At 61.0% G+C, this 115,343-nt stretch carries 96 protein-coding genes, 1 tRNA gene, 1 pseudogene and 1 riboswitch (1 of these 99 running past the window's edge); of the genes and pseudogenes, 37 read left to right on the top strand and 61 right to left on the bottom strand.

Going from position 1 to position 115,343, the window contains the following annotated elements; translation table 11 throughout:
- The 10 genes from ABH944_RS35205 to ABH944_RS35160 all read right to left on the bottom strand — a co-directional run.
- A protein-coding gene (locus tag ABH944_RS35205; RefSeq protein ID WP_404612483.1) for an MBL fold metallo-hydrolase crosses the window boundary here: on the bottom strand, positions 1-275 show its 5' portion. Its footprint begins 499 nt before the window's first position; only the first 275 of its 774 coding nucleotides appear in the window; it begins with the start codon at positions 273-275; its stop codon lies off the left edge, out of view.
- 10 nt (positions 276-285) lie between these two features.
- Positions 286-1,428 (bottom strand): outer membrane protein assembly factor BamC, encoded by a 1,143-nt coding sequence (gene bamC, locus ABH944_RS35200; RefSeq protein WP_062091108.1) that lies wholly within the window; start codon positions 1,426-1,428, stop codon positions 286-288.
- A 165-nt stretch (positions 1,429-1,593) separates the two neighbouring features.
- A complete protein-coding gene (gene dapA / locus ABH944_RS35195) occupies positions 1,594-2,499 on the bottom strand; it encodes a 4-hydroxy-tetrahydrodipicolinate synthase (RefSeq protein ID WP_062091107.1) in 906 nt (301 codons plus the stop codon).
- A 42-nt stretch (positions 2,500-2,541) separates the two neighbouring features.
- A complete protein-coding gene (locus tag ABH944_RS35190; RefSeq protein WP_404612481.1) occupies positions 2,542-3,153 on the bottom strand; it encodes a class I SAM-dependent methyltransferase in 612 nt (203 codons plus the stop codon).
- An 8-nt stretch (positions 3,154-3,161) separates the two neighbouring features.
- Positions 3,162-4,364, bottom strand: a complete 1,203-nt coding sequence (locus tag ABH944_RS35185; protein WP_062091106.1) for a tryptophan--tRNA ligase — start codon at positions 4,362-4,364, stop codon at positions 3,162-3,164.
- Between the two features lie 4 nt (positions 4,365-4,368).
- Positions 4,369-5,034: a site-2 protease family protein gene (locus tag ABH944_RS35180; RefSeq protein ID WP_062091105.1), complete on the bottom strand. Its 666-nt coding sequence runs from the start codon at positions 5,032-5,034 to the stop codon at positions 4,369-4,371.
- Positions 5,035-5,207: 173 nt separating this feature from the next.
- Positions 5,208-5,846, bottom strand: coding sequence for an L-threonylcarbamoyladenylate synthase (locus ABH944_RS35175; RefSeq protein WP_404612478.1), 639 nt, complete (start codon positions 5,844-5,846; stop codon positions 5,208-5,210).
- Between the two features lie 299 nt (positions 5,847-6,145).
- On the bottom strand, positions 6,146-6,976 hold the full coding sequence (locus ABH944_RS35170) for a 3',5'-nucleoside bisphosphate phosphatase (RefSeq protein ID WP_404612496.1): 831 nt from the start codon (positions 6,974-6,976) through the stop codon (positions 6,146-6,148).
- Between the two features lie 99 nt (positions 6,977-7,075).
- Positions 7,076-7,981, bottom strand: coding sequence for an alpha/beta fold hydrolase (locus tag ABH944_RS35165; RefSeq protein WP_404612476.1), 906 nt, complete (start codon positions 7,979-7,981; stop codon positions 7,076-7,078).
- Positions 7,978-8,841, bottom strand: a complete 864-nt coding sequence (locus ABH944_RS35160) for a ferritin-like domain-containing protein (RefSeq protein WP_404612474.1) — start codon at positions 8,839-8,841, stop codon at positions 7,978-7,980. The genes ABH944_RS35165 and ABH944_RS35160 overlap by 4 nt, the downstream gene beginning before the upstream one ends.
- Before the next feature lie 385 nt (positions 8,842-9,226).
- On the opposite strand from ABH944_RS35160, the gene ABH944_RS35155 reads away from it, so the two are divergent.
- The 3 genes from ABH944_RS35155 (at position 9,227) to ABH944_RS35145 (ending at position 11,232) form a co-directional block, all read left to right on the top strand.
- On the top strand, positions 9,227-9,751 hold the full coding sequence (locus tag ABH944_RS35155) for a gamma carbonic anhydrase family protein (RefSeq protein ID WP_062091101.1): 525 nt from the start codon (positions 9,227-9,229) through the stop codon (positions 9,749-9,751).
- Positions 9,752-9,795: 44 nt separating this feature from the next.
- Complete coding sequence (gene hslO / locus ABH944_RS35150; protein ID WP_404612471.1) at positions 9,796-10,767, top strand: Hsp33 family molecular chaperone HslO; 972 nt, start codon at positions 9,796-9,798, stop codon at positions 10,765-10,767.
- A 105-nt stretch (positions 10,768-10,872) separates the two neighbouring features.
- A complete protein-coding gene (locus ABH944_RS35145) occupies positions 10,873-11,232 on the top strand; it encodes a hypothetical protein (protein ID WP_404612470.1) in 360 nt (119 codons plus the stop codon).
- Between the two features lie 128 nt (positions 11,233-11,360).
- On the opposite strand, the gene ftsB is transcribed toward ABH944_RS35145, so the two are convergent.
- From ftsB to ABH944_RS35090, 11 genes are all read right to left on the bottom strand, one after another.
- Positions 11,361-11,816 carry a cell division protein FtsB gene (gene ftsB, locus ABH944_RS35140; protein ID WP_089165639.1) on the bottom strand — a complete coding sequence of 152 codons (456 nt, stop codon included), beginning with the start codon at positions 11,814-11,816 and terminating at the stop codon, positions 11,361-11,363.
- Between the two features lie 126 nt (positions 11,817-11,942).
- The gene (gene eno, locus ABH944_RS35135) at positions 11,943-13,226 is read right to left on the bottom strand and encodes a phosphopyruvate hydratase (RefSeq protein ID WP_097262069.1); all 1,284 of its coding nucleotides are present in this window, start codon (positions 13,224-13,226) and stop codon (positions 11,943-11,945) included.
- 79 nt (positions 13,227-13,305) lie between these two features.
- Positions 13,306-13,422 carry a DUF1330 domain-containing protein gene (locus tag ABH944_RS35130; RefSeq protein ID WP_404612494.1) on the bottom strand — a complete coding sequence of 39 codons (117 nt, stop codon included), beginning with the start codon at positions 13,420-13,422 and terminating at the stop codon, positions 13,306-13,308.
- A 55-nt stretch (positions 13,423-13,477) separates the two neighbouring features.
- Entirely contained in the window at positions 13,478-13,624 is a 147-nt protein-coding gene (locus tag ABH944_RS35125; protein ID WP_404612467.1) for a DUF1330 domain-containing protein, read from the bottom strand.
- A gap of 82 nt (positions 13,625-13,706) precedes the next feature.
- Positions 13,707-14,561 (bottom strand): 3-deoxy-8-phosphooctulonate synthase, encoded by an 855-nt coding sequence (gene kdsA / locus ABH944_RS35120; protein ID WP_031363912.1) that lies wholly within the window; start codon positions 14,559-14,561, stop codon positions 13,707-13,709.
- Positions 14,558-16,282 carry a CTP synthase gene (locus ABH944_RS35115; protein WP_404612464.1) on the bottom strand — a complete coding sequence of 575 codons (1,725 nt, stop codon included), beginning with the start codon at positions 16,280-16,282 and terminating at the stop codon, positions 14,558-14,560. The genes kdsA and ABH944_RS35115 overlap by 4 nt, the downstream gene beginning before the upstream one ends.
- A gap of 150 nt (positions 16,283-16,432) precedes the next feature.
- Complete coding sequence (locus ABH944_RS35110; protein ID WP_404612462.1) at positions 16,433-17,281, bottom strand: alpha/beta fold hydrolase; 849 nt, start codon at positions 17,279-17,281, stop codon at positions 16,433-16,435.
- A gap of 59 nt (positions 17,282-17,340) precedes the next feature.
- Entirely contained in the window at positions 17,341-19,851 is a 2,511-nt protein-coding gene (locus tag ABH944_RS35105) for a DNA internalization-related competence protein ComEC/Rec2 (RefSeq protein ID WP_404612460.1), read from the bottom strand.
- A gap of 130 nt (positions 19,852-19,981) precedes the next feature.
- Entirely contained in the window at positions 19,982-20,770 is a 789-nt protein-coding gene (locus tag ABH944_RS35100) for a TatD family hydrolase (protein ID WP_404612458.1), read from the bottom strand.
- Between the two features lie 16 nt (positions 20,771-20,786).
- Positions 20,787-21,494 (bottom strand): lipoprotein-releasing ABC transporter ATP-binding protein LolD, encoded by a 708-nt coding sequence (gene lolD / locus ABH944_RS35095; RefSeq protein ID WP_404612456.1) that lies wholly within the window; start codon positions 21,492-21,494, stop codon positions 20,787-20,789.
- Positions 21,487-22,740 carry a lipoprotein-releasing ABC transporter permease subunit gene (locus ABH944_RS35090; RefSeq protein ID WP_404612454.1) on the bottom strand — a complete coding sequence of 418 codons (1,254 nt, stop codon included), beginning with the start codon at positions 22,738-22,740 and terminating at the stop codon, positions 21,487-21,489. Before ABH944_RS35090 ends, lolD begins: the two co-directional genes overlap by 8 nt.
- Before the next feature lie 449 nt (positions 22,741-23,189).
- Here ABH944_RS35090 and ABH944_RS35085 point away from each other — a divergent pair, with 449 nt between their 5' ends.
- The 7 genes from ABH944_RS35085 (at position 23,190) to ABH944_RS35055 (ending at position 30,847) form a co-directional block, all read left to right on the top strand.
- On the top strand, positions 23,190-23,477 hold the full coding sequence (locus tag ABH944_RS35085) for a type II toxin-antitoxin system RelE/ParE family toxin (protein ID WP_404612452.1): 288 nt from the start codon (positions 23,190-23,192) through the stop codon (positions 23,475-23,477).
- Positions 23,478-23,489: 12 nt separating this feature from the next.
- The gene (locus ABH944_RS35080; RefSeq protein WP_062091511.1) at positions 23,490-23,792 is read left to right on the top strand and encodes a HigA family addiction module antitoxin; all 303 of its coding nucleotides are present in this window, start codon (positions 23,490-23,492) and stop codon (positions 23,790-23,792) included.
- A 124-nt stretch (positions 23,793-23,916) separates the two neighbouring features.
- The gene (locus ABH944_RS35075; RefSeq protein WP_404612450.1) at positions 23,917-25,026 is read left to right on the top strand and encodes a regulator; all 1,110 of its coding nucleotides are present in this window, start codon (positions 23,917-23,919) and stop codon (positions 25,024-25,026) included.
- A gap of 53 nt (positions 25,027-25,079) precedes the next feature.
- Positions 25,080-26,786 carry a single-stranded-DNA-specific exonuclease RecJ gene (gene recJ / locus ABH944_RS35070; protein ID WP_404612448.1) on the top strand — a complete coding sequence of 569 codons (1,707 nt, stop codon included), beginning with the start codon at positions 25,080-25,082 and terminating at the stop codon, positions 26,784-26,786.
- A gap of 92 nt (positions 26,787-26,878) precedes the next feature.
- Positions 26,879-27,983, top strand: a protein-coding gene (prfB, locus tag ABH944_RS35065) for a peptide chain release factor 2 (protein ID WP_404612446.1) whose coding sequence is annotated in 2 segments (ribosomal slippage) — positions 26,879-26,959 and positions 26,961-27,983 — 1,104 coding nt in all. Because the reading frame shifts where the segments join, the coding sequence is not laid out codon by codon here.
- 263 nt (positions 27,984-28,246) lie between these two features.
- Complete coding sequence (lysS, locus tag ABH944_RS35060; protein WP_404612444.1) at positions 28,247-29,773, top strand: lysine--tRNA ligase; 1,527 nt, start codon at positions 28,247-28,249, stop codon at positions 29,771-29,773.
- A gap of 324 nt (positions 29,774-30,097) precedes the next feature.
- Positions 30,098-30,847: a glycine zipper 2TM domain-containing protein gene (locus ABH944_RS35055; RefSeq protein ID WP_404612442.1), complete on the top strand. Its 750-nt coding sequence runs from the start codon at positions 30,098-30,100 to the stop codon at positions 30,845-30,847.
- A 111-nt stretch (positions 30,848-30,958) separates the two neighbouring features.
- Here the strand turns inward: ABH944_RS35055 and iscX are convergent, their stop codons facing one another.
- The 10 genes from iscX to ABH944_RS35005 all read right to left on the bottom strand — a co-directional run bounded on the left by iscX (position 30,959) and on the right by ABH944_RS35005 (position 37,993).
- Positions 30,959-31,156 (bottom strand): Fe-S cluster assembly protein IscX, encoded by a 198-nt coding sequence (gene iscX / locus ABH944_RS35050; protein WP_031363898.1) that lies wholly within the window; start codon positions 31,154-31,156, stop codon positions 30,959-30,961.
- A gap of 36 nt (positions 31,157-31,192) precedes the next feature.
- Positions 31,193-31,534, bottom strand: a complete 342-nt coding sequence (gene fdx / locus ABH944_RS35045) for an ISC system 2Fe-2S type ferredoxin (protein WP_062091496.1) — start codon at positions 31,532-31,534, stop codon at positions 31,193-31,195.
- A 43-nt stretch (positions 31,535-31,577) separates the two neighbouring features.
- A complete protein-coding gene (hscA, locus tag ABH944_RS35040) occupies positions 31,578-33,443 on the bottom strand; it encodes a Fe-S protein assembly chaperone HscA (protein WP_404612439.1) in 1,866 nt (621 codons plus the stop codon).
- A 53-nt stretch (positions 33,444-33,496) separates the two neighbouring features.
- On the bottom strand, positions 33,497-34,021 hold the full coding sequence (gene hscB / locus ABH944_RS35035) for a Fe-S protein assembly co-chaperone HscB (RefSeq protein ID WP_404612437.1): 525 nt from the start codon (positions 34,019-34,021) through the stop codon (positions 33,497-33,499).
- 109 nt (positions 34,022-34,130) lie between these two features.
- Positions 34,131-34,454: an iron-sulfur cluster assembly protein IscA gene (gene iscA / locus ABH944_RS35030; protein ID WP_062091493.1), complete on the bottom strand. Its 324-nt coding sequence runs from the start codon at positions 34,452-34,454 to the stop codon at positions 34,131-34,133.
- A gap of 161 nt (positions 34,455-34,615) precedes the next feature.
- Complete coding sequence (gene iscU / locus ABH944_RS35025; protein WP_404612434.1) at positions 34,616-35,044, bottom strand: Fe-S cluster assembly scaffold IscU; 429 nt, start codon at positions 35,042-35,044, stop codon at positions 34,616-34,618.
- Between the two features lie 78 nt (positions 35,045-35,122).
- Complete coding sequence (locus ABH944_RS35020) at positions 35,123-36,346, bottom strand: IscS subfamily cysteine desulfurase (RefSeq protein ID WP_404612432.1); 1,224 nt, start codon at positions 36,344-36,346, stop codon at positions 35,123-35,125.
- Between the two features lie 76 nt (positions 36,347-36,422).
- Positions 36,423-36,950, bottom strand: coding sequence for a Fe-S cluster assembly transcriptional regulator IscR (iscR, locus tag ABH944_RS35015; protein ID WP_047896460.1), 528 nt, complete (start codon positions 36,948-36,950; stop codon positions 36,423-36,425).
- A gap of 151 nt (positions 36,951-37,101) precedes the next feature.
- Complete coding sequence (locus tag ABH944_RS35010) at positions 37,102-37,584, bottom strand: low molecular weight protein-tyrosine-phosphatase (protein ID WP_404612430.1); 483 nt, start codon at positions 37,582-37,584, stop codon at positions 37,102-37,104.
- Positions 37,585-37,750: 166 nt separating this feature from the next.
- Positions 37,751-37,993 (bottom strand): hypothetical protein, encoded by a 243-nt coding sequence (locus ABH944_RS35005; RefSeq protein WP_404612428.1) that lies wholly within the window; start codon positions 37,991-37,993, stop codon positions 37,751-37,753.
- Between the two features lie 278 nt (positions 37,994-38,271).
- On the opposite strand from ABH944_RS35005, the gene ABH944_RS35000 reads away from it, so the two are divergent.
- The gene (locus ABH944_RS35000; RefSeq protein ID WP_404612427.1) at positions 38,272-38,790 is read left to right on the top strand and encodes a hypothetical protein; all 519 of its coding nucleotides are present in this window, start codon (positions 38,272-38,274) and stop codon (positions 38,788-38,790) included.
- A 180-nt stretch (positions 38,791-38,970) separates the two neighbouring features.
- The gene (locus ABH944_RS34995) at positions 38,971-39,768 is read left to right on the top strand and encodes an IclR family transcriptional regulator (RefSeq protein ID WP_404612425.1); all 798 of its coding nucleotides are present in this window, start codon (positions 38,971-38,973) and stop codon (positions 39,766-39,768) included.
- A 112-nt stretch (positions 39,769-39,880) separates the two neighbouring features.
- On the opposite strand, the gene pbpG is transcribed toward ABH944_RS34995, so the two are convergent.
- Positions 39,881-41,086: a D-alanyl-D-alanine endopeptidase gene (pbpG, locus tag ABH944_RS34990; protein ID WP_404612423.1), complete on the bottom strand. Its 1,206-nt coding sequence runs from the start codon at positions 41,084-41,086 to the stop codon at positions 39,881-39,883.
- A 456-nt stretch (positions 41,087-41,542) separates the two neighbouring features.
- Entirely contained in the window at positions 41,543-42,502 is a 960-nt protein-coding gene (locus ABH944_RS34985) for a histone deacetylase family protein (protein ID WP_404612421.1), read from the bottom strand.
- 319 nt (positions 42,503-42,821) lie between these two features.
- Between ABH944_RS34985 and ABH944_RS34980 the strand changes: the two genes are divergently transcribed.
- Complete coding sequence (locus ABH944_RS34980; RefSeq protein ID WP_031363884.1) at positions 42,822-43,394, top strand: phasin family protein; 573 nt, start codon at positions 42,822-42,824, stop codon at positions 43,392-43,394.
- A 203-nt stretch (positions 43,395-43,597) separates the two neighbouring features.
- Here ABH944_RS34980 and lpdA read toward each other — a convergent pair whose 3' ends face one another.
- From lpdA to aceE, 4 genes and pseudogenes are all read right to left on the bottom strand, one after another.
- Positions 43,598-45,340, bottom strand: a complete 1,743-nt coding sequence (gene lpdA / locus ABH944_RS34975; RefSeq protein ID WP_404612492.1) for a dihydrolipoyl dehydrogenase — start codon at positions 45,338-45,340, stop codon at positions 43,598-43,600.
- Positions 45,341-45,472: 132 nt separating this feature from the next.
- Positions 45,473-45,682: pseudogene (locus ABH944_RS34970) on the bottom strand (biotin/lipoyl-containing protein); the annotation flags it as partial.
- A gap of 216 nt (positions 45,683-45,898) precedes the next feature.
- The gene (gene aceF / locus ABH944_RS34965; RefSeq protein ID WP_404612419.1) at positions 45,899-47,545 is read right to left on the bottom strand and encodes a dihydrolipoyllysine-residue acetyltransferase; all 1,647 of its coding nucleotides are present in this window, start codon (positions 47,543-47,545) and stop codon (positions 45,899-45,901) included.
- 87 nt (positions 47,546-47,632) lie between these two features.
- On the bottom strand, positions 47,633-50,332 hold the full coding sequence (gene aceE, locus ABH944_RS34960) for a pyruvate dehydrogenase (acetyl-transferring), homodimeric type (protein WP_404612417.1): 2,700 nt from the start codon (positions 50,330-50,332) through the stop codon (positions 47,633-47,635).
- 307 nt (positions 50,333-50,639) lie between these two features.
- Here aceE and fixL point away from each other — a divergent pair, with 307 nt between their 5' ends.
- The 4 genes from fixL (at position 50,640) to ABH944_RS34940 (ending at position 57,361) form a co-directional block, all read left to right on the top strand.
- Positions 50,640-53,168, top strand: coding sequence for an oxygen sensor histidine kinase FixL (gene fixL / locus ABH944_RS34955; protein ID WP_404612415.1), 2,529 nt, complete (start codon positions 50,640-50,642; stop codon positions 53,166-53,168).
- On the top strand, positions 53,165-53,812 hold the full coding sequence (fixJ, locus tag ABH944_RS34950) for an oxygen response regulator transcription factor FixJ (protein ID WP_062091480.1): 648 nt from the start codon (positions 53,165-53,167) through the stop codon (positions 53,810-53,812). The genes fixL and fixJ overlap by 4 nt, the downstream gene beginning before the upstream one ends.
- 295 nt (positions 53,813-54,107) lie before the next feature.
- Positions 54,108-54,971 (top strand): bifunctional methylenetetrahydrofolate dehydrogenase/methenyltetrahydrofolate cyclohydrolase FolD, encoded by an 864-nt coding sequence (gene folD, locus ABH944_RS34945; RefSeq protein WP_404612413.1) that lies wholly within the window; start codon positions 54,108-54,110, stop codon positions 54,969-54,971.
- A gap of 248 nt (positions 54,972-55,219) precedes the next feature.
- Entirely contained in the window at positions 55,220-57,361 is a 2,142-nt protein-coding gene (locus ABH944_RS34940) for a M3 family metallopeptidase (protein WP_404612411.1), read from the top strand.
- 105 nt (positions 57,362-57,466) lie between these two features.
- On the opposite strand, the gene ABH944_RS34935 is transcribed toward ABH944_RS34940, so the two are convergent.
- Positions 57,467-58,741, bottom strand: a complete 1,275-nt coding sequence (locus ABH944_RS34935) for an amidohydrolase family protein (protein WP_404612409.1) — start codon at positions 58,739-58,741, stop codon at positions 57,467-57,469.
- A gap of 259 nt (positions 58,742-59,000) precedes the next feature.
- Between ABH944_RS34935 and ABH944_RS34930 the strand changes: the two genes are divergently transcribed.
- The 3 genes from ABH944_RS34930 (at position 59,001) to xth (ending at position 60,527) form a co-directional block, all read left to right on the top strand.
- The gene (locus ABH944_RS34930; protein WP_404612407.1) at positions 59,001-59,309 is read left to right on the top strand and encodes a type II toxin-antitoxin system RelE/ParE family toxin; all 309 of its coding nucleotides are present in this window, start codon (positions 59,001-59,003) and stop codon (positions 59,307-59,309) included.
- Positions 59,306-59,599, top strand: coding sequence for an addiction module antidote protein (locus ABH944_RS34925; RefSeq protein ID WP_062091476.1), 294 nt, complete (start codon positions 59,306-59,308; stop codon positions 59,597-59,599). Before ABH944_RS34930 ends, ABH944_RS34925 begins: the two co-directional genes overlap by 4 nt.
- A gap of 151 nt (positions 59,600-59,750) precedes the next feature.
- Positions 59,751-60,527: an exodeoxyribonuclease III gene (gene xth, locus ABH944_RS34920; RefSeq protein ID WP_404612405.1), complete on the top strand. Its 777-nt coding sequence runs from the start codon at positions 59,751-59,753 to the stop codon at positions 60,525-60,527.
- 203 nt (positions 60,528-60,730) lie between these two features.
- Here the strand turns inward: xth and ntrC are convergent, their stop codons facing one another.
- The 3 genes from ntrC to glnA form a co-directional block, all read right to left on the bottom strand.
- A complete protein-coding gene (gene ntrC / locus ABH944_RS34915) occupies positions 60,731-62,236 on the bottom strand; it encodes a nitrogen regulation protein NR(I) (protein ID WP_404612403.1) in 1,506 nt (501 codons plus the stop codon).
- 146 nt (positions 62,237-62,382) lie between these two features.
- Positions 62,383-63,528, bottom strand: coding sequence for a nitrogen regulation protein NR(II) (gene glnL / locus ABH944_RS34910; protein WP_404612401.1), 1,146 nt, complete (start codon positions 63,526-63,528; stop codon positions 62,383-62,385).
- Between the two features lie 168 nt (positions 63,529-63,696).
- Positions 63,697-65,112, bottom strand: coding sequence for a type I glutamate--ammonia ligase (gene glnA / locus ABH944_RS34905; protein ID WP_213763361.1), 1,416 nt, complete (start codon positions 65,110-65,112; stop codon positions 63,697-63,699).
- Positions 65,113-65,479: 367 nt separating this feature from the next.
- Here glnA and ABH944_RS34900 point away from each other — a divergent pair, with 367 nt between their 5' ends.
- On the top strand, positions 65,480-65,944 hold the full coding sequence (locus ABH944_RS34900) for a rhodanese-like domain-containing protein (RefSeq protein ID WP_404612399.1): 465 nt from the start codon (positions 65,480-65,482) through the stop codon (positions 65,942-65,944).
- Positions 65,945-65,983: 39 nt separating this feature from the next.
- On the opposite strand, the gene ABH944_RS34895 is transcribed toward ABH944_RS34900, so the two are convergent.
- The 4 genes from ABH944_RS34895 to ABH944_RS34880 form a co-directional block, all read right to left on the bottom strand.
- On the bottom strand, positions 65,984-66,796 hold the full coding sequence (locus ABH944_RS34895) for a competence/damage-inducible protein A (RefSeq protein WP_404612397.1): 813 nt from the start codon (positions 66,794-66,796) through the stop codon (positions 65,984-65,986).
- 22 nt (positions 66,797-66,818) lie between these two features.
- Positions 66,819-67,676, bottom strand: a complete 858-nt coding sequence (locus ABH944_RS34890) for an EI24 domain-containing protein (RefSeq protein ID WP_404612395.1) — start codon at positions 67,674-67,676, stop codon at positions 66,819-66,821.
- Between the two features lie 202 nt (positions 67,677-67,878).
- Entirely contained in the window at positions 67,879-68,898 is a 1,020-nt protein-coding gene (locus tag ABH944_RS34885) for a sterol desaturase family protein (protein ID WP_404612393.1), read from the bottom strand.
- 109 nt (positions 68,899-69,007) lie between these two features.
- On the bottom strand, positions 69,008-70,009 hold the full coding sequence (locus ABH944_RS34880) for a YVTN family beta-propeller repeat protein (RefSeq protein ID WP_404612391.1): 1,002 nt from the start codon (positions 70,007-70,009) through the stop codon (positions 69,008-69,010).
- Between the two features lie 527 nt (positions 70,010-70,536).
- Between ABH944_RS34880 and ABH944_RS34875 the strand changes: the two genes are divergently transcribed.
- Together ABH944_RS34875 and ABH944_RS34870 are read left to right on the top strand one after the other, a co-directional pair.
- A complete protein-coding gene (locus ABH944_RS34875) occupies positions 70,537-72,459 on the top strand; it encodes a YadA-like family protein (protein ID WP_404612389.1) in 1,923 nt (640 codons plus the stop codon).
- A 23-nt stretch (positions 72,460-72,482) separates the two neighbouring features.
- On the top strand, positions 72,483-73,109 hold the full coding sequence (locus ABH944_RS34870) for an outer membrane protein assembly factor BamE (RefSeq protein WP_404612387.1): 627 nt from the start codon (positions 72,483-72,485) through the stop codon (positions 73,107-73,109).
- Positions 73,110-73,188: 79 nt separating this feature from the next.
- On the opposite strand, the gene hrpA is transcribed toward ABH944_RS34870, so the two are convergent.
- Positions 73,189-77,370: an ATP-dependent RNA helicase HrpA gene (gene hrpA, locus ABH944_RS34865; RefSeq protein WP_472975141.1), complete on the bottom strand. Its 4,182-nt coding sequence runs from the start codon at positions 77,368-77,370 to the stop codon at positions 73,189-73,191.
- Between the two features lie 1,096 nt (positions 77,371-78,466).
- Here hrpA and argA point away from each other — a divergent pair.
- From argA to proP, 3 genes are all read left to right on the top strand, one after another.
- Complete coding sequence (gene argA, locus ABH944_RS34860) at positions 78,467-79,837, top strand: amino-acid N-acetyltransferase (RefSeq protein ID WP_062087832.1); 1,371 nt, start codon at positions 78,467-78,469, stop codon at positions 79,835-79,837.
- 91 nt (positions 79,838-79,928) lie between these two features.
- Positions 79,929-80,204 carry an oxidative damage protection protein gene (locus tag ABH944_RS34855; RefSeq protein WP_047896384.1) on the top strand — a complete coding sequence of 92 codons (276 nt, stop codon included), beginning with the start codon at positions 79,929-79,931 and terminating at the stop codon, positions 80,202-80,204.
- Positions 80,205-80,838: 634 nt separating this feature from the next.
- Positions 80,839-82,305, top strand: coding sequence for a glycine betaine/L-proline transporter ProP (gene proP / locus ABH944_RS34850; protein ID WP_404612383.1), 1,467 nt, complete (start codon positions 80,839-80,841; stop codon positions 82,303-82,305).
- A gap of 142 nt (positions 82,306-82,447) precedes the next feature.
- Here the strand turns inward: proP and ABH944_RS34845 are convergent, their stop codons facing one another.
- Positions 82,448-82,912: a metallophosphoesterase family protein gene (locus ABH944_RS34845; RefSeq protein ID WP_404612381.1), complete on the bottom strand. Its 465-nt coding sequence runs from the start codon at positions 82,910-82,912 to the stop codon at positions 82,448-82,450.
- A gap of 71 nt (positions 82,913-82,983) precedes the next feature.
- Positions 82,984-83,568: a TMEM175 family protein gene (locus ABH944_RS34840; RefSeq protein ID WP_404612379.1), complete on the bottom strand. Its 585-nt coding sequence runs from the start codon at positions 83,566-83,568 to the stop codon at positions 82,984-82,986.
- A 255-nt stretch (positions 83,569-83,823) separates the two neighbouring features.
- On the opposite strand from ABH944_RS34840, the gene ABH944_RS34835 reads away from it, so the two are divergent.
- From ABH944_RS34835 to ABH944_RS34825, 3 genes are all read left to right on the top strand, one after another.
- Positions 83,824-83,908: transfer RNA gene (locus ABH944_RS34835), tRNA-Leu, on the top strand.
- 289 nt (positions 83,909-84,197) lie between these two features.
- Positions 84,198-84,569, top strand: coding sequence for a hypothetical protein (locus tag ABH944_RS34830; protein ID WP_404612377.1), 372 nt, complete (start codon positions 84,198-84,200; stop codon positions 84,567-84,569).
- A gap of 193 nt (positions 84,570-84,762) precedes the next feature.
- Entirely contained in the window at positions 84,763-85,977 is a 1,215-nt protein-coding gene (locus ABH944_RS34825) for an MFS transporter (protein ID WP_404612375.1), read from the top strand.
- Positions 85,978-86,005: 28 nt separating this feature from the next.
- Here ABH944_RS34825 and ABH944_RS34820 read toward each other — a convergent pair whose 3' ends face one another.
- The 4 genes from ABH944_RS34820 to ABH944_RS34805 form a co-directional block, all read right to left on the bottom strand.
- A complete protein-coding gene (locus ABH944_RS34820) occupies positions 86,006-86,455 on the bottom strand; it encodes a response regulator (RefSeq protein ID WP_404612373.1) in 450 nt (149 codons plus the stop codon).
- A 4-nt stretch (positions 86,456-86,459) separates the two neighbouring features.
- On the bottom strand, positions 86,460-87,092 hold the full coding sequence (locus tag ABH944_RS34815) for a response regulator (RefSeq protein ID WP_062087842.1): 633 nt from the start codon (positions 87,090-87,092) through the stop codon (positions 86,460-86,462).
- 115 nt (positions 87,093-87,207) lie between these two features.
- Positions 87,208-87,801 (bottom strand): ferritin-like domain-containing protein, encoded by a 594-nt coding sequence (locus ABH944_RS34810; protein WP_062087844.1) that lies wholly within the window; start codon positions 87,799-87,801, stop codon positions 87,208-87,210.
- A gap of 164 nt (positions 87,802-87,965) precedes the next feature.
- The gene (locus tag ABH944_RS34805) at positions 87,966-88,142 is read right to left on the bottom strand and encodes a DUF1328 domain-containing protein (protein ID WP_075643953.1); all 177 of its coding nucleotides are present in this window, start codon (positions 88,140-88,142) and stop codon (positions 87,966-87,968) included.
- A 231-nt stretch (positions 88,143-88,373) separates the two neighbouring features.
- Here ABH944_RS34805 and ABH944_RS34800 point away from each other — a divergent pair, with 231 nt between their 5' ends.
- Positions 88,374-89,780, top strand: a complete 1,407-nt coding sequence (locus ABH944_RS34800) for a sensor histidine kinase (RefSeq protein ID WP_404612371.1) — start codon at positions 88,374-88,376, stop codon at positions 89,778-89,780.
- A gap of 304 nt (positions 89,781-90,084) precedes the next feature.
- Positions 90,085-90,225, top strand: a complete 141-nt coding sequence (locus ABH944_RS34795; protein WP_097265959.1) for an entericidin A/B family lipoprotein — start codon at positions 90,085-90,087, stop codon at positions 90,223-90,225.
- Between the two features lie 160 nt (positions 90,226-90,385).
- Here the strand turns inward: ABH944_RS34795 and ABH944_RS34790 are convergent, their stop codons facing one another.
- Positions 90,386-91,516: an EamA family transporter gene (locus ABH944_RS34790; protein WP_404612368.1), complete on the bottom strand. Its 1,131-nt coding sequence runs from the start codon at positions 91,514-91,516 to the stop codon at positions 90,386-90,388.
- Between the two features lie 387 nt (positions 91,517-91,903).
- A riboswitch (TPP riboswitch) is annotated at positions 91,904-92,032 on the top strand.
- Positions 92,033-92,300: 268 nt separating this feature from the next.
- Between ABH944_RS34790 and thiC the strand changes: the two genes are divergently transcribed.
- The 4 genes from thiC (at position 92,301) to ABH944_RS34770 (ending at position 97,571) form a co-directional block, all read left to right on the top strand.
- Positions 92,301-94,232 carry a phosphomethylpyrimidine synthase ThiC gene (gene thiC, locus ABH944_RS34785; RefSeq protein ID WP_404612367.1) on the top strand — a complete coding sequence of 644 codons (1,932 nt, stop codon included), beginning with the start codon at positions 92,301-92,303 and terminating at the stop codon, positions 94,230-94,232.
- 311 nt (positions 94,233-94,543) lie between these two features.
- Positions 94,544-94,756 carry a glycine zipper 2TM domain-containing protein gene (locus tag ABH944_RS34780; protein ID WP_062087850.1) on the top strand — a complete coding sequence of 71 codons (213 nt, stop codon included), beginning with the start codon at positions 94,544-94,546 and terminating at the stop codon, positions 94,754-94,756.
- A 256-nt stretch (positions 94,757-95,012) separates the two neighbouring features.
- Positions 95,013-95,438 (top strand): hypothetical protein, encoded by a 426-nt coding sequence (locus ABH944_RS34775; RefSeq protein ID WP_404612365.1) that lies wholly within the window; start codon positions 95,013-95,015, stop codon positions 95,436-95,438.
- Positions 95,439-95,972: 534 nt separating this feature from the next.
- Complete coding sequence (locus tag ABH944_RS34770; RefSeq protein ID WP_404612363.1) at positions 95,973-97,571, top strand: L-lactate permease; 1,599 nt, start codon at positions 95,973-95,975, stop codon at positions 97,569-97,571.
- 167 nt (positions 97,572-97,738) lie between these two features.
- Here the strand turns inward: ABH944_RS34770 and arfB are convergent, their stop codons facing one another.
- Genes arfB through recC form a run of 4 tightly spaced genes read right to left on the bottom strand, consistent with a single transcriptional unit; the run spans position 97,739 to position 107,239 of the window.
- A complete protein-coding gene (arfB, locus tag ABH944_RS34765; protein WP_404612361.1) occupies positions 97,739-98,152 on the bottom strand; it encodes an alternative ribosome rescue aminoacyl-tRNA hydrolase ArfB in 414 nt (137 codons plus the stop codon).
- Positions 98,149-100,179: an AAA family ATPase gene (locus tag ABH944_RS34760; RefSeq protein ID WP_404612359.1), complete on the bottom strand. Its 2,031-nt coding sequence runs from the start codon at positions 100,177-100,179 to the stop codon at positions 98,149-98,151. Before ABH944_RS34760 ends, arfB begins: the two co-directional genes overlap by 4 nt.
- Positions 100,176-103,862 (bottom strand): exodeoxyribonuclease V subunit beta, encoded by a 3,687-nt coding sequence (gene recB, locus ABH944_RS34755; RefSeq protein WP_404612357.1) that lies wholly within the window; start codon positions 103,860-103,862, stop codon positions 100,176-100,178. Before recB ends, ABH944_RS34760 begins: the two co-directional genes overlap by 4 nt.
- Positions 103,859-107,239, bottom strand: a complete 3,381-nt coding sequence (recC, locus tag ABH944_RS34750; protein WP_404612356.1) for an exodeoxyribonuclease V subunit gamma — start codon at positions 107,237-107,239, stop codon at positions 103,859-103,861. The genes recB and recC overlap by 4 nt, the downstream gene beginning before the upstream one ends.
- Positions 107,240-107,491: 252 nt before the next feature.
- Here recC and ABH944_RS34745 point away from each other — a divergent pair, with 252 nt between their 5' ends.
- Positions 107,492-110,113 (top strand): FUSC family protein, encoded by a 2,622-nt coding sequence (locus ABH944_RS34745; protein ID WP_404612355.1) that lies wholly within the window; start codon positions 107,492-107,494, stop codon positions 110,111-110,113.
- 58 nt (positions 110,114-110,171) lie between these two features.
- On the opposite strand, the gene ABH944_RS34740 is transcribed toward ABH944_RS34745, so the two are convergent.
- Together ABH944_RS34740 and ABH944_RS34735 are read right to left on the bottom strand one after the other, a co-directional pair.
- On the bottom strand, positions 110,172-110,378 hold the full coding sequence (locus tag ABH944_RS34740) for a hypothetical protein (protein WP_062087866.1): 207 nt from the start codon (positions 110,376-110,378) through the stop codon (positions 110,172-110,174).
- Between the two features lie 121 nt (positions 110,379-110,499).
- Positions 110,500-110,982 carry an Lrp/AsnC family transcriptional regulator gene (locus ABH944_RS34735; RefSeq protein WP_062087868.1) on the bottom strand — a complete coding sequence of 161 codons (483 nt, stop codon included), beginning with the start codon at positions 110,980-110,982 and terminating at the stop codon, positions 110,500-110,502.
- A gap of 144 nt (positions 110,983-111,126) precedes the next feature.
- Here ABH944_RS34735 and ABH944_RS34730 point away from each other — a divergent pair, with 144 nt between their 5' ends.
- Positions 111,127-111,693, top strand: a complete 567-nt coding sequence (locus tag ABH944_RS34730) for a cysteine dioxygenase family protein (protein WP_404612352.1) — start codon at positions 111,127-111,129, stop codon at positions 111,691-111,693.
- 44 nt (positions 111,694-111,737) lie between these two features.
- Here ABH944_RS34730 and ABH944_RS34725 read toward each other — a convergent pair whose 3' ends face one another.
- Positions 111,738-114,302, bottom strand: coding sequence for a mechanosensitive ion channel family protein (locus tag ABH944_RS34725; RefSeq protein ID WP_404612350.1), 2,565 nt, complete (start codon positions 114,300-114,302; stop codon positions 111,738-111,740).
- A 166-nt stretch (positions 114,303-114,468) separates the two neighbouring features.
- Positions 114,469-114,969: a BCAL1086 family glycoprotein gene (locus ABH944_RS34720; protein ID WP_404612349.1), complete on the bottom strand. Its 501-nt coding sequence runs from the start codon at positions 114,967-114,969 to the stop codon at positions 114,469-114,471.
- Positions 114,970-115,343 lie beyond the last annotated feature (374 nt).

The following is a 115,343-nucleotide window of genomic DNA, read 5'->3' as shown; positions in this document are numbered from 1 at the left end:
GCACCCACTGCGCGGGCGGTGCCCCAGCTCATGTGCAATGGAATGGACCATTTGCGCGCCAGCGTCAGCGCACCGCCAATGTGATCCGTGTGCTCATGTGTGATAAGAATGGCGTCGATCTGATCTGCCCGCACGCCGAGCCGCGCCAGGCGCCGCTCGACTTCCTTCGCGGAGAAACCGCAATCCAGCAGCACGCGTGTAGTCGTGGTGCCGCTGACCGACTCGACCAGCAACGCGTTGCCTTCGCTGCCGCTGCCGAGACTGGCAAAACGCATTGGCGAAAACCTAGTTCAACTGCGCGTGCAACAGCGCGACAATTCGTTGCGCATCGGTGGACGTGTCAACCTGACCGTTCGCATCTACCACGGCAATCTCCGTGACCGTGTCCGCCTTCGGACGCACGTTGACCATGAACTCGCGCGAAGGCTTGGGTGTGCCGCCGCTAAAGAGCTTGCCGAGCAAACCTTCCTTCTTCAACTCCGCCATGGAGTCCGAGAAACGCACGTAATACAGGCCCTTTGCACGATCCCGGTTGTCGACGGTGAAGTTCGTCCGGTCGAGTGCAAGGCCTACACGCAACCACGCGCTGTCGAACGGCTCCGACAGATCGAGCGTGGACGGGCCACCCGTCGGATCCGCCGTCGCCGTTGCAGTCGCCGGGGTTGCATCGGTCAGGAGTTGCTTGGCTTGCGCGTCGGTAAGGCCGAATTTCTCCATCAGCTTCGCGAGGAACGCCGCTTCGAGTGCGGGGTTACGCGGCCGCTCGACCCATTTCGACGAAGTCTTGTCCTGGCCGGTCAGCACTTCTTCCATTGCGCTGTGGGTAATGGAGATGTCAGTGGAACCGCTCGCACCACGCTCGACCAGCGTACGGAACTGATCACGCGTACCCGATGAATACGCAAAGTCGACCAGCTTGCCAATGCTCTTCCTGAACCAGTCGTCAGGAATGTTCGCGCGGTTTTCAGCCCAATCGGTCGTCATGATGCCGGTAGACGCAGCGTCGGTCTTGAGCGTGAAACCGTTCTCTTGCCAGAACTCCTGCAACTGCGGCCAGAGTTGGTCGGGGGAACGGCCATCGACAACCAGCCAGCGGCGATCTCCATCACGCTCCACGTGCATGCCGAACGGGTCTTGCGGCGTCGGCACGCCCACGGTCGCATTGCCTGCCGGCGTAAGCGAACGTGGCGCAGCGCCGCCAAGCGTATTCAGCTTGGGGGGTGCGGCATAACGCTGGCTGATGTCCGCCGTGCTCAGATCCGATGGCACGGTCAGCGTAGGCGCCGTTTCAGCACCCTTGTAATTGACCCGATCCGGCGCGAGCCAGTCGTTCAACGTGTCACAACCGGCAAGCGAGATCAGCGTGCCGATTCCAAGCGACAGCACGCTCAGGGTGCGAGCGTGATTGAATAAGGCGGAACGTTTCATGAGGTCCTTCGTGATGCTGAATGCGCGTTGCCTGGAAGCTAAGCCGGGAACGGGTCGATGAACGACGGGTTGATGACACTCGCTGGCTGGCCAAACGGTAATAAGGCCGAAACCACTGCACATTGCAGCGGGGCGCACGTTTTAAATGCGCCCCGCCGCCGGCCGTCAGGCCAGAAGTCCTGTTTCGCGCAATGCGTCGCGCACGACATCGTGATAGCGCGCATCGAGCGGCGTCAGCGGCAGGCGAATCCCGTTTTCCATCCGCCCAAGCGCGGCAAGCGCCCACTTGGCGGGAATTGGATTCGACTCGCAAAACATCTGCTTGTGCAGCGACAGCAAGCTCAGGTGAATCTTGCGCGCGGTGATGGCGTCGCCGGCAAGTGCCGCGCGGCAGAGTTCGCTCATCGCTCTCGGCGCGACGTTGGCGGTCACCGAGATGTTGCCGTGGCCACCAAGCAGCATCAACGCGATCGCGGTCGGATCGTCGCCGCTGTAGATCGCAAAATGCGCCGGCGCGTACTTGATCAGGTTTGCCGCACGGTCGATATTGCCCGTCGCTTCCTTCACGCCCACAATGCCCGGCACCTCCGCGAGACGCAGCACGGTGTCGTGGTTCATGTCGGCGACGGTCCGGCCCGGAACGTTATACAGGATGACGGGCAAGTCGACGGATTCGGCGATCTTGCGGAAGTGCTGGTACATGCCTTCTTGCGTCGGCTTGTTGTAGTAAGGAACTACTTGCAGCGTGGCGTCGGCGCCGACTTCCTTGGCTGCTTTTGCCAGTTCAACCGCCTCCGACGTGGAGTTGCCACCCGCGCCCGCAATGATCGGAAAACGCTTGGCCGTGTGTTCGACGGCGGTTTTCACCATCAGGATATGTTCGTCCACTGAGAGCGTGGCCGATTCGCCGCTGGTGCCGACCACGACGAGGCCGTTCGAACCCTCTTGCGCATGCCAGTCGATCAGTTTTCGAAACGCCGGCAGATCAAGACTACCGTCCTCGTGCATCGGGGTGACGATGGCAGGAATGCTGCCGCGGATCTGGATGCCGCCGTGTGTTCCGTTTGTCATGAAACGCTATGAAATTGGTCGGTAAACCGCGATTGTAGCGGATTAGCCTTGCAGTACGTAACGAACGGGATCTGACCCATTGTTACGTTCCGTAAGACCCGTTGGAGTAGGCCGCGACGGCGCGGCGGCGACTATGCGCTGCACGCAGGATGCGCGCGGCACGTTGATAAAACCATCCTGATAAGCGATGACCCGCAACCGGCCCCGCACGGCTTCGAGCAGTTCGCCGGGAGTGAGCAGGAAATCCGGATTCGACGGTTTGCCAAAACGTTCGTTGCCCACCGCGAAGGTTTCGTAGAGCAGCACGCCGCCGGGCGCGAGGGCATCGAATAAATAGGGAAACAACGGCCGGTGGAGATAGTTCGTCACGACCACCGCGGCGAATTTCTCGTCTTCGCGCAACGGCCAGCTTGCGTTTTCCAGATCGGCGCAACGCGTGGTGACATGCTGCACGGCAGCGAGACTCGTCAATGCGGTTTCATCACGATCCAGCGCCAGCACCGGATGCCCGTGCAACGCGAAATAACGTGCATGGCGGCCATTGCCCGACGCGACGTCGAGTACCGCGCCGCCCTGTTCCACCAGATGCGACCATTGCTCGATCCATGCGCTGGTGGTGGTGGGTGGCGTGGGTGACTTTTCAGGCGTTGGCATTGCGGGCATCAGTTATACGAGAGGCCCATTGCGTCGCGGACGTCGCGCATTGTCTCTACCGCGAACTTGCGCGCCTTGTCGCAACCGTCGGCCACGATCGCGCGCAACAGTGACGGATCGTCCATGTATTTTTGCGCGCGTTCCAGCATGGGTTGCTGCTCGTGCAAGATGCCCTCGATCACCGGCTGCTTGCATTCAAGGCAGCCAATTCCCGCGCTGCGGCAGTTCGTCTGCACCCACTTATGCGTGGTTTCATCGGTATAAACCTGATGCAGTTGCCACACGGGGCATTTGTCCGGATCGCCCGGATCAGTGCGGCGAACCCGTGCCGGATCGGTCGGCATGGTGCGCACTTTCTTCGTGATGGTTTCGGCGTCTTCGCGCAAGCCGATGGTATTGCCGTACGACTTCGACATCTTCGCGCCATCGAGTCCAGGCATGCGCGACGCTTCCGTCAGCAGCGCCTGCGGCTCGACCAGGATGATCTTGCGCGCGCCTTCCAGGTATCCGAACAGCCGTTCGCGATCGTTCATGGACAGGCTCTGCGACTCCTGCAGCATCGCCCGCGCCTTTTCGAGCGCTTCGTCGTTGCCTTCCTGCTGATACGCGACACGCAGCTCGTGATAAAGCTTCGCGCGTTTGCCGCCAAGTTTCTTCGCGGCATCGAGCGCCTTCTCTTCGAAATCCGCCTCGCGCCCATACAGATAATTGAAACGCCGCGCGATCTCGCGCGTCATCTCCACGTGCGGCACCTGGTCCTCGCCGACCGGCACGAGCGACGCGCGGTACAGCAGGATGTCGGCTGCCATCAGCACCGGATAACCGAGAAAGCCGTACGTGGTCAGATCTTTTTCCTTCAGCTTCTCGATCTGCTCTTTATAGGTCGGCACGCGTTCGAGCCAGCCGAGCGGCGTGCTCATGCCGAGCAGCAGCGCAAGCTCGGCATGTTCGGGCACACGGCTCTGGATAAAGAGCGTGGCCTGCGCCGGATCGATACCGGACGCTAGCCAGTCGATCAGCACTTCCCACACGTTCTTCTCGATAACTTCCGGCGTTTCGTAGTGGGTCGTCAGCGCATGCCAGTCGACCACCGCGAAAAAGCAGGGGTACTCGGACTGCAGCCGCACCCAGTTCTTGAGCACGCCATGATAGTGGCCTAGATGCAGCGAGCCGGTCGGCCGCATGCCGGAGAAGATACGGTCAGGGAACATGGATTTATTGTAAAAGCGAAGCAAGAGGATTCAGGATGGCCGACACCGCGACATACCCGGCGCTCACCAGCGGCCCGAGCCACAAACGCGTCAAGGTACCGGTCATGACAAGCGCCATCACGATGAAGAAACCGTAAGGTTCGAGCCGCGAAAGCATGATCGAAGCACGTACGGGCAGCAGCGCCATCAGTACGCGTCCACCGTCGAGCGGCGGCAAGGGGAACAGATTGAGCACACCGAGCACGAGGTTCACGCCAACACCGGCCGCAGCCATGCGCGTGAAAAACGGTTCGCTGATGTTGAACGACGCCAACAGCACCGCGATCACGCCCCAGATCAGCGCCTGGACGAAATTGCTCGCCGGTCCTGCCGCCGCAACCCACAAGCTGCCCCAGCGCGGATTACGCAGGTTGCCAAAAGCGACTGGCACGGGCTTGGCGTAGCCGAACATGAACGCGCCGCTCGTGACGAAATAGAGGATCAGCGGGATAGCAAGCGTACCGACGGGGTCGATATGGCGCATCGGGTTGAGCGACACGCGCCCGAGCACGTAAGCCGTATTGTCCCCCAGCAGGCGCGCTGCATAGCCGTGAGCGGCCTCATGCAACGTAATCGCAAAGATCACGGGGAGCGCGTAGACCGCGATAGTTTGTATCAGGGAGGAATCCATAGCTCGCTATTGTATCAAGCAGTTGTGGCGCCACTCGGCGGCGGACGCGGTTTGGCGTTCGCCTTCGGGCGGTGGGGGCGCGAGCGTCGAGGTCGCAAGGTTACGTCAGGGTCAGCCGGCATGATCAAGCCTGCGCGCAACCTCACTGCCTATTGTGTCATTGTGCGGGGTTTTCAGGCGCTTTCGGCGGTAAGGCCAAATGGTTCCAGACTGCCGCGGCCCGGACGCACCAGCACGGGTTCCTCGCCGGTCAGGTCGATCACCGTGGACGGTTCCATCGCGCAAGCGCCCGCGTCGATCACCAGATCGATCTGTTTTTCCAGCCGCTGCCGAATCTCTTCGGCATCATTGAGCGGATGGATGTCGGGCGGCAGGATCAGCGTCGAGCCAAGCAGCGGCTGGCCCAACGCTTCGAGCAACGCCAGCGTGATCGCGTGATTCGGCACGCGCAGGCCAATCGTCTTTCGCGACGGATGCGACAAGCGCCGGGGCACTTCCTTCGTCGCCTGCAGCACGAACACATAAGGACCCGGCGTCACCGATTTAATCAGACGATAGTTGCGGTTATCGACGATCGCGAAATTCGACAATTCCGATAAATCGCGTACCAGCAGCGAAAGCAGTTGCTTCTCGTCGAGACCGCGAATCCGGCGGATGCGTTCAACGGCGTTTTTATCGTCGAGATGGCACGCCAGCGCATAGCTTGAGTCGGTCGGCAGCGCGACAATGCCACCATCGTTGATGATCTGCACCGCCTGGTTGATCAGTCGCGGTTGCGGATTGTCAGGATGAATTCGAAAGAATTGAGACATGACCAGATGACGTAAGTGGGTTGTCCGGATTGCTGCCAACCGGCGCCGACACGCTCGGCGCAGACGTTGTGTTTTTATGTTTTATGCGCCAGGTATAACGCCTGGGCTTCAAACTGAATTCAAGCTGCATCTAAGCCGAATATCAGACAAGAAGCGCCGGGCGGTTCCCATGCGAACACGCGAGAATACCCGCAAATGCACGCGGTTGCGCGACAAGCGGAAGTGAATGAATGCAAGGATCGTGCGCGGCGTTTCAAGCGGTTCGGCGCGATGCCACATAGGCCCGCGCGGCCCGGCTTTTAAACCAGGCACTCCCACACGGGCTTGAGATCCGCGGGTAGCGGCGGCAACTGGCCGAGGTCGATGCGTCCCTCGCCCGCCGCGTGGAAATCCGAGCCGCGCGATGCGAGGAAGCCGTACCGGCGAGCGACTTCAGCATATTCGCGATATTGGTCCGGCGTATGGCTGCCGGTCACGACTTCAATCGCACGGCCGCCGAGCTGGATGAACTCATCGAAAAACGCGGCGAATTCGACCGGCGAGAAATCGTAGCGACCGGGATGGGCGATCACCGCCTCGCCGCCCGCCCCCTTGATCCATTTCATGGCGTCAGCCAGCTTGGACCAACGATGGCCGACATAACCCGGCTTGCCGTCGCCGAGATATTTCGAGAACACGTCTGAGGTCGATTCCGCGTAGCCCTTGTCAACCAGATAGCGTGCGAAATGCGTGCGCGAGATCATGGCCGGATCGTTCACGTAGTGCAGCGCGCCTTCGTAAGCGCCCTGGATGCCGATCTCGGCGAGTGCCTCGCCTATGGCTTCACCGCGTGCCTGGCGGCCGCTGCGGGTGGCCGCCAGGCCGTCGATCAGCGCCTGGTTTTCAGCATCCACGTTCAGCCCGACGATATGCACCGTCCGCCCCGCCCACGTCACCGAAATCTCCACCCCGTCGAGATACGCCATGCCGAGCGCTTGCGCGGCTTCCCGCGCCTCGCGCTGGCCGCCTAGCTGGTCATGGTCGGTAAGCGACCACAGTGTCACACCGCCCGCGTGAGCACGCGCGGCGACCTCGGCTGGAGCGAGGTGGCCGTCAGAAACAGTGGAGTGGCAATGCAGGTCGGCGTTCATCATGAAAACTCTAGGAATTACCGGTCATTCTACTGCAATGCGTCAAAGCGGATCTATCGCCGACCGATCGGTCAATCCGATGATCCGGCAATATCGCGCTCAAGCGCAAAATGTTTCGATCAGCGCTGCCACCCGTTCGGGCTGATCGTGATGAAGCATGTGCCCGGCGTGATCGATGATCTCCTCGCGCCAGTCGGTGAACGCCTTGAAACGCTGTTTGAATTCGGCGGTCGGAACCTCTCCGGCGATCATCGCGAGGGTCGGCGAAGCGAGCGCTTCGACATGCAGGACCTTCGCCTGCACCTTCGACCACACAGCCATCACCTCGTCCAGCCGATACAGCAACGGCCCACGCAGTTTGTGCGCGGGATCGGCGAGCAGATGGAAACGGCCGGTATCGTCGGGTTTCGCCCAGTGCTGGGCCAAAAACCGCGCTTTCGCCGGCGGGAGGCGCGGATTCGTGCGGATCAGCCGTTGAGCGACGTCATCAAGCGTGGCGTAGGTGTTGAGTGACGGCGGCGCGTGCAAATCGTCGAGCCATTGCGCGATCCGCGCGGGCGAACGCTCCGCCTTCGTGGCTGCCATGCCGAACCCCTCGAGGTCGACCACACGCCGGACCCGCTCCGGCCGCACGCCCGCGTACAGGCAAACAACGTTCGCGCCCATGCTGTGGCCGACCAGGTTCACCGGTTCACCGCCCAGCGAAGCCGGCGCGTAGTGGTCAAGCAGCGCATCAAGGTCCGCCAGATAGTCCTGGAACCAGTAATGGCCGCTCCTGCCCTGCGCCACCGGCCAGTCCGACAGCCCGAAACCGCGGGCATCGGGCGCGATCACCTGCCAGTCGCTCGCGAGGGCGTCGACGACAAATTGAAACGACGCCGAAATATCCATCCAGCCATGCAGCATGAACAGCGTGGGCGCGTCGGGCAATCCCCATCGGCGCACGTGCAGGCGCGTACCGCGCGTGGTGATGAATTCGGAAACGGGCGTTTTGAGAGGAGTCATTGGGAAATCGGGGCAGTTTGAATGGAGCCGATGTCGTCAAGGCCCGCGAGCGCGCGCAATTCAGCTTCATCGAAACCGGCGTCGCGGCGCGCTTCGAAGTTGAATGGGCCGCGCAGTTTCGGCGCGTGATATTGCTCCGCCAGTTGCGCGTAGGTCGTGTGCGGATCGGCGCCGGACTCGCTGCACAGGTGCCGGAACCAGTGATTGCCGATCAGCACGTGGCCGATTTCATCGTGGAGAATCACGTCGAGAATAGCCGCGGATGCGTGATCGCCCGCTTGAGCGAGACGCCGGCGAATGGGCGGTGATGCGTCCAGCCCGCGCGCCTCCAGCGTGCGCGGCACAAGCGCCATGCGGGCCAGCACATCGCCACGCGTGCGCTCTGCCATTTCCCACAGGCCGTCGTGAGCGGGAAAATCGCCGTATTGATGCCCGAATTCCGCCAGACGTGCGCTCAGCAAGGAAAAGTGACGTGCTTCCTCGGCGGCGACCTTGAACCAGTCGCGATAAAACGCGTCGGGCATTGCCGGAAAACGCCAGACGGCATCGAGCGCGAGGTTGATCGCGTTGAACTCGATATGCGCGAGTGCGTGCAGCAACACTGCACGTCCAGCGTCCGATTGCATGCTGCGGCGCTTCAGCGATGACGGCGCCACCAGTTCCGGGGTCGCCGGGCGGCCGGGAAGATCAAGCGGATCAAGGATATGAGCAGCAGCGTCGAGCGTGATGCCGCCCGACAGCAAACGCTCGTTGAACCGCTGGGTAGCGCTTGCCTTCGCGGCAGGATCGCATTCCCTGAGCAGCGCCAGCGCAGTCGGACGGACGCTGGTGAACACAGAATATTCAAACTGTTCGGACATGATTCCGGGGTGCTTTGAGGTGCTTATGCAGTGCTTATAAACGATAAAGGCCAATCCGGCAGCATCGTCAGATAACCGGTCGCCCGAGGAAACCGATTCAAAACGCCGGTTTGAAATTTCCGGCTCAGATCCCGTCGATCGGGCCCACAAAAGCCGGGCCGCACGTCACCTTGGCGCAACCGGCTAAAATAGCGCTTTCAGCGGAAGATTTTTGGCACGAGGCGCGCCGGGGCCGCAGTCCATGGCATCAGCTCGACCGGCCTCAAATCCGCTTTGCGACTGAATTTTCAACCGATTGCATCCGATTGTACCGGCCATGCCGGCGCCCAAGGCCTGTTGACCAATCCGCGCTCATGGCTCACGTCAAGCCCTCACAGGAGACACAGTGGCAATCTATAAGCTCGGCGATGCCGCCCCGACCATCCACGAAAGCGTCTTCGTCGCTGATACCGCGACCATCATCGGCCGTGTGACGTTGGAAGAAAACTCGAGCGTCTGGTTCGGCGCCGCGCTGCGTGGCGATAACGAACCCATCGTGCTCGGCCAAGGCAGCAACATCCAGGAAGGCGCGGTCTTGCATACCGACCCGGGTTATCCGCTGACGATTGAAGCCAACGTGACCATTGGCCATCAGGCCATGCTGCACGGCTGCACGATCAAGGAAGGCGCGTTGATCGGAATTCAGGCCGTGGTCTTGAATGGTGCGGTCATCGGCCGCAACTGTCTGGTTGGCGCGGGCGCCGTGGTGACCGAAGGTAAGACCTTCCCGGACAACACCCTGATCCTCGGCGCGCCCGCGAAAGCCGTGCGCGAGCTCACGGAAGCCGATATTGCCCAGATGCAGGCGGGAACGCGTGGTTACGCGGACCGCCGCGAATTTTACAAGGCGCAACTCGTGCGGATCGGCTGAACGCCGATCGACACGGATTACGCCGTCGATCTAAGGACCCAAGCGTGGTTAACGACCAGCTTCAAAAATTCATGTTCAACGCGGCGCCGGTGCGCGGCGAAATTGTCTCGCTGCGTGATACCTGGCAGGAAGTCCTCACGCGCCGCTCGTACCCCACGCCCGTGCGCAATGTGCTCGGCGAAATGATGGCTGCGTGCGCGCTGCTGTCGGCGAATCTCAAGTTCGATGGCACGCTCATCATGCAAATCTATGGCGACGGGCCGGTGACCATGCTTGTCGTCCAATGCAATTCGGACTTGTCGCTCCGGGCAACCGCGAAGCTGGCTGAATCCATCGAAGGCGCGAGCGAAACGCCTGTACCGATCACCGACGACATGACGCTCCCCGACCTGCTCAACCGCAACGGCCAGGGACGCTGCGTGATCACGCTCGATCCGCGCGACAAGAAGCCCGGGCAGCAGGCTTATCAGGGCATCGTGCCGCTAAGCGGCGAGCATGGGCCGCTGGCGTCAATGGCGGAAGTGCTGGAGCACTACATGCACCACTCCGAGCAGCTGGATACGCGCATGTGGCTCGCCGCGAACACCGAGCGTGCCGTGGGCATGTTGCTGCAAAAGCTCCCCGGCGATGGCGGTATCGTCCCGCATCCGGGCGAACACGATGCCGATACATGGCAGCGTGTGTGCCATCTCGGCGGCACGCTGTCGAACGAGGAGTTGTTGAAGGAGGAGCCGGAAACGGTGTTCAAACGGCTCTTCTGGCAAGAAAACGTGCAGCATTTTGAGCCCGCGCAAGCGCGTTTCGAATGCACGTGCTCGCGCGAAAAAGTGGGCGGCATGCTCAAGATGCTGGGACGGGGCGAAGTGGACAGCGTGGTCGAAGAACGTGGCAGCGTGGAAGTGCACTGCGAGTTCTGCAACCAGCGCTATGAGTTCGATCCCGTGGACGTGGCGCAGCTTTTTGTTGCTGGCGAAATCTCACAGGCGGTGAGTCCGGCTCCAGATCAACGGCACTGAATTCATGCCGTTTCTCTGTAACAAGACGTCGCAGGATGGATGTTTGCGGTGCCGTGCCATGTCATGATCCGGTTCCGCTCAATGTCCGGCCCGCTGGAGGTCGAAATGAAACCCCTGGGATGTGTATCGAAGAAACTGGTTGTGGCGTTGTCCGGCGCGACGCTGCTCGCGCTCGGCGGCTGCATGATGGACCCACCGGGACCCTCGCCTATCTACAGCCGCCTGCCGGCGGCGCAGAACCAGGCGCCGCCGGCGCTTTCGCCGGCTGAGCAGCAACGCTATAACCAGATCGACCGGCAAGTGCTGGCCGAGCAACAACAGGCAATGGCCGCTGAAGCTGCCGCCCAGGCTTACTCCCAGTACTATCGCGCGCCGGTTACGGTGTACGGCGGATATTCGAGCGGTGGCTGGGGTAACCGATGGGGAACGGGCTTCGGCTACGGATACCCCGGATATTATTGGTAGCGCCTCAAACGTACTTGGGTTGTGCGTCGCTTGCCACGAAGTCACGGCACTCAAGAAAAAAGCTGTTTCAACTCACGTTGAAACAGCTTTTTTTACATGCGATTGCTTCGATTGAAGAGAGCCTGGACCTAACCGCCCTGCTTCTTCTTGGCCGCATCCATCTTGTCCTTGGTCGCCTGCCGTTCGAACGCCCGGCGCTCTTCCTTCGAACGCGACACCGGATTGGGCACTACACGCAACGGTGCTGCGGACACTTGCCCGCGTGTGGAAGCACTCGATTGCGCGTTAACCGAATTAGCAGGAGCCGGTGAATTCGGCGAGACGAACTGCACGAACACCTCGCTGTCCTTCATCATGCCCATCTCGTAGCGCGCGCGCTCTTCAACGGCCGACGTGCCGTTCTGCAAGTCCGCCACTTCACCCTGCACGCGTTCGTTACGCAGTTTCAGGTCGGCGTTTTTCTTTGTCTGGTTGACCAGTTGCTGCTGCAGTTCGTGGACACGTAACCAGCCGCCGTGTCCCCACCACAACGGATACTGGATCATCGCCAGAAGCAGGATCAGAACAAAGGTGACAATCCGCATTTAAGAGGCGAGAAAAACGCTAACACTTCAACTTTATTTGGCGCTGCCTCGCATTCATCGGAACACGAAGCAGCGGACTGAATAAATCGGCGGCCATCAGGACGAACGTCCATTCCGGCCAAGGCGTTAGCGCAGATTGTAGAACGCCGACTTACCCGGATAACTCGCGATATCGCCGAGATCTTCCTCAATACGCAGCAACTGGTTGTACTTCGAGATCCGGTCGCTACGCGACAACGAACCCGTCTTGATCTGGCCGGCGTTCAAACCAACCGCAATATCCGCAATGGTCGAATCTTCCGTTTCGCCCGAACGATGCGAGATGACCGCAGTGTAACCCGCGCGCTTCGCCATTTCGATGGCCGCGAAAGTTTCCGTCAACGTGCCGATCTGGTTGATCTTGATCAGGATCGAATTGGCGATGCCCTTGTCAATGCCTTCTTTCAGGATGCGCGTGTTCGTCACGAAGAGGTCGTCGCCAACAAGCTGGATCTTCTTGCCGAGTTTATCGGTAAGGATCTTCCAGCCGTCCCAGTCGCTTTCGTGCATGCCGTCTTCGATCGACACGATCGGGAATTTATCGGCGAGCGTGGCCAGATAATCCGTGAATTCCGCCGACGACAACTGCAAGCCCTCACCCGCAAGCTGGTACTTGCCGTCGTGATAAAACTCGCTTGCCGCGCAGTCCAGCGCCAGCAGAACGTCTTCACCTGCACGATACCCCGCCTTCTCGATCGCCTGGACGATGGTGGACAGGCACTCGTCGTTGCTGCCGAAGTTCGGTGCGAAACCGCCTTCGTCGCCCACCGCCGTGCTCATGCCGCGATCGCTCAGGATCTTCTTCAGCGCGTGGAACACTTCCGCGCCGCAACGCAGTGCTTCGCGGAACGTCGGCTGGCTGACTGGGACAATCATGAATTCCTGGATGTCCAGGCTGTTGTTGGCATGCGCGCCACCGTTCACGATGTTCATCATCGGAACTGGCAGTTGCATGGCGCCCGAACCGCCGAAATAACGGTACAGCGGCAGGCCAGCTTCTTCCGCTGCGGCCTTCGCCACGGCCATGGACACGGCCAGCATGGCGTTCGCGCCCAGGCGCGACTTGTTGTCGGTGCCGTCGAGTTCGAGCAGGGTTTTGTCCAGGAAGGCCTGTTCCGAAGCATCGAGGCCCATGATGGCTTCGGAGATTTCGGTATTGATGTGTTCAACTGCCTTCAATACGCCCTTGCCGCCGTAGCGGCCGGCTTCGCCGTCGCGCAATTCGATCGCTTCGCGCGATCCGGTGGATGCACCCGACGGCACCGCGGCGCGGCCCATCGTGCCCGACTCCAGCAGGACGTCACATTCGACGGTGGGGTTGCCTCGCGAGTCGAGAATCTCGCGACCGATGATATCTACGATAGCACTCATGGTTTCCTCAAGAAATGACGGTGAATCAGGTCAGACAGCAGGTCGGTTTAACATCTTGCCAGTGCGCGAGCGCCCGGCTTCAGAGGCCTTCTACGACCATCATGTTCAATTCTGCTGCGCCCGTTCGCACGTGGCGCGCCGCTTCGGCTTCGTATTGGGCGGAGTGATACCATTTTTTCGCCGCCTCGTAATCGATGAATGTAGTCGATGAATGCAGTCAACAAATTCGAGTACGACCGAGGGTGGGCGCATTAATCTTCAAACGCCTCGCTCCGTCCGCCACGCACCAGAAACTTACCACCGTATGCTTCCATCGCCTTCATTGAAAACGGCTGATAGGTGGGGAATTTATCGGGGTCAGTAAAGTTCGCGTTCATGAAGACATAACCCTTCGCCATGACACTCCCCTACAGGTACGTCGCGGATGTGGATGCTTGAGCGAGCGCCCGCGCTTGACTATGCGCAGCGCCCGCAGCGTCCTTAACTGAAATCGTTCTCGAGAAACGGTCCGCGCTTCACGGCCCGATCCAACGCAACGAGTGTCTCCAGCAGTGCTTCCATTCTGTGTAGCGGTACGGCGTTCGGCCCGTCGGACTTCGCGTTCGCCGGATCCGGATGCGTTTCCATGAACACGCCCGCTACGCCGGTGGCGATCGCAGCACGTGCCAGCACCGGGACGAATTCGCGCTGTCCACCTGAACTCGTACCCTGCCCGCCCGGCAACTGGACGGAATGCGTGGCGTCGAAGACGACAGGCGCATTGGTTTCCCGCATGATCGCGAGCGAGCGCATGTCGGAAACCAGATTGTTATAACCGAACGACACGCCACGTTCGCACGCCATGAACCGGTCGTCGGACAAACCGGCTTCGCGCGCGGCGTCGCGGGCTTTGTCGATGACATTCTTCATGTCGTGTGGCGCGAGAAACTGGCCCTTCTTGATGTTGACCGGCTTCCCCGAACGCGCGCATGCGTGAATGAAATCGGTCTGGCGGCACAGGAACGCGGGCGTTTGCAGCACGTCCACGACCGACGCGACCGCCTCGATCTCATGCTCCGAATGAACATCGGTGAGAACGGGCAGGCCGAGTTGTTTTTTTACTTCGCCGAGAATCCGAAGGCCTTCGTCCATGCCAAGACCGCGGAACGACTTGCCGGAACTGCGATTGGCTTTGTCATACGACGATTTGTAGATGAACGGCACGCCCACTTTCGCGCAGATTTCCTTGAGGCGGCCGGCGACGTCGATCGTCATTTGCTCCGACTCGACGACACACGTGCCTGCGATCAGGAAAAACGGCTGGTCGAGACCGACTTCGAAATCACACAGCTTCATGCTTGCGCTCCGACGGAAACCGCCACGGCCGGCGCGGGTACGTGTTCAGCAACCGTGCTCGCCAGGCCGTTCGCCTTCAACGCCAGATGATGCGCACGCGCAGCTTCGACGAATTCCTTGAAAAGCGGATGACCGTCGCGCGGTGATGACGTGAACTCCGGGTGGAACTGCACGCCCACGAACCACGGGTGCATGGATTCCGGCAGTTCCATCATTTCCGGCAGATCTTCACTCGGCGTGCGCGCGCTGATCACCAGCCCGCCCGCCTCGAGTTGCGGCACGAAGCGGTTGTTCACTTCATAACGATGCCGATGGCGCTCGTTCACGTCCGTACCGTAGATACGCGCAGCCATGGTGCCCGGCTTGATCGGACATTTCTGCGAACCCAGGCGCATCGTGCCGCCCAGATCAGACTCTTCCGTACGCTTTTCAACGCGGCCCGCGCGGTCATACCACTCGGTGATGAGCGCAACGACCGGATTGGTGGTCGATGAATCAAATTCCGTGCTGTTCGCGTCGGTCAGGCCGGCGACGTCCCGGGCAAATTCGATCACAGCCAGTTGCATGCCGAGGCAAATGCCCAGGTACGGCGTCTTCGATTCACGGGCGTACTGGATCGCCTTGATCTTGCCTTCGGTGCCGCGCGCGCCGAAACCACCGGGCACGAGCACGGCGTCGAGATGCTTGAGGCCGGCTACGCCGTCCGTTTCGATCTGCTCGGAATCGATGTATTCAATGTTGACCTTCGTCGACGTATGAATGGACGCGTGCTTGAGCGCCTCGATCAGCGACTTGTACGACTCGGTCAGTTCCACATACTTGCCGACCATGCCGATGGTGACTTCGTTCTGCGGGTTCTCGAGCTTCTGGACGAGACCGGCCCACATGCTGAGGTCGGCGGGTTTCGCCGTGAGCTTGAGCTCTTCGCAAATGATGTTGTCCAGACCCTGGTCATGCAGCATCTGCGGAATCTTGTAGATGCTGTCCACGTCCCATACAGAGATGACCGCGTCTTCCGGCACATTGGAGAACAGCGAAATCTTCGCGCGTTCGTCGCCGGGAATCGGACGATCCGCGCGGCACAGCAGCACGTGCGGCGAGATACCGATTTCGCGCAGCTTCTGCACGCTATGCTGCGTGGGTTTCGTCTTGAGTTCGCCGGCCGTCGCGATGTACGGCACGAGCGTCAGATGCACGAAACACGCGCTGTTCCGGCCCAGGCGCAGGCTCATCTGGCGCGCAGCTTCGAGGAACGGCAGCGATTCGATATCACCCACCGTTCCGCCAATTTCCACGATTGCCACGTCAGGCTCGCCGCAGGTAGCCGCAGCCGCGCCGCGTTGCAGGAAAGCCTGGATTTCGTTGGTGATATGCGGAATGACCTGAACCGTCTTGCCGAGATATTCGCCGCGGCGTTCCTTGCGGATCACCGACTCGTAGATCTGACCGGTCGTGAAGTTATTGGCCTTGCGCATCTTCGTGCTGATGAAGCGCTCGTAGTGCCCAAGGTCAAGGTCCGTTTCCGCACCATCTTCCGTCACGAACACTTCCCCGTGCTGAAACGGGCTCATCGTGCCGGGGTCGACGTTGATGTAGGGATCGAGCTTTAGGAGGGTGACTTTCAGACCGCGCGATTCGAGGATCGCGGCGAGGGAAGCGGCGGCAATACCCTTGCCGAGGGAAGACACTACGCCGCCGGTGACGAATACATATTTGGTCATCGCTAGGTGCTCGCGGGAAAAACGGATTATACCCGAAAGGCGCCCCGGAACCCAGAGCCGGACGGGGCCGATTTACAGCGCATGAGCAGTTTCGATCGCGAATTTATCGGCGGATTGAATGTGGCTCAAAAGCGTCTCACGGGATATGCGTTATCCCCGCAGCCCGTTAAGCGTGCGCTGCAATGCGCGCGCCGTTTCCACCGGGCGTTCCATTGGAAACAGATGACTGCCCTCGATCCATTCGAGATGCCCGTCCACAATACGCTGCGTCATGTTCAGCCCAACCTGGCGCACTTCCCGGGAATGCGTTCCGGCGATGAATCCAACCGGCACCGGCACGCCGTGCGCGACCCGCGCACCCAGCGTACGCGGCAACGTCTTGTAGATACGGAATTCGACATCGCGATCAAACGCTAGCTTGCGGGGACGGCTGAGGCCGCCCGCAGCTTCATTGATACCGCCGACGGCCGCGGCGCCAACCATCTCCGCCGGAATCGCGAAATCGATGTAATCCGACAACATGCGCTCGTCCCAGCGGGCGAACGCGGGTTTCGCGTGAAAGTGGCGCCACGCGTCTTCGCGGCTCGGCCAGTCCGTGCGGCGATTTTTAGTCGCGGCGGCGGGCGAAAGCCGCGTGTCGAGCCCGGTCCATTGCGATAAACGCAGCAGATTGCTGCGCCAGCCGGCGATCACCGGCGAATCCAGCATCACGACGCCTTTCACCCATTGCGGCCGCTTGAGCGCCGCCATTAGCGACAGATACCCGCCCAGTGAATGCCCGACCAGCCACACTTTTGCGTCGGCCGGACGTCTGGCGTCGATGTCCTCGAGCAGTTGATCCACCAGATGCGGCCAGTCGCGCGTCACCGGAAACCGCGGATCGTGACCAAAACGTTCGATCGCGCGAATCTCGTAGTCATCGGCGAGTTCGGCAAAGATTGTCCGGTACGTCGATGCTGGAAACCCGTTCGCATGCGAAAAATGCAGGATGTCTTTCAAGCGGCGTGCCCCCTCTTTTTAATGTGTTGCTCTCAATCTTGTGCTCACCGTCCCATCCACTAACGCGCGTGCGTCTGCCTGAACCGTTCGATGGACACCTCCGCCGACACGTCCATGCGCGCGGCGCCGTCTTCGTCGCTGCGCGATAACTCGATATGCCGTAGTCGAAATCGCTCGAAAACCGTCGGATGCGGATGGTTGAAACGGTTGCGGTAGCCTACCTGAAATACCGCGACGCGCGGCTTCACGGCGTCGAGGAAAGGCTCGGTAGACGACGTCTTGCTGCCGTGGTGCGGCACGATCAGCACGTCAGCCTGGAGCCAGGCGGGCTCGCGTTGCCCGGGTCGCAGCAACTCACGTTCGACGTCGGCTTCAATGTCGGCCGTCAGCAGCGCCGAGCGTCCTGCCGCACTGGTTACTTTCAGCACGCATGAAGTTGCGTTCGGTTTGGCCGATAGCGGCCCGGCCTGCGGCCATAGCACGTCGAACACCACGCCGTCCCACTGCCAGCGCTGCCCTGCGACGCAGCGCAACAAAGCGCTGTCATGGTCCTGGGCCGTCTTCCACAACGCTTCACGCGGCCGCAACGAAGCCACGAATTGCCTGACCCGAATGCTCGCGAGCACGGCGGGCGCTCCGCCGGAGTGGTCGGAGTCCGAGTGGCTGATCATCAGCGTATCGAGCGTGAACAGGCCGTGGGCGAACAGGTACGGCACCACGAGACGCTCGCCCGCGTGCGTGGATTCAGGGCCTGGGCCTGCGTCGAAGAGCAAGGTGTGATGGGTGGTTTCGATGACAATCGAGGAACCCTGGCCAATGTCGAGCGCCGTGACCCGGAACGTGCCGGCCGGAGGCGCATGGGAAACCGGCAGGGCCAGCGGCAACCAGGTGAGCGGCGCGGCAAAACGCAAAGGCCAGCCGCGCGGAGCCAGCGCCCATATCACGCCGAAGGCCGCGGCCGCAAGCGCAAAACCATCCGGCTGTGGCAAACGCCAGAGGGTCCACGCCGGCCCCGACAGGTGCGCCAGGGCGTCGAACATCGGCACTAACAAGCTGTGCGCCGCGCGGTACGCAAATACGTCAAGCGGTGCGGGCAGCAAGACGGCCGCAAGCACGGTCGGCGTGACGAGAAAGCTGATCCAGGGAATCGCGAACGCGTTGGCGAGCGGCCCGAGCAATGGAATCTGGAAAAACCAGTATGCGGTGAGCGGCGCAAGGCCGATCGTTATGGCGTATTGCACGCGTGCGCTGGATGCAATCCCCCGGCCGATGCGCCTGAACCTGTGTCTGAGCCACGCGAGCGAGCGAGCCCGGATGCGTCCAATCACGTCGCCAAGCCGGTCGCGGATGTGGCGGCGTGATTGAGCGTCGCCTTCATCCCCGGATTCCTTCGACGACGAGCCCTCATCATCCTGAGGCACCGCGAACTCCTCCGCGAAGCCGACCGATGCCTGTCGTCCCCGCGATGCAATCGCAAACAGGATCGCCGCGACGGCGCAGAACGATAACCAGAATCCTGCCGCCGTCACCGCCCATGGATCGGCGAGCAGCACCAATGCCAGCGCCCACGCGAGCACCAGCGAAGACGCCGGCCGGCGGCCGCTCAGCACGGCAAGCGCGACGAAACACAGCATCCACATCGAGCGTTGCGCGGGAACGTTGAATCCTGCGAGCGCTGCATAGAAGGCCGCAAATACCGCCGCACCGGCCGCCGCCGCTTTCTGCGCCGACACGATCAGCGGCGCGGGCAATCCACGCCAGCGCAAGCGCCGCCACAACCCGCCGCTCAATAGCGCCGCGAGCCCCGCGACAAAACCAATATGCAGCCCGGAAATTGCGACCAGATGGCTCGTGCCGGTCGCACGCAGCAAGGCCCAGTCGGCGTCGCTGACCGTGTCTTGCGCGCCGGTTGCCAACGCCACCACGATCCCTTGATGCGCAGCGCCGTCGAGTGCCGTTAAAACCCTCCCGCGCAGGCGCGCGCGCCAACGATCGATGGTCAGCGCGAAGCCACGCGCGTCGGTGGGCAAACGCCGCGCCGCGCCCGGCATGGACACATAACCGGTCGCGCGGATGTTGCGAGCAAGCAGCGCCACTTCAGCGTCCCGGCCACGAAAATTTGCATTGCCATGCGGACGTTTTAACCGTGCAACCAGCGTCCATCGTTGACCGGCCCAAAGAGCAGGGGGCGGCACGGCGGCAGGACCGCGCCTGGATCCATCCACAGCTATCCACGATAGTTGTACGACACGCGGAAAGTCTGGCAACGCCGCATCGTTCGATTCGACTTCGAACAGGAACCGCGTGCTGTCCGCGCCTTGCATAGGCAACCCGCGCACGAATCCGGTCAACTCGATGTTGCGGTTCTCGAACGCAACGGGCAATACACGTTGCAGTCGTGTGTCGGCACGCCAGGCGGCGTAACCAAAGCCAACGACCAATGCGGCCGCATCAGCGATGGAGCACGAAACCGCGGCAAGCAAAACGCGATCGCACAGGCGAACCCAAACATAAGCACGAGCGCGCAGATGACCGCCACGCCGGGCAGCGCAGCTTGCTGCTGCAAGCACGCGACTCCCACTGCAAAACCAATCAAGATACCCCGCACGCCCGCTCCTCAAAAACTCGACGCGAGCGCAAGCGCATCGAAGGAAGAAACAATCCTTCAATGCCTGCAATCGGATGACAACGAGGAACTGATTATGCGGAGATAAGCCCAAGCCGCGGCAGCGCGGCGTGCGCGTTAGCCGTTGTGCCTAGAGAAAGCGCCTCTTCGCCAATGCCGCGCAATTCTGCAAGTACCCGCGCAATACCCGCTACCTGATCCGGCGCGTTGCGATGCTTATAAAGCCATGACGGCGCGATATCGGGCGCGTCGGTTTCGAGCACGATCGCGTCCAGCGGCAACTCTGCGGCGAGGCGTCGAATCTGCCGAGCCCGCTCGAAGGTCAGATTGCCGCCGAAACCCAGCCGCATGCCGTGCGCGATGAACGCTTCGGCCTGCTGAAAACTGCCGTTGAACGCATGCGCAATACCGCGTTTGACGGAGAACACGCGCAGGCCCTTGAGCACCTTGTCCTGCGATTTGCGCACATGGCAGATCACCGGCAAATCGAACTCGCGCGCGAGCTTGAGCTGCTCGTAATAGAAGAAGGTCTGGCGCGTGTCGTCGAGCCCCGGCACGAAATAGTCCAGCCCGATTTCGCCAATACCCACGAACCGCGGGTCGTCCATACTGGCGGTAATCTGCTCGCGCAGCACACGCAGATCGTCGTCCAGCGCCCGCGGCGTGAACAACGGATGAATGCCGAGTGCGTAAGCCCCGCCTTCAATGCAATGCGCGAGCTCACGCACGCGGGCGAAATTCTGGCGCTCCACGCCCGGAATCACGATTCGCGAGACGCCCTCTTTCAATGCCGATGCCACGACGTCGTCGCGGTCGGCATCGAACTCGGATGCATCGAGATGGCAGTGGGTGTCGATCCACATGAGACCCCCTCGGCAGTTAAACCGGTACGACCGGCTCCTCGAACAATACGCCGTCACGCAAGCGCATGATGCGGTCGCAGCGCGCGGCGAGATCGGGATCGTGCGTGACGATCACGAAGCTCGTCTCCAGCGTCTCCGATAACTCCAGCATCAGGTTGAACACCGTGTCCGCGGTCGCGCCGTCCAGGTTGCCGGTCGGCTCGTCGGCGAGCACGCACGCCGGATTCGTGACCAGCGCGCGGGCGATCGCCACGCGCTGACGCTCGCCGCCGGACAGCTCGCCCGGCCGATGTTTCGCCCGATGACCAATGCCTACTCGCTCGAGTATGGTCATGGCCTGCGCGCGGGCATCGGCTTCGCTCAGGCGGCGAATCCGCAGCGGCATCGCGACGTTATCGAGTGCACTGAATTCCGCCAGCAAATGATGGAACTGGTACACGAAACCGAGCGCGCGATTGCGCAACTCGTTGCGCTCGCGTTCACGCAATGCGGTAAACGGTTTGCCCAGCAGTGAAACCTTGCCGGCGCTGGGTTCATCGAGACCGCCGAGCACATGAAGCAGCGTGCTTTTACCCGATCCCGACGCCCCGACGATCGCCAGCTTCTCGCCGCGGCGGACCTGCAATTCCGCGTTGTCGAGCACTTGCACATTGAAGCCGCCCTGCACGAACGTCTTCGAGATTGCCGATGCTTCGAGCACGATGGCGTTGTTGTTGTCACTCATAGCGCAGCGCCTCCGCCGGACGAACCTTTGCACCGCGCCAGCTCGGATAGAGCGTCGCGAGCGATGACAATACGAATGCGATAAGACCGATCCGCGCGACGTCGGCGGGGACGAGTTCGGACGGCAATTCGCTGATGAAATACACCGATGGCGGCAGGAACTGAACGCCGAGCAGATGCTCGATCATGGGCACGAGCCACGGAATGCTCCACGCGATCAGGCACCCCAGCGAGACGCCGAGCGCCGTGCCGATAAAACCGATCGTCACGCCCTGGATCACGAAGATCTTCATGATCGAGCCGGGTTGCGCGCCAAGCGTCCGAAGGATGGCGATATCCGCTTGCTTATCGGTCACGGTCATGACCAGCGACGACACCAGGTTGAACGCCGCCACCGCAATAATCAACGTCAGGATGATAAACATCATGCGTTTCTCGATCTGCACGGCCGAGAACCAGGTCTTGTTCTGCTGCGTCCAGTCGCGGATATAGAGGTCGCCGGAGAGCGTTCGCGACAGTTGCCGCGCAACTTCCGGCGCGCGCTGCATGTCCTTCAGCTTCAGGCGCACGCCCGTGGGCGCCGGTAGCCGGAACAGCGCCTGGGCGTCGGCGATGGAAATCAGCGCCAGCGTGGAGTCGTATTCGTAGTGCCCCGACTCGAACACGCCGACCACGGTGAACTGCTTGAGCCTCGGCAGCATGCCCGCCGGCGTGATCGTTCCTTCGGGCGCGACCAGTGTGATCTTGTCGCCCGTGGTCACGCCGAGATTGGTCGCCAGATCCGCACCCAGCACAATGCCAAAGCTGCCGGGCACGAGATCGGTGAGCTTGCCGCCTCGCATCTCCTTGCCAATGTCCGACACCTGCGGTTCGAGCGACGGCTCGACGCCTCGCAGCGCCACGCCGCTGACCGCGCCCTGGCGCGTGAGGAGTGCCTGGGCGTCCACGTAAGGCGCCGCACCGATCACTTCCGGATTCTTGCGCGCTTCCTGCGCGGTCAGTTGCCAGTTGGGCATGGACCCGGTCGGCGAAAATATTTCGACGTGCGCCAGCACCGACAACATGCGGTCGCGAACCTCTTTCTGGAACCCGTTCATTACCGAGAGCACCACGATCAGTGCTGCTACGCCCAAGGCGATGCCAGCCATCGAGACCAGCGCGATGAACGAGATGAAACCGTTGCCGGTAGTGCGTTTGCCGGCGCGGGTATAGCGCCAGCCGATCTGCCATTCATAGGGAAGTTTCAAGCGATTCCTTTTCAGCGTTCTAACGTTCTTCGATCTTTACTTCGCGCATGCGGCGCACGGCAGTTTTTTCCAATCCACGCGCTCGTGAAGAGCGCGACCGATGACTTGCGCCATTGCTAACTCGAGCCAGTCTGCGCAGATGGCAATCACAACACCTTCTCAATCCTTACCGCTTTGATCCGGCGCGAGCCGGACGCGCCGATCCGTCTGCAATCAAGCGCGAAGTTTGCCACACAATTCTTAGCCACTCCTTTAGCCGGGAAGACGTGGCGGAGTGAAAAACGATGGCGCAAGCCACCGCGCTGGTCATTCGAACGACTTCCCCCGCCCATGCAGCAGTTCATACTCGCCAGGCCCACCTGAACGGCATCGCCCCTTCAATAACCCGGCATCAACCGCTGTGACGGCCCCTACTGCAACTCTTGACGTATTACGCAAAACGTAATACGATGAACATAATGATCCAAACGTTCCGATGCAAGGACACGCAAGCACTTTACGAAGGTGGAACACCGAAACCGTTTCAAGCAATCGCTGATGTCGCAGTCAGAAGGCTCACAGCGCTGGACGCTGCGGTGGAAATACGTGATCTGAGGTCGCCGCCCGGCAACCGGCTCGAATCCCTTTCTGGTGACCGGCGCGGTCAGCTCAGCATCCGGATTAACGGCCAATGGCGCGTTTGTTTCAAATGGACGACGAAGGGTCCCGTCGACGTCGAAATCATCGACTATCACTGAATAGGGAAGCACATGTCCAAGAACGGCATGCGTCCGGTTCATCCGGGCGAGATCTTGCGGGAAGATTATCTGGTCCCGCTCGAAATGAGCGTGAACGCCCTGGCGCTGGCGCTGAACGTGCCGGCTACGCGTCTGCATGAAATCGTGAAGGAACGCCGGGGCGTCACGGCCGACACAGCTTATCGCCTTGCACGCTACTTCAACTCGACGCCCGAGTTCTGGTTGAATCTCCAGGCCATGTATGACCTGAAAACACTACCAACGCGTAGTGAAATCGATCGCAAGGTTGAACCGCGTGAGTTGTCGCGTGCGTGATGCATCAGGCCCGGCAGTCAGTGAAGCTGTGCTGATCCCTGACCCCTGGTGTCGACGCAAGGTGATCGGACCTGGGTTGGCGAGCTGATCAGGCACCCGGAGAACAGCGGGTCTTTGCCATACAATGCGCAGCATCATGCCCACGCCCAAGCTCCCAGACCTTCACCTTCTTTTGCCGTTCGCGCTGCCATCGGCTGCGGACGCCGCCACTGCGCTGCACAAGCTGGACCGCCCCGCGCTCGACCGGCTGCTCGCCCGCGCGACGCTCGATGAACGCGTGATCGGCGAGGACTTCCAGCGCACGCTGCCCCACGAGCGCTGGGTCGCACGGCAGTTCGGCGTGGTAAACGAGGCGCCCGGACAGGCCACCGACGATGCGCCGCTCGCACCCTATATGTTGCTCGCCGACGGCGGAACGCCCGGCGACACCACCTGGGCATGTATCGAACCGGTGCACGTACGGATCGCGCGTGATCACCTGGTGCTGATCGATCCGGCAACGCTGGGTATGGACGATCAGGAAGCCCTCACCTTATTCGATGTCGTCAAGCCGCTGATAGAAGACCTCGGGTTGACCATTCAGGCGCCGCAACCGGCACGCTGGTACGTCGCCGGGCCGAATCTGGGCAGGCTGGCGGGCGCATCGCCGCTAAGGGCGAGCGGGCGCAATATCGAGATCTGGTTGCCGCATGAAGCCGGTACCGGCGAGCGCTCACGGGCGTGGATGAAGCTGCAGAACGAAGTGCAGATGGCCTGGTTCGAACATCCGCTGAACGAAGCGCGCGAAGCGCGTGGCTTGCCCGCGATCAACTCCATCTGGCTGCACGCGCAAGGTGCGCTACGCGGCGTGACGAGCCCGTTCGCGCACGTGATGTCGAACGCGCCGGCCACGCGCGGGCTCGCGTTGGCGGCCGATATCGTGCCGCAAGCGCCGCCGGAATCTTTCGCCGCATTCATGGGTTCAACAACGGCAACAGACGGCCGTACGCTCGTCGAGGTCGACCCGTTTTCCGTGCCGTTCATCGAACAGGACTGGGCGCGCTGGAACGACGCGCTCGGGACACTGGAGCGCGACTGGTTCGCGCCCGCCCTCGCCGCGCTTGAAAACGGCACGCTCGGCACGCTGCGTCTCACGTTGTGCAGCGATACCGGCTCCGTGTCGCTGACCGTCACGCGCGGTGCGCTGCGCAAATTCTGGCGGCGACGTCCGATCGCGGCGCTGCTTATCGAATAAATGTATTGAATTGAAATGAATCGAATGAAACGAATCTTCACCGGCCTGTCCGCATGACCCGAATCGTCACCCGCGCCCCTTCTCCCGCCGACGCCGCCGTCCTCGTGCGCCACGGCGTTCACCCCGTCATCGCGCGCCTGTACGCGTCGCGTGGCGTGTGTTCGCCGGAGGAGATCGAGACCGAGCTCAAGAAATTGCACGCGCCCGTCGGGCTGAAAGGTTGCGATGACGCCGCCGTCGTTCTCGCCGACGCGCTCGCGGCGAAACGCCGAATGCTGGTCGTCGCCGACTACGATTGCGACGGCGCCACCGCTTGTGCCGTCGCCGTGCGTGGCTTGCGGATGTTCGGCGCGCAGATCGATTACCTGGTGCCGAACCGGTTCGAATACGGCTATGGCCTGACCCCTGAAATTGTCGCGCTGGCTGCGAGCCGCGCGGGCGGGAAGCCGGATCTGCTGATTACCGTCGATAACGGCATCGCAAGCGTGGACGGCGTCGAAGCCGCGAATGCGCTGGGTATCGACGTGCTGGTGACCGATCACCATCTCCCTGGCGACGACCTGCCGCCCGCGCGTGCGATCGTGAATCCAAATCAGCCGGGCTGTACGTTCGAGAGCAAGTGCATCGCTGGCGTGGGAGTGATTTTCTACGTGCTGCTGGCGTTGCGGGCGGAGTTGCGTCGCCGCAATGCGTTCACCACGGACGCTCCCGAACCACGTCTGGACGGTCTGCTCGATCTGGTCGCGCTCGGCACCGTGGCCGACGTCGTGAAGCTCGATCCGAACAACCGGATTCTGGTCGCGCAGGGCTTGAAGCGAATTCGTGCGGGACGGATGCAACCCGGCATTGCGGCGCTGTTTCGCGCGGCCGCGCGCGATGCCCGCGCCGCGTCGGGATTCGATCTCGGTTTTGCGCTCGGGCCGCGGCTGAATGCGGCGGGACGGTTATCGGATATGTCGCTCGGGATTGAATGCCTGATCACCGATGACATCGGCCGCGCATGGGAACTGGCACAGCAACTGGATTCGATCAATCGCGAGCGGCGTGAAATTGAAGCCGGCATGCAGGAACAGGCGCTGGAAGAACTGGCCGCTATCGATCCGGCGGATTCCGCGACCCTGACGCTGTTCAACCCGGCCTGGCATCAGGGCGTGATCGGCATTGTCGCGGGGCGGCTGAAGGAGAAGTTTCACCGGCCGTCGTTCACGTTTGCCCATGCCGACGAGAGCGGGGTTTTATCGAAGGGATCGGGGCGTTCGATTCCCGGGTTTCATCTGCGCGATGCCGTCGATCTGATTTCCAAGCGCGAACCCGGGATGATCGTGAAATTCGGCGGCCACGCGATGGCGGCGGGCATGACGATCGTGACTGCCGATATTCCGCGGTTTACCACAGCGTTCGAAGCCGTCGGGCGCGAGTGGTTGACGTCCGACGCGTTGTCGCGGGTGGTCGAAACCGACGGCGAGCTGGAGGACGCTTATTTCACACCGCAGTTTGTTGAGTTGATCGATGGCGCGGTTTGGGGGCAAGGCTTTCCGGCACCCGTGTTTTCCGGGGAGTTTGAAGTGGCGTCCCAGGCGCTGGTCAAGGACAAGCATCTGAAGCTGCAATTGCGGCGCGGGCAGCAACGGTTCAACGCTATCTGGTTCAATCACACGGAAACGCTGCCGGCGCGCACCGTTGTGGCATACCGGCTGGTTTCCGATACCTGGAATGGGGTCGCCCGGGTGCAGATGATCGTTGAGCACGCGCTCGGGTGAGGACCACCAACCCGGCCGCCGTCCGCGCGCCAATGCCCTTCGTCCGCTAAGCTATAATTTCGGCCTTAACCAAAAAACCTGAAAACGATCAAATGGAAGCGGAACGTCTAAACGCAATCGAGAACCTCCTCGCCGACCTGCGCCGTCGCGCTGGCGAGCTCCGGGGGTATCTTTGACTACGACGCCAAGGCCCTGCGTCTCGACGAAGTCAACCGGGTACTAGAAGACCCGAACGTCTGGAACGACTCGAAAAACGCCCAGGCCCTGGGTCGCGAGAAAAAGCTGCTGGATACCGTGGTCACCACCCTCACGGACCTCGATAACGACCTGCGCGACACGCAGGATCTCTTCGACATGGCCCGCGAAGAAAACGACGAAGACACGCTCGTCTCATGTGAAGTGGACACGGCAGCGCTCGAAAAGCGCGTCGAAGAAATGGAATTCCGCCGGATGTTCTCCAACCCGGCCGACCCGAACAACTGCTTCATCGATATCCAGGCCGGCGCCGGCGGCACGGAAGCGTGTGACTGGGCGGCAATGCTGATGCGCCAGTACCTGCGCTATTGCGAACGCAAAGGCTTCAAGACCGAAGTGCTCGAAGAATCCGACGGCGACGTCGCCGGTATCAAGAGCGCGACCATCAAGGTGGAAGGCGAATACGCCTACGGTTTCCTGCGTACGGAAACGGGCGTTCACCGGCTCGTGCGTAAATCACCCTTTGATTCGTCAGGTGGACGCCATACATCGTTCTCATCGATCTTCGTGTATCCGGAAGTCGACGATTCCATCGAGATCGATATCAATCCGGCGGACATTCGCACCGACACGTATCGCGCGTCCGGCGCGGGCGGACAGCACATCAACAAGACCGATTCGGCCGTGCGCCTGACTCACGCGCCCACCGGGATTGTCGTGCAGTGCCAGAACGACCGGTCGCAGCACCGTAACCGCGCCGAAGCCATGCAAATGCTGAAAGCGAAGCTGTACGAGTTCGAAATGCGCAAGCGCCAGGTCGAGAAAGACAACCTGGAAAACAGCAAGACCGACGTGGGTTGGGGTCACCAGATCCGCTCGTACGTGCTCGACAACAGCCGTATCAAGGACCTGCGCACGAACGTTGAAATCAGCAACACGAAGGCCGTGCTCGACGGCGACCTGGACGACTTCATCGGCGCAAGTCTCAAACAGGGCGTATAAGCAAACAGCGCGGGGTGGGTCACGCGCGCCGCGCCAGCTACCTCGCTTTGCTTCGTTCACGGCAAGCCATTGCAGTAACGTATTGCAGCAATATAGCGGCGGCACATCGCAGCATTGCATCGCTAATATTTGCGACCATCCGTGTGGCCTGAGTTTCAACATTGTCGTTCACGCGGCCTGATGCAAACAGCACGCAAACGGCATAGACGCAGCACCGGGTCCACGACCAAGCCGCATTCATCGCACTCAAAGCCAAACACATCATGACCGAACTGACTCAGCCGGACGACGCTCCCGAACCGGACGAAAACCGGATCCTCGCCGAGCGTCGCGACAAACTCCGTGCGCTGCGCGAGCAGGGAATCGCGTATCCGAACGATTTCCGGCCAACGCACCAAGCTGCCGCGCTGCAATCCGATTACGCCGATAAAGACAAGGACGCACTCGAAGCCGAGGCGCTGCAAGTCGCGGTCGCGGGCCGGATGATGTTGAAACGCGTGATGGGCAAGGCGAGTTTTGCAACGGTGCAAGACGGCAGCGGTCAGATCCAGTTCTTCATCACGCCCGCCGACGTCGGCCAGGAAGTCTACGACGCGTTCAAGAAGTGGGATCTGGGCGACATCATCGCGTCGAAGGGTGTCCTGTTCCGCACGAACAAGGGTGAATTGTCGGTGCGTTGCACGGAACTGCGCCTGCTGACCAAAGCGCTGCGCCCTCTTCCCGATAAATTCCATGGTCTCGCCGATCAGGAAATGCGCTATCGCCAGCGTTATGTCGACCTGATCGTGACGCCGGAAACGCGTCAGACGTTTATTGCGCGCACGAAGGCGTTCGCATCGATCCGCAGTTTCATGGCGAAGGCGGATTTCATGGAAGTCGAAACGCCGATGCTGCACCCGATTCCCGGCGGCGCCGCGGCGAAGCCGTTCGTCACGCATCACAACGCGCTAGACATGCAAATGTTCCTGCGTATTGCGCCGGAACTGTATTTGAAGCGGCTGGTGGTCGGCGGCTTCGAACGCGTGTTCGAAATCAACCGGAATTTCCGCAACGAGGGAGTGTCGCCGCGACACAACCCCGAGTTCACGATGATGGAGTTCTACGCCGCGTACACGGATTACACGTGGATGATGGACTTCACCGAAGCGCTGATCCGTCAGGCGGCCGTCGATGCCCGCGGCAACGCGAACATCGTGTATCAGGGGCGTGAACTGGATTTGTCGAAGCCGTTCCATCGGCTGACGATCTGCGAAGCGATCCAGAAATATGCGCCGCAATACACGGACGAACAACTCGCCGATATCGCGTTCCTGCGCACCGAGCTGAAGAGGTTCGGCGTCGATGCATCGCAACCACAGTTCTTGAACGCGGGCGTTGGTTCGTTGCAACTCGCGTTGTTCGAGGAAACGGCCGAATCGCAATTGTGGGAGCCGACATTTATTGTCGACTACCCGCTGGAAGTTTCGCCGTTGGCGCGCGCATCGGATACGGCTCCGGGCATCACGGAACGCTTCGAGTTGTTCATTGTGGGCCGCGAAATCGCCAATGGCTTCTCGGAGCTGAACGACCCGGAAGACCAGGCAGCGCGTTTCCAGAAACAAGTCGACCAGAAAGATGCCGGCGACGAGGAAGCCATGTTCTACGACGCGGACTACATTCGCGCGCTGGAGCACGGCATGCCGCCGACTGGCGGTTGCGGAATTGGTATCGACCGGCTGGTCATGCTGCTCACCGACAGTCCGAGCATCCGCGACGTCATCCTCTTCCCGCATCTGCGTCGCGAAGACTGACTTGAGCAATAGCAGGGAAGTTTGTAAAAAAGGCGCGAAAGCGCCTTTTTTTCGTCCTGAAGAATGGCCAAGATTGTAACTTTCGGTAAAAGCAGCCGGTCAAGACTGCCGCACCACCCGTGGTCAATCTGGAAAACCCTTACGAAACAAGGCGTCACCGCGTCTTTTCAGCCCGGTGTGTTTCTTGCGTCTAATGGTTTCCTGGAAACGTTACAAATTGATAAACCTTACGCTTCAGATTGTTCGACACTGCTTTTGTGAGTAGCGTCAAACTCCAGTCAGACCCAGTATCGTCACACTCTGCCTTGAGACGGAGGTCCAAAAATGGATAACAGCAACAACATGACCACATCGAGTTCACCGACGCCCGGCGCCCCGCGCCAGCGCAAGATTCATCCGCTGGTTGCGACCGCCGCGGGCGCTATCATTATCGCCAGCCTTGCCGCCACGGCAGCCGTCACCGGACTGTTCCCGAAAGCGTCGAGCACATCGCCGACCAACGATCAGACCCAGGCGGCGCAGGTCGTAACACAACCCGCTGCACAACCGGCCGAACCTACTGCCGCCCAGCAACAACAGGCGCAGCAGGAGCAGCTTGCTCAGCAGCAAGCTCAACAGAGCGCGGCCGCCCAGGCAGCGCAGCAACAAGCGGCTCAGCAGCAACAGCCCGCCCCTCTGGTAGCGCAGCAGCCCGTACAGCAGCCCAACTACGCGCAGCAAGCTCCCGCCCAACCCGCCTATTGCTCGACCTGCGGCACGGTAGAAGCAATCTCGGCGGTGCGGCATGAAGGCCAGGCAACCGGCATCGGCGCGGTGGGTGGCGCGGTGGCGGGTGGGCTTATCGGTAATCAGTTTGGACGTGGAGGCGGTCGTACCGGCATGACGATCCTTGGCGCGCTTGGCGGTGGGCTGGGTGGCAATGCGGTCGAAAAACATCTGCGCAGCACCACCGACTATTCGGTACGCGTGCATATGGAAAACGGCAAGACGCGTTATTTCACGTATCACCAGGCCCCGCCGTTCAACCAGGGTGAGCGCGTGCGTATTCAGAACGGCACGCTGGTTGCAGGCTGATCTGTAGCGGGCTGGCCCGCATTCAAGCCCGAGCGCAAAAGCCAACGGCGATTCCTGATGGAATCGCCGTTGGCTTTAACTGCCGCGAGTGCTCAAAGACCTGCACCAGATTCAATAATCCGCGTCTTCGATCCACGCAGCCTGGATAGCTTCGAGAATCTTCTCGTTGGAGCGCTCAGGGTCGTCGTCGAACCCCGGCAGTTCCGTCACCCAGCGATGCAAATCCGTAAATCGCACGAATTGCGGATCGACGTTCTGATGCGCGTCGGTCAGTGCCATCGCGATATCCTGCGTGTCTGTCCACTTCATGGCAAGCGCTCCTGTCTCGTGGTCGCTGATTTAACTTCAGTGATTCTCTTTGGCATGATTGATGGAGTAGCGCGGGATCTCGACGACCAGATCCTCGTCTGCCGGAGCCATCGCCTGACATGATAACCGCGACGTCGGCTCAAGTCCCCAGGCCTTGTCGAGCAAATCGTCCTCGTCTTCCTCGGACGGCACAAGCGCGTTGAAACCCTCGCGAATGATCACGTGACACGTCGTGCATGCGCACGATTTTTCGCACGCATGTTCGATCTCAATACCGTTGTCCAACAGGTTGTCGCAAATGCTCTTCGACGTATCCGCGTCGATCACAGCGCCATCAGGACACAATTCCACGTGGGGTAATACTACGATCTGAGGCATGAATTTCTTTCCGTTCTTTGTACGTGAGAGGCTCGGCGCGTCGTCAGACTTCGTCGAGCCTGCGGCCGGCGAGCGCGCGGCGAATGCTCTTGTTCATGCGGCGGGCGGCGAATTCATCGGTAGCCCCGGCAAGCTCTTTCGTCGCCGTTTCGATAGCATCGACGCTGTCACCGCCTGTAACCGCCGCGAGCTTCACGATCAGCGCTTCAATGTTGGCTCGTTCCGTTTCGTCCAGCAGTTCGCCGTCCACGCCGAGCGCCGCCTGCGATGCTTCCACCAGGCGTTGCGCGTCGACCTGCGCCTCGCGCAATGCGCGGGCGCGCATGTCGACTTCGGCGGTCGTGAAGCTCTCTTCCAGCATGCGCGCGACGTCGTCATCGGCGAGACCGTAGGACGGCTTCACCACCACCGATGCCTCCACGCCCGACAACTGCTCGCGCGCGAACACGGACAGCAGACCGTCGGCGTCCACCTGGTACGTCACGCGAATGCGCGCCGCGCCGGCGGCCATGGCGGGAATGCCGCGCAGCTCGAAGCGCGCGAGCGAACGGCAGTCCGAGACCAGCTCGCGCTCGCCTTGCACGACGTGGATTGCCATCGCCGTCTGGCCGTCCTTGAAGGTGGTGAAGTCCTGCGCACGTGCGACCGGAATGGTCGAGTTGCGCGGAATGATCTTCTCGGTCAACCCGCCCATGGTTTCAACGCCAAGCGATAGCGGAATGACGTCGAGGAGCAGCCAGTCATCGCCTTCTCCGCGACGGTTTCCCGCCAGCAGATCCGCCTGGATCGCGGCGCCGAGCGCAACAACCTGATCCGGGTCGAGATTGATCAACGGCGGCTGGCCAAAGTACGTTTCCACTGCGCGGCGGATCACCGGCATGCGCGTGGCGCCGCCAACCAGCACCACGCCCTTGATCTCGGCGGGCGCTACCTTGGCGTCGCGCAAGGCCTTGCGCGTGGGAGTCAACGTGCGGGCAACCAGCGCTTCAGTCAGCGTTGCGAAGTCGCTTTCTGTGACTGTCAGATCGATTTGCTGGCCATCCGACAAGGTGGCCTGGATCGTAGCTTCCGGTGCATCCGACAGCGTTTCCTTGGCGGTTCGCACAAGGTCCAGCAGCAAACGCACATCTTCCGGCGTAGCCGGCGCCACCTTGGCTTTCACCAACGCATGCCGATACAGCACCGCATCGAAATCGTCGCCGCCAAGCGCTGAATCGCCGCCCGCTGCAAGCACTTCGAACACACCTTTGGTGAGCTTGAGAATGGACAGATCGAAGGTGCCGCCGCCCAGGTCATACACGGCGTACAAACCTTCCGATGCGTTGTCGAGCCCATAGGCAATCGCCGCGGCAGTCGGCTCGTTCAGCAGACGCAGCACATTCAAACCGGCGAGTTTCGCGGCGTCTTTCGTGGCTTGCCGCTGGGCTTCATCGAAGTAAGCGGGTACGGTGATCACCGCACCGACCAGCTCGTCGGCGAGCGTGTCTTCCGCGCGATAGCGCAGCGTCGCCAGGATTTCCGCCGATACTTCCACCGGACTTTTCACGCCGTCGACGGTGCGAATCTGCACCATGCCCGGGGCATCGACGAAATCGTAGGGCGCGTTTTCCGCCCCTTCCACCTCGCTTTTGCCACGGCCCATGAAACGCTTCACCGACACGATCGTGTTGCGCGGATCGAGCGCCGCTTCTTCCTTCGCCACGCGGCCGATACGCCGGCCGCCCTTCTCCAGATACCGGACCACCGACGGCAGCAGGTAATGACCGTCTTCGTCGGGCAGCACTTCGGCCACGCTGTTGCGCACGGCGGCAACCAGCGAATTGGTCGTACCGAGATCGATGCCCACGGCTACCCGCCGCTGATGCGGCGCCGGTGCCATACCGGGTTCTGAAATTTGCAGTAAAGCCATCGTTGATCTATTGGGGGTTGGTGTCGTCTGGGTTTGGTCGAACTGAATCGAACCTAATCGAGCTTCTCGATCTGCACGCCGATCTCGCTCGCCACGCGTTCTATAAACATCAACTGGCGCACGGCTTCGCTCGCCGCCTGGTCCGCGTGACTGTCAATCAGCGCCGCCAGTTTCTCGAAGCGGATGCGTTCCTGATCGCGCAGTTCATCGAGCAAGGCTTCAAGCGCGCCAAGATTTTTGGCGTCCGCCGCGTCCTCTATATTTTCGCGCCATTCCATCTGCTGCATCAGGAAGGCGGGTTCCATCGCGGTGTTGTTCTCTGCATCTGCATGCACGCCACGCAGCGACAACATATACGTGGCCCGCTTCAACGGATCGCGCAGCGTCTGGTACGCCTCGTTTGCCCGCGTGGCCCACTGCATCGCGACACGTTTTTGCGCGTCCCCAGCGGCGGCAAAACGATCGGGATGGACCTGTGCCTGCACCGTGCGATACGCATCATCGAGCTTTTTTGCATCGATGGCGTAAGTCGGTGGAAGGTCGAACAGGTCGAAATGACTGTCGTTGAGCGTTGCCATGTTGAAGATGAGTGAAAATGAGCGGAAGCAGGGATAAGAGGGACGTCTAAACCCGCGGCACTAAAGAAAAAGGCGGCACGCGCCGCCTCTTTGCTGTTCTTGCGCCGCGCTATACGCGAAACGATTCGCCGCAACCGCACTCGTCCTTCACGTTCGGGTTATTGAACTTGAATCCTTCGTTCAGCCCTTCGCGCGCGAAATCCAGCTCGGTACCGTCGATATAAGCCAGGCTCTTCGGATCGACAATGATCTTCACGCCCGCCGACTCGAACACCTTGTCTTCCGGCGCGAGTTCGTCCACGTACTCGAGCTTGTAAGCGAGGCCCGAGCAGCCGGTTGTGCGCACGCCAACGCGCAGGCCAACGCCCTTGCCGCGTCGAACCAGATACTTCTGCACGTGTTGTGCTGCCTTGTCCGTCAACGTGATTGCCATAGTCTCTCATCAGCAGCCGCTCGTCCGGAGTCAATCGTTTCTCCGGTCGCCACGCTGCAGCCTTGCTTTGAATCGAAAACCAGAGCGCCTGAACTTAACTGATCGGTCAACTGATCACCCAAGCGCCCTTCCCGAAACCTGATTGCTGATTACCTGCCCGCTTAAGCCGCGTGTTGCTTCGCTTCTGCCGGAGCAGTTTCCGTCGTGCCCGCGCCATGACGTTGCTTGTAGTCAGCAACGGCGGCCTTGATTGCATCTTCGGCCAGGATCGAACAGTGAATCTTCACCGGCGGCAACGCCAGTTCTTCAGCAATGTGCGTGTTCTTGATCGTCAGCGCCTGATCCAGCGTCTTGCCCTTCACCCACTCGGTCACGAGCGAGCTGGAGGCAATGGCCGAACCGCAGCCATACGTCTTGAACTTCGCATCTTCAATCACGCCGTCCGCGCCCACGCGGATCTGCAGCTTCATCACGTCGCCGCATGCCGGCGCACCGACCATGCCGGTGCCCACGGTGTCGTCGTCCTTGCCGAACGAGCCGACGTTGCGCGGGTTTTCGTAGTGGTCCAGAACCTTGTCGCTATAAGCCATGATCAAACTCCTTGAATTCGTATGCGTGTGCGTTTTAACCTCGGCGCGGAAGCCGCCACCGGGCCGCCAGACAAGCGCTTAATGCGCAGCCCACTGGATCGACGAAATGTCGATACCGTCCTTATGCATTTCCCAAAGCGGCGACAGATCACGCAACTTCTGAATCTTGCTCTTCAGCAAGTTAATCACGTAATCGACATCTTGTTCAGTCGTGAAGCGGCCAACCGTAAAACGGATCGAGCTATGCGCAAGTTCGTCGTTGCGGCCAAGCGCCCGCAGCACATAGGACGGTTCCAGCGAAGCCGACGTACACGCGGAACCCGACGATACCGCCACGTCCTTCACCGCCATGATCAGCGACTCGCCTTCAACAAAGTTGAAGCTGATGTTGAGGTTATGCGGCACACGGGTTTCCATGTCGCCGTTCACATACACCTCTTCCATCTCCTTCAAACCGTTGAGCAAGCGATCACGCAGCATGCGGACTCGCTCGTTTTCGACGGCCATTTCTTCGCGCGCGATCCTGAAAGCCTCGCCCATACCGACGATCTGGTGCGTGGCGAGCGTGCCCGAACGCATGCCGCGCTCGTGACCGCCGCCGTGCATTTGCGCTTCAATACGAATGCGCGGCTTGCGACGCACGAACAACGCGCCGATACCCTTCGGACCATACGTCTTGTGCGCCGAAAACGACATCAGGTCGACCTTCTGCTTTTGCAGGTCGATCTCGATCTTGCCGGTGGCTTGCGCTGCATCGACGTGAAATATGATGCCCTTCGCACGCGTGATCTCACCGATCGCGGCGATGTCCTGGATCACGCCGATCTCGTTGTTCACGCTCATCACCGAGACCAGGATGGTGTCCGGGCGGATGGCTGCCTGAAGCTTGTCCAGGTCGAGCAAACCGTCGTCCTTGACATCGAGGTAAGTGACTTCGAAACCTTCTCGTTCGAGCTCACGGCAGGTATCGAGCACGGCCTTGTGCTCGGTCTTCACCGTAATGATGTGCTTGCCCTTGCTCTTGTAGAAATGCGCCGCGCCCTTGATGGCGAGGTTGTCCGATTCGGTGGCACCCGACGTCCAGATGATTTCGCGCGGGTCGCAATTGACCAGCTTCGCGACGTTCTCGCGCGCTTCCTCGACCGCCCGCTCCGCGTCCCAGCCGTACTGGTGACTACGCGATGCCGGGTTGCCGAACTGCTCGCGCAGATACGGAATCATCTTGTCCACCACGCGCGGATCGACCGGGGTCGTAGCGCTGTAGTCCATGTAAATGGGCAGGTGGGGAATGTCGTTGTTCATCAGTTGCTCCGGGGATTTAACTCAATTGGCTCGTTCAAGGCGAGACGGCCGCGTCAGCACATCAACGCGGCAGCCGTCAGCCGGCCAGGTTGAAAACGGAATTCGGTCCTTTCGGCGCCACACGCACGGGCTCCACACCCGCCGATTCGGCACGCCGGTCGCGCAATACCGCTGGCGATCCTTCACGTGCACGCTGCTGGTCGACGAGATCTTTCAGCGAGACCGAGTCGAGATACTCGACCATCTTCTGATTGAGCGTGGACCAGAGTTCGTGGGTCATGCAATGGCCGTCGTGCTGCTTGGTGCCTTCGCAGGCGCCTTTGCCACCGCATTGCGTGGCGTCGATAGGCTCGTCCACCGCAATAATGATGTCCGCGACCGTGACGTTCTCCGCACGGCGCGCAAGATTGTATCCACCACCCGGACCACGCACTGATTCGACGATCTCGTGCCGGCGCAACTTGCCGAACAACTGTTCGAGATACGACAGCGAGATATGCTGGCGCTGGCTGATTCCTGCCAGCGTCACCGGGCCCTGCTCCTGGCGCAATGCCAGGTCGATCATCGCCGTGACGGCGAAACGGCCTTTCGTGGTGAGTCTCATAATTTGTAAGCTACCGGGGGCTACGGCTAATACTGGATGATTTTGGTCAAGTATAAATAGCCTACGGATTTAGTCAAGTATCCACCGGCATTTTCTTAGGAATTTGCTGAGAATATTGCGCCGATTGAAACCGACTTCCGGGGGGCGCGCATCAGGCCGCCAACTGCGTGCGAAGCGCTCGCAGCAAGCCTTCGCAGGCATCCTCGCACTGATCGAGCACGCGTTCGAAACCTTCGTCGCCGCCAAAATACGGGTCGACCACCACACGGCTGTCGTCACGGGTCGCGAATTCCATCAGCAGCCGGATCTTGTCGCGGTACTCCGCCGGACACACTTTGGTCAGCGCGGCCGCGTTGGCATCGTCCATCGCGATAAGCAGGTCGAACCGGGCGAAATCGTCGTGGCTGACCTGCCGGCCGCGCAACGGCGACAAGTCATAACCCCGCTTCCTGCCCGCGCGCTGGGCGCGTTCGTCCGGCGGCTGGCCGATATGCCAATCGCCGGTGCCGGCGGAATCGACCACGATCTTGCCCGCGAGCCCGGCCCGGCCCACCTGATCCAGCATCACCGCTTCGGCGCTCGGCGAACGGCAGATATTGCCAAGGCACACGAAACAGACGGCGATAGTGTTCATCAGATTCCAGGCTTCATTTGGCTTAAGCGGCGCATGCGGCTCGGTGGTTCGACGACTTGCACCGGCCTGACCAGCTCAATGCGCGAAACCGTCCCGAATTATACAAAAGACGGCGTTTGCGCGCCCGATTGGCCCAGCCCAGGCCGACTTTCCCCGGCCTCGTCGTTCAGAACGTCTGCGAGACAGCGGCTGCCGATGATCCGTTAGCCGGCCGATACGCGCTGTTGCCGGCATCGGAGTCGACCAGTCCCAGCGAAATCGCTCGCGCGAACTCGGCGCTGACACTGGCGGCGCTTTGTGGATGAGGTGCGGTAGTCCCCGAAACCGGGTGGATGGCGTGGCAATACCCAGCAAGTGCGAGCGGTACAAGCATCGCGATGGGCCAGTAGGTCGATATTGTCTTTTTCATTGTCAAACCCCTTCTCAGGTCCTGTGGGCTGACGGGCCCACTTCCGGACGCTTTGATTTTAAGGGTTTGTCCTCATCCCATAAAGGTGCCCCGGCACAAAGCATTGTTGCAACTCTGTCAACAGCGTATGGCGCGTCAGCGTTGTGTTTGCTGGCCCATGAGCGGTTCCCGCCACTTTCAGCCTGTTACCGCGGAGATAAAACTTTACAAAATTCTTGCGATATTCTTTCCGCGAAACTGTCAGATACGGTAACTAGTCAACGAATACTCTCCCGCTCATGATGAAACTCGCAGTAACAGGTCTGATCCTCGCCTCGTGCGCCCTCGTAGCCGGTTGCGCCGTCTACCCGGACGGCACGCCCGCTTACGCGACCGGCGACGGCTATTCCGCTTATCCCGCCTACCCGGGCTATCCCGCGGGCTACGAAGCCGGTTACGGTTACGGTTACGGAGCACCGGTTGTTCAGTCGGGCGTGATTGTCGACGGCGGCGGATATTACGGCGGTCCCGGTCCTCGCTATTGGAACGATGGACCGGGTTATCACCGCCCGCCTCCGGGTGGCTGGGGTGATCGCGGCGGCGACCGCGGTAACCGTGGTGGGAATTGGGGTGGCGACCGGGGCGGTCACGGCGGACAGCAAGCAGGTGCACCGCAAGGCGGCAGGCCACCACAGCCGCAGGCGGGTAATCCGGGCCGGCCGGCGCCGCAGGCACAGCAGTCACGCGGATCCATACCGTATGTTGGCCAATCTCTCTGGGGCAAACCTTCGTCACAGCAACCTGAGCATAACCACTGAACCTCTGCCCACCCCGCTGTGTTCAAGACCGCCCGCCATTTTCGCTGTTTCCGGGCGGTTTTTTATTGTCTGCAGGAAACTGAGATTGCGCGGGCAACCGTGCCGTGGAGTCTTTCGCATTTTTCACAATACGAGATACAATCATCATTCCGCTGTTTGACGTATCAACTGATTTTCCCCATGAGCGATACGAACCCGGAATCCAGAACGTCCATACAGGTGATCGAGCGCATGATGCGCCTGCTCGATGCGCTTGCCGCGCACACCGACCCCGTCAGCCTTAAAGAACTCTCGCACAGCACGTCATTGCATCCGTCCACCGCGCATCGCATCCTGAACGACATGGTCACGTGCCGTCTGGTCGATCGCTCCGATCCCGGCACGTACCGGCTGGGCATGCGGCTGCTCGAGCTCGGCAACCTGGTCAAGGCGCGTCTCTCGGTGCGCGAAGCCGCCATGCCACCCATGCGCGAACTGCATCGGCAAACAGGCCAGACGGTCAACCTCTCGGTGCGCCAGGGCGATGAGATCGTCTATATAGAACGGGCTTATTCAGAGCGTTCCGGCATGCAGGTCGTGCGGGCCATCGGCGGCCGTGCGCCATTGCACCTGACGTCGGTGGGAAAGCTGTTCCTCGCCGCCGACGAATCCTCCCGCGTACGCGCCTACGCCACGCGAACGGGCCTCTCCGGCCATACGCAGAACAGCATTACGGATATCGGCAAGCTCGAGCGTGAATTGTCGTTCGTGCGCAGCCAGGCGTGCGCCCGCGATAACGAGGAACTGGAGCTGGGCGTGCGCTGCATCGCGGCCGGTATTTACGACGACACGGGACGGCTCGTTGCCGGCCTGTCGCTTTCAGCGCCTGCGGATCGGCTGCAAGACTCGTGGCTGAATCAACTGAGCGGCACCGCGCTGGAAATCTCGCGCTCGCTCGGGTATCGGCCAGAACCCAGCGCCGATTCACAGCAGCGCTGATATTCCGGAATCCAGAGCATTTGCAAGATCCAGGGGCAATAAAAAAACCGGCCTTATCAAACGATAAGGCCGGTTTTTTTCAATTCTGATACCGCAAATTCCGAAGCGATCTTCAGGTTCCGCCACCGCCGGCATCGGCGCTGGTGATATGCGGTTCACCAGCAGTTTCGCTCTCCAGAAACCCGCGCAAACGGCCGGCATCGGCGAAACGCGAATACTTGCCCGATGAGTCCAGCAAGACCATTACTACCGGACGGCCATGAATGGTCGTCTGCATCACCATGCATTCGCCTGCCTCGTTAATGAAGCCGGTCTTCTGCAAGCCGATGTCCCAGCTCGGATTCCGGATCAACGCATTCGTGCTGTTATAGGCGATATTGCGCTTGCCGGTAAACACGTCATAGCTTCGATCGGTCGAGAACTTGCGGATCAGCGGATATTGATACGCCGCGTTCACCATCTTCACAAGATCACGCGCGCTCGATACGTTCTGGCTCGTCAACCCCGTCGAATTCTCGAAATGCGTGTCGGTCATGCCGAGCAGCTTCGCTTTCGCGTTCATCGCGGCGATAAAGCCAGGACGACCATTCGGGTAATAACGCGACAATGCCGCAGCCGCGCGATTCTCGGACGCCATCAGCGCGATATGCAGCATGTCTTCGCGGTTGAGCTCAGAGCCAACCGAAAGACGCGAACCCGTGAACTTCTCGTAGTCGCGATCTTCGTCGGTTACCGTGATTTCCTCGGTCAGCGGCGCCTTGGAATCGAGCACGACCATGGCTGTCATCAGCTTCGTGATCGAAGCGATAGGCACCACGGCTCGCGAGTTTTTATCGAAGAGTGTCTCCGATGTGTTCTGGTCCACCACGTACGCGACGCTCGAGCGTAACGCGAGGCTGTCCGGTGTCTCGTGCAAGCCAAACGCCTGGCCGACAGTAGGCGGACGCGGCTGGAACGCCACCGAACGTACAGCGGCACGGCGCCCGCGCGCGTCCATCCGGTAACTGACACGATGCCGGCGCGCAACGCGCGGCGTATCGTCTTCCTGTGCCGCCGCGACTGGCGCGACCTTCGCACCCTTCACTGCCCTGGCTGAGCGTGCAGCAACCTTCGACGATTTGACGGCCTTGGCTTGCGGCGCAGCAACTGCGCCCTTGACGGCTTTCTTGGTGGATTTCGAGGTTGGGGTCTTGGCAAAAGCGTCGATCGGTGCGGCCGCGAAAGACGTCGCGAGCGCCACCGACACGGCGACCGACAGCGCAGTGCGGACTGCAACGCTATGGATCACCCTGAGCGACGAAAACATTTCGGTTTTCATTAGTGTTCTGTTCTGGACCGGCGAGAGAGTGTCGCCAGTGTAGTAAAGCTTCGAAAAATTAGCAATATTAAGCACTTATCCGCACTACTTAAACCGCTTTGTAAGACACGATTTATCGGAGCGAATGAGTTCTGAGTTCCGATCGTAAAAAATCATCGCTGATGCTGCAATCGTTTTCACCGCCACACGCCATTCCCCGACCCTGGCTATCAGCCTCTTATCGGCAATAGTTTGTGAAACTTGAGGGAAAATTCCTGATCCTGCCCTCAAGGCAAAGTTTTCACTAATGGTGTGGACAACGACAGGAAGCGAAGCATTTCGGCAAGACATGCCGATTCTCAACCGGCATTTCGACCGCCATCGAAAGTTTTTGTTCACACAAACTTTGACGATGACTGCCGACTTTGAATGTTAACGTTGCGTTAACACATTTGGTTTACCGAGTTTCAAACCGTTTCAAATGAATTTCGCCGAGCGCAGTGTATCGGGGGTGCTTGAATCGCGCCGGGCACCGAACGCGACGGCGGCAAGCTGAATGGTCTGAAGATGAATGTCGACGGTGACGTCAATATCGCGACCGTAACCGCCGGCCATCGTTATTGCCACGGGCAGAGCTCGCCCGGCCGCGGCGCTGAATACAAGGGAATCGCGCCTGGCGAGGCCGTCGACGCTCAACGCGAGTCGCCCCAGGCGGTCGTCGACGTGCGGATCGGCGCCTGCCAGATAGATAAGCATGGCGGGTTCGAAGCGCTCGAACATCGTCGATAACGCCCCGGACAATGCTTCCGAATAGGCGTCGTCACCGCAACCGTCGGGCAATGCGACATCGAGATCGCTGATCTCTTTGCTGAACGGGTAGTTCGATGTGCCATGCAGCGACAGCGTGAACACGCTCGGATCGTCCTGGAAGATGGCGGCGGTCCCGTTGCCCTGATGCACATCCAGGTCGACTATTGCTATGCGCGGCGTGCGCTCTCCGCGCCGCAACGCCTCTGCCTGTAGCGCCCGGGCAGCAACAGCCGCGTCGTTGAACACACAGAATCCCGCGCCGCGCGACGCATATGAATGATGCGTGCCGCCTGCCAGATTCACCGCGAATCCGCCTTGGCGGGCGGCGTGACAAGCAGCAATCGTCGCCCCGACGGAGCGCCTTGCGCGCTCCACCATTTCCGGCGACCACGGAAAGCCGATCTCGCGCTGCTCGCGCGCATCCAGCGCCCCCGTTGCGACCCGCTCGATGTAGTCGGCCGCATGAACGCGCGCCAACTCGGAATCGGCCGCGACTGGCGCTTCGTCCAGCTTCACCTCGGGCAGTTCGGCCAGCACCCGCTCGCGCAAAAGGTAATATTTTTGCATGGGAAACCGATGGCCAGCCGGCAACGGCAGTACGAAGCGATCGCTATAAAACGCCTTCATTCGAAATGAAATTCCACTTTTCCGGACTTGAGATCCTAGCACCGACACCGCCCGCACCCTCCGCCCCAAGCTGGTGCACCGTATCTCGAAATGTAGTTCCACTACAAAGGAGTGTCCTCGTAAGCCATTGTTTAATAAGCATTCGTACGATGTTGCGTCGCACAAAAAGACGCTTGACATCTATCGGAATATGCCTAGAATAGGCTCCATGTTGCGACGCACCAATAGCTGATCGCCTCATACGGTTTCCGGATTTCCGGTCTCCGCCAAAACCCCACGACCCGCGCTGATGATGGGTCGAATCTTTCAGGAGCGTGACATGACCCTTTTGACCCCGGAACAAATCGCCGCTGCAAACAAAGCTCAGTTCGACACCCTCTTCGGTCTGACGAACAAGGCATTTGAAGGCTTGGAAAAGCTGCTTGAATTGAATCTGCAAGTTGTGAAGTCGACGCTGGCTGAAAGCCAGGAAAACGCGCAACGCGTGTTGTCGGTGAAGGATGCGCAAGAACTGCTCGCACTGCAAGCCAGCCTGGCTCAGCCGGTCGCGGAAAAGGCGCTGTCGTATGGCCGTCACCTGTATGAAATCGCATCGTCGACGCAAGCTGAATTCGCCCGTGTCGCCGAAGAGCAGTACGAAGACCAGAACCGCAAGGTGCAAACGCTCGTAGAAAACGTCGCGAAGAACGCACCGGCAGGTTCGGAAACGGCTGTTGCCGTGATGAAGTCGGCCATCACTGCCGCCAACACCACGTACGAAACGATCCACAAGGCAAGCAAGCAAGCTGTCGAAATCGCGGAAAGCAACTTCAACGCAGCCGCTACGGCCGCCACGAAGGCTGCATCGCAAGCTACGGCTCAAGCTTCGCGCGCCGCCAAGAAGACTGTCTAAGCGAATTCATTCGCACGCGGTGGCACCGGCAACACCGGTGTGGCCGCGAGACGGTCAGGCTGCACGGAAAACCGTTCCAACGAAAGTTGGGACGGTTTTTTTTCGTGTTCCCGCGACCTCGGAAGCCGAGTTCAAAGCACAAGCCCAAAAAAACGGCGCATTCCTGACAGAACTCGCCGCTCACTCAACCAACCGACAGCACCCTACTTCTTGCGCTGCGGTGGCAAGTCCGTACACACACCTTCATACAATTCAGCCGCCATGCCGATCGACTCGCCGAGCGTCGGGTGCGGATGGATCGTCTTGCCGATATCCTCCGCGTCCGCGCCCATCTCGATCGCCAGGCACACTTCGCTGATCAAGTCGCCCGCATTCAACCCCACGATCCCGCCGCCGATGATCCGGTGCGTTTCTTCGTCGAAGATGAGTTTGGTGAAACCTTCGTCGCGACCGTTCGCGATCGCCCGGCCCGATGCCGCCCAAGGGAATGTGGCCTTCCCGTACTTGATGCCTTCGGCCTTGCACTGGTCTTCGGTCTTGCCGGCCCACGCCACTTCGGGATCGGTGTAGGCCACGGACGGGATTTGCATCGCGTCGAAGTAGGACTTTTCGCCATGCGCCGCTTCTGCCGCTACGTGGCCTTCGTGCACGGCCTTGTGCGCGAGCATCGGCTGGCCGACCAGATCGCCAATGGCAAAGATATGTTCAACGTTCGTGCGCAACTGCTTGTCGACGTTGATGAACCCGCGATCCGTCACCGCCACGCCGGCCTTGTCCGCGCCGATCTTGCCGCCGTTCGGGCTGCGACCGACCGCCACGAGTACGAGGTCATAACGTTGAGCTTCGGCGGGCGCTTTTTCGCCTTCGAAGCTCACGTAGATGCCGTCGTCCTTCGCTTCCGCCTTGGTCGTTTTCGTCTTGAGCATGACGTTCGCGAAACGCTTGGCGTTGAACTTCTCCCACACCTTCACGAGGTCGCGATCGGCACCTGCCATCAGGACATCGAGCATTTCGACGACGTCGATTTCCGCGCCCAATGACGCATACACCGTCGCCATTTCCAGACCGATGATGCCGCCGCCGATCACGAGCATGCGCTTCGGAATCTGGCGCAATTCGAGCGCACCGGTCGAATCCACTACGCGCGGATCTTCCGGCATGAACGGCAGCTTCACGGCTTGCGAACCCGCCGCGATGATCGAGTTCTTGAACTGCACCACCTTCTTGCCGTCCTTGCCTTCGATCTCCATGTGATTCGGGCCAACGAACTTGCCGACACCCGTGACCACCTGGACCTTGCGCGCCTTCGCCATGCCGGCCAGTCCGCCGGTCAGCTTCTTGACAACGCCCGACTTGAAGTCGCGCAGCTTGTCCAGATCGATAGTCGGTTCACCGAAGGAAATGCCGTGGTGCGCGAGTTCCTTCGCGGCGTCGGTGATGGCAGCCGCGTGAAGCAAGGCTTTCGACGGAATGCAGCCGACATTCAGGCAGACGCCGCCAAGCGTTTCATACCGTTCGACGATAACCGTCTTCATGCCCAGATCGGCCGCACGGAAAGCCGCCGAATAACCGCCGGGACCGGCGCCGAGCACGAGCATGTCGCATTCGATATCGGCTGAACCGGAGAACGATGCGGCCTTTGGTGCAGGCGCCGCCGCGGCTTTTTCGGCCGGTTGCGGTGCAGCCGCCTTCGGCTTGTCCTCGACCTGGCCGGCACCGCCGCCCTGGCCTTCGAGCGTGAGAATCACCGAGCCTTCGGAGACGTTGTCGCCGATCTTGACCTTGACTTCCTTGACCGTACCCGCTGCAGGCGACGGTACATCCATGGTGGCTTTATCGGATTCAAGCGTAACGAGCGATTGTTCCTTCTCGACCGTATCGCCAACTTTCACGTGGATTTCGATGACGGGAATGTCGGTGAAATCGCCGATATCCGGCACCTTCACGTCTTGCGATCCACCGCCCGCGGATTTCGGAGCGGCCGCCTCTTTCGGCGCGGCGGGCTTTTCAGCGGACGCTGCCGGTGCGGCAGGCTTTTCGCTACCTGCATCGGCCGTTTCCACCAACGCGATCACGGTGCCTTGCGAGACTTTATCGCCGGCTTTGATCTTGACTTCCTTGACCGTACCCACGACGTCGCTTGGGACCTCGATGGAGGCTTTATCGGATTCGAGGGTGAGGACGCCTTGTTCTTTCTCGATGGCGTCGCCGGCCTTGATATTCACTTCGACGACATCGACGTCTTTGAAATCGCCGATATCGGGTACTTTAAGTTCGGTGAGACTCATGTTGTCCCCTAAGAAGGAAGCGGGCAGAACTAAAGGACGCAACGCGTAGCCCCTGGTTCTACCGTCGGCAGACTTGCCTTTCTTTGCTTACTTTCTTTGGCAATTCAGAGAAAGCAAGTGCCGCCCCGCACAGGGGCGACGAGCAAAATGCAGTGCGATGCAAGTTCAATGACGCGGCTGGCGGACCACATCAAAGCGGTCCGCCAGCCAAAAAAATCACAAACTCACACGGCGGAAATCCGCCAGCACAGCAGAAAGATAGGCATTGAACCGCGCGGCCTCGGCGCCATCGATAACCCGATGATCGTAAGACAGCGACAAAGGCAGAATCAGGCGAGGCACAAACGCCTTGCCGTCCCACACCGGCTTCATCGCACCCCGCGACAACCCCAGGATTGCCACTTCAGGCGCATTGATGATCGGCGTGAAATGCGTCCCGCCAATCCCGCCCAGCGACGAAATCGAGAAGCATCCGCCTTGCATCTGGTCGGGCTTGAGCTTCCCTTCACGGGCGGCCTTCGACAGATCGGCCATTTCCTTGGCGACATCGACGAGGCCCTTCTTGTCCGCGTCGCGAATCACCGGAACCATCAAGCCGTTCGGGGTATCGGCGGCAAAACCGATGTTGTAATACTGCTTGAAGACGAGGTTATCGCCGTCAAGGCTCGCGTTGAACGTCGGGAATTTCTTCAACGCGGCAACGACCGCCTTGATCACGAACGCGAGCATGGTGAACTTCACGCCGGCCTTTTCGTTTTCCTTGTTCAGCGTCACGCGCAACGCTTCGAGATCGGTGATGTCAGCTTCGTCGTTGTTCGTGACGTGCGGAATCATGACCCAGTTGCGATGCAGGTTCGCACCCGAAATCTTCTTGATGCGCGACAGCGGCTTCGGATCGACCGGACCGAACTTCGTAAAGTCGACCTTCGGCCACGGCAGCAGATTCAACTCGCCACCACCGGCCGGCGCTGCGGCAGCGGCCGCCGGCGCTTTACCCTGACCGCTCATCACGCCCTTCACGAACGCGGTGACGTCGGCTTGTGTGATGCGATTCTTGGGGCCTGTTCCCTTGACCGACGCGACATCAACACCCAGTTCGCGCGCAAACTTGCGCACGGAGGGCGACGCGTGGCTCGACGTACGCGCCCCTTCGCCAGCCGGAATGGCCGGTGCGAGAGCGAGTGCCGACGGCGCTTCTTTCTGGGCAGGCGCAGATTCAGGCGCTTCAGCCTTCGGCGCGTCCTGCTTGGGCGCTGCGGCAGGCGCCGCTGCTGGAGCCGCACTTTCGCCGCCTTCCAGCACCAGAATCAACGTGCCTTCCGAGACGTTGTCGCCGACCTTGACCTTGAGTTCCCTGACCGTGCCGGCTGCAGGCGATGGAACGTCCATGGTGGCTTTATCGGACTCGAGCGTGACAAGCGATTGCTCCTTCTCGACCTTATCGCCCACCTTCACATTCACTTCGATGACCGGAATGTCCTTGAAGTCGCCGATATCCGGCACCTTCACTTCAACCGATCCACCGCCCGACGATGCCGCCGGTGCCGGAGCGGCAGCCTTTTCCTGCGCCGGTGCTTCAGCGGGTTTTTCAGCGGCCTTCGGCGCAGCGGCAGCGCCGGAATCAGCCGCTTCCAGCACGACGATCAACGAGCCTTCCGAGACGTTGTCGCCAACCTTTACCTTTACTTCCTTCACGACACCGGCTGCCGAACTTGGCACGTCCATGGTCGCTTTGTCGGATTCGAGCGTAACGAGCGACTGCTCCTTCTCGACGGTGTCCCCGACTTTCACCAGCACTTCGATCACCGGGATGTCCGTGTAATCGCCGATATCCGGCACCTTGACTTCGATCGCTTGACTCATTGTTTATTGTCTCCTGGGTCGCTACGCGAAAATCGCCCTGCTTTTGGGCAAGGCGACTTCGCGCAACAACACTCGGGGGCCGATGCGTTAAACCGTCATCGGGTTGGGTTTGGCGGGGTCGAGCGCGTACTTCTTGATCGCGTCCGCGACAAGCTTGCGGTCGATCGTGCCTTCGTCGGCCAGCGCATTGAGCGCCGCGACGGTGACCCAGTAGCGGTCGACTTCGAAGAAGTGACGCAGTCTTTCGCGCGTGTCCGAACGGCCGTAGCCGTCCGTACCAAGCACGACAAACTTGTTCGGCACATAACCGCGGATCTGGTCGACGAGCGCACGCACATAATCCGTCGATGCCACCACTGGACCTTTCGCGTCCTTCAGCAGCTTCGTCACGTGCGCGACCTGACGTTCTTCCGTCGGGTGCAGCAGGTTCCAGCGCTCCACTTGCGCGCCTTCGCGTGCCAGTTCCGTAAAGCTCGGGACACTCCAGAGATCGGCGGCGACGTTCCAGTCGTTCTTCAGCAGATCGGCGGCGGCGATCACTTCATTGAAGATCGTGCCCGCGCCCATCAACTGAACACGCGGCGTTTTTGCGTCGGCATCCGATTTGCGGAACGAATACATGCCCTTGATGATGTCGGTGGCGACCGAATCGCCCTGCGGAATCGCCGGGTGTTCGTAGTTCTCGTTCATCACCGTGACGTAGTAATACACGTCTTCCTGATCCGCCACCATGCGACGCAAACCGTCCTGCATGATCACCGCGAGTTCGTAACCGAAGGTCGGGTCGTAACTCACGCAGTTCGGCACCGACGCCGCCCACATCAGCGAATGACCGTCTTCGTGCTGCAGGCCTTCGCCGTTGAGCGTCGTGCGTCCAGCCGTGCCGCCCAGCAGGAAACCGCGCGAACGCATGTCGCCCGCTGCCCACGCCAGATCGCCGATGCGCTGGAAGCCGAACATGGAATAGAAGATGTAGAACGGGATCATGATCTCGCCGTGCGTCGAATACGACGTCGCGGCCGCGATCCAGTCGCACATCCCGCCGGCTTCGTTGATCCCTTCCTGCAGGATCTGGCCGGTTTCCGATTCGCGATAGAACATCAGCTGGTCGGAATCTTCCGGCACGTACTTCTGGCCGTCCTGATTCCAGATACCGATCTGGCGGAACAAACCTTCCATACCGAAAGTACGCGATTCATCCGGCACGATCGGCACGATGCGTTTGCCGAGCGCCTTGTCCTTCAGCAGGATGTTGAGGATCCGCACGAACGCCATGGTCGTGGAGATCTCGCGGCCCGGACCCGTGCCCTTCAACACCGGTTCGAACGCCGACAGATCCGGCACCGGCAGGGACTCGGCCTTCTGCCGGCGCGCCGGCAGGTAACCACCCAGTTCCTGGCGGCGAGCGCGCATGTACTCGAGTTCCTTCGAGCCTTCTTCGAACGTCAGGTACGGCACGTCGGCGATCTGGTCGTCGGGAATCGGCAGCCTGAACTGATCGCGGAATTTCTTCAGCTGATCCGTGTGCAACTTCTTCTGCTGGTGGGTGATGTTCATCGCCTGGCCAGCTTCGCCCATACCATAACCCTTGATGGTCTTGGCGAGGATGACGGTCGGCTGACCCTTCGTCTTCGATGCTTCCGTGTAGGCCGCGTAAATCTTGTGCGGATCATGGCCGCCGCGATTCAGGTTCCAGATGTCTTCGTCGGACCACTCCGCCACCATCGCCCTGAGTTCCGGCGTGTTGAAGAAATGCTCGCGCACGTACGCGCCCGACTCCGACTTGTAGGTCTGGTATTCGCCGTCGACCACTTCCATCATCCGGCGCATCAGCGCGCCAGTTTTATCGCGGGCGAAAAGCGAGTCCCAGCGGCTGCCCCACACCACCTTGATCACGTTCCAGCCGGCGCCGCGGAATTCGCTTTCCAGCTCCTGGATGATCTTGCCGTTGCCGCGCACCGGGCCGTCGAGACGCTGCAGGTTGCAGTTGATCACGAAGACGAGGTTGTCGAGCCGTTCACGGCCGGCCATGCCGATCGCGCCGAGCGATTCCGGCTCGTCCGTTTCGCCGTCGCCGAGGAATGCCCAGACCTTGCGGGTACCTGCCTTGATGATGCCGCGCGCGTCCAGGTACTTCATGAAACGCGCCTGATAGATCGCCATGATCGGGCCGAGGCCCATGGACACGGTCGGGAACTGCCAGAAGTCCGGCATCAGCCACGGATGCGGATACGACGAAATGCCTTCGCCGCCCACTTCCTGGCGGAAGTTATCGAGCTGGCTCTCTTTCAGGCGTCCGAGCAGGAACGCACGTGAGTACACGCCGGGCGACGAATGGCCCTGGACGAACACGAGGTCGCCGCCATGTTCAGGAGACGGTGCGTGCCAGAAATGGTTGAAACCGACGTCATAAAGCGTGGCCGCCGACGCAAACGAAGCGATATGCCCGCCCACGTTCGTGTCCTTGCCGGCGCGCAGCACCATGGCAATGGCGTTCCAGCGCGTGTACGAACGGATCTTGTGTTCGATGTCCTGGTCGCCGGGAATCTTCGACTGGGCGGCGACAGGGATGGTGTTGATGTACGGGGTGTTAGCCGAAAACGGCAGATGTTCGCCGTGCACACGCGCGAATTCGATCTGCTTTTCAATCAGGTAATGGGCGCGATCCGGGCCTACTGCCGAAATCACGCCGTCGAGGGCTTCCAGCCACTCAGCGGTTTCCTGGGGATCTTCGTCGTCCTTGGCGTTGGCGACATATTTCATCACTTCGTCGGGTACAGCGGACATGCTCGTCTCCTGATTTGAGGAACGCTCTGTGAACAGACGACGCGAGCCTTTAAGCCATCCGCAAGACACAATCGCGGAAAACAATGAGGGACAAGCGCGCGTGCGGCAATTCTAAAGAGCCTCAGAACGGTAGTGCAAGCAATTTTTCGAATCATGAGAGACAATCTCATAATGCGGAAAAATGCTGCAATGCACCGTGGAATAAGGACTTTTTGATCGTCGCGTTGGTGTCCTTGCGATCAATTGCGGGCCTTTTCAAGACTTTTTACGCCATTTAACAGTGTGGCGCTGCGTTACAATTGCGCGCATGTTGACCGAACGGCTTTTCGCACGCTCGGCGCGCTCGTCGGGCAAGCCCAACGACCCGGCGCCGACCCGCTGGCACCACGGACCGTGGTGGTCAAACTCGTACTTGCTGACCCCACTGATTTCGATCCTGGTCTTCCTGGTCGTGATGAGCCTGATCCTGTGGAGTCTCAACCGGCGCGAACAGCAACAGCAGGAAGACACGCTCTACCGTAACGTGGCTTGGGCACAGCAGCAAATCAGGCTTTCCATGACTGGCGCGCAAGAGCAGATCCAGGCCTTGGCGCGCGACATCGCGACTGGCCACGGGGACCCGCAGTCGTTTCAGAATTCCACCGGCGACATCATGCAGGGGCACCCCGAGATCCTCTACATGAACTGGTACACGGCGCAGCACAAACCTCGCTGGCCCAATACCCCGCTACCGGTGCTCGGCTCGCGACTTGCCAAGCCGACGGACGCGCAGATGGACGACGCCGTCCAATCCGCGTTCGACGAGGCCCGCACCAGCCGCCGCCAGGTCTATTCCCCGCTCCTGTATGACGATCTCGGCAATGGCTACATCACGTTGCAGACACCGGTTTATCGCGATCGCGATTTTCTCGGTTCCATTGCCGCGGTGTTTTCCATCGAGGGGATTCTCAAGCACGACATCCCCAGCGAGCTTTCCGCGAAGTACAAGATTTCGATCACCGACCTGAACAATCGCGAACTCGCCACCACCTCCAGCCGGCCGCGTCTTCCGCGCGACATGTTCTACGACCTGCCGCTCGATCCGCCAGGCCAGGGGGTATCGGTACGCGTTTATTCGTATCCGCAACTCACGAATTTCACCAACAACACGCTCGTCTGGCTGGTCGCGGGTTTGTCATGTTTTGTGTTGTGGAGCTTGTGGAGCCTCTGGAAACACACGCGGCAGCGCTTTGAGGCGCAACAAGCGCTCTATGCCGAGGCGTTCTTCCGCCGCGCGATGGAAAATTCAGTGCTGATCGGCATGCGCGTGCTCGACATGCACGGCCGGATCACGCACGTGAATCCGGCGTTTTGCCGGATGACCGGGTGGGACGAAAGCGATCTCGTGTCCAAAGTGGCGCCCTTTCCGTACTGGCCGAAAGACGCTTATCCGGAAATGCAGCGGCAACTCGATATGACCCTGCGCGGCAAGGCCCCCTCCTCGGGCTTCGAGTTGCGCGTGCGCCGCAAGGACGGATCGTTCTTCCACGCGCGGCTTTATGTGTCGCCGCTCATCGATAGTTCGGGCCGGCAGACGGGGTGGATGTCGTCCATGACCGACATTACCGAGCCGCGCCGCGCCCGCGAAGATCTCGCCGCTGCACACGAACGCTTCACGACCGTCCTGGAAAGCCTCGACGCAGCCGTGTCCGTGCTCGCCGCCGACGAAGCCGAACTGCTGTTTGCGAACCGCTACTACCGGCACCTGTTCGGCATTCGGCCGGACGGCCATCTCGAGCTCGCGGGTGCGGGTTTCGATACGGCTCAGGCGTCGTCGGATTCCATCGACATGGTCGATACCTATGCAGGCCTGCCCGCCACAGCGCTGACCGAAAGCACCTCGGACGCGCAGGAAGTGTATGTGGAGAGCATCCAGAAGTGGTTCGAAGTGCGCCGCCAGTACATTCAGTGGGTGGACGGGCATCTCGCGCAGATGCAGATCGCGACCGACATCACCACGCGCAAGCAGGCGCAGGAACTGGCCGACCAGCAGGAAGAAAAGCTTCAGTTCACCAGCCGTTTGATGACGATGGGCGAAATGGCGTCATCGCTGGCGCACGAGCTGAACCAGCCTTTGGCCGCGATCAATAACTATTGTTCCGGTTGCGTCGCGCTGGTCAAATCGGGCCGCATGACGCAGGACGCGCTGTTGCCCGTGCTCGAAAAAACCGCGCAGCAAGCGGTGCGGGCAGGCATGATCATCAAGCGCATCCGCGAATTCGTGAAACGCAGTGAACCGAAACGCCAGCCTACGCGTGTGGCTGATATCGTGGCGGACGCCGTCGGTCTCGCGGAAATCGAAGCGCGCAAACGCAAGATCAGGATTCTCACCGAGATCCGCTCGCGCATGCCCGTGATCCATGTGGACCCGGTGCTGATCGAGCAAGTACTCGTGAACCTGCTGAAGAACGCAGCCGAAGCCATGCACGACGCCAAGCCGAACGCCGTTGATCCGGTGATCCGCGTGATCGTGCAGCGCGTGGACGGCGGTTTCGTGTGCGTGAGCGTGGTGGACCAGGGGCCGGGGGTGGACGAAGCCACGGCGGAGCGCCTGTTTGAACCTTTCTACAGCACCAAGTCCGACGGTATGGGCATGGGCTTGAACATTTGCCGATCGATCATTGAATCGCATCGTGGACGTCTTTGGGTGGTGAACAATATCGATGCCTCCGGCAACGTGACGGGCGCCACATTCCATTGCAGTTTGCCAATCGGAGAAGCCGATGGTCCGGGCAGTAACGGACCGGAAGCTCTCAGTCATCAACCCACACAACAAACTGTTACGGGAGAGCTATGAGCACAGTCACCACTCAGGAAACCGTCTTTGTCGTCGACGACGATGAAGCCGTGCGTGATTCTTTGCGCTGGCTGCTTGAAGCCAATGGCTACCGCGTCTCGTGTTTTGCGAGCGCTGAGGCGTACCTCGATGCGTACCTCCCGATCGCCCATTCCGGCGCGATCTCGTGCCTGATATTGGACGTACGGATGTCCGGCATGAGCGGTCTCGAATTGCAGGAACGGCTGATTGCGGAAAATTCCTTGCTGCCGATCATCTTCGTGACGGGTCACGGCGACGTGCCAATGGCCGTCTCGACCATGAAGAAGGGCGCAATGGATTTCATCGAAAAACCGTTCGATGAAGCCGAATTGCGCAAGCTGGTTGAACGCATGCTGGACAAGGCTCGTACCGAGAGTTCGAGCGTGCAGCAGCAGCGCGCAGCGGCGGAGCGCCTGGGCAAGCTGACCGCGCGGGAACATCAGGTACTGGAGCGGATCATTGCGGGACGCCTGAACAAGCAGATCGCCGATGACCTTGGCATCAGTATCAAGACAGTTGAAGCGCATCGCGCGAACATCATGGAAAAGCTGTCGGTGAATACGGTTGCGGATTTGCTCCGGCTGGCACTTTCCAACAAGCCGCAAACGCAGCAGGCTCAATAGGGTTTAGCTGTTCTACCTGATACGCCGAGGGGTGTTTTTTGCGCCTCGGCGGAAGTGGTTTTTTGCCGGACTGAAGCCCACCGCCCGTCCCGGCCTGCGACAAAAAGTTTGAAAACAGCTTTAAAACAGTCAGCCAACGCGAACCGGCCATTGGCCCGGTAGCCGCACCGGCGAAAATCCCCGTCCGGTATAATCAAGGACCGACCGCAAAGCCGCGCCGCACTGGCGCAACCGGCCCCCTGCGACCCTGCGCCCTCAAGAAAAGCAGCGGACTTGTCCTCCGCCCAGACCTCCTATGACCGCCCAAATCATCGACGGCAATGCCCTCTCCAAGACCCTCCGCGCCGATGTCGCCGTACGCGCCGCCGCCCTGACCGCCCGTGGGCAGCAACCCGGCCTGGCAGTCATTCTCGTCGGCGAAAATCCGGCCAGCGAGGTCTACGTCCGCAACAAGGTAAAAGCCTGTCAAGACAATGGCTTGCACTCGGTGTTCGACCGTTTCCCGTCCACGCTCACCGAAAGCGAATTGCTGGCGCGGCTCGACGACCTGAACAACGACCCGAACGTGCATGGGATCCTGGTGCAATTGCCGTTGCCGAAGCATATCGATAGCCACAAGGTCATCGAAGCCATTGCCCCGGCCAAAGACGTAGATGGTTTCAACGTCGAAAACGCCGGTGCGCTGATGACCGGCAAGCCGCTGTTTCGCCCGTGCACGCCCTACGGCGTCATGAAAATGTTCGAAGCGCATGGCATCGCGCTGGAAGGCGCAAACGCAGTTGTGATCGGGCGCTCGAATATCGTCGGCAAGCCAATGGCCATGCTCCTGCTCGGCGCCGGCGCCACGGTCACCATCACGCACAGCAAAACGCGCGATCTCGCCGCGCTGACCCGCAACGCGGATGTGGTTGTCGCCGCAACCGGCCGACGCAACATCCTGACGGCCGACATGGTCAAACCGGGCGCAACAATCATCGACGTCGGCATGAATCGCGACGAGAACGGCAAACTCTGCGGCGATGTGGATTTTGCAGGCGTGAAGGAAGTGGCCGGTTTCATCACACCTGTGCCAGGCGGCGTCGGGCCGATGACCATCACCATGCTGCTGGTGAATACCATCGAAGCCGCCGAGCGCGCAATGCAGCAGGACCGGGATTAAGCCGTGCTGGCGGCGCACTTCAACGCTTACAAGCATGATGGACACACCGGTTGCCGGATTTCCGCGCTAATGCGCCCAGCCGCCACGCCGATCGGATAAATCACCGTCTTAGCCAGAATCGATTTGAGAATCGGCAGAGGCGTCCCCACAATAGTGAATGGCCCAACCGCCGGAATCGCATACTTTCTGTGTCTGGCGCGGCTTCACATTCATCGTCGCATCCATTTTTATCCGAGACCGGGAGAGTCATGTCCAATTCGACACCAGCGAATACCGCGAATCAAGCGAGTCAGGCTCAGACCCAAGCCCCAGGCAACCCCCTGCTCGACTTCTCCGACCTGCCCCGCTTCGGCGACATCAAGCCGGAACACGTAACGCCGGCGCTCGACGTGCTGCTCGCCGACGCCAAAGCCGCCGTCGATCACGCCAGCGCGCCTGAGACACCGGCTACCTGGCAAGACATAGTGGAAAGCGTGGAACGCGCGAGCGAACGGCTGTCGCGGGCGTGGGGCGTAATCGGCCACCTGAATGCCGTAGCCGATACTCCTGAATTACGCGCCGCCCACGCCGAGAATTTACCGCGCGTGACCGAGTTCTCAGCGAGCGTCGGGCAGAATTTGGCGCTCTATGAGAAATACAAGGCGATTGCGGCGAGCGAAGAGCACGCATCGCTGTCCGTCGAGCAGAAGAAAATGCTCAGCAACGAACTGCGCGGTTTCCGTTTGTCCGGCGCCGAGTTGCCTGAAGATAAAAAACCCCGGTTTGCGCGCGTTCAGGAAGAACAGGCGGCGTTGTCGAAGGCATTCTCCGACCACGTTCTCGACGCCACCAACGCGTTCTCGTATGTCGTAACCAAGGAGAGCGAGCTCGCGGGTTTGCCGGAAGACGTCATCGAGGCGGCTCGCGAAGCGGCGCAGAGAGAAGGCAGCGAGGGCTGGAAGTTCACACTGCATTTCCCGTCGTACTTCCCCGTGATGCAGTACGCCGAACATCGGCCCTTGCGTGAAGCGATGTATCGCGCCTATGTGACGCGCGCGTCCGAACTGGGGCCGAACTATGGCAACGGCCAAGCCGGGTGGGACAACACGGCGAACGTTGTCGAGCAGTTGAAGCTGCGCGCAGAAGAAGCGCACGCGCTCGGGTATCAGAATTTCGCGGAAGTGTCGCTTGCGCCGAAGATGGCGGAATCGCCGGCACAGGTGATCGCGTTCCTGGAGGACCTGGCCGTGCGCGCCCGCCCGCACGCAGAGAAGGACTGGATGGAATTGCGTGCGTTCGCCGCGACTCAGCTCGGCATGCCGGAATTGCAGCCGTGGGACTCCACCTTCGCCGCAGAACGCCTGCGCCAGCAGCGTTATTCGTTCTCGGAAAACGAAGTGAAGCAGTACTTCCCGCAAGAAGCCGTGTTGAAAGGATTGTTCAAGGTCACCGAAACGCTGTTCGGCGTGAGCATCCGTCGCGACGACGCCGCCGTCTGGAATCCGGAAGTGCGCTTTTTCCGCGTTGAAAACAAGGACGGAACGCTCGTCGCGCAGTTCTATCTCGATCTGTATGCACGCGAAGGCAAACGCGGCGGCGCGTGGATGGACGACGCCCGCTCGCGCCACAAACGCCGTGAAGGCGGCGTGCAGACCCCGGTGGCGTATCTGACATGCAACTTCTCCGCGCCCGTTGGCGGCAAGCCTGCGTGCTTTACGCACGACGAAGTCATCACCCTGTTCCATGAATTCGGGCACGGCCTGCATCATATGCTGACGCGCGTCGATGAACTCGGGGTATCGGGTATCAACGGCGTGGAATGGGATGCGGTCGAACTGCCGTCGCAGTTCATGGAGAACTTCTGCTGGGAATGGGACGTGCTCACCGACATGTCCGGCCACGTGGACACGGGCGCCACACTGCCGCGCGAACTGTTCGACAAGATGCTGGCCGCAAAGAACTTTCAGAGCGGTCTGGGCACGTTGCGCCAGATCGTGCTCTCCATGTTCGATATCCAGCTTCACAGCGACTACGATCCGGCCGGCGCGATCAACGTCAACGACTTCGCGCGCGAGATCAACGAGCGTTTCCACGTCGTGCCGCAAGCGCCCTTCTCCCGCTGGACCAATACCTTCACGCACATTTTCGCGGGCGGGTATGCCGCCGGGTACTACAGCTACAAGTGGGCGGAAGTGTTGTCGGCGGATGCGTATGCGGCGTTCGAGGAAGCCGCGAAGCTTGGCGGTGGCTCGGTGCTGGATGCGACAACGGGTACCCGGTACCGCCGCGAAATTCTTGAAGTGGGCGGTAGCCGGCCAGCGATGGACTCGTTCAAGGCATTCCGCGGCCGTGAGCCGAATATTGATGCGTTGCTGCGGCATAACGGCATGTCGCCGGAGACGGCGCATTGAGGTGTTGATGGAATCCATGCCGCTTGTATGACTTCAGCCGGCCGTTCCAGCGCAAGTTGGAACGGCTTTCTTAATTCTCCTTCGAGAGATTTTCGAGGCTGCTCTCTATCGATCCAGCCGGAAACTCACTTCCTCCGGCCGCCCTTCCAGGCTGAGTCTCGCCCGCATTGCCGGCGCGCGGCTGACCACCTTGCCGCGACGAAGAACAACTGTGCGCGCCGCTCGCAATCGAATGGCTTCCACCGGATCGCGGGCGTCCAGCACTACGCAGTCCGCGTTGTTACCCACCGCAATCCCGTACCCTTCAATCCCCAGGATCTTCGCCGGCGTCGTTGTCACAGCTTCGAACGCCGCACGCATGGCGCCAATGCCCGTCATCTGTGCGACGTGCAAGCCCATATGCGCCACTTCCAGCATGTCGCCGGAGCCCAGGCTGTACCACGGGTCCATCACGCAGTCGTGGCCAAATGCCACGTCCACGCCTGCCGCCATCAACTCCGGCACGCGCGTCATGCCGCGGCGCTTGGGGTAGGTGTCGGCGCGGCCCTGCAGCGTGATGTTGATCAACGGGTTCGCGATCGCGGCCACGCCGGAATCGCGTATCAGCGGGATCAGCTTGCTAACGTAATAGTTGTCCATGGAATGCATCGATGTAAGGTGCGAACCCGTGACGCGCCCCTGCAAACCCAGCCTATGCGTTTGTGCCGCCAACGTTTCGATATGGCGCGACATTGGATCATCCGATTCATCGCAATGCATGTCCACGCGCAGCCCCTTCTCCGCCGCGAACTCGCACAGCAGACGCACGGACTCGGCACCGTCGGCCATTGTGCGTTCAAAGTGCGGAATTCCGCCCACCACGTCGACGCCCATGGATATCGCACGCTTCAGGTTCTCGAACGCGGCCTTGCTGCGCAAAACGCCGTCCTGCGGAAACGCGACGAGTTGCAAGTCGAGATACGGCTTCACGCGACGCTTTACTTCGAGCAGCGCTTCCACGGCGAGCAGACGCGGATCGCAGACATCCACGTGCGAGCGAATCGCGAGCAGGCCGCGCGCAACGGCCCAATCGCAGTACTGCATCGCCCGATCGACCAACGCTTCTTGTGTTAGCTCGGGCTTCAACTCACCCCATAACGCGATTCCTTCCAGCAGCGTGCCCGATGCGTTCACACGCGGCAAACCGTAGGACAACGTGGCGTCCATATGGAAATGCGCGTCGACGAACGGTGCGGTGACGAGAGAACCCGCGGCATCGATTTCTTCAGGCGCGCTCGCCGCGAGCTGCGGTTCGATTGCAGCAAAGCGGCCGCCTTCGATGCCGATGTCCACCAGATCGCGGGAATGCGCGAGCGCTGCGCGCCGAATGATCAGGTCCATGGGGTTGTCCTTTTGCCAAGTGTTTCGATGATTGTAGCGGGACAGAAAGCACGATTTTCAGAGCGCTGCCCGCGTTAGCCATTCGGCTGACTGCAGAAAGCTCGCGCGACCAATCACAGTGACAACTCCACTCCAATGCTCGTTTGCGAGCCACCAGGATCAGATCACTGCTTTCTTCAATCGATGCCTTGAGTTTTCGTATCCATAAGGATACACTTCATCAAGGCATCCCACTTAACGTTATCTGGGATCCGCGCGCATGACGAACACAATCAATCAAACGCACGACTTTTCGGTCTGGCTGTTGGGCGTGACTGATGTGTTGGCAAGAGCCGCCATCCTGGTTCGGATCAAACGCGCCGCTCTGGGAAATTTCGGCGATTGTCACGACGTGGGCGGCAGCGTGTGGGAAATGCGTGTCCACACAGGCGCGGGCTATCGTGTGTATTACGTGCGTGACGGCTTGACGGTGTACCTACTGTTGGCCGGGGGAAGCAAGCAAGGGCAGATATCTGATATCGCCCGAGCGAAGGCCATGTGGCAACGAATCAGACAGGAACGGAAATGAACTCGACTCACATTTCGGCTTTCGACGCATCCGACTATCTCGATAGCGAAGAGGCCATCGCTGCATATCTGAACGAGGCGCTTGCCTCCGGCGACTCCGACATTCTCCTGTCGGCTCTTGCCGATATCGTGAAAGCGCGCGGCATGTCGAAAGTCGCCTCCGAAGCGGGGGTACAACGCGAAAGCCTGTACAAGTCTCTGGCCGAGGGCGCGAAACCCCGATTTGAAACCATCCAGAAAGTTGCCGCCGCGTTGGGCGTAAAACTCGTCGCCGTGCCCGTGCATCACTGACGCGTTCGCCTTGACGGCGACAGCCTATGACCTGCAGCTCAGGTAAGCTGAGTCCACCCTTCAATCAATCGGGCCGAGAAAGGCTGACAGACGGCTTCATGCTCATGCCCGCAGTTCATCACTGACGAGAGTCAATCTCCGCACCAATCAAATGAAAATTGCCACCTGGAACGTAAACTCCCTCAAAGTCCGCCAGCAGCATGTGATCGACTGGCTGGCAACGAGCGGTGTCGACGTGCTTTGCATGCAGGAGCTCAAGCTCACCGACGATAAATTCCCCGTTGCAGAACTTGCGGCCGTCGGCTACAGAAGCTGGTTCGCCGGCCAGAAGACCTATAACGGCGTGGGCATTCTGGTACGCGACAGCCTGACGGTCGACGAAACCACAATCGTACGCAACATCCCGGCTTTCGAAGACCCGCAGCAACGCGTGATTGCCGCAACCGTGGAAGGCGTGCGGATCATCTCGGCGTATTTCCCCAATGGCCAGGCGCCAGGGACGGAAAAGTTCGCGTACAAGATGCGCTGGCTCGAGGCGCTGCGCGACTGGATCGAGGGCGAGATGAAGACGTATCCGCAACTCGCGCTGCTCGGTGACTACAACATCGCGCCGGAAGATCGCGACGTCCACGACCCGAAAGCATGGGAAGGCCAGAACCTTGTCTCGCCCGAAGAACGCGCGCATTTCGTGCAATTGATCGAACTCGGTCTCACCGATACCTTCCGCAAGTTCGAGCAGCCCGAGAAGCTTTTTACGTGGTGGGATTACCGCATGCTCGGATTCCGTCGTAATGCAGGACTGCGCATCGATCACATTCTGGTCACGGCAGAGCTCGCCGCACGATGCACTGCGTGCGAAGTGGACAAGGTGCCGCGGAAGTGGGAACAACCGTCGGACCACGCGCCGGTGATCGCGACAATCAGCTGAGCAGGGAATGGTTTGGGAGCGAAGCGGTAAGGCGAAAGGCGTTCCAAGAACACGGGCACACGCAAGATCGCACCACGCCTCGCTCCGAACTTGAGGCCCGAAGGCTCGACGCTAGCGCTGCCAGGTCATGCTTCTATAAACCCGCACCTGAAGAACCGCAACGAGGGCGTCGCCAGACGCCCTCTACTCCGCCACTACTCCCATCAAGCATCCAGATGCAATTCCTGAATCTTGCGTGTGATCGTATTGCGGCCGATCCCGAGACGTTCAGCCGCCTCCACCTTCCGGCCGCGAGTGAAGTCGAGGGCCTCACGTATCACCGCGGCTTCAAACCGGCGCGCAAGTTCGTCCATGACATCGGCAGTATTCTCGCGCAGCAGCCGCGCGACCTCGGTCCGCAAACCGTTTTCCCATACGCTCGCGGGAACGCCGGCCGGCGGCGTACCAAGCGAAGCCGGCAAACCGCTGACACCGCCCGATAGGGCCGCATTCGACCCAGCGCCCATTTCCACTGCCGATGCCGTCAGCGCAGTGCTCTCGCCGGCATATTCCTGAGTCGGCGTGAGATCGGGAGGCAAGTCCTTTTGCTCGATCGTCTGCGCCGGCGCCATCACGGTCAGCCAGTTGCACAGGTTTTCGAGTTGACGGACGTTACCGGGAAACGGCAGCGACGCCAGGAATCCGAGTGCGTCTTCCGACACGCGTTTCGGCTCGACGCCCAGATCGCGCGCGCTTTTCTGCAGGAAGTGCCGGGTGAGCAACGGAATGTCTTCGCTACGCTCGCGCAACGCGGGCAAGCGCAAGCGAATCACGTTCAGGCGGTGATACAAGTCCTCACGGAACAAGCCCTGCCGCACGCGGGACTCGAGATTCTGATGAGTCGCTGCAATCACGCGAACATTCGCCTTCAACGGGTTGTGCCCGCCCACGCGATAAAACTGCCCATCGGACAACACGCGTAACAAACGCGTCTGCAGATCAAACGGCATATCGCCAATTTCATCGAGGAACAGGGTGCCGTTTTCAGCTTGCTCGAACCGTCCCTGCCGCATTGCCTGCGCGCCCGTAAACGCGCCACGCTCATGGCCGAACAACTCGGACTCGAGCAGATCCTTCGGAATAGCGGCAGTGTTCAACGCGATGAACGGTCCGTTCGCGCGCGGGCTATGACGGTGCAGCGCACGCGCGACAAGCTCCTTTCCGGTGCCTGATTCGCCCGTGATGAGCACGGTGGCGGCGGAATGTGACAGACGGCCGATTGCGCGAAACATGTCCTGCATCGCCGGTGCCTGGCCGAGCATTTCCGGCGTCTCGGTCACGCTGTTGTCGTAGGCTGCTTCACCCCGCATGCTTTCATCGACCGCGCGCCGGATCAACTCGACCGCCTTGTCGACGTCAAACGGCTTCGCCAGGTATTCGAACGCACCGCCCTGGAACGCGGCCACGGCGCTGTCGAGATCGGAGAACGCCGTCATGATGATGACGGGCAAACCAGGCAGCTTGTCGCGTACAGTCTGCAACAATTCGAGTCCCGAACCACCCGGCATGCGGATGTCCGACACAAGCACCTGCGGACTTTCCTGTTCGAGCGCCGTCAGCGCGTCCCGGACGCCGGAAAAACTGCGCGTGGCGAAGTTCTCTCTTGCGAGCGCTTTTTCGAGCACCCAGCGGATGGATTGGTCGTCGTCTACTATCCAGATCGGCTTCATATAGTTCGGCGAGATGTCTTCGTGTGGTTCGGTATAAGCCCGTCGAAACGGTCAGGCGCACTAGCGCTTTTCAAAATGTCGATGAACCCTCGTGATCGATCCTTAACTTCATGCCTGGCGCGCGTCGATCCTTCATCGGAGTCCGGTCAGCCTTCGAACGGCAACAAGATGGTGAACTCGGTGCAACCCGGTTTGCTTTCCACTTCGATCAGCCCATCGTGCTGTTGCACGAAAGTCTGTGCGAGCGTAAGTCCCAGTCCGCTCCCATCTTCCCGCCCGGACACCAGCGGGTAGAAGATCCGGTCGCGGATCTCTTCCGGGATACCGGGACCGTTGTCAGTGATATGCAAGTCCAGTGCCAGTTTGTGCAGGCGTTTGCCAATCGTCACTTTGCGCGCAATACGTGTACGCAATTCGATCCTTGCATCGCCTTGCGAAATACGCTCGCGCAGCGCTTCCGCCGCGTTGCGCACGATGTTGAGCAGCGCCTGGATAAGCTGCTCCTTGTCACCGCGCAAGTCGGGCACGCTCACGTCATAGTCGCGATCGAGCGTGAGGCCGCGCGGAAACTCCGCGAGAATCACGGCACGCACGCGTTCGCATACTTCGTGAATATTGACGTCACCAACAATATGCGGATGTCGGTGCGGCTCGAGCAACCGGTCAACCAGAGTTTGCAGCCGATCCGATTCCTTGATGATCACTTGCGTGTATTCACGCAACTCATCGCGTTCACGCCCACCCAGTTCGAACTCGAGCAGTTGCGCCGCGCCTCGAATACCGCCGAGCGGATTCTTGATTTCATGTGCGAGGTTGCGAATCAGTTGCTTGTTGACCGCAGTCAGATCGTGAATACGCTCCTCGCGGTCAGTCTTCAAGTGCCGCTCGTTCTCGAATAGTTCGAGCAGCACGTAATTCGGTGCGACTTCCAGATACGCAACAATCGCGTGCACATGCAGCGGCTCGCGGCCGGGACGTTCGAGCACCGCGTCGAGATGCGTTGCGTTGAAACGATGATCGGCAATCGAGGCAATGGTCGTCACCAGTTCGTCCGCATTGGCGAACAGTTCAGGCCATGAGGTCTGAGCCAATTGCTTGCGCGAGCGCTCGAGCATGGCTTCCGCCGACGGATTCGCGAACGCGATCTTCAGGCTCAACTTGTCGAGCACAAGCACAACCGTGGGCAGCGCTTCCATGCCCGGCAGCAAATGCGTGGCGACCAGCGCGGCGTCGTCGGACAACGAATTGTCGGGAGGACTCTTTCTCGCCTTGATGAGATTCTTGAGAACCATCGTGCAGTGAGACCCCGTCTTGAAACTTGTCAGGAGAAGCGGCGACGATTAAAAAAAGGGACGGCACGCCGTCCCTTTTTTGATCATTCGACACTCCTGCTTCGCGTCAAGCGACGCACTTCTCCGCCGTGCAGCGAGCGAAGAAGCACGTACGCCATGCAACGCGCTTTACAGCGAGTAGTACATTTCGAACTCGATCGGATGTACAGCCTGGCGATAGCGCTGCAGTTCATTCGTCTTCAGTTCGATATACGCGTCGAGCATGGAGTCGGTGAACACGCCGCCAACCGTCAGGAACTCACGATCAGCGTTGAGCGCGTCCAGCGCTTCGTCGAGGCCGGCACACACGGTCGGGATCTTTGCATCCTCTTCCGGCGGCAGGTCGTACAGGTTCTTGTCCGCTGCTTCGCCCGGGTGGATCTTGTTCTGCACGCCATCCAGACCGGCCATCATCAGTGCGGAGAAGCACAGGTACGGGTTCGCCATCGGATCCGGGAAACGCGTTTCGATACGGCGGCCCTTCGGGTTCGACACGTGCGGAATACGGATGGAAGCCGAGCGGTTCTTCGCCGAGTAGGCGAGCTTCACCGGTGCTTCGAAGTGCGGCACGAGACGCTTGTACGAGTTCGTCGACGGGTTCGTGATCGCGTTCAGCGCGCGAGCATGCTTGATGATGCCGCCGATGTAGAACAACGCAAATTCCGACAGGCCTGCATATCCGTCGCCGGCGAACAGGTTCTTGCCGTCCTTCCAGATCGACTGGTGAACGTGCATGCCCGAGCCGTTATCGCCCACGACCGGCTTCGGCATGAACGTCGCCGTCTTGCCGTACGTGTGCGCCACGTTATGAACGATGTACTTCAGTTGCTGCGTCCAGTCGGCGCGTTGAACCAGCGTGGAGAACTTCGTGCCGATTTCGTTCTGGCCCTGGCCCGCCACTTCGTGGTGGTGCACTTCGACCGGAATGCCGATTTGTTCGAGCAACAAGCACATTTCCGAACGGATGTCCTGGAACGTGTCGACCGGCGCAACCGGGAAATAACCACCCTTCGTGCCCGGACGGTGACCCGTGTTGCCGCCTTCGAATTCCATCGACGACGACCACGGTGCTTCTTCCGAACCGATCTTCACGAAGCAGCCCGACTGATCGGCGCTCCAGCGAACCGAGTCGAAAATGAAGAATTCCGGTTCCGGACCGAAGAAGGCGGCGTCGCCCAGACCCGAGCTCTTCAGATACGCTTCAGCACGCTTCGCGAGCGAGCGCGGATCGCGTTCATAGCCTTTGCCGTCTGCCGGTTCCACCACGTCGCAGGACATCACGAGCGTCGACTCTTCATAGAACGGGTCGATGAACGCAGTATCCGCATCCGGGATCAGCAGCATGTCCGACGCTTCGATGCCCTTCCAGCCGGCGATAGACGAACCGTCGAAAGCGTGGCCGCTTTCAAATTTGTCTTCGTCGAATGCCGAAACCGGCACCGAAACGTGTTGTTCTTTACCGCGCGTGTCGGTGAAACGGAAGTCGACAAACTTGACGTCCTCGTCCTTGACGAGTTGCATGACGTCGGCCACGGATTTGCTCATTACCTATCTCCTGATTAACAAAAGTCGACGAACATCAATTCGCCGCCTAACCGATTCGAAACCATCGGTAGAGTCAAAAGCAGCTTCCATGCCAAGTGCACCATTGTTGCGCTAAGCAATTGAAGCTGCGCGCTTTTTCGGGGAAGCACCATCACCCTTCAAGGGGCCTACTCGATCAAAATCGCATAGTCATGCACATATTAGGTGCACGCGAAACTAAGACCCGTAACGTTAGCACTGATTCGGGGCAATTCAAACGCTTCGCACCAGTCCGATGCGTACCGCTAAATCAGGAACCCGCACGTGATTGCAGTGCCGGCAGCGAGCTAGAATGCCTGATTAAAATGTCCGATTGGAGACCTCGTCCATGAGCACGCTCGAGCAGTTGTACGCCCAGGCCACGCAACGCGCCGATCAAAACCAGTTGCCCTACGCGGGAGCCATTTTGCCCGCTGAGGCTTTCGAGCTCCTTCAACTCGACCCCTCCGTTCGCCTGGTCGACGTGCGCACGCGAGCAGAACTCGACTGGGTCGGCCGGCCGGCTATAGATACCGTGCAGTACTCGCACATTGAATGGATTCAGTATCCCGGCTCGGTTCCAAACGCGGCGTTTATGCAGCAGTTGCGCGACGTGGCCACACCCGACACTCCCGTTCTGTTCCTCTGCCGCAGCGCTGCGCGTTCAAAACTGGCAGCAGTCCTGGCTCAAAAGGAGGGCTTTACCAAAGCCTTCGACCTGCTCGAAGGCTTTGAGGGCGACAAGGACGGACAGGGTCATCGCAAAACCGTTTCCGGCTGGTGCTTTCGCGGCCTGCCCTGGATCGGCGCGTAAAGTAACTACCTGCTGGCTCCGCCAGGCTCGCAGCGACCTTTAAGCTGCTGCGCCCGGCTCAATCTCCACAATCTCGCCGCCGAGCGCGGCCACGCCCGCGCGCAACCGGGCAAAGGCTGCGTTCGCTGCTTCCGGCTCGCCCTTGACGCCCAGATCAATGTGCGCGCGCCCAAGCACTGCACCGCGCGTGGCGTCGCCGACGCTTGGCAGGCTGAACACACGCACCCCTGCGAAGTCGCTTTCGATTGACTCCATCAACGGCGTGATACGCGATTCAGGCAACCCGAAGACCAGCACCGACCGCTCCACATACGGCTTCGCGTGATGGAGGTCCGCGTATTTCGTGTCCAGAACCCATTCAATCATCGGCCATGCCATGACGGGAAAACCTGGCACGAAATGGATGTTGCCGGCCGAAAACCCCGGAATTCGGTTGTAGCTGTTCGGAATGATGCTCGCGCCCTTCGGAAACGTGCCCATGTTCAGCCGATGCAGGTTTTCCGGCAGGTCGAGATCCACCGGCTTGTCACCCGCCGTTTCGCGGATTCGCGCGCGGATCAGTTCGGCCGCTTCCGGATGCAGTTCGAGCGGCACGCCGAGTGCAGCGGCGGCGCACTGCCGCGTGTGATCGTCAGGGGTCGCGCCGATGCCGCCCGTCGAGAAAACGACATCCCCCGACGCAAAGGCCCGCTTGAGCGTCGCGGTGATGCGTTCACGCTCATCGCCAACATAATCCGCCCAGTCAAGCGACAACCCGCGCGCCGACAACAGTTCGATAACTTTCGGCAGATGCTTGTCGGTCCTGCGACCGGACAAAATCTCATCGCCAATGATGATCATGCCAAAGCCCATGAATGCTCCCTGATCGTGAAAATTAGCCGGAAATTCGAAATTCTGGCGGCGCGCCGGGACCGCCAGGGGCAAGCGCAGCCGCAGCGGTTTCTATCCGCAGATGCTCAAGCGCATGCAAGCAGTAGTGCGCAAACCAGAGTGCCGAAAAAACGAGGATGAATGCGTAGATCCAGATGGTCACCGCCGCCACGACCGGAAACAGTGGCAGCAGCCAGACCGACCACGCCCACAGCATGGTCGGTAAAGATCCGAGCAGACCGCTGATCACGCCAATCCCGAACAGAGGCCAGCGCGCGCGCCGCACGATCGCCCGCCGCTCCTCCGCGCTGGCATGCAACGCAAGCGCGTCATATGTCATTACGCGATAAGTCAACCAGCCCCACAAGACGGGCGGAATGATCGCGAAAAATGGCGGTATCAGCCAAAGCGGAAGCGTGACGACCAGCAGCACGAGGCATACGACCGTGGTGATGACTGAGTGTCCGAGGCTCCCATACCAGGAACCTCCGCGCCGCATTTCAAGGGCCGCATATTGGCGCCGCGTCAGCAGCTTGATCACGGCGGGCATGGAAAGCGTCGCAATCAGCAACAAAATGGTTACGACGATCAGCGGAATCGCCATGATTACGATGAAAAATGGCGCAATCACCGCGTGCAGCGACGAGAATCCGATGGAATCGAAAAGCCGGTACATGGCCGATGACAGCGCCCAGCCGTCAAGCCAGTTTCGCGCAGCGCCTGTCAACGTTTGCCAGAAAAACCATAGGATGGCGCCCCACGCCACTGTCGCCACAGCGAAAGGCATGAAAGTCAGCCACAGCATTCTCGGATGAAAAGCGTTCGCGAGCGCGCGCACGAACGAACGCAGCAAGTCATTCATGCAAAGGATCGTTTAAAGGGAAAGAAGACAGGATAAACCAGAGAGCGCATGCCGCGCTGCTCGTCCAGATGGCTAACGCTGCAGCGTAAAACAACGCGCCGGGCGGAGCCGGCGACACGGGTCGAACCGCCCAGGCAGGGCTAAGCTCAAATGGGCGGCACACCCGACGCACCCGGAGAAGGCCGCACCCGCCGGGGACCGCTCAGCCGATGGCCGAATCCGAGCCTGGAGCCCGGGTTGCGCGATGTGACGCAATACGTTCCGCTATCCGTTTGAACGCAAGCCAGTGCTGCGAGATGAAACCATTACCGTAATCACGCCCGGGGACAGCGCCGACAGCCAGTTGATCCCGGATGCCGGTCGGCTCGAGCTCGCGATTCCAGGACACGCTCCTGAACATCATGTCCCACCACGGCAACAGCACGCCGAAGTTGCACCCATATGTAGTGCCCTCGTGGCCGTAGCCAATCGCGTGATGCCGCCTATGAAACGCCGGACTGACCAGCAGGCGCTCGCCCAGCCAGCCGAAGTGCACGCGAATATTTGCGTGCTGGACGCTTTGCATCAGGTTGGTTACTGCGACGAGCACGACGAATTGTGATGGCGGCACGCCGATCGCCAGCGCAACCGTAGCAAAAACACCGGCTTGCATTATGTTGTCAAGCAGATGATTCCTGTCGTCGGACCATAGCGACATCTTTTGCTGGCTGTGGTGCACCGCGTGCAGTTCCCACCAGATGCCAATTCGGTGCTCCGTCCGGTGATACCAATAACCGACGAAATCAAGCACGACCAGATAGATCAGGAACGCGACGATAGGCTGGGAAGTGACGCCCGGCCACAGGTTGTCGAGTTCAATATTGGAAATATCGTGAAGCCGCAACCAGCCCTGGAAGCTGTCGAAAAGCGGCTGGAAAGTAAAGAAAAAGAACAGATTCAGGAACCCCAGCTTGACGATCCACGTATAAAGCGCATCCACGCGCACGCCTTTGCGATCCTGCCACTTCTCCGCGGGCCGCAACGCTTCGAGCGGCCGCAGGATGGCATACATGACGAGAACTTCGAGCACACCCACAATCACCCAATAGAGGGCGTCGAAGGTGTCTTCGTCGTAGTCCATCCAACCCACTTTGAACAGGAAGGGCTGAACCACGTCGACGTACAGGAGCGTCTGCATGGTCGAAACGACGTTGTCGAACATGGAGAAGATGGATTGAAACATGGTGCTCCGTTACTTTTACCCGTTGCCACTACCCTGACTGCGCCGCGGTGTGGTCAAGCACTCGTCAATCCGCGGCCCTTCAATTCAACCGATGATTCAACCGACAATCTCAACCACCGTTCGGGCCGGTCACCGGAGCGCGATCGAAAAAGTAAATCCCGTGAGGAGAACGGCCTACAGCAATTGTCTGGATAAGTTTGCGGTTGGTCATGTCGATGATACCCACACGTTTCGCGAACCGGAACGTCACCCAAAGATAACGTTTATCAGCGGAAAGCTCCATGTCGTCCGGCCCCGGCAGCAAACCCGTGATGTCGCCCACATTCGTCAGCGAATCCTGGTCGATGATGCTGATCGTGCTTGCGACCCGGTTCGACACCAGCACATGCTTGCTGTCCGCCAGCGAGCGGAAATTGTGCGCGCCATTGCCGGTCTTGATCGTTTCAATGATCTTCTGGTTGCGCCAGTCCACCACCGCGACGTAGTCCGCGCCGGTCATGCCGACCAACAGGTATTTATCGTTGGGCGTCATCCAGAGGCCCGCCGGCACGGGGCCGACCTTCATCTTCCATTTCACCGTCTGCGTTGCCAGATCGATCGCCGCGACTTCGCCTGACACCTGCAGCGAGATAAACGCTGTCTTGCTGTCGTTCGTGAACGCGATATGGCTGGGCATGACCGCCAGCGGTATGCGTTTTGCGATCGAGATATTGGCGCCGTCATAGCGGTAGATATCCAGCCGGTCGAGCCGCAAGCCGGTGGAGACGAACCATTTCTTGTCCGGCGAGAAACCGATCTGGTACGGGTCCTCGATATTTTCGACCCAGCGCTGCGGCTTGCCGGTCTTCGGGTCGATGAACATCAAATTGTTCGACACCGAGTTCGCAACGATCAGCGACGCGTTGTCCGGCGTCGCCATCAAGTGGTGCGGTTCCTTGCCTGTGGGAACCGTCGACACGACCTGATGCGTCACTTCGTCGATAAAACTCAGCGTGGCCTCACCGGAATTGAGCACGATCACGTTGTTGGCGTGAACCGGCACGGTGATGGAAAAAGCAGCGATCAATGCGGCGGTCGCGCGCGAGAAACGAGTACGGAGAAAATTGCGCATGAAAACTCAGGTCAGAAAACAACCGCCATTGTAGAACGTTTGAGTCATTCGAAGCTTGATGCAAAAAGGACTTTCGGCACTTTTTTACCGCTGGCACCACGAACGCCGTGGCAGCTGTCCACGCTCACGTTCGGGGGAAATCAACCCGGGCCGATCGAGAAGCCGCCGACAGGCAGATCAATCGCCTGCCCCCAGTGCGTCTCGCACCGAAAGTGCGAGGATATTTTACGTATTCTTCAATTATTTTGGAATCCGAACTTTATATCGATCCTCTCGAATGTTTTTAGGAAAAGTCGTGTATTTAGCTGACTCGATAAACGCCATCATCCCGAGCTTCTGAGTCCGAAGCGTCGCAATGTAGGAAGACTGTCCAACGCCCGAGCGGGCCAGAATTTTCGAAGCGGGAGGTCCTCGTTACAAGGATCGGTCACGTCTTATGGTTCGGCCAGCAATACGGGCATAAGCGCGAAGCGTTTCATCGATCAACCCGACATGTATTTTGTCAAATTGTTAGACATCCTTCTTTCATGAATAGAATTTTCAAAGCAGTCTGGAACGAATCCTCTGGCGCGTGGGTGGCGGCTTCCGAGACGTCGAAGTCGAAGACCAAGCGGTCTTCTTCGGCGAAACTTGGGATCGCGCAGGCGGCAATGATTGGCGGCTTGTTGGCGGCAGCGCCGGCTCACGCGCAGGCTAGCGACGATTGGGCAGCGCCGAAAGCGGGGCTCATGACAGCCCCGAAGGTGTCGGGCGTCTACGCGTACGCCGCCGGGGAAAATGCGGTCGCAAACGGCGACCAGGCAACGGCGATCGGCGCCAGCTCGAAGGCTGACAATCTACTCGCGAGCGCAGTGGGCGCGAACGCGGCCGCATCGGGTGGCGGCGCTACCGCCGTCGGCGCCTTCGCCCAGGCAGAAGGCGATAACGCCTCGGCCGTCGGCGCCTTTTCGCAAGCGAATGGCGAAAACGCCGTAGCGGTCGGCGTCGCTGCGAATGCGAACGACGAAAACGCGATCGCGGTCGGCAACGCGTCGGTCGCAACAATCAACGCTGTCGCCGTCGGAGCAGGCGCCGCCGCGAATGGTGCTGAATCTATCGCACTGGGGAACGGATCCGAGGCGGACGGCGCGTTGTCGAACGCTCTGGGCGCGCATGCAGCCGCTACGGCCGACGGGGCAACCGCTGTCGGCGCTTCGGCGCAAGCGAACGAAGTCGATGCTCTCGCCGTCGGACATTCGGCAATCGCGGCCGGCTCGGGCAGCATTGCCGTTGGCGCCAACGCCAACGCCAACGCCAACGCGGCTTTCGAAAATTCAATCGCGATCGGTAACAACGCAATCGCAAACAATACCAACAGCGTGGCACTCGGCGCCGGATCGGCCACCACGATTGGTGCGCAATCCGGCTATGCCGCTTATGGCTTGTCGGACCCGCAAACATCGACAGGCGAAGTGAACGTAGGCGGACGCACGATCAGCGGCGTCGCAGCCGGCGCGGCGGATACCGACGCAGTCAACGTCGCGCAGTTGAAAGCGGTCGGAGACCAGGCAACGGCCGCGGCGGCGAGCGCGGATGGTGCGGTCAAATATGACCGTAACGCAGATGGCTCGGTCGATCACGGCAACGTCACCCTCGAAGGCGACGGTGGCACCGCGATCCATAACGTCGCAGCGGGAGTCGACGCAAATGACGCCGTCAATGTCGGCCAATTGAACGATGCGATTGGCCAGGTCAATGCATCCGTCGCCAGCGCCGTCAAGAATGCTGTGGTCGACGCCGGTGATCCCCTGTTCAGCGCAGACGGCTCGCCCAGCACGGACGCCGCGTCGGCAACCGGCGTTCACTCGGTAGCGGCAGGCGCGAACGCAGTGGCAACCGGCGCGGACTCCGTGGCCATGGGCAGCGGGGCTCAAGCCTCCGCCGACAACTCGGTTGCGCTCGGCCAGAACGCAGTGGTGACCGGCACGGGATCGGTTGCCATGGGCAGCGGCGCCCAGGCGTCTGCGAGCGATGCCGTTGCGCTCGGCCAGAATTCGGTTGCAGATCGCGCGAACACGGTATCCGTTGGGGCCGCCGGCAGCGAACGTCAGATCACGAACGTCGCAGCCGGTACCCAGGGCACCGACGCAGTCAACGTGAACCAGTTGAACCAAAGCGCCGGCCACACGCTGAAGCAAGCCAACGACTACACCGACTCCAAGACGGAAGGTACGCGTCGCGATGCCTACGCCGGAACGGCAGCGGCGCTTGCAGTAGCAGGCTTGCCGCAAGCAGTGTTGCCAGGGCGCGGCATGGTGGCCCTGGGCGGTGGCACTTACGGCGGTCAATCGGCAGTGGCTATCGGCGTGTCGCAACTCTCCGATAACGGCATCTGGGCCTACAAAGTAAGCGGCACGACCAGCACGCGCGGTCAGTTCGGCGTCTCGGTCGGCGCCGGCATGCACTGGTAAGCCAGCGCAGCCAGGTAGAGGTAGTGTCGCGGGCGATCTGCAAAGGCCCGCGACACCGAGTTAATGAAAACAACGGAATCCGATCAAGAGATGAACTTCACCCTCCGCAAACCATCGCGTGCACTTCCTTCGCTGCTACGCTTGTAGTAGCCCTTTTGTTGTCGGCGTGCGGCACCGGTAGCCGGCTTGCCAGCGACGGCGGTCAAGACCAGTTGGTGTTTCCAGCTCCGGAATCGGCGTCGAATATCGGTGGTAGCTATCCGTTGACGGAAGCGTTGCGCAAGCTCAAGCCCGGCATGACCAAGAATCAGGTCGCGTCTCTCCTCGGCCGCCCCCAATTTCAGGAAGGGTTCTTCGGCGTTCGTGAGTGGGACTACGTGCTGAATGTAACTAACGACGCTGGCACACCGCAAATGGTCTGCCAGTTGAAGGCCGTATTCACCTCGCATGATGCAGCTCGCAATTTCTATCGGAAATGCGGCGACAACGTGGAAACGCTTGCCGACGGCAAATGGCAGAAGTATGTGGTCACCCCTGTCGCCCCTGTCAGCACCGAAGCTAGCGATCCGGTGAGTTCTGACGCCACTGTTCTGACAGCAACGCCTCTGAGTCTCGAAGTCGTTGAGAACCCGGGCGCAACAACAAAGTAACCTTGTAAAAACGCTTAAAGCGCGAGCCTGGCTATCCGCCGGGTCTCGCGCTTTTTTACGTGCCCGCTGTTTGCGTGCCTTATCGTTGCATCGATTCCCACACTTTGTACAAGCGCTTGACCGATATCGGCATCGGCGTACGAAGTTCCTGCGCAAATAGCGAGACGCGCAATTCCTCCAGCAACCATCTGTATTCGCTCAATCGCGCATCCGCCACCCCGCCGCGTTGCGCGATCGCCCGCTGATAGTTTTGCAGCAGCGGCGCAATCTCCGCCGATAACCGCGCGTCCCGCACAGCATCCGCCTTCAACTTGTCGATTCGCAGCGCCATCGCGTTCAGATAACGTGGGAAGTGGGACAACTGCGTGTATGGCGTATCGATAATAAAACGCTTGCCAATCAGCCCGTTCAGTTGCGCGACCATATCCACGTACGGCGCGCCAAACGATTTAGCCTGCGCCAATTTCTTTGACACCATCGCGTAATCTGCCAGAACCTGCCCGGCCAGCCGCGCAATTTCCTGTGCCAGCAGCGTCAACCGGCTTTTGCCCTGATCCCGACGCGCGTAGAAATCCGAATCGTTATCGGGAAGCGGATCTTGCAGGCACGCGCGATCCAATGCCGTTTCTATAATCTGGCTGCCCAACTCCTCCTGCGTACCCAGCGCCATGTACTGCAGCGACATCTCCCGCAATCCACTCAAATTGCGCTCGAGATACCGGATCGGCTCACGCAACTGCAATGCAAACAGCCGACGCAAACCGGCCCGATGAATCCGTGCCGCTTCTTCCGGCGAATCGAATACTTCAACGTCGCAATGCGTTCCCCGATCGACCAATGCCGGATAGCCGAACAGCGTCTGACCGCGCCGCCGGATTTCAAGCAATTCGGGCAACTTTCCGAAATCCCATGTGGTGAGGTTTTCATACAGCGCGGTGCTCGACGAATCGGATGAGGAAGCCGTTCGCGTCACTGGCGCCGCCGCGTCATTGCCGATATCCAGTGTCGCGCCCGCAGCGAGCTTCTGGAAATGCTGCTGTGCCTGACCGCCCAGTTCGGTCCGCAACTGGGCAAGGTTACGGCCCATCGCGAGTTGCCTGCCGTGTTCGTCGATGACCTTGAAGTTCATGAACAAATGCGCCGGCAGCGTTTCGAGCTTGAAGTCCGATTGTTTCATCGCGATTTGCGTCTGCTCGCGAATGTCGGCAATCAGCGCTTCGAGCAAACCGCCCGCGCCGAACGTCTTGCCGCTGTGCCGCTCGACCACACCCGCGGAAAACTCGGGCAGCGGCACAAGATGCCGCCGCAATTTCTGCGGTAACGACTTCAGCAGTAACTGAATTTTCTCCTTCAGCATGCCGCGAACCAGCCATTCCGACCGGCGGGCATCGACTTGATTCAGGCCGAATAGCGGGACGGCCAGCGTCACGCCATCGCGAGGAGAACCGGGCTCGAAATGATAGGTGAGCGTCATTTCGATGCCGGCCATCGTCATCCGTTTCGGGAACAGATCTGTCGTGATGCCGGCAGCTTCGTGACGCATCAGGTCATCGCGTGAGAGGAACAACCGGCGCGACGCACCCTCCTTCTTTTCTTCATCGCGATACCAGCGCTCAAATGCCGCGCCCGAATAGATACCCTTCGGCACTAGCGAATCGTAGAAACCAAAGATCAATTCGTCGTCGACCAGCACATCCTGCCTGCGCGACTTGTGTTCCAGTTGTTCGATATCCGCGAGCAGCTTGCGGTTGTGCGCAAAAAATGGCAGCTTGGTCTCGAACTCGCCGTCCACCAGCGCGCCCCGAATAAACAACTCCCGCGCCCGCTCCGGGTCTTGTTTGCCAAAACTCACCCGCCGGCGCGCGTAGACAGTCAGGCCGTGCAGCGTTGCGCGTTCGAACGCTGCAACTTGCGCGCTTTTCTTTTCCCAATGCGGTTCGGAAATCGATTTACGCAGCAAATGCGCGCCGACTTGCTCAAGCCATTCAGGCTCGATTTTCGCGATACAGCGTGCGTAGAGCCGACTCGTTTCCACGAGCTCGCCCGCTACGACCCAGCGCCCCGCCTTCTTCAACAGAGCTGAACCCGGCCACAGATAGAACTTGATACCGCGCGCGCCGAGGTAGTACGGCTCGTCATCGGCCTTGAGGCCCACGTTGCCGAGCAGACCGGTCAGCAATGCGAGATGAATCTGCTCAAACGTCGCCTCGGATTCGTTCAGACGCCAGCCGTGTTCGCGCACGACGGTCAGCAATTGCGAATGCACATCGCGCCATTCACGCAGACGCACGTGATTCAAAAAGTTCGCGCGGCATGCATCGGTGAGCTGTTTGTTCGACTTTTTGTGCGCGATCGCATCCTCGAACCACGCCCAGATTTTCGTCCACTGCAGGAACTCGGAACGCTCATCGGCGAATTTCTTGTGCGCCAGATCCGCTTGTTCCTGCGCCTCGATCGGACGGTCGCGCGGATCCTGAACGGACAACGCGCTGGCAATGATCAACACTTCACGCAGCGACTGATGATCGCGTGCGGCAAGAATCATCCGACCAACGCGCGGATCGAGCGGCAAACGCGCCAGTTCGCGGCCGAGGGGCGTGAGCGCGTTGTCGTCATCGACTGCGCCGAGTTCGTTCAGCAATTGATAACCATCGGCGATTGCGCGACCCGGCGGCGGTTCGAGAAACGGAAAGGTTTCGATGGCCGTCAGGTGCAGCGACTTCATCCGCAAGATCACCGCAGCCAGCGATGACCGCAGGATTTCCGGATCGGTGAAGCGCACGCGCAGGTTGTAATCGTCTTCTTCGTAGAGACGAATGCACACGCCGTCGGCCACGCGCCCGCAACGGCCCGCGCGCTGGTTCGCCGAGCTTTGCGAGATCGGCTCGATCTGCAACTGCTCCACTTTGTTGCGATACGAATAGCGTTTCACGCGGGCCAGGCCGGTATCGACGACGTAACGGATCCCCGGGACCGTCAACGAGGTTTCTGCGACATTCGTCGACAGCACGATGCGCCGTGCGTTCGACGTCTTGAACACACGTTCCTGCTCGGCCGCGGAAAGACGTGCGAACAGCGGCAGGATTTCCGTGTGCGGAGGATGGTGTTTGCGCAACGCTTCGGCGGCGTCGCGGATTTCGCGCTCGCCGGGCAGAAACACGAGGACGTCGCCGGGGCCTTCGCGGCAGAGTTCATCGACGGCGTCAACGATCGCTTCCATCAGATCGCGATCGTTTTCACGTTGGCTTTTCGGGCGATCCGGCCGATCTTTTTGCTGCGCGCCGGGCGTGGTGCCCTGCGCGGCTTTTACGGCCGGACTGTCCTCTTCCACCGGGCGATAACGCACCTCGACCGGATACAGCCGCCCGCTCACCTCGATCACCGGTGCAGGTTTTTCGTCACTGCCAAAATGACGGGCGAACCGATCGGCATCAATCGTCGCCGATGTCACGATCACCTTCAAATCCGGACGCCGAGGCAGGATTTCTCGCAGATAGCCAAGCAGGAAGTCGATGTTCAGGCTGCGCTCATGCGCCTCATCGATGATGATCGTGTCGTAGGCGGCAAGCAGCGGATCGGTCTGCGTTTCCGCCAGCAAAATCCCGTCGGTCATCAGCTTCACTGATGCGCCGGGCGACAGGTTGTCGGTGAAACGCACCTTGTAGCCGACCACCTCGCCGAACGGCGTACCGAGTTCTTCAGCGATGCGCCGTCCTGTCGCCGATGCCGCGATGCGTCGCGGCTGCGTATGGCCAATCAGCCCCGAACCGCCCGCGCCAACGCCCCGGCCGAGGGCCAGACAGATCTTGGGCAACTGCGTTGTTTTTCCGGAGCCCGTTTCGCCGCTGACGATCACGACCTGGTTTGCCTGGATCGCGGCAGCGATTTCATCGCGTCGAGCTGAGACCGGCAGCGTCTCCGGGAAATGGATCGGCGGAATGGGATTTGGCTCGACCACTCGACGCGGGCGCGGGGTGTCGCGACGCTGCGCGTTCGGGGCATCGGTTTGCGCGTTCGGGCGCTGTTGAGCGCTTGGGGACGCACGCTCTCCCGCGCGCTCTCCTTTAGGCGGCCGGGCCGCTCGATCCGGGGAGCCGGAAGCACCGGATCCGGCATCGTGCGGACTGCGCTGCGCGTGCTGCTCGGCACTCAACCTGGCTGAGTCGGATTTTCGCGCTGAATGTTGTTCCACCGATGCTTCGGACGCCGCTGCCATGAGCGGCTTGAGCGAAGACCCTGTGTCCCGCAACGGCTCGGACATAGCTCCCGGCCGCAGCGCGTCGTCGCGACGACGCGGGCCGCGTTCCGAAACATTCGCAACATTGACAGCCGGCCGGTTCCACGACGATTGCGAGTCTGACGCGGTCGCCACTTGCATGTTGTCGCGCGGCCCTTCAGGAAGGTGGCCGGCTTTCGCGCTGCGCTCGTGGCGTTCCACGCGCGCGTTGGCGGTGACCGGCGCAGGTCGATGGGCATTGCGCACTGATTCACGACCAGCCACAGGCTTCTCCAGCCCGCCCGGACGCGCTTGCGGGCGAGCATCGTGAGCCATGTGTTTTGCGTCCGGCGCGCGTTTCTGAGCATGAGCGACCTTCCCGTCCTGCCCCCGGTGTTCTTGCGCACGATTACCGGTTGCCGGCTGCCCGGCAGTGCCACGCTCACTGATACGAGATTCCGGCTCCCGCCGTCCCTCTCTGGCCGGCGCCGGACGCTGCTGCGCAACCCGCTGTTGCGCGAAAGCGTCAGCGGCCGGATGAACAGGGTGAACCTGGGGTGTGGGCGGATTGGTTACCGGAGGGTTACTGCCGGCCCGCTTCGTCGCCGATAAATCGCCCTGGCTCGAAACACGTGCATTCGCGCCCTGGTCACGCCGATCACCAGCGTTCGATGAAACGTTGGGACCCCCTTCCTTATCCGACAATAAAGTCGATAACAAATCCAACCCGCCGCGCTCGTCTTTTCGCCGCGCGGGCTCCCGGGAAGACGGAGCCGCGCTCGAAGACCCTTTCGGCTGATCGCGGGAAAGCGCAGGCGAACCCGCCGCGCTTTTCTGAACATTTTTCTTCGCGGTCTGCGGGGCAGCCGAGCTTGTGCCCGCACCACCGGGCACCGCCTTGGAAGCACCGGCAGCAGAATTGCCCGATGCCCCCGCGAACCGCCGCGCAGCCGCTTCCTTCTTGCGGTTGACGGCGCTCTCCGCGTCGTCATCGGCCTCATTTTCCCCATCGCCTTCGCGTGCCGCGGCATCGCGCAACAGGGCTTCACGCAGCTTTTTCAACTGCTCCTGGGGGTCAAGCTTGTCCGCATCGGCGGCACGTTTGGAAACATTCGGCATAGCACGGCATTATAATCCCGGCATGAATTCTCAAACCGACCTCCCCGCCGCGCCTCCGCCGGTTACGACCGAGCCCGAAGCGCCTGATGACCATGGCCAGTTCGTGGAATGGATGCGTTCCGTCGCACCCTATATTCACGCGTTCCGAAACAAGACCTTCGTGGTCGCGTTCGGCGGTGAACTGGTGCAGGAAGGACGCCTGAACGCGCTCGTTCAGGACGTCGGACTGCTGCATGCCATGGGTATCCACGTTGTGCTGGTGCACGGCTCGCGACCGCAGGTGGAAGAACAGTTGAACCTGCACGGCGTGGAATCGGAGTTTTCGCACGGCTTACGTATCACCGACGCCCGCGCGCTCGAATCCGCAAAAGAGGCGGCAGGCGAAGTGCGCCTCGACATCGAAGCGGCGATCAGCCAGGGGCTGCCGAACACGCCGATGGCGCATGCGCACATCAGCGTGGTATCGGGCAATTTTGTGACAGCGCGGCCAGTCGGCATTCTTGACGGCGTCGATTTCCAGCATACCGGCGTGGTACGTAAGATCGACGGCGATTCCATTCGCCACTCGCTCACCAGCAGCAAACTCGTGCTGCTCTCGCCGCTCGGTTTTTCGCCAACGGGCGAAGCGTTCAATTTGTCGATGGAAGATGTGGCGTCGGCAGCGGCAATTGCATTGCGCGCCGACAAGATCATTTTCCTGACCGAAACCCCGGGTCTCCTCGATGAAGAGGGCGAGCTGGTGCGTGAAATGTCGCTGGACGACGCTTACCGGCTGCACGAAAGCGGCGAACTGCAAGGCGATGCGGCGTTTTACCTGAAGCACACCATTCGCGCCTGCCGCGGCGGCGTGGCGCGGGCGCACATCATTCCTTACGCGCTCGACGGCAGCATCCTGCTCGAATTGTTCCTGCACGACGGCGTGGGCACGATGATCTCGTACGAGAATCTCGAAAGCCTGCGCGAAGCCACGCCGGATGACGTCGGCGGGATTCTGACGCTGATCGAGCCGCTGGAAATGGACGGCACGCTCGTGCGGCGCGGCCGGCACCAGATAGAACGCGATATCGACCATTTCTCGGTGATCGAGCACGATGGCGTGCTGTTCGGCTGCGTGGCGCTGTATCCGTACACGCAGGAACGCATCGGCGAAATGGCCTGCCTGACGGTCTCGCCCGAAGCGCAAGGTTCCGGCGACGGCGAACGCCTGCTCAAGCGTGTCGAACAACGGGCGCGCGCGCGTGGGCTCACGCATATCTTCGTGCTGACCACGCGCACCGAGCACTGGTTTCTCAAACGCGGCTTCGTGAAGGTGACCGTCGATGATCTGCCTGAAGACCGCCGCCGGCTCTACAACTGGCAACGTAAATCGCTCGTACTGATGAAGCAGCTCTAACTTATTTCGAGACGTGTTCGTCCGGTCGCAGGCGCACTCATGCGCGGCCCGACGCGAGGCGTCCAGCTACCCCGCTACAGGAGAAATACAGATGGCCCGAATGGTTCAATGCGCGAAACTCGGCAAGGAAGCCGAAGGACTCGACTTTCCGCCCCTGCCGGGTGAGCTTGGCAAGCGGATCTATGAAACGATCTCGAAGGAAGCGTGGCAAGGCTGGCTCAAGCAGCAAACCATGCTGATCAACGAAAACCGCCTGAACATGGCTGATCCGCGCGCCCGCCAGTACCTGCTCAAGCAAACGGAAAAGTACTTCTTTGGCGAAGGCGCCGATACCGCCCAAGGCTACGTACCGCCCACGCAAAGCTGATTGCGCGAGTCATTTTTCGGCGATGAAAAAGCCGGCCTTTCGAGGCCGGCTTTTTCTTTTCGCGTTGACCGTTGCAACCCGGCAAGAGCGCTCTCCCCCGCGCCCCGGTTTGCGCATCGTCTTGCATCGTGCTAACATCTGCGCCTTTCCAACTGCAATTCAAAGTCAATTTCTTGGCAATGATGCGCCTGAAGCATTCATTCAAGCGCTAATTCGAGATATCGGCGAGTGGTTGTGGAGGCTTCCGCGGGTCTGGATTTGCCCGTGGACAAGTTGCTCTCAAGCCTTCTCAATCCGTGACACAGCACGCAACCGGACTGCAGCGCGTTTTCATGCGCTTATCGCGCCTCCGTTGCCCAATTTAGCTGCGTCCAGCCATCTATCCCCGTAGTACCCGTGCACGCAGTACCCGTGCCACCCACGAAGTGCCATTTCGCGACATCGGCGCGAGGCCTCGGCATTGTCCATCGCACCGTTAGCGCATTTCGCATGCGTTCGACGGGCGGGCCACCGCTTTCGATGCACGCACTGAAACTCGCCTCGTCGCGAAACTGCACTTTCCCGGCAACGTGCGCTCATGCGCACGCCGAGCCGTCCTCGGACGGCCCGGCAACACACCTGGAGCTTTTTCTTCATGGCAACACCGAACGACGGCCTCTGGCGACAACCTCAACCCGAAAAAGACCTGTCGCTCGACGACATCACCATCGTCGATAAATCGCTGCTCAAGCGCGCAGTCGGCGCCATGGCGATCGGCAACGCAATGGAATGGTTCGATTTCGGCGTCTACAGCTATATCGCGGTGACGCTCGGCAAAGTGTTCTTTCCATCGGCCAATCCGGGAGCGCAACTGATTGCCACGTTCGGGACGTTCGCCGCGGCATTTCTCGTGCGTCCGCTCGGCGGTATGGTGTTCGGGCCACTCGGGGATCGCATTGGCCGCAAGCGCGTGCTCGCCATGACCATGATCATGATGGCGATTGGCACGTTTTGTATCGGCTTGATTCCAGCGTATGGAAGCATCGGCATTTTTGCGCCGATCCTGCTGCTCGTCGCACGCCTGGTCCAGGGCTTTTCAACCGGCGGCGAGTATGGCGGCGCGGCGACGTTCATCGCGGAATTCGCGACGGACAAGAAGCGCGGGTTCATGGGTAGTTTTCTTGAATTCGGCACGCTCGTGGGATATGTGTTGGGCGCGGGATGCGTTGCAGTGCTGACCGCGACGATGTCCGAGCAATCGCTGCTCTCCTGGGGATGGCGCATTCCGTTCCTGATCGCGGGACCAATGGGGTTGATCGGCTTGTATATCCGGCTGAAGCTTGAAGAGACACCCGCATTCCAGCGCGAAGCCGACAAGCGTGAGAGCGAAGCGCACAACACGCCAAAAGAACAACTCCTCGACATGCTGGTCAAGCAGTGGAGGCCGATGCTGCAATGCGTCGGACTGGTGCTGATCTTCAACGTGACCGATTACATGGCGCTGTCTTATCTGCCGAGTTATCTGACCGCCACGCTGAAATTCAACGAAACGCACGGACTCTTCATCGTCCTGATCGTGATGGTGCTGATGATGCCCATGACGCTTGGCGCCGGCCATCTGTCGGACAAGGTCGGGCGCAAGCCGGTAATGCTGTTTGGATGCGTCGGGTTGCTGCTGTTGTCGATACCCGCGCTGACGCTGATCCGCATGGGCACCGTGCTGCCGATCTTCGGCGGCATGCTGATTCTCGGCGTGTTGCTTTCATGTTTCACGGGCGCCATGCCGTCCGCGTTGCCCGCGCTCTTCCCCACCAAGATCCGCTATGGCGCGCTTGCGATCGGCTTCAACGTGTCGGTTTCGCTGTTCGGCGGCACAACGCCGCTGGTGACGGCGTGGTTGGTTTCATCGACGGGCAATCTGATGATGCCGGCGTACTACCTGATGGGGGCGTCGCTGATCGGGATTGTCTCGGTACTCGCGCTTCATGAGACGGCCAGGAAACCGCTGAAGGGTTCGCCGCCGTGTGTGGGCTCGCGCTCGGAAGCGCATGCCGTGATGCGCGGTGTGCGGCAGGCAGCCGAAATGGATGACCGGATGCCGGAAGCGACCGCACGCGCGTAGCGCCGCGCGAAGGTGATCGACCCTCCCTGATTCGCTCAGTCGACAGCGAAAACAGAGCAAAAAAGCAAAGAGGCCGTTTCACGTGACGTGGAACGGTCTCTTTGCGTTTCGGTCGCAGCCATGCCAACCCCTGACGCTATTTTCACTCGACCAGCCGAACGATCTCCGCCTGCACCTCGCCCTTGTCGATCAGCATGATGCCCAGCGTCACCGGCAGCTTGAACCGACGCGGCCCCGCACTTCCCGGATTGACGAACAGCGTCGCACCGCGGCGTTCGATCAAAGGCTTATGCGAATGGCCGGTCACGACCACGTCGATACCGCCAAGTTGCTTCGGAACATCGGCTATGTCGTGGACGAGATGAATCGCTGTATTGCCGATGTGAAACGTCAGCGCTTCAGGCAGGTCGTCGATCCGCGCGCCCGAGTCGTTGTTGCCGCGGACCGCGATGACGGGTGCGAGCTCGTTGAGTATGTCGAGCACAGCGGGATTGCAGATGTCGCCGGCGTGAATGATGTGCTCGCAGCCGCGTAACGCCTCAAGCGCCTCGGGGCGCACGAGGTTGTGGGTATCGGAGATGATGCCGATGCGGATGACAGATGACATGGGCTTCGCTCGCAGGACTTCATGGCCCGAGCGTAGCACTGTTCACGCCGATAAAATCACCGCGGCGCAGGTCATTGCTCTTCGGTAAGCAGGACTTTCTCCACGCGCCGATCGGGTACGAGCCACACGACGGCCACGAGCGCATACAGGGCCGCGGCGACCCACGGCTCCCAGAACGATGCGGCGATGGCGACGAGATACAGCACCACGGAAATCTTCCCCTTGCGATCCGCGCCGATTGCGCGCTCCAGCATTGAGTTGGCTCCATGCAAGCCGATCAACGCACGTGTGAGGATGTACCACGCGACCGCGGTCATGAACAGGTCGAAGCCGTAGAGCGCGGTGGGCCATGACGCCAGGTGGTTCTCGCCCATCCAGTTGGTGGTGAACGGAAGCAGCGACAGCCAGAAGAGGACGTGAAGGTTCGCCCACAGCACGCTGCCGTTGACGCGTTTGGCTGCGTGCATGAGGTGATGGTGGTTGTTCCAGTAGATGCCGACATACACGAAGCTCAGCACGTAGGCACAAAACACCGGGCCAAGCGCGCTGAGTGACGCCAGATCGGCGCCATGCGGCACCTTGAGTTCCAGCACCATGATCGTGATGATGATGGCGATCACGCCGTCGCTGAATGCTTCGATCCGGTTCGTGCCCATCCTGGTCCTTTCTTGTGCTTGCTCGTTGCGACGCCGGGGTCGATAGCCTGGCGGGCCTGAGTGGCCCTGGTGCGACCGCGCCCCGGTCGCTTGCAGCAAATTATGCGTGAGCGACCTGGCGTTGTCGATTTAGCACGAGCGAGAGAAAAAATGCGGTGGTGTATGGCTGCAATGCAGTGCATCCCTGCACCGCGGGACGCTAGCGCCTGTCTGGATTGGCCCACCGACCGTCCGATGGTAGAATGCCGTCCGCTTGGCGGGGTGATGAAATTGGTAAACATAGCGGACTTAAAATCCGCCGCCTAACGGCTTGCCGGTTCAAGTCCGGTCCCCGCTACCAGCGCCAGATTGATTGTCAGATTGACCAGCAGATTGACTGAGCGTCCGCTGAACGAAAGGGATGTTTTTCTGCCGCATGCGGATCAGCGCAATGATCACTGTATATTCATACAAAACGTATCAACGTCGTTGCGCGCCCCCGGATTTCGTTTGTCCCGGTTGAAAGGAAACGTGAGAAGCCGTACCGCACGACGCTGGCCCGCTTTATCGATGCCGAAACCGCCGCCAGTCATCCTGTCCTCGCTTAACCGACTGCAGTAGACTGCGCGTCCTACCTAGCGCGAGCCATCATGAAACATCGAACCCTTTATGCGGTGGCCGCTGCTGCCGTTCTTACCTGCACCGCAGGCTGCACGACCCCGTACCGCAACGGCCAGGTGTGCAAGGCCAGGATGGTCGATACCTACCCGGCCTCCGAACCCAGGCTGAGCTATGACCCGCCCCGGCTGGCTTATCAAGGCACGCGTGTCGTGGTCGAAGGAAGCTACACCAAAAAGATTCCTCCCGCGGGCGTGACCCCCATCAAGGTAACATCGGTGCCGATACCGGCAGCCGTCGAATGCACGTTCGAAGGCGACAAGCTCAAGACGTTCCAGTGGCTGACACCGGCGGATCTTGCCGCAAAATATCCGCTGAAACCGAGCACCGGCGCCGCGGAGTAAATGCATTCGGGCAAGTTCGGAACACCCGATCAGGTCGACGCGTCAACGAAAGCCTGGACTTGGCCAGCGAATAATGTGCGCCGGACCTGCCCGCAACTTGCATCGGGCACGACCGCACCCCGTCAGCGGACTGCGGTTGTCTTTAGTATCATCAGCGGCTCGCTTCATGCGTTGAATCCTCGAGCCCTCGCCCATGTCCGCTGCCGCCACCGAGTCAAATTCCCACGCCCCGCATCATCCGCCTCACCCACATTACTCTCGGGCGACGCTGCTCGTCCTGGCGACGATCGCAGGCGTATCGGTCGCCAATATCTATACGAATCAGCCGCTGCTCGCGGCATTTCGCGCGTCGTTCCCGCAAAGTGCGGGGATGATCGGCGCGGTGCCGGCCGTCACGCAACTCGGCTATGCAATCGGCATGTTATTGCTAGCGCCGCTCGGCGATCGCTTCGACCGCCGCCTGATCATTCTTCTGCAACTGGCCGCGCTCGGCATTGCGCTCGTCGCGGCAACAGCCGCGCCCACGCTCGCCGTGCTGATCGCCGCGAGCCTGGCGCTCGGTATCGTGGCGACCATTGCGCAGCAAGCCGTACCCTTCGCCGCCGAACTCGCGCCGCCAGCGCAACGCGGGCACGCGGTTGGAACGGTGATGAGCGGCTTGCTGATCGGCATCCTGCTCGCGCGTACGGTCTCAGGTTTCGTCGCGGAGTACTTCGGCTGGCGAGCCGTGTATGGCGCCTCAGTCGCCGCGACCATGGCGCTCGCCGTACTCGTGGTAGTGCGGTTGCCTCGCAGCAAGCCGACCTCCACGCTCCCCTACGGCCGGCTGCTCGCGTCGATGTGGCATCTCGTGGTCGAGTCGCCGGCACTGCGCGAGGCATCGGTGACGGGTGGCGCGTTGTTCGCGGCATTCAGCATCTTCTGGTCGGTGCTCACGCTGCTGCTAGCCGGCGAGCCGTTCCATCTCGGCCCCCAGGCGGCCGGACTGTTCGGCATTGTCGGTGCAGCGGGCGCACTGGCCGCGCCGCTCGCCGGCAAGTCGGCGGACAAGCGCGGACCGCGGGCGGTGGTGTCGCTGTGCATCGTGCTGGTGGCCGTCTCGTTCGTGGTGTTCGCGCTATCGGGACACAGTCTGGCCGGCTTGGTGATCGGCGTGATCGTGCTCGATATCGGTGTGCAAGCCGCGCAGATATCGAATCAGTCGAGAATCTACGCGCTCAAGCCGGAAGCACGCAGCCGCGTGAATACCGTGTACATGGTCGTCTATTTCATTGGCGGCGCCGCGGGATCGGCCGTTGCATCGCTGGCCTGGCATGCGTTCGGTTGGGTCGGCGTATGTATCGCGGGACTTGCGGCCACCGGGCTTGCCGGGTTGAGCCATTCGCGAAGCCGCGCCAAAAGGGCTTGAGTCCGAGGGCCGCAGTCCGGCGCTTGCTTCAAGCCAAAGGCGCTCCGCCCCGGGCACGCGCGTAGTGATGCAACTCGTCGAGAACGCGGTCGAATTCCAGGGATTTATCGAAGAAATGGCGCACGCCGTATTGCAGGCAACGCTCGCGGTAGGCCGGCAGCGCGTGGTTTGTCAGGACAGCGGCGAACGCCGAATCGGTCATGCCGGTACGCTGCAGGTACGCCAGCACCTCGACGCCGGAACCGCGCTTCAGTTGCAGGTCGACAATGACCGCATCGAATCTCTGCGCTTCCAGCAGCCCGATCGCCGTTTCCGGCGTGTCCGCCCATGCGGTAACCCGCAGTTCGCCGGACGCATCGATCGCTTCCACCAGGCTGCGCCGGATCAACGGCGAGTCTTCGATCAACAACACGCTCAGCGGCCGCTTGTGCGCGAGACCGGTTTTATCGACGATCGTTTGTTGGCCCACGGCGGGCATCCTCCTACTCGATCAAACCGTTCTTGATCGCGTAATACGTGAGATCGGCATTGTTCGCGAGCCGCATTTTTTCAAGAACGCGAGCGCGGTACGTGCTGATCGTCTTCACCGACAAATGCAGTTCCTCCGCTATCTCGGTCGGAATCTGACCGCCCGCGAGCTTGCAAAAAATCTGGAACTCCCGCTCCGACAATGTTTCGTGCGGCCGCCCGGTCGCAGGTTTTTCGAGCTTGTCAGCGAGTGCATCGGCGATAAATTCCGACAGGTACCGATGACCCCGCGCCACCGTCCGAATGGCCCGCACGATCTCGTCGGGCGCCGCGTCCTTGTTCAGATACCCGTTGGCGCCGGCACGCAGCAGGTTGATAGCGTACTGGCTTTCCGGATAACCCGACAGCATCAGCACGCCCTGCTCCGGGCGGATCTGCTTGATCACACGCAAGGTATCGATCCCGTTCTTGTCCGGCATGGCGATGTCCAGCAGCACGACGTCAAACGCGCTTTCGCGCACGCGCGCGATGGTTTCGTCGCCGGTGGACGCTTCGGCGGCGACTTCCATGTCCGGTTCGTCCGCGACGAATTGCCGGAACCCGCTTCGCACAATGGCGTGATCGTCCGCTATCAACACTCGAATCATCTGCGCTGCCCGCGGCCATTTTTAGGGTGAGTCATTGTACTGACAACGCTCGGCGTGAATCATCCTGCCGCGCGTCGTCTTGACACTTCAGTGGTTTTTCGACGTTACCTCACAATCAGCCGTCCAGGCCGTCGAGCAGGTCGGCCATGTCGTCGGCGTGTTCTTCCTCGACCGCCAGGATCTCTTCGAAAATCCGGCGCGTGGTGACGTCCTTCTCGCCGATATAGCGAATGATTTCACTGTATGTATCGATCGCAATGCGTTCCGCGATCAGGTTCTCGCGAATCATGTCGATCAGGTTGGCGCCTTCCTTGTACTCGGAATGCGAACGCGACGCGAGGCTGTCGGGTGCGAAATTCGGCTCGCCGCCCAACTGGACGATACGTTCCGCGATGGTGTCCGCGTGCTCCTGCTCCTCAGTGGCGTGCTGCGCGAATTCCGAGGCGACAGCTTCCGAATGGATGCCCTTCGCCATGAAGTAGTGGCGTTTATAACGCAGCGTGCAGACGATCTCGGTGGCGAGCGAATCGTTCAGCAGCTTCAACACGACTTCCTTGTCCGCGCCATATGACGAGGTAACCGGGCCGTCGTCCATGTGCCGACGCGCATTGGCGCGAATCTTTTCCATGTCCAGCACAAAGGGATCGGACTTGCCGCCGGCTTCCTTCGATTGTGCCGGTGCAGCTTTTACAGCAGACGATTTCGACATTGATGTGCTCCAGAAAGAGAATCGTTTTTGTTCGACGGCCGGGCTGGTTCATGGCGGGTGCGTCGGCGGATATCGGCCGGCACCGCCGCCCGCGGTCACTCTCGTCATAGCCCGCATGCGGCGTGCCTGCCCGCGCCGCATGCTTGCCGGTTATTCGGCCGGCGCTAATCGATTATTTTCTTCGTCACGATAAAACCAAGTACGAGGAACACGACGCACAGGACCAGGAAAAGCACGAACAGGAACTTCGCGATACTGGCCGCGCCCGCTGCCACACCGGTGAAGCCGAGCAAGCCCGCAATGACAGCGACAATGGCGAAAAACAATGCCCACTTCAACATGATCGGTTCCCCAATAAGGTTGGACTAGTAACTGGATGTTAGCGACGCGGTCATGAACTGCCATCTGGATGCGCGCCGTTTTTCGTGTAGGAGAGCGCCGACAAACGCTTTCAATGCGCCTCTCACTCCGCTTCTTGTCCCCCTCTTATCCGTTGCGAATCAAGCGCAATTCGATCAACCCCTGACGACGCGAAAAGTTACACTGGCCGGACAGAAACCCGGCGACTCCCTATGACTTCCTCTTTTCAAGAAGGCGGCGCGGCGAATCCGGTAGCGGGCGTCACGCGGCGCGCAACCCGGTTCAGCGCGCGTCTGAACGGCTGGATGCGTCGCTGGAGCTGGGCCGTCGCGATGACTGTAGCCATCGTGATCACGGTTGGCGGCCTCGTGATACTCGAGTCGGGCCGCATGCGGATTGCGGCGGAATACGAGACCGCGCTGGATGCGAAAGGCGCCACCACGCAGCTGACCGCACTGGCGGCGGACATCGCGTCATTGACCGCCGACGAACGCGCGTTCCGACTCGCGCCGGACAACACCTACACCGCCGACTACAACGCGACAGCGGCGAGGATCAGACAAACGGTCGCGTCGCTGGATACCTACTATCGCCGCAAAGCGGACGGCACGGCGCTCGCCAGTTTCAAGCAGGTCAGCACTATCCTCGATGCACGGATCAACGCGGGACTGGCAGCACGCTCTGGTTCGGATACCGGGACAAGTACCCGTAATCTTGACAGCACACTCACCCTGTTGCGCCTGAATGAAGAGCGCCGGGCGCAGTCGGCGCTTGACGCCAGCCGCGCCGACCAGCGCATTTCCACGTTCTGCGTGGGCGCGTTGTGCGGATTGAATATCGTGTTGTTCCTGCTGTTGTTCCGCAATCTCGGCATCCAGCTGGACAAGCAGGACCGGGTACAGCAAAAGCTGATTACGCAGCAAGAGGAGCTGGACCAGCTTGTGTTCGACCGCACGCGGCAACTGGAGGAACTCGCGTGGCATCTGCAGTCGGTGAGTGAAAACGAGAAGACCGAGCTTGCCCGCGAACTGCACGATGAACTCGGTTCGATCCTGACGGCCAGCAAGATGGACGTGGCGTGGGTCAACAACAAGCTCAAGAGCACCGAGCCGGCGATGGCCGGGAAACTCGGCCGTGCGCTCGAGAATCTCGATCAGGGGATTGCGCTGAAGCGGAGGATTATCGAAGACATGCGGCCAACCGTGCTTGCCAACTTCGGACTGGTCACGGCGCTGCGCACACTGGCCGATGAAACCGCGCAACGCACCGGCTGGACGCTCGAACTCGCACTGCCCGATGACGACATCAAGCTCGGCGAAGAGGTCGAGATCGCGTTGTTCCGGGTCGCGCAGGAATCGCTGACGAACGCGGCCAAATACGCGCGCGCGTCGAGCGTGTCGATTGCGCTGGCGCTGGATGAAGAGCGGGTATCAATGCATATAGCCGATGACGGTGTCGGCATCCGCCCACAGGATCTGCAGCGTACGCACACGCATGGACTGCTGGGCATGCGCCAGCGAGTCAGTGCGCGCGGCGGTCGTATCGACATCGAACGACGTCAGCCGCATGGCACCGATATTCGCGTCACCATGCCACGCGTACGCAACTTCGACGCTTGACGGCCCACCGCCTGTTGGCTTTTTGCTGGCACCCGCACCGCGCTTGTAGGACGGCGCTGACAGAAGTTGCAGACTGCGCCGACACGATAAAAACATCTGCGCCTACAGCTTGCGCGCGCACAGTTTTTTATGATTCTTCAGACCGGTGTGGTCGATCGAAGCGGTGATCGATCGTAGCCAGGGCCGCGATGTGTCTTGCAGCCGCTCTTGCTGTTGGACGCCGGGTGGCCAGGATTCGAACATCGGGCACGCTTTCATGGCCGAACGGCTAGCGTACCCGCATCAAACTCAAGGGGAATTGCTCATGACTCGACTTATCGCTTTGCTGTTGATCGTCGGAACTGCCGCGCTTGCAGCTTGCAATACGGTGGCCGGCGCCGGCCAGGACCTTTCGAAGGGCGGCAACGCAATCACGAACTCGGCCGACAAGCACAACGCGGAGTAACGAAGGAAGCTGGCGGCGGTTAGTGGCCAGGGTAGTGGCCGATCGCAATTGGCTGACAGCTGTCTACGCGGGCACAAATCGCGGCCACAAAAAACGGCGGACCTTTCTGGAATTTTCCGGAAAGGCCCGCCGTTTTTTTCCGCCCGCTGTCAAGCCGGCGTCAAACCAGTCCGCGCCGCTTGTAATCGAACCAGAATGACAAAGCCACGCTCGCGAGGATGATAAGGGTCGCCATCACGGTCCACTTCGTGATCACCTCGCCGAGAAACAGCGCGCCTATCACCACGGCCACAACAGGATTCACGTACATGCAGCTACTCGCAATAATCGGGCTTGTGTGGCGAATCAGGTAGGCATACGCAACGTACGCCGCCATCGACCCGACGAGCATCAGGTAGAGGTAAGCCAAAAACGGCGTAAACGCCATGCTCACAATACGCTCGCCTGACACCCACGCGACAACGGTCGCCATCGCGCCGCCAAGGCTGATCTGCAGAGCAGTCGATACCAGCAAGTCGGACGGCAGCTTGAGACGCCCGGCGAGAAACGAGCCGGCCGCCCAGAAGAGCGCGCCGCACAGGATCGCCAGACTGCCGGCCGTCGACCCCGACGACGGGTCGCCGTGATTGAGCAGCGCAATCCCGACCAGCCCGAGCCCGACCGCGATCCACTCCCCTTTCGCGACCTTGCGTCCTGCTATGGCCGCAATGACAGTAGCGAACAACGGCACGGTTGCGACCATGACGGCGGCGGTGCCGGTCTCGACCGTGCGCATGCCAAACGCGAGCATCCCGCTCGATAAACCCACGAGCAGCGTTCCGACCGCCGCTGCGTTACGCACTTCGGCGAAAGTCGGCCAGACTGGATCGCGACGCGCAGCGAAGATGAACAAACCGATGCCGGCGAAGAGGTTGCGCAAACCCGACAGCATCAGCGGAGGAAACGATTCCAGCGACAGATGCACCGCCATGTAGGTCGAACCCCACACGAGGTACACCACGCAGAGGGCAAGCGCCACGCGGCCGCTGCGGGTTGCGGGAAGCGCGAACGGGAAATGGCGAGGAAGATTGAACGGGCGGCGCTTGGGGGCATCGGCCGATGCTTGCGTATTTGTCACGCCCGGCGAAACGTCCGGCGGCGCGTCCGGCGAATGCAATGGCAATGCCGTTTCCGCAGCCGCTGGCGGATGCGGAAACGGCAACACATCGGCCGAGGGCTTCGGCTGCGATGGCACGAGCTGCAAGGGTGGCGAATCAGAATCCGGCGATCGCGGCGGCAACGGTGTAGACATCCGTTACTCCGTGACGAAGACGATTGCAACGTCAGCCAGCCGGACGGACAGGCTTGCGGACAGACCTACAACCGCCGGTTTCGCCTCACCCGGAACCGGGGGAAGCGATGAACGGCGCGCATGCCGCTCGAGCAGCGCGGCAAAACGGGCAAGGCAGAACAACATGTCGGAAGCAGAAAAAGGGGTCGGGCAACAAGGTGCCGAAGCTCGATGCCGGCTTGAAAAGCCAGCAGGAGCCGCCGCGAGTTTGCCGGACCGACCGGGTGAAAAATGTCCGGCCACATTCGGGAAAACACGGTGGTCGTCATTATGCAGTAAGCGATGCATCCGCACGCGTGAGTGTTACAGATGGTTGCCAACACACTACGGCGAGGTGTATTGTGGCGGCTGCTAACGCGGGGGTCCTGCGCTGCACATCGCAATCTTTCACCGGATTGTCCGTGTGTCGCGGGTGAGAAATACCCTTTGAACCTGATCTGGATAATGCCAGCGCAGGGAAGCGTTCGGATTTCGCAGCGCTGGGGTCTTTTTTCTTTCTCGCGCATCCCCGCCTGATCCGCCCGCCTCCTTCTCTGCTTTTTCTTTGGTCTCCCGTAGCTAGCGTTTGACTCAGCCGATTTCGTCCGATCTCGCGCCATTTGGTGCAATTTCGCGGACCGGTTGGGAAACACCCGTCCCCCGCAAACATCTGTATGGGACCGGAGTAAGCGCCACGGAGCCGGAGTAAACGCTAAAGCGCCAACTCTGGTCGACACGCCAACTTTGGTCAAAATAGGAGAGCCGCATGAACGCCAATCCGAAATTCCTGTCCGACGACGCTGTCGTCGACGCTGCCGCCATCGCGCCGCTGCCCAACTCACGCAAGATCTACGTGACGGGCTCACGCCCCGACATCCGTGTGCCGATGCGCGAAATCACGCAATCCGACACCAACGAAAGTTTCGGCAGCGAGAAAAATCCGCCGGTCTATGTCTACGATTGCTCCGGCCCGTATTCCGACCCGGAAGCCAGGATCGATATCCGCTCGGGTCTGCCGGCCGTTCGCCAGGGCTGGATCGAGGAACGCGGCGATACGGAGTCGCTCGGCGGCCTCTCAAGCAATTTCGGCCGCGAGCGCGCCGCCGATCCGGCTACCGCCGACCTGCGTTTCAAAGGACTGCATCGCACGCCGCGCCGCGCAGTGCCGGGCAAGAACGTCTCGCAGATGCACTACGCTCGCCAAGGCATCATCACGCCGGAAATGGAATACATCGCGATCCGCGAGAACCAGCGCCGTGCCGAGTATCTGGAATCGCTGCGTACGAGCGGCCCGAACGGCGAAAAACTCGCCGCGATGATGGGCCGCCAGCATCCCGGCCAGGCGTTCGGCGCCCAGGCTTTTGGTGCAAACGCGCCCAAGGAGATCACGGCCGAGTTCGTACGCGAGGAAGTCGCTCGCGGCCGCGCGATCATCCCGGCGAACATCAACCACCCGGAAAGCGAGCCGATGATCATCGGCCGCAACTTCCTGGTGAAGATCAACGCGAATATCGGCAATTCGGCGGTGACATCCTCCATCGGCGAAGAGGTCGACAAGATGACCTGGGCGATCCGCTGGGGCGGCGACACGGTCATGGATCTCTCGACCGGCAAGCACATTCACGAAACGCGCGAGTGGATCATCCGCAATAGCCCGGTGCCCATTGGCACGGTGCCGATTTATCAAGCGCTCGAAAAGGTCAACGGCAAGGCCGAGGACCTGACCTGGGAAATCTTCCGCGACACGCTGATCGAACAGGCCGAACAGGGCGTGGATTACTTCACGATCCACGCCGGCGTGCTGCTGCGCTACGTGCCGATGACCGCCAACCGCATGACGGGCATTGTCTCGCGCGGCGGCTCGATCATGGCGAAATGGTGTCTGGCTCATCACAAGGAAAGCTTCCTGTACGAGCACTTCGAGGACATCTGCGAAATCATGAAGGCCTACGACGTGAGCTTCTCGCTCGGCGATGGCCTGCGTCCGGGTTCCATCTATGACGCCAACGACGAAGCCCAGCTCGGCGAACTGAAGACGCTCGGCGAGCTGACCCAGATTGCGTGGAAACACGACGTGCAGGTGATGATCGAAGGTCCGGGCCATGTGCCCATGCAGCTCATCAAGGAGAACATGGACCTGCAACTCGACTGGTGCGACGAAGCGCCGTTCTACACGCTCGGGCCGCTCACCACGGACATCGCGCCGGGTTACGACCACATCACGTCGGGTATCGGCGCCGCCATGATCGGCTGGTTCGGTACGGCCATGCTCTGCTACGTCACGCCGAAGGAACACCTGGGGCTGCCGAACAAGGACGACGTGAAGACCGGCATCATCACGTACAAGCTCGCGGCTCACGCGGCCGATCTGGCGAAAGGCCATCCGGGCGCGCAAGTGCGGGACAACGCGTTGTCGAAAGCGCGCTTCGAATTCCGTTGGGACGACCAGTTCAACCTCGGCCTCGATCCGGACAAGGCGCGTGAATTCCACGACGAAACCCTGCCGAAGGACTCAGCCAAAGTCGCGCATTTCTGCTCGATGTGCGGCCCGCACTTCTGTTCGATGAAGATCACCCAGGACGTTCGCGAGTATGCGGCGAAGCAAGGGGTATCGGATATCGAGGCGTTGAAGCAAGGCATGGAAACGAAGGCGATCGAGTTCGTGAAAAAGGGCGCTGAGATTTACCAGCGCACGTAAGAAGCATCAAGCCGGGCGCCTGTGAAGGCGCGACGCTTCCGGTAACCAATCAAACGGCCTGTCGCATGTCTGTGCGACGGGCCGTTTCGCATTGGGGCACGTTCAATTCAACAATTGTCTGCGGAATCCGACGATCGGGCACCGTTTCTGCTTCTACATTGAAAGAATCGGCAAAACCTGTCTTTTCGCCCCCGGGTTGGACGTGGACAGTCAGGCTCCTCCGCTTAGCGCAAACCATGCGCGACGAGAAGCTCGCCGGTTTGACAGCAACCCGTCATACCTTCGTGAATCATCGTTTCTGGAGAGTTGAAATGGACAAGATCAAACAGATTGGCGCTGCTGCGCTCATTGCCGCGCTTCTCGGCGGCCTGTCTGCCTGCGATCAAATGACCACGCGGCAACGCGATACGGCTATCGGCGCGGGTGTCGGCGGCGTGGCGGGGGCGGCACTCGGCGGCAACGCGCTGTCGACAGTGGGCGGCGCGGCCGCAGGTGGCCTGATCGGTAATCAGGTCGGCAAATAGCTTGATACGTCAGCGCGCCGGATGATTTTGCATCTGACACGCTTGGGCCCGGTCGCCACGCTTTAATAACACGGCGACCGGGCTGCGAGCGGGCTGCAATCGAACTCAAGTGCTCAGGCGCACCAAACCCCACCTGTGAAACAGACCGAAACATTGGGATCTGCGGTCATGCTTTCCCACGCTCGATCGATGCGCTAGGCTCCGGGTGCCCCGTTCATTCGAACGGTCGCGTTCCGACGCAATGAGGAGTCGCATCATGAGCCCGAAGCTCGCACTATCCGCCCTCCTGGGCGCTTTGAGCTTGAGCGCTTGTTACTACGTGCCGTACGGTTATTACCCGGCGTATCCACCTTATCCTGGCACTCCGGTAGTCAGCACAGCACAAACGCAGCAGGAGATCCCTGTCGCCTCGGCCGGAGCATCCGGTACCGGCTATACGCAAAGCTATCAAGGCACCGGCAACCCGCCGTCCGCGTATGCATCAACAACACCGCAATACGTCGCCGCACCGCCGGTTGTCTACGCGCCTTATCCCGCTTACTACCCAGGCTATCAGGTCTACGCGCCCTATCCGGCCTATTACGGCGGCTACGGTTATCCCGCGTACGGTTACGGCCCATCGCTGTCGGTCGGCTTCGGCTGGTACGGCGGCGGTGGGCGCGGGCATTATTATCGTCACTGAGCTGTTGTCACTGAACGCTTCGCCCTCTGCTTTTCCACTTGGGCGGCCGTTACCCGTTCGATGTAACGCTTCCACATAAGCCGCGCCAGCAATAGCGCGGCTTGTTTCTATGCGCGTCGTTCGCTGGGATTCCCTGGCCGCCGCGCCAGTCCGGACGCTGCCATTGCAGGAATCCTTATCATGCTGGGCTTCGCTCGCGTCCCGCTCTGGTTTATCACCGGTCTCGGTGTGGTCTGAGCCAGGGTGTTGCGTGCCCCGTCCGGGACCCACGCTCCCGATACGCATGCCCCCGCCACACGCCAAGGCTTCGATACAACCCGCAAGGCTATGGTTAATCCTTCCTTGACGCGCGCCATCCCCGCCCTATCCTTAGACAAGACACATTATGCAAACGCTTAGTTGCATGGTGTGTCGAGCTGCGGCGCGCTTATTGCACGCCGAATAAAGCTCACGGAGCTGTCGGTACCGGTCGCCATGGCCGGAGAACGCCACGCGTTCATCAAAATATTTATCAGAACAAGACCAGGAGACAACATGTTTCATCAGATTCTGACACCTGTCGGGGGCTCGCTCGGCCTTTCCTTTCTTGTCGCCGTGCTGCCTATTGCAGTCGTGCTGGCGCTGCTTGGGTGGGCGCGCCGGCCAGCGTGGCAGGCATCGCTCGCTGGATTGATTGTCGGCCTGGTAGTGGCCATTGCAGTTTGGCATTTCCCCGTAGGCCTGGCCTTCGATTCCGTTGCTGCAGGCGCCGTGTTCGCCATCTGGCCGGTCATGTGGATCGTCTTCGCCGCGATCCTGCTCTACAACATCGCGCAGCGTTCAGGCCGCTTCGAAGCGTTCCGGGTATGGATGATCGACAACCTGCCCAACGACCGGCGCATCGTGCTTGTGGTGATCGGATTCTCGTTCGGTGCGCTGCTGGAGGGAATCGCCGGTTTTGGCACACCGATCGCCATCACGAGTTCGCTGCTGATCCTGCTCGGCTTTCCGACACTCGAAGCACTCACCTTCACGCTGATCTTCAACACCGCGCCGGTTGCGTTCGGCGCGCTCGGCGTGCCGGTCACCGTGCTCGGCGCCGTGACCCATCTCTCCCCTGACCTGCTCGCCATGATGGTCGGACGCCAATTGCCGTTCTTCGCGCTGCTGCTGCCGTTCTACGTGATCGGCGTGTACGCGGGCTTTCGCAACATGCTCAAGATCTGGCCGGTGCTGCTGGTCGCCGGCGGGACGTTCGCGCTCACGCAATTCGTCACGTCGAACTACATCAACTATTCGCTCACCGACGTGCTTGCCTCGCTTGTGTCGCTGATCCTGACGATCGCATTCCTGCGCGTCTGGAAACCGGCGCCGGACGAGCGTTTCGCCGTCAACGTGGATCGGGTCGCGCAGGCCCGCGGCAAGGTGTCCGGCAGCCACGGCTGGGTGCCGTGGATCGTGGTGTCCGTGGTCGTGATCGTGTGGACGGTCGCCAAGATCTTCCTGATCGGCGATGTGAAAGTGCCATGGCCTGGGCTCGACAAAGCAGTCTTCATCACGCTCTATAACCAGCCGTACGGCGCGATCTGGGACTTCCAGCCGCTCGCGACCGGCACCGCGATCCTGGTGGCATCGATCATCACCGCCGCGATCGTGCGGTTGCCCGTGAGCGAATTTCGCGCGGCGATCGGCGATACCTGGGTCCAGACACGCATCGCCATCCTGACGGTTGCGACTATCGTCGGACTCGCGTACCTGATGAACTACTCGGGGATGAACTACACGCTCGGCCTGGGCGTGGCGTCGGTGGGGGCTTTCTTCCCGCTGGTCTCGGCGTTCCTCGGTTGGGTCGCGGTGTTCCTCTCCGGCAGCGATACGTCGGGTAATGCGCTGTTCGGTAATCTGCAAGTGGTCGCGGCACGGCAGCTTAATCTCAACCCAATCCTGATGGCCGCCACGAATTCATCGGGCGGCGTGATGGGGAAGATGATCTCGCCGCAAAACATCTCGACGGGCGTCGCCACCACCGAACTGAAAGGCAAGGAAGGCGTGGTTTTCGCGAAGACGTTCAAGCACTCCATTCTGTTGACCGTACTGCTCGGTGTGCTGGTCTGGCTGCAGCAGAACGTGTTGACCTGGATGATTCCGCATTGACGGGAAAGCGGGTGGCAGGACTTGGCTTTCGATGGACGGCGCTGATTACGTTGCTAGCCAGCATGGGGTTGGTCGTACCGCGGGCTTGGTCGTGCAACGTAATCAGCGTCGCCCAAGCGTTGACCGGGCGAGAAGCGGACCGCCGTACCAGGCCGGCTGAATGCGGCTCACTCCCCCTCCACCCGTCCCCGCGTTGCCTTCACCGCGCCTCGCCGCACTTTCCCATCCACCCTTCGCAACTGCGACGCCCGGGTAGGTTTCGTCGCCACGCGTGTGCGGCGCGTCACGCTGACGCGCTGGATCATCTCGTCGAGCCGTGCGAGCGCCGCCGCCCGATTCATGTCCTGCGTGCGGTGTTCCTGCGACTTGATGATGATCACCCCGTCGCGCGTGATGCGACTGTCGCGTAACGCGAGCAGGCGCATCTTGATCGTTTCCGGGAGCGACGACGCCTGGATGTCGAAGCGCAGATGAATCGCGCTGGATACCTTGTTGACGTTCTGACCGCCCGCTCCCTGCGCGCGCACGGCGCTCAGTTCGACCTCGTTCGGCTGGATCACATACTCGATCGTATGATTCACAATGCGGCCTCCGCAATGCGCGCGGCCAGACCCGAGTCACGCCGCGTAGGTGTCCGGACGGCTTGCGCAAAAACGTCCGCCGAGCCAATGACATCGACACGGTTGCGTGCCCGCGTGATCGCCGTATAAACCAGTTCCCGCGACAACATCCGGCCAAACGCGCTGGGCAGTACCAGCGCGGCGTGGTCGAATTCCGAGCCCTGCGATTTGTGGACTGTCAGCGCAAACGCCGTATCGTGCGGCGGCAATGCGGCGGGAGAGAGCATCCGCAACGTGGAGTCCGCCATGCGGAAGCAGACCTGCATCGCGCCGCCCGGCGCCGGCAGCGCAATGCCGATATCGCCGTTGAACACGCCCAGCGCGTAGTCGTTGCGCGTCACGATCACCGGTCGCCCCGCGAACCATTGAGCGCCCGCGCCCAGCGTGACCGACGCAACCGCGCGGACCCACGCCGATACCCTCGCGTTGATTTCATCCACGCCACGCGGCCCATGACGCGTGGCGGCGAGGATACGAAAGCGGTTGAGCGCATCGAAAAGCGGCGCGGCGCCGGTTCCCGCTTCAAGCGTTTCGGCAAGCGCTCGCGCGTACGGTTCGAAACCGGCGTTCAGGCGAGCCAGCGTGCGCTCCGAGAGATGAGCTCCGGCATCGTCGATGAGCAGTGCCGCTTTTGCGGGATTGTCGTGGCTGCCGGGCGTCAAGGCAGCAAGCGCGTCATCAACGGAACCGCGACGGATGGCGACCGATAACCGGCCAATATCCGAATCCAGGCCGAACCGGTAATTGCGCTGCAACCACACGACACAATCGGTCAACGGACTCACCGCGGCTTGACCGGGCGCGACAGGCGTCGCCGGATGCCAGTCGACTTCGGGCGGGCCGGCCAACATGTCGTGAGCGTGATAAGCCTCAGTGCCGTCGTCCGGGATCAGATAACCGGGCTCGTCAATCCACATGGGTTCGGTTTCAAGCAGTTCGGTTTGATCATCATCGTGGTGCGGCAACGCGGCAATAAACCGCGCGGTCGGCATCGACAACGCTGCTGCTATCCGCGCCGCGCCTGTATCGCTGAAAACCGGCTGCGCGCTCAGTTCCGCGAACACAGCGCCTGCTTCCACAGCCGCAAGTTGATCCTTGTCGCCGAGCATCACGAGCCGCGCACCGGGCGCGACCGCTTCGAGAAGATGCGCGGCGAGCGCGACGTCGATCATCGACGCCTCGTCGATCACAATCACATCGAATGGCAGCGGATTGTCACGATGATGCCGGAAGCGCCCGTTCGCCTGCGTGCCAAGCAGCCGCTGCAACGTGAACGACGTGTGCGGCAAACGCGCGGCCAACTCGGGCGGCAACACATTGGCGCGTTCTACCAGCGCCTCCTGCATACGCTGCGCCGCCTTGCCGGTCGGGGCCGCGAGCGCGATTCGCAAAGCCGGGTTTTCGTCGAGCAGGCACGCGAGCACGCCGACGACTGTTGTTGTCTTGCCCGTCCCCGGACCGCCGCTCACGATGGTGAGACGTCCCGACAACGCTACAAGCGCGGCCACGCGTTGCCAGTCGATGTTGTCATCGTCATTCTTTGATGCCGCAAAATAGCGCCCCACGCGCGCTTTCAATTCGGCCGGATCGATCGGTTTGGCAGACACTTCCGCACGTTCGACCAGCGCCCGCGCGAGCCTTCGTTCATAGTCGAAATACCGGGCGAGATAGATACGCCAGCTCGAATCTATAACGAGCGGCAGCAGGTCCGCTGCCGCTTCCCGGCCGTCACACACCACGCCGCTTGCCAGCAACGCGGCGTGTACGGTGCCGGCCGTTTCGCCATACCGCTGCGCGAGCGCAGCAAGCGCAATGCACACATGCCCTTGCGTAGTCGCGCGGCTTATGGCGAATGCCGCGCGCTGAGCCCAGCGTACGTTGCCGGCATCGCCTTGAAGGCGCTTCGATAACGCGCCTATCCGGCGCGCGAAACCATCGGCAAGCGCGACGTTGTCGTCGGGGAGGAAAATCAGGTCGGGCGCATTCATGCGGCAACTCCTTGCATCAGGCGGTCGATTGCCTCGATCAGTTCCAGCGATGGCTTGCCCACATGCACGCCTGCTGCCTTGCCGCCCTCCCGCCAACCGGGCCGTACGCCGCGCACGAACAAATACAGGTAACCGCCGATATGCCGCTCGAATGCGTAATCGCGCAACCGCACACGCAGATAACGATGCAGCGCGACCACGTAGAACAGCGCCTGCAAATGGTAGGCATGCGAGGCCATTGCCGCATCCAGAGATCCCTCGTCGTAATCCGCCGGCGTCAGCCCAAGATGATTCGACTTCCAGTCGACGATCCAGAAGTGCCCCCCGTGCTCGACGATCATGTCAATGAACCCTTTGACGAAGCCACGCAAGGTTCCGGCTTCCAGCGCGACATCGGGGAAGCCGTGCGAGACGAGCACGCGCCGCAAGGCCGAGAAATCCAGCGACTTCGCCGGGAACAGGAACTCGAGTTCATTCATGCGCCGCTTGGTGGGGATGGTGTCGAGACGCATGCCGGGTACGAGTTCGGTTGCAACTGTATCGGCGAGAAGACACGCCATCATTGCGGGCAGGTCGGCAGCCGGCGCGTCATAGGCAGAAACAGAAATGGGATGTTCATGCAACGCGCGCCCGATCGCTTCGGGCCACGTGGCCGGGTTGGTGAAGTCCGCGAGCTCGTACATCCGGTGCAGGCACTCGCCCGCCGACGGACCGCGCGGAAACGCGAGGATATCGTCGGCGGCGAGCTGGACCGGGGCTGCGGGCACCGGCGTTTCGACAGCCGCGATTGCATCGATAAGTCCGTCGTGGTCAGGACGCTCGTCGGCGGGCTGCGCCTGGTTCGATTCCTCGCGGGCACCGGCCGCGATCATCGAGCTGAAGCTCGCGGTCCGCCAACTGTCGCGCAATACGCGATGGCTGGTTCGCGGCTGCGGCACGAAGGCGGCGTCGCGATTTACCACGAGCGGTTCGCGCATATCGATCACGGGCAGGGGTTCGACGGAAATGGAGCCGGTTGCAAGCGCCTGCCAGCTTCCGATCACCTCGTCTTCCTCCGGCGGCTCGGTGAGCCAGTCGCCGAACGGATGGCCTGCGCCCGCGACCAGCCAATTGAGTACGCTGCGCCGCGACTCCTTCGCCGATTTACCGATCAGATACACCCCTCCAACCACATAACACCGGTACACGGCACGTGTGAGCGCCACATACACGAGCCGCGCGCGCTCGGCGGCCTGCTCGAGCGTGGCAAGCGCGGACGCGCGTTCACCCTCTTCGTCGGTATAGCCGTAATGCAGGATGGCCGCACCGCCGTCGTGATATTCGCGGGCATCGGGCAGACCTGTGGACGGCGGATCGCGCAACGCGCCGTCGTTCAGGAACGGACAGAACACGACGGCATACTCCAGGCCTTTCGATTTGTGCACCGTGACGATCTGCACAAGGTTGCGATCGGATTCAAGCCGCAACTGCGCATCTTCCCCACCGCCCTGCTCCGCGCGCTGTGCGGCAAGCCAGCGCAACGTGGGCGCAATGCCCGGTTGCACCGCGCCGCGCGCCTGGATCAACTCGGCCAGATGATTGACGTTGGTCAGGCGGCGCTCGCCGTCGGGACCTACGACCAGACGCTGCGCGATCAGCAACTCACGCGCGAGCGTGCGCCACATCACCGCAAACCCGCGCTCGTGCCACAGCATCCGGTAACGCGAGAAACGTTCGACCCAGCTCATGGCGTCGGTTGCGGCGGAGCCTTCAACGGCTTCGCTATGCTCCATGTTCCACAACGCGGCTGCGTCCAGCCCGAGCCAGTCCGTTGCAAGCGCCGCGCGCAGACGGCGCAGGTCACCGGGCGTATCAATAGCGGCGAGCAAACGTTCGATCTGCTCGGCATCGAACGTACCGAACACCGACGCCTGCGCCAGTTCCACGCTGCCCACACCCCAGCTCGCCAGGACGCGCTTGACGAGACTTCCCTGCCGATGCGTCTGCACAAGGACGGCTATCTGGCCGGGCGACAAGGGCTTGTCGCCTATCGTTACTTCGCCGTTTTGAGCGCCGCGCAGCAAACGCACGATCTCCGCCGCGCAGGCCTCGGCCGCATGGCGGTTGGCGTTCGTTTTCGATAGCGCGGAATCGCCTTGCGGCAACATCCACACGCAGAAATCGGCGGTGTCGGAATACGCGGCCAACGCTGTGTTGTCGTTGAACGGCTGCCGTTCACGGGTACCGGCGCGCACCGGCTGATACGTCAATCCGTCGAGGATAAACGCCGCCGGGTTCGCGCCGAAAATGCGGTTGCAGGCGTCGATGATCGGCGCAGTCGAACGCTGGTTGACCGCAAGCGTATATCTCGCCGATGCCTGCTCGCGCGCCTTCAAATACGTATGCAGGTCGGCGGCGCGGAAACTATAGATGGCCTGCTTCGGATCCCCGACCAGAAACAGCGGTCCTTGGGGCGCGAAGATACTGTTGAAGATAGCGAACTGCAGCGGGTCCGTGTCCTGGAACTCGTCGATCAACGCTGCCGGATAACGTGCCCGAAGCGCATCGGCAAGCCACGGGTTGGCGGCGAGCGCCTGATACAGGTTGGACAGCAGGTCGTCGAACGACACCACGCGCCGCGTCCGCTTGCGCGCCGCCAGTTCCAGCGGTGCATAGTCGAGCCAGTCTCGCACAATGCCAAGCCACGCCGCGCGCTGCGCTGCTTCCGCAGCGGCAGCGGCAGCGGCAAGCGTCTCGGCGTGATCGAAGAAAACGTGCGACGGCGGCTCGTTCTTCGCCTTCGTGCCCTTCTTCAACGCGCTCGCCGTGAGCTTCAGCGCTTCCTTCGGTGGCGCAGCGTGGCAGTCGTTGTCGGCGAAATAGCCGGACCACGCCGCCACCGCCGCATCGATCAGCGTGCGCTTGTGCGTGGTCTTGCTGAGCTTCGCTTCGGCGTCGATCAGCAACTGCACGATGGTGTCGCGTTCGGCGTGCCACACCGCGCACGCAGTATCGAACAACGCTTGTGCGTCCTCGCGGTGGGCGAGTTCCGACTCACCCCAACGCAACGTGGCAAGCGGCTTTTTAAGCCGGCGCGAAAGCTGTGCGTCGAGCGACGCCGGTCCCGCGCCCTTGCTCACGAGCCACGCGGCGAACGATGAATCCCTCGCGGCGGCCGGTTCGATCCGTTCACGCCAGAAGTCCGCCGCCATCTCGAAGCGCAACGCGCTGTCGTCGGCTTCGAGTTCGAACGCGAACGGCATGGTCGCTGCGAACGGCGCCTCTTGCAGCGCGCGCTGGCAAAACGCGTGGATCGTGTGGATGGCGGCCTGATCGAACGTATGCAGCGCGATCCTGATGCGCTTGAGCGCTTCATCGGGATCGATGCGTTCTAGCGTAGTCTCGAACAGGCGCTCGAGGAACGCGTCGTCCCCGGTGTCACCGGTTTCCATGGCGTGCGCGATCTGGACGAGTCGCGAACGGATACGCTCATGCAGTTCGGCGGTCGCCGCCTTCGTGAAGGTGACGACGAGGATCGCGTCGGCGGCAAGCTTCTTTTCGAGCAGAAGGCGAACGTATAACGCGCAGATGTTCCACGTCTTGCCCGTTCCCGCCGACGCTTCAATCTGGTTCACGCCGTCGAGCGAACATTCGAAGACGTCAAGTTCGTCGGCTGTTGGTGTACTTGCTTCGTTACGCATCATGCGTCGCTCCGCATGTGCCGGATCAGCGGTTCGAAGACGATCCTGGCCAACGTGACGAAGGTCTCGTCGAGTCTCAGTTCAGCGCCGCGAAACGCAATGCGCAACGCAGGATCGTCGGATTCTCCACGCGTCCGGTCCGATATCCACACGCCCTGCGCCTTGGACTCGCTCTCCCGGACCCATGTCCACGCGCTCTTCGGAAAGAACCGCAACGGCAGCCGCCGCCCGGCGCGATACAACGCGGCGAGGGTTGCCAGGTGCGCATGCGGATCGTCGACGGGCATCAGTTCAAAGCCGCTCGATTGCGCGCCACGACCGTGCCACACCGTGCGTCGCGGGCCATCAGGCAACGCGGCACAGTAGGCAAGATGGGCGAGCCACGCAGAGAGGTAGTCGCGGGCGCGCGGCACGTCGTATCGATAGATGATCTGGCCTTCGTCGGTGAGCAGGTTCAAAGTGCCGTGAAGCTGCATGGGTTGCAAGGCGTCAGTTTTCAAAGTGGCGTCGTGGCGGCCGAACAGCTCGGCATCCGGCCAACGCGGCTTGATGTCCAGCGTGAACGGCAAGCGCGCGGCACCTTCCAATGTCGCGGCCCGCACCCGGTTGGCAAGCGAATGCAATGCACCAATTTCCCGCGATTGCCACACGCCGCCCGTCGCACCGCCCGGCATTTCGGGACTCGCCCGCGCGACACGCCGCGCACGATCGAGGCCGTGGGATTCATTGTCGGCGGTGAGCTCAAGAAGCGCGGGCAGCACACGATCGGCAAGCGCGGCACGGCCCGGATATTCGAGCTCGAACGGTTCTGTATCGCCAAGTTCGGTTTCAGCGTCGAAGAGCGAGATGCCAAGCCGATCGCGCAAGATAGCGCGCGCCGGATGACGCCAGAAGCGCTCGAAGTCGTCGAATGCAACGGGCTCCACGTCTTCCGCCGGCAACGGCCCGCTAAAGAACTTCGCCGGCGGTTCGACCCTGCCGAGCGCCAGCGTTCGCGCCAGTTCCGCGCGCTCCGGCTCGTAGGTGAACAACGGCGCGCTGAAGTACTCCGGCGCGAACGGCTGCAACGGATGTTCGAACACAAAGCGGCTGCGCGCGCGCTCGAGTTCTTTCGGCGATACGCCTTCGCCCGCCACCGTTTCCGCCAGATAGTCGAGCAATTCGTCGATCAACGCTGCGGGCGGCAGCGCAGCATTGTCGCGGATGCTGCGGCCCGTGTAGGCGATCATCAACCGGTCCCGCGCCGACAACAGCAAGTCGAGAAACAGATTGCGCTCGTCGTCACGGCGTTGCCGGTCGCCAAGCTTGCCGAAACTCGCCATCAGGTCGAATTCGTCGGCGCGCGTGAGACTGGGCAACATGCCGTCGTCCATGCCGAGCAGGCAGACCACGCGATACGGCAACCCGCGCAAGCTCGTCAGCGACGAAAACGTCACGCCGCCCCATGGGACACCGCCACGCGCAGCGTCGTCGAGAGCGTCCGTGAGCGCCGTTCGCAGAACGTCGGCGCCAATTTCGGTGTCGACAGCGCCTTCGCTCATTGACAGCATCAGGGCATCGAGTGTGGAACGGACGTCGGCGATCGAGTCCGCGAACGGCAGACCGGCATCGAAGAACTGCGTGAGCGCGTCGAGCAGCAATTGCGTCCAGGCCTGCGGCGTACGCGCTGTGGCTATGCGCTCGCCAAACGCGTCGATGTCGTCAATGAACCGCGTCAGCCGGCCGAGCAATTCCGCATCCGACCCCTGCGCGCCGCCAACCGGCAACCATTCGTCGACAGGCGCACCCCCGTCGGGCAACGCATAGCCGAGGAACAGCCGCGTGAGGGCGTCGGAGAAAGTGTGACGGGCCGCGGGCACGTCGACGGCAGTGACGGCCGACGGCGTGAGCCCGCGCCGTGCGCCGGCCGCCGCAAGCCAAGTCTGCGCGGTTTCCAGCGCCACGGCGTCTATGCCATAACGCGCCGCGACCGCGTCGACCCGCAGCCATTCGATCAACTCAGGCGCGCCCACGCTGCGTTCAGGCAGCGCCAGCCAGTCGAGCAGCACACGCGCAACCGGATTTGCCTGCGACGGCGGCAAACCCGTGATGCGGTACGGAATCCGCCGGCGCTCGCCGGCCACACCAGCGGGGGCGGTGCCGAACACGCCATCGATCAGCGGGCCCGCCGCGGCAAGATCTGGAAACGCTACGAGCACATCAGACGGCTGTAGCCCGTCGATCTCGTCGAACCAGCCGAGCAAACGGTCGTGCAACACTTCGAGTTGCCGCGACAAGCTATGACACACGTGAATTTCGATACCCGGTTCGAGCGCTTCGCCGGGCTCGGCAACCTCGGTCAAATTGAGGATCGCGTTCTGCACGTGGGCCAGCCACGTCGGCGCGGGGTTCTCCTCGAAATGGCTGGCTTCCCGCGACGCCGCGCTCTCCGTCAGTTCGCGCAGCATGTGCAACTGCGCCTGCGTCTGGCGGCCCCATTCGGCGAGCAGCGGATGACCCACCTCCTGGAAGTCCAGCTTCCCCGCCAGTTCGAGTTGTTCCACCCGCGCCTCGCTCACTATGTCGAACCAGAACTCGCGGCACGGATCAATGGCATAGATCCGCACGTCGATCCATCGCGACAGCTCGCGCAGCAACGCAATATGCAACGGCGGCATGGTCGGCAACGCAAACACGCTCACACGCTCCGGCCACTCGGCCTTCATGACGGCGTCGAGATCGAGTTTCGGCGATTCGCTCAAGAAACGGTAGGCAGGCGGCGTGGGATCGTGCTCGCCGGCGTCTTGCGCCAGGTCGGCGAGCAACGCACGCCATAGCGCTGCCTGCCAGCGTTCGTCCTCGCGCTGGATGGCCGTGGCATTCGGCAAACGCGGCCCGTTTGCATCGACTGCCCCGCCGGCCGAGGCCAGGATCGACCCACCGGCCTGCCAGTGCAGCAGCCATTCCGGCCGATACGTCAGATAGTGATCGAACACCGTCGCAATACGCCGCGCGAGTTCGTAGCGCATGGAATCGTCGGCGGCGTCGAGGTAGGCGCGCAGCCGCGACGAGCTCTCCGGCGCGGTCTGCGTCATTGCACCAAGCAACCGGAAGCAGCGCCACACGAGCCGGTCAGGCGCAAACGGCGAATGCTCGGGGACGGGCAAGACGCCCCCGATCCTGGCCCACAACCATTGCGCGAGATAGCACAGGTCCACGTTTGCGCAGATGCCAAAGCGCGCGGCCATGTCCAGTTCGAGCCGGCGGCGCACCGCCGCACTCGGCACGATGATCGTCTGGCGCGCGAACGGATCGCCGCCATTCAGCGCAAACGCGGCGACGTCGTCGAGCAGCGCCTGCGACAGCGTTTCATGGCGATTCGAATAGAAAAGTTCGAGCATGGATCCTGCTAATTGAGCATGAAAGGCAACCACTCGAACGGCCAGGGCCAAGGACGTGTCGCGAGGTGAAACGACAGGATAGCAAAGGCCGTTCTTGACCGGAATTCGACCGAACGGCCTAGGTTTGGATGCCGTCGAGTTGGGTTAGACTCGAACCCACATTAAGTCAGGTCCGGGTGGCCCTATATGGGAACCCGAGATCATGCCGGGACCTGAGACACCCGAAGACCCGGGCAGCAAACTAGGAAGTCGATGCGTTACTCGCTAGAAATCAGAAAATTCATTTATAGCCAGTACTTCTTTGGTGGCTTGCGGATCGCGCTCGGCGTCTCGTTGCCGGCCATCTTGATGTTGACCGTGTTTCACAATCGTGAACTCGGCTTCACCATTGCGACGGGCGCACTGGGTGCGAGCGTCGTCGACATGCCGGGGCCGTTGAAGTACAAGCACAACGAGATGCTGGCGTGTACGGTGATCGGCTTCTTGTCGGCGCTTGCTACCGGCATAGCGAGCGCGAACGCGGTGACGCTGTGGCTGACCGTCGTGCCGCTCACCTTCGTGCTGTCGCTGGTAGTGGTGTACGGCAACCGTTGGCCGCAGATCAGCTTCGCCACGCTCTTCATGATGATCGTGACGCTGGAAGAGCATTTCACGCCCATGCAGGCGCTCGTCAACGCTTCGTGGATCCTGCTCGGCGGTCTTTGGTACACCTACTGGGCGACCTTCGTCAGCCGTTCGCTTGTCTATCGGATCGAGCGCCAGGCGTTGGCGGAAAGCGTATTCAGTTGCGCCGAGTATCTGCTCGCACGCTCGGCCTTTTACGATCTCGACGCCAATTTCGACGAGTGTTACCGAAAACTGATCGAAAAGCAGATCGCGGCGGTCGAGCGCCAGGACGCGGCACGCGACATCGTGCTGCGCAACCTGCCGAAACTGAGAAGCGGCAAGCTCGATGCGCGCCGCGTCATGCTCTTCAACCTCTTCATCAACGTGGTCGACCTGCACGAGATGTTCGTGGGTGCGCACACCGATTACCCCCTTGTGCGCAACACCTTTGGCGGGCAGGACATCCTGATCTTCTATCGCGACCTGATGAGAAAGTCCGCGCTTGATCTGGAGGACATCGGCCTGGCCGTGCTGCAAAACCGGCCGGCACGGGCACGCATCAACGTAAAGGCCGAGTTGCGCGCGATCGAATATGAACTCGACCAGATGCGCCGGCACGAGGTCCCGCAGAAGAACCCGGAGGCCTACTCGGCGGTGTCGGCCGCGTTCAGGAGGCTTTGGAGTGCCACACGGCTGATCGACCGGATGCGTCGCCAGACGCGGCATGATCCGGGCATTACCGAGACCGTGATTCGCGTCGACCCGACCTTGTCGCGTTTTGTGTCGAGCCGGCGAGTGCCGTTCATGCAGATTTTTTCAAACCTGACCATGGCCTCGCCGAGCTTCCGGCATGCGCTGCGCGTAACCATTGCAGTGGGTGTGGGGTTCTGGCTCGGACGGCTGCTGCCGCTCACCAACGCCTACTGGATCGTGATGACAACCGTCATCATTCTCAAGCCCGGGTATTCGCTCACCAAACAGCGTAACGTGCAGCGGATCATCGGCACCGCTATCGGCTGCGCGGCGTGCGTCGGGTTGATCCTGGTCGTGAAGGACCCTCATGTATTGCTGATCGCCATGTTCGCCTGCATGGTCATGAGCTACAGCCTGCTGCTCTTCAACTACACGGCGAGCGTGGTGTTCACGTCGGGCTACGTGCTGCTGATGCTGCATCTGCTTGCGCCGGGCGGCATGCGGCTGATCGGCGAACGGGCGATCGACACAGTCGTTGGATGCGCCATTGCGATTGCCGCCAGCCATCTGTTTCCGTACTGGGAATACCGCCTGATGGGCAAACAGGTGCGCGACATGATCGGCGCCATGCGCAATTATCTTGAAGCAAGCTGGTGGTGGACCGGCAAGCCCGGCGCTCAGGCGGAAGCCAGGAGCGCGGCGGACGCCAATCTGTTCGCCGATGCCAACGCGGCAACGGCGCAAGCAGCGACGACTGCGCTTGCGCAGGTGGAAGCCGGTAAGGCGGAACTCGCGACAGCGGGGGATGCTGCTTCCTCCGGCGCGATAAATGGCGACGATGCCGGCCGGGCACCAGTCGTGAACAACCCGGCGGCCGCTTTGGCCGAATCAGCGGTATCGGATGGAAACAGTGCTGCGGTGCAAACCCTCCCGGACACAACGGCAGGTCGGCTTGAACCGGCGGCCGCCGCAGCAGGTGACAAGCCTCCGGCCGGGGCATCGAGGAAGAAAGCCGTCCCCGGCGAAAGTGCGACCGTGACCGCCATTTCTGGCGCCTCCGCCGCGGCAGCTGTGGCAGCGGAGGCGCTCGACAGCGACTTCCGCTATCGCCTCGCGCGCAAGAACGTGCATATCGCGTTTGCGAATCTCGGCCAGGCGTTTCAGCGCATGATGCTCGAGCCGAAAGCGCAACAAAGGTTCGTGCCTGAACTCAACGATCTGCTGATCCGCAGCCACGTGCTCGCGTCGCAAATCACGGCGGCGGGGCCGTTGTTGCAATCGGTAGGGAAGTCCGCTGCGGGGCATGCCGCGCAACCCGTGCAGCGCGCGCTGAGCGTTATCCGCGACAATCTAACGCAGGCGCAGGACGGTGTGCCCGCTCCCGAAGATCAGGCCGAGCAGTCAAAGCTGCTCACGCGCGAACTGGATTCAATGGTGGTTGCTGCGGAGCGCGCCCAGGATATTCCGGCCGATGCCGTCCAGGATCTGAAGCTGCTTGCGCATCAGTGCAAGCAAATGCTGACGGCGTCACTGCTGATTCGCAAGGACGCGAGCCTGATCAATCTGCCGGAGTGACGGCTGGAGCATCGCCGCCTGAAGCAACGTAACGCGTAAGCGGCAAACCGCGCCAGCGTTACTGGGAAGCGCCCGTCGCAGGCGCGGCGGGTGCCGCGGCGCTCGCGGCCTCCTGCGGATTCTCTCTTTCGTACTCGCGCTTGTCACGGATCGCATTGAAGAACAATGTGCCGATCACAAGCAGCACCACGACCACGATGAGGATACTGATTCCGAAGGTAGGGTTCTTCCGCGTCGGGGCCTTTTTGCGGCGGTCATCGGTCATGAAATCGAAGCTCTGAGTGGGATTGGACGAAGCACACGATCTTACCCGACATGGATTTCAGAAGGGTTGCGCCAGCCTTGCGTCCACCTCGCAGGACGCGTTCCACATCGAGCTCAAAACCTTAGTTCCCGGTGACCCCGAGTGGCGCGCGCACAGGCAGCGCGGTGGAATATTTGATCTGTTCCATCGCGAAACTCGAACTCACGTCGTAAAGCGGTACCGCGCGGATCAGCGTCTTGTAGACGCGGTCGTAGTCGTCGATATCCGACACCACCACGCGCATCAGATAGTCCGTCTCCCCGCTCATCCGATACACCTCGACGACTTCGGGAATGTCGCGCACCGCGCGCGTGAAATCCTCCGCCCAGGTCTGCGTGTGCTGATTCGTCTTCACCGCGACAAAAACCGTTGTTCCCACGCCCAGTTTGCGCGGATCGCACAGCGCGACCTGCGCGCGAATCACGCCGGTTTCCTTCAGCCGCTGCACGCGCTTCCAGCATGGCGTCTGCGAGAGATTGACGCGCGTCGCCAGTTCGGCAATAGGCATTGTCACGTCCTCTTGCAACAGCTCCAGCAACTTGCGATCGATAAGGTCCATGCCCACAGCCCGCCCCTTATAGGAAATTATTCTACTTTTCCGTGCCTTGACGAAATTATATGGAAACTTTTTCCACATGCAAACCGGTATAAAAGAGGCACGGCTTTCCGCTCCTTTCTCCCTGATTCCGCCTCCTTGACGAGCCTCGCCATGACTCTTGCCATGACTCTTGCCACGACTCCTGCCATTGATACACGATCACCCCTCGCACGCTTGTCCGAAGCACTCGATCAAGCCTGCCGCCTCGATCCGTCCTCGGCGGGATTCGCGCTTGGCGTGCGCTCGGCGCTCCATGACTTGTCCCGGGAAGCCGGCCTGTTGTCGGACGCGCAGCGTGAAGGCGGGGCGGATTGTTATCGCCGGCATTTGCTCGCGGCCGATCCGCTCGGCCGCTACGCCGTTGCCGCGCTCGTCTGGCAAGCCGGTCAGGCAAGCCCGGTGCATGGTCATCACACCTGGTGCGCTTATACGGTGATCGAAGGAACCCTGTCCGAGACGCTCTACGCGTGGGATGCGAACGCGAACCGGGCAGTTGAAACGCGCCGCCACGAGCGTACACGCGGCGCGGTGTCATTTGTCGGCGCCGGCCGTGGGGCAATTCACCAGTTGGGCAACGCCTCGACGGCCGGACAGACCGCCGTCTCGCTCCACATCTATGGCGTGCCCGCCGCGCGCATTTCGACACACGTCAACGACCTCGTGATGGTTGCCGCATAGCGCGCGTCGGCGTCGAGTCAGACGGAAATAGCCGCGGAACCACGCTACGCTTTCCCCGGCTCGGACGCCGTCGGAATCTGCGGCGGCACTTGCACGGATTGATCGGTCGGCGGCGGCGCGGGCTGGGAGTTGTGCGAAATATCGCGGGCCATGGCTGCCGCGCTGCGCTCCACCGGCGACAACGGAGCCGCTTCTGTGAACTCCTCGACATCGTCCAGAACGGTGTCCATGCCACCAGATTCCCGCGATACCCGCAGTTGCATCTGCGGCACTGGAACGTCCATGCCGATCTCGTCCATCTTGCGCTTGACCCTGACGTTAAATGCTCGCGCGACGCTCCATTGCTTCAGCGGCAGGGTCTTGATCTGCCCTTTCATGACCATCCAGTTGGGATCGAAACGGTCCAGTCCCCACACTTCGATTGGCCCAAGCATCTCGCGCCGGTATCGAAAATCGGCCATCAATTCCGCGCCGACCTCACGAATCATCTGCGTGATCTGGTCGACGTCGGCGGAAAACGGTATCCGGACTTCGAACACCGCATAGGCAAAATCGCGCGACAGGTTCTTCACCACCTTGATCTGCGAAAACGGAATGGCGTGAATAGCGCCCTGCCCATCGCGCAGCCGCACGGTGCGGATGGTCAGGGTCTCCACCACGCCCGCATGGCCGCCATCGACCTCGATCGAATCGCCGACAGAAATGGTGTCCTCGATGATGATGAAAAGTCCCGTTATCAGATCGGCCACCAGTGACTGCGCACCAAAGCCCACCGCCAGCCCGATCACTCCGGCGCCGGCAAGCAGCGGCGTCACGTTCAGCCCGAGATTGGCGGCGGTAATGATCGCGGCGACAGTCAGCAGACCCACGAACACGACGTTGCGGATCAGCGGCAGCATGGTGCGCGCACGCATGCTCGGACCACGCCCTTTACCGCGCGGCGTGTTCGGATTCAGCGCCTCCTGAATCCCCGTATCGATCAGGATCCACACCAGCCAGGCGATAAGAATAGTCAGCAGGATTGCGCTCACCGCGTGCGTGATGCCACGTGCAGCAACGCTTTCCTCCGCCAGCTGGGTGAGCGAAAACCCCCAGAAACGCGAAGCGAGTTCAATGAAGGCCACCCAGATCATCAGCACGATCATGCGGCCGAAGAACTTGAAAAGCCGTCGTACATACGCCGATTGCCGGCGCGTCTTGCGCTGCGGCAGTCGCGTGACGCGCAACACAACGGCGCTGAGAAACAGTCCGACCACCAACAAGCCGGCGGTTGCGATCGCCATCTGCAGCACGTTCTCGGAGGTCCCGATGCCCGCCAGCGTCGCGATCACCGAAGCCGATGCGAGCAGCAGCATTGGCACCTGCCAGAGCGAGCCGACCACCTCGAACGTTTCGGTCGCGGCCTTGTGCTGGCTGCGCTGTTCATACGACCGGCTGCGGATCAGATGGGACACGGGCCGCCGGAACGCCAGCGTGAAATAGCCGGTCAGGATGGCCGCTCCCATGTTCGCGACCGTCGACAGGAGCCCTGACAGATTCGTGCCGAGCTGTTGCGCCACGTCGTAGTTGGACGCGGCGTCGCCGAGTGCGCCGAGCGTCCCGATCAGGAACAACAGGCGACGCGCATGTAGGATCAGCAGATGCACCGCCACCCGGCGATGTGCCGACCCGAACAGCGAGAACATGATCAGGCAGATCGATGAAAACACGGCGCCCGCGACAATTGCGTACGCCGTGACCATGGCGAGCGTTCGGCCAAGCGACACGGGCATCAGCCGCACAAAAGTGAGCGCCGCGATGAACGCGAACAGGTAGGGCCCGACCCGCCGTAACGTGAAGATCAGAAGCTCACTGGTGGTCGGATTGGCGCGCAGTCCGAAATGAACGTTGTAACGCGCATGCAAGTACCGCTGGAAGTAGACCAGCAGGAAAGCGCAAACGCCCCAACCTGCCAGCATCAGGCAGTAGTTGAGCAGCGTGTGGCCAAAGCTCTCGCGGCTCTGGCCCGAGACAATGGTGAAAAGCTCGTTGCCCGCGGCGTTCAGACGGCCGCCCCAATAGTTAAGCGGCGTGCGGCCACGGCTGAAGTCGTCCTCCAGACTCGACAGCCCCGACGCGATCGCTCCGAGCAACCCGGTTTTCGGCGTGATGGCGGCAACGACCGCCGACGCCGCCGACGTTGAACTCGCGGACGACGCCGCCGCCACCTCCGGCAGCACCGCTGCGCCGGAGCCGTCGGACGCGGCGGCTGAGTCGGCCGGTTGTGCGGCGGCCTGGGCGTCACGCTTCGCGTCGCGAAGCTTTTTCAACTGCGCGACCAGTGCCGTGCGCTCCCGGTCGTTGTCCAGAGTGGAGATGACCGTGTCGAGCGAGCGCGTCAGATCCGCGTCGCCGGCCGGGCTGGCCGTGGCGTCCGCCGTACCGGAAGCCGCCGCGGACGCTGAGCCCGGGCTGGGTGCCGCCGGTTTGTTGATGAGTTCCTGGAACGACGGCAACGTGAGCGCCGGAGGGGCAGCGCTAGCGTTCAGGGAGAAAACAGAGAGCGCCGAGCTGACCAACGCGGCCAATACCAGCGCGACAGCGAGCGCCCGGATGCGGCTTGGTTTCATGGCGGTGCGCAATACGCAAAAGAGGTAAAAGACCGCCAGTTTAGCCGCTGCGCCGAAATTATCTTTAGACAAAACGGTCACGCAGGTAACGAGATGTTAGCCCGGGGACACCGCAATCACCGCGTTGAAGACCGTTGCACGCTCCATGGTCCGAGCCGGCGGCCACCTATTTGTCCATATCCGTGCGCGCATTTCCAGGGTCCGCCGACGTAGCGGACGAACCATTCGAAGTGCCACTCGACGAACTGCCCGCACCCGTTCCCGACGCTCCGCTTTGACCTGTGGCCGAGCTCGCGGACCAATCCTGCAACTTGCGGCCGGCGGACTGCAGGCCCGCGCCGGTGTCGCTCGCGGCATTGACAATGGCCGCGTTTGTCGCACTTGCCGCGCCTGCCAGATTCGCCCGCGCGGCTGCGGCCACACCGCTTGCCGACATATCCGGCAAGGTGCCTGCGGACTGCAGGTTCTGCTGCGCGGACTGCTTGACCGAGTCGACCTGCTGGCCGACATAGTTCGCAGCCTGATCGAATTTCTGACCGGCCTGGCTGGCTACATCATTCAACGCCCCCGCGGCCTGCCCCGCCGCGGCGTCATGCTTCTCGCATGCCGCGAGTAGTCCGAGCGCAACCACAGCGCCCGCCAGCCGGTTCATCCAGTTCTTTTGCATCGTCATGTCCTGTTGGGCGAGCGATCCACCCGCCGCCCGGTTGTTACATCCGTCACCTTCATCACATCCGTCACATTCACCGCTGCAACGGCTCACTCACTACCCATGATAACCGTGTGCGCCAGCCCGCTTCCTTCGACCCCAGCGATGCTGGCGGTTCGGCCAGGTTTCGGGGGCGTTCCGGGCAATTCGCAGCAACGCCACCGGCGCCACTCCGCAACATGCACGATCGGCCCCGCTTTAAGACGCTTCTGATTCATTTCATCGACAACGGTTCTTAGAGGGCAGTTCAAAAAGGCTGCTCAGTTCGGCTGAAGATGTTCCAGCAGACGAGTGAGCAGGCTAGTTTGAGGAATGCTTCGTGAATGTCAGAT

The sequence above is a fragment of the Caballeronia udeis genome (genome assembly GCF_044909315.1).
In the GTDB taxonomy this organism is placed as follows: Bacteria; Pseudomonadota; Gammaproteobacteria; order Burkholderiales; family Burkholderiaceae; genus Caballeronia; species Caballeronia udeis_A.
This window is presented reverse-complemented; position numbering and strand designations above follow the sequence as displayed.

Coding starts and splice junctions, on each gene's coding strand:
- bamC (WP_062091108.1), bottom strand. CDS start 1,428: ATGAAACGTTCCGCCTTATTCAATCACGCTCGCACCCTGAGCGTGCTG.
- dapA (WP_062091107.1), bottom strand. CDS start 2,499: ATGACAAACGGAACACACGGCGGCATCCAGATCCGCGGCAGCATTCCT.
- ABH944_RS35190 (WP_404612481.1), bottom strand. CDS start 3,153: ATGCCAACGCCTGAAAAGTCACCCACGCCACCCACCACCACCAGCGCA.
- ABH944_RS35185 (WP_062091106.1), bottom strand. CDS start 4,364: ATGTTCCCTGACCGTATCTTCTCCGGCATGCGGCCGACCGGCTCGCTG.
- ABH944_RS35180 (WP_062091105.1), bottom strand. CDS start 5,034: ATGGATTCCTCCCTGATACAAACTATCGCGGTCTACGCGCTCCCCGTG.
- ABH944_RS35175 (WP_404612478.1), bottom strand. CDS start 5,846: ATGTCTCAATTCTTTCGAATTCATCCTGACAATCCGCAACCGCGACTG.
- ABH944_RS35170 (WP_404612496.1), bottom strand. CDS start 6,976: ATGAACGCCGACCTGCATTGCCACTCCACTGTTTCTGACGGCCACCTC.
- ABH944_RS35165 (WP_404612476.1), bottom strand. CDS start 7,981: ATGACTCCTCTCAAAACGCCCGTTTCCGAATTCATCACCACGCGCGGT.
- ABH944_RS35160 (WP_404612474.1), bottom strand. CDS start 8,841: ATGTCCGAACAGTTTGAATATTCTGTGTTCACCAGCGTCCGTCCGACT.
- ABH944_RS35145 (WP_404612470.1), top strand. CDS start 10,873: ATGAAACCCCTGGGATGTGTATCGAAGAAACTGGTTGTGGCGTTGTCC.
- ftsB (WP_089165639.1), bottom strand. CDS start 11,816: ATGCGGATTGTCACCTTTGTTCTGATCCTGCTTCTGGCGATGATCCAG.
- eno (WP_097262069.1), bottom strand. CDS start 13,226: ATGAGTGCTATCGTAGATATCATCGGTCGCGAGATTCTCGACTCGCGA.
- ABH944_RS35125 (WP_404612467.1), bottom strand. CDS start 13,624: ATGGCGAAGGGTTATGTCTTCATGAACGCGAACTTTACTGACCCCGAT.
- kdsA (WP_031363912.1), bottom strand. CDS start 14,561: ATGAAGCTGTGTGATTTCGAAGTCGGTCTCGACCAGCCGTTTTTCCTG.
- ABH944_RS35115 (WP_404612464.1), bottom strand. CDS start 16,282: ATGACCAAATATGTATTCGTCACCGGCGGCGTAGTGTCTTCCCTCGGC.
- ABH944_RS35100 (WP_404612458.1), bottom strand. CDS start 20,770: ATGTGGATCGACACCCACTGCCATCTCGATGCATCCGAGTTCGATGCC.
- lolD (WP_404612456.1), bottom strand. CDS start 21,494: ATGAGTGACAACAACAACGCCATCGTGCTCGAAGCATCGGCAATCTCG.
- ABH944_RS35085 (WP_404612452.1), top strand. CDS start 23,190: ATGAACATAATGATCCAAACGTTCCGATGCAAGGACACGCAAGCACTT.
- ABH944_RS35080 (WP_062091511.1), top strand. CDS start 23,490: ATGTCCAAGAACGGCATGCGTCCGGTTCATCCGGGCGAGATCTTGCGG.
- ABH944_RS35075 (WP_404612450.1), top strand. CDS start 23,917: ATGCGCAGCATCATGCCCACGCCCAAGCTCCCAGACCTTCACCTTCTT.
- recJ (WP_404612448.1), top strand. CDS start 25,080: ATGACCCGAATCGTCACCCGCGCCCCTTCTCCCGCCGACGCCGCCGTC.
- lysS (WP_404612444.1), top strand. CDS start 28,247: ATGACCGAACTGACTCAGCCGGACGACGCTCCCGAACCGGACGAAAAC.
- ABH944_RS35055 (WP_404612442.1), top strand. CDS start 30,098: ATGGATAACAGCAACAACATGACCACATCGAGTTCACCGACGCCCGGC.
- iscX (WP_031363898.1), bottom strand. CDS start 31,156: ATGAAGTGGACAGACACGCAGGATATCGCGATGGCACTGACCGACGCG.
- fdx (WP_062091496.1), bottom strand. CDS start 31,534: ATGCCTCAGATCGTAGTATTACCCCACGTGGAATTGTGTCCTGATGGC.
- hscA (WP_404612439.1), bottom strand. CDS start 33,443: ATGGCTTTACTGCAAATTTCAGAACCCGGTATGGCACCGGCGCCGCAT.
- hscB (WP_404612437.1), bottom strand. CDS start 34,021: ATGGCAACGCTCAACGACAGTCATTTCGACCTGTTCGACCTTCCACCG.
- iscA (WP_062091493.1), bottom strand. CDS start 34,454: ATGGCAATCACGTTGACGGACAAGGCAGCACAACACGTGCAGAAGTAT.
- iscU (WP_404612434.1), bottom strand. CDS start 35,044: ATGGCTTATAGCGACAAGGTTCTGGACCACTACGAAAACCCGCGCAAC.
- ABH944_RS35020 (WP_404612432.1), bottom strand. CDS start 36,346: ATGAACAACGACATTCCCCACCTGCCCATTTACATGGACTACAGCGCT.
- iscR (WP_047896460.1), bottom strand. CDS start 36,950: ATGAGACTCACCACGAAAGGCCGTTTCGCCGTCACGGCGATGATCGAC.
- ABH944_RS35010 (WP_404612430.1), bottom strand. CDS start 37,584: ATGAACACTATCGCCGTCTGTTTCGTGTGCCTTGGCAATATCTGCCGT.
- ABH944_RS35005 (WP_404612428.1), bottom strand. CDS start 37,993: ATGAAAAAGACAATATCGACCTACTGGCCCATCGCGATGCTTGTACCG.
- ABH944_RS35000 (WP_404612427.1), top strand. CDS start 38,272: ATGATGAAACTCGCAGTAACAGGTCTGATCCTCGCCTCGTGCGCCCTC.
- ABH944_RS34995 (WP_404612425.1), top strand. CDS start 38,971: ATGAGCGATACGAACCCGGAATCCAGAACGTCCATACAGGTGATCGAG.
- pbpG (WP_404612423.1), bottom strand. CDS start 41,086: ATGAAAACCGAAATGTTTTCGTCGCTCAGGGTGATCCATAGCGTTGCA.
- ABH944_RS34985 (WP_404612421.1), bottom strand. CDS start 42,502: ATGAAGGCGTTTTATAGCGATCGCTTCGTACTGCCGTTGCCGGCTGGC.
- ABH944_RS34980 (WP_031363884.1), top strand. CDS start 42,822: ATGACCCTTTTGACCCCGGAACAAATCGCCGCTGCAAACAAAGCTCAG.
- aceF (WP_404612419.1), bottom strand. CDS start 47,545: ATGAGTCAAGCGATCGAAGTCAAGGTGCCGGATATCGGCGATTACACG.
- aceE (WP_404612417.1), bottom strand. CDS start 50,332: ATGTCCGCTGTACCCGACGAAGTGATGAAATATGTCGCCAACGCCAAG.
- fixL (WP_404612415.1), top strand. CDS start 50,640: ATGTTGACCGAACGGCTTTTCGCACGCTCGGCGCGCTCGTCGGGCAAG.
- fixJ (WP_062091480.1), top strand. CDS start 53,165: ATGAGCACAGTCACCACTCAGGAAACCGTCTTTGTCGTCGACGACGAT.
- folD (WP_404612413.1), top strand. CDS start 54,108: ATGACCGCCCAAATCATCGACGGCAATGCCCTCTCCAAGACCCTCCGC.
- ABH944_RS34940 (WP_404612411.1), top strand. CDS start 55,220: ATGTCCAATTCGACACCAGCGAATACCGCGAATCAAGCGAGTCAGGCT.
- ABH944_RS34935 (WP_404612409.1), bottom strand. CDS start 58,741: ATGGACCTGATCATTCGGCGCGCAGCGCTCGCGCATTCCCGCGATCTG.
- ABH944_RS34930 (WP_404612407.1), top strand. CDS start 59,001: ATGACGAACACAATCAATCAAACGCACGACTTTTCGGTCTGGCTGTTG.
- ABH944_RS34925 (WP_062091476.1), top strand. CDS start 59,306: ATGAACTCGACTCACATTTCGGCTTTCGACGCATCCGACTATCTCGAT.
- xth (WP_404612405.1), top strand. CDS start 59,751: ATGAAAATTGCCACCTGGAACGTAAACTCCCTCAAAGTCCGCCAGCAG.
- ntrC (WP_404612403.1), bottom strand. CDS start 62,236: ATGAAGCCGATCTGGATAGTAGACGACGACCAATCCATCCGCTGGGTG.
- glnL (WP_404612401.1), bottom strand. CDS start 63,528: ATGGTTCTCAAGAATCTCATCAAGGCGAGAAAGAGTCCTCCCGACAAT.
- glnA (WP_213763361.1), bottom strand. CDS start 65,112: ATGAGCAAATCCGTGGCCGACGTCATGCAACTCGTCAAGGACGAGGAC.
- ABH944_RS34900 (WP_404612399.1), top strand. CDS start 65,480: ATGAGCACGCTCGAGCAGTTGTACGCCCAGGCCACGCAACGCGCCGAT.
- ABH944_RS34895 (WP_404612397.1), bottom strand. CDS start 66,796: ATGGGCTTTGGCATGATCATCATTGGCGATGAGATTTTGTCCGGTCGC.
- ABH944_RS34890 (WP_404612395.1), bottom strand. CDS start 67,676: ATGAATGACTTGCTGCGTTCGTTCGTGCGCGCGCTCGCGAACGCTTTT.
- ABH944_RS34885 (WP_404612393.1), bottom strand. CDS start 68,898: ATGTTTCAATCCATCTTCTCCATGTTCGACAACGTCGTTTCGACCATG.
- ABH944_RS34880 (WP_404612391.1), bottom strand. CDS start 70,009: ATGCGCAATTTTCTCCGTACTCGTTTCTCGCGCGCGACCGCCGCATTG.
- ABH944_RS34875 (WP_404612389.1), top strand. CDS start 70,537: ATGAATAGAATTTTCAAAGCAGTCTGGAACGAATCCTCTGGCGCGTGG.
- hrpA (WP_472975141.1), bottom strand. CDS start 77,370: ATGTCCGAGCCGTTGCGGGACACAGGGTCTTCGCTCAAGCCGCTCATG.
- argA (WP_062087832.1), top strand. CDS start 78,467: ATGAATTCTCAAACCGACCTCCCCGCCGCGCCTCCGCCGGTTACGACC.
- ABH944_RS34855 (WP_047896384.1), top strand. CDS start 79,929: ATGGCCCGAATGGTTCAATGCGCGAAACTCGGCAAGGAAGCCGAAGGA.
- proP (WP_404612383.1), top strand. CDS start 80,839: ATGGCAACACCGAACGACGGCCTCTGGCGACAACCTCAACCCGAAAAA.
- ABH944_RS34845 (WP_404612381.1), bottom strand. CDS start 82,912: ATGTCATCTGTCATCCGCATCGGCATCATCTCCGATACCCACAACCTC.
- ABH944_RS34840 (WP_404612379.1), bottom strand. CDS start 83,568: ATGGGCACGAACCGGATCGAAGCATTCAGCGACGGCGTGATCGCCATC.
- ABH944_RS34830 (WP_404612377.1), top strand. CDS start 84,198: ATGAAACATCGAACCCTTTATGCGGTGGCCGCTGCTGCCGTTCTTACC.
- ABH944_RS34825 (WP_404612375.1), top strand. CDS start 84,763: ATGTCCGCTGCCGCCACCGAGTCAAATTCCCACGCCCCGCATCATCCG.
- ABH944_RS34820 (WP_404612373.1), bottom strand. CDS start 86,455: ATGCCCGCCGTGGGCCAACAAACGATCGTCGATAAAACCGGTCTCGCG.
- ABH944_RS34815 (WP_062087842.1), bottom strand. CDS start 87,092: ATGATTCGAGTGTTGATAGCGGACGATCACGCCATTGTGCGAAGCGGG.
- ABH944_RS34810 (WP_062087844.1), bottom strand. CDS start 87,801: ATGTCGAAATCGTCTGCTGTAAAAGCTGCACCGGCACAATCGAAGGAA.
- ABH944_RS34805 (WP_075643953.1), bottom strand. CDS start 88,142: ATGTTGAAGTGGGCATTGTTTTTCGCCATTGTCGCTGTCATTGCGGGC.
- ABH944_RS34800 (WP_404612371.1), top strand. CDS start 88,374: ATGACTTCCTCTTTTCAAGAAGGCGGCGCGGCGAATCCGGTAGCGGGC.
- ABH944_RS34795 (WP_097265959.1), top strand. CDS start 90,085: ATGACTCGACTTATCGCTTTGCTGTTGATCGTCGGAACTGCCGCGCTT.
- ABH944_RS34790 (WP_404612368.1), bottom strand. CDS start 91,516: ATGTCTACACCGTTGCCGCCGCGATCGCCGGATTCTGATTCGCCACCC.
- thiC (WP_404612367.1), top strand. CDS start 92,301: ATGAACGCCAATCCGAAATTCCTGTCCGACGACGCTGTCGTCGACGCT.
- ABH944_RS34780 (WP_062087850.1), top strand. CDS start 94,544: ATGGACAAGATCAAACAGATTGGCGCTGCTGCGCTCATTGCCGCGCTT.
- ABH944_RS34775 (WP_404612365.1), top strand. CDS start 95,013: ATGAGCCCGAAGCTCGCACTATCCGCCCTCCTGGGCGCTTTGAGCTTG.
- ABH944_RS34770 (WP_404612363.1), top strand. CDS start 95,973: ATGTTTCATCAGATTCTGACACCTGTCGGGGGCTCGCTCGGCCTTTCC.
- ABH944_RS34760 (WP_404612359.1), bottom strand. CDS start 100,179: ATGAATGCGCCCGACCTGATTTTCCTCCCCGACGACAACGTCGCGCTT.
- recB (WP_404612357.1), bottom strand. CDS start 103,862: ATGATGCGTAACGAAGCAAGTACACCAACAGCCGACGAACTTGACGTC.
- recC (WP_404612356.1), bottom strand. CDS start 107,239: ATGCTCGAACTTTTCTATTCGAATCGCCATGAAACGCTGTCGCAGGCG.
- ABH944_RS34745 (WP_404612355.1), top strand. CDS start 107,492: ATGCGTTACTCGCTAGAAATCAGAAAATTCATTTATAGCCAGTACTTC.
- ABH944_RS34740 (WP_062087866.1), bottom strand. CDS start 110,378: ATGACCGATGACCGCCGCAAAAAGGCCCCGACGCGGAAGAACCCTACC.
- ABH944_RS34730 (WP_404612352.1), top strand. CDS start 111,127: ATGACTCTTGCCATGACTCTTGCCACGACTCCTGCCATTGATACACGA.
- ABH944_RS34725 (WP_404612350.1), bottom strand. CDS start 114,302: ATGAAACCAAGCCGCATCCGGGCGCTCGCTGTCGCGCTGGTATTGGCC.
- ABH944_RS34720 (WP_404612349.1), bottom strand. CDS start 114,969: ATGCAAAAGAACTGGATGAACCGGCTGGCGGGCGCTGTGGTTGCGCTC.